105 protein-coding genes and 4 tRNA genes (1 of these 109 running past the window's edge) are annotated in these 112,643 nt (G+C 61.5%); 58 read left to right on the plus strand and 51 right to left on the minus strand.

Annotation, left to right across the window (positions count from 1 at the left end):
* Positions 1-149: 149 nt before the first annotated feature.
* The 9 genes from AC097N_RS00005 to AC097N_RS00045 form a co-directional block, all read right to left on the minus strand.
* Positions 150-917, minus strand: a complete 768-nt coding sequence (locus tag AC097N_RS00005) for a lysine/arginine/ornithine ABC transporter substrate-binding protein (protein WP_479578686.1) — start codon at positions 915-917, stop codon at positions 150-152.
* A 213-nt stretch (positions 918-1,130) separates the two neighbouring features.
* A tRNA-Ser gene (locus AC097N_RS00010) sits at positions 1,131-1,218 on the minus strand.
* Between the two features lie 109 nt (positions 1,219-1,327).
* Positions 1,328-2,632, minus strand: a complete 1,305-nt coding sequence (locus AC097N_RS00015; protein ID WP_479578687.1) for a tryptophan--tRNA ligase — start codon at positions 2,630-2,632, stop codon at positions 1,328-1,330.
* 26 nt (positions 2,633-2,658) lie between these two features.
* Positions 2,659-3,327 (minus strand): site-2 protease family protein, encoded by a 669-nt coding sequence (locus tag AC097N_RS00020; RefSeq protein ID WP_479578688.1) that lies wholly within the window; start codon positions 3,325-3,327, stop codon positions 2,659-2,661.
* A gap of 35 nt (positions 3,328-3,362) precedes the next feature.
* Positions 3,363-3,986 carry an L-threonylcarbamoyladenylate synthase gene (locus tag AC097N_RS00025; RefSeq protein ID WP_479578689.1) on the minus strand — a complete coding sequence of 208 codons (624 nt, stop codon included), beginning with the start codon at positions 3,984-3,986 and terminating at the stop codon, positions 3,363-3,365.
* Between the two features lie 57 nt (positions 3,987-4,043).
* Positions 4,044-4,946 carry a DMT family transporter gene (locus AC097N_RS00030; RefSeq protein ID WP_479578690.1) on the minus strand — a complete coding sequence of 301 codons (903 nt, stop codon included), beginning with the start codon at positions 4,944-4,946 and terminating at the stop codon, positions 4,044-4,046.
* A 7-nt stretch (positions 4,947-4,953) separates the two neighbouring features.
* A complete protein-coding gene (locus tag AC097N_RS00035; RefSeq protein ID WP_479578691.1) occupies positions 4,954-5,850 on the minus strand; it encodes a 3',5'-nucleoside bisphosphate phosphatase in 897 nt (298 codons plus the stop codon).
* Between the two features lie 25 nt (positions 5,851-5,875).
* Positions 5,876-7,600 (minus strand): single-stranded-DNA-specific exonuclease RecJ, encoded by a 1,725-nt coding sequence (recJ, locus tag AC097N_RS00040; protein ID WP_479578692.1) that lies wholly within the window; start codon positions 7,598-7,600, stop codon positions 5,876-5,878.
* On the minus strand, positions 7,597-8,523 hold the full coding sequence (locus AC097N_RS00045) for a phosphoglycerate mutase (RefSeq protein ID WP_479578693.1): 927 nt from the start codon (positions 8,521-8,523) through the stop codon (positions 7,597-7,599). Before AC097N_RS00045 ends, recJ begins: the two co-directional genes overlap by 4 nt.
* A gap of 87 nt (positions 8,524-8,610) precedes the next feature.
* On the opposite strand from AC097N_RS00045, the gene AC097N_RS00050 reads away from it, so the two are divergent.
* Genes AC097N_RS00050 through AC097N_RS00060 form a run of 3 tightly spaced genes read left to right on the plus strand, consistent with a single transcriptional unit; the run spans position 8,611 to position 11,848 of the window.
* The gene (locus AC097N_RS00050; RefSeq protein ID WP_479578694.1) at positions 8,611-9,867 is read left to right on the plus strand and encodes a lipoprotein-releasing ABC transporter permease subunit; all 1,257 of its coding nucleotides are present in this window, start codon (positions 8,611-8,613) and stop codon (positions 9,865-9,867) included.
* 4 nt (positions 9,868-9,871) lie between these two features.
* A complete protein-coding gene (gene lolD, locus AC097N_RS00055; RefSeq protein ID WP_479578695.1) occupies positions 9,872-10,570 on the plus strand; it encodes a lipoprotein-releasing ABC transporter ATP-binding protein LolD in 699 nt (232 codons plus the stop codon).
* A gap of 42 nt (positions 10,571-10,612) precedes the next feature.
* The gene (locus tag AC097N_RS00060; protein WP_479578696.1) at positions 10,613-11,848 is read left to right on the plus strand and encodes a cystathionine gamma-synthase family protein; all 1,236 of its coding nucleotides are present in this window, start codon (positions 10,613-10,615) and stop codon (positions 11,846-11,848) included.
* On the opposite strand, the gene AC097N_RS00065 is transcribed toward AC097N_RS00060, so the two are convergent.
* Genes AC097N_RS00065 through AC097N_RS00080 form a run of 4 tightly spaced genes read right to left on the minus strand, consistent with a single transcriptional unit; the run spans position 11,849 to position 15,822 of the window.
* Positions 11,849-12,727, minus strand: coding sequence for an ABC transporter permease (locus tag AC097N_RS00065; protein WP_479578697.1), 879 nt, complete (start codon positions 12,725-12,727; stop codon positions 11,849-11,851).
* On the minus strand, positions 12,724-13,608 hold the full coding sequence (locus AC097N_RS00070) for an ABC transporter permease (RefSeq protein WP_479578698.1): 885 nt from the start codon (positions 13,606-13,608) through the stop codon (positions 12,724-12,726). The genes AC097N_RS00065 and AC097N_RS00070 overlap by 4 nt, the downstream gene beginning before the upstream one ends.
* Positions 13,598-14,743: an ABC transporter ATP-binding protein gene (locus AC097N_RS00075; protein WP_479578699.1), complete on the minus strand. Its 1,146-nt coding sequence runs from the start codon at positions 14,741-14,743 to the stop codon at positions 13,598-13,600. The genes AC097N_RS00070 and AC097N_RS00075 overlap by 11 nt, the downstream gene beginning before the upstream one ends.
* 11 nt (positions 14,744-14,754) lie before the next feature.
* A complete protein-coding gene (locus AC097N_RS00080) occupies positions 14,755-15,822 on the minus strand; it encodes an extracellular solute-binding protein (protein ID WP_479578700.1) in 1,068 nt (355 codons plus the stop codon).
* A gap of 130 nt (positions 15,823-15,952) precedes the next feature.
* Between AC097N_RS00080 and AC097N_RS00085 the strand changes: the two genes are divergently transcribed.
* Entirely contained in the window at positions 15,953-16,804 is an 852-nt protein-coding gene (locus tag AC097N_RS00085; protein ID WP_479578701.1) for a TatD family hydrolase, read from the plus strand.
* 22 nt (positions 16,805-16,826) lie between these two features.
* On the opposite strand, the gene AC097N_RS00090 is transcribed toward AC097N_RS00085, so the two are convergent.
* Positions 16,827-17,825, minus strand: coding sequence for a LysR substrate-binding domain-containing protein (locus AC097N_RS00090; RefSeq protein WP_479578702.1), 999 nt, complete (start codon positions 17,823-17,825; stop codon positions 16,827-16,829).
* Between the two features lie 71 nt (positions 17,826-17,896).
* On the opposite strand from AC097N_RS00090, the gene AC097N_RS00095 reads away from it, so the two are divergent.
* The 10 genes from AC097N_RS00095 to AC097N_RS00140 all read left to right on the plus strand — a co-directional run bounded on the left by AC097N_RS00095 (position 17,897) and on the right by AC097N_RS00140 (position 28,953).
* Positions 17,897-18,430 (plus strand): DNA-deoxyinosine glycosylase, encoded by a 534-nt coding sequence (locus tag AC097N_RS00095; RefSeq protein ID WP_479579178.1) that lies wholly within the window; start codon positions 17,897-17,899, stop codon positions 18,428-18,430.
* Between the two features lie 13 nt (positions 18,431-18,443).
* Positions 18,444-19,202 carry a class I SAM-dependent methyltransferase gene (locus AC097N_RS00100; protein WP_479579179.1) on the plus strand — a complete coding sequence of 253 codons (759 nt, stop codon included), beginning with the start codon at positions 18,444-18,446 and terminating at the stop codon, positions 19,200-19,202.
* Positions 19,199-20,989, plus strand: coding sequence for a type IV pilus assembly ATPase TfpB (tfpB, locus tag AC097N_RS00105; RefSeq protein ID WP_479578703.1), 1,791 nt, complete (start codon positions 19,199-19,201; stop codon positions 20,987-20,989). The genes AC097N_RS00100 and tfpB overlap by 4 nt, the downstream gene beginning before the upstream one ends.
* 93 nt (positions 20,990-21,082) lie before the next feature.
* A complete protein-coding gene (locus tag AC097N_RS00110; RefSeq protein WP_479578704.1) occupies positions 21,083-21,571 on the plus strand; it encodes a tripartite tricarboxylate transporter TctB family protein in 489 nt (162 codons plus the stop codon).
* 11 nt (positions 21,572-21,582) lie between these two features.
* Positions 21,583-23,094, plus strand: a complete 1,512-nt coding sequence (locus tag AC097N_RS00115; RefSeq protein WP_479578705.1) for a tripartite tricarboxylate transporter permease — start codon at positions 21,583-21,585, stop codon at positions 23,092-23,094.
* Between the two features lie 143 nt (positions 23,095-23,237).
* Positions 23,238-24,530 carry a DUF3422 family protein gene (locus AC097N_RS00120; protein WP_479578706.1) on the plus strand — a complete coding sequence of 431 codons (1,293 nt, stop codon included), beginning with the start codon at positions 23,238-23,240 and terminating at the stop codon, positions 24,528-24,530.
* Position 24,531: 1 nt separating this feature from the next.
* Complete coding sequence (locus tag AC097N_RS00125; protein ID WP_479578707.1) at positions 24,532-26,157, plus strand: gamma-glutamyltransferase family protein; 1,626 nt, start codon at positions 24,532-24,534, stop codon at positions 26,155-26,157.
* A 46-nt stretch (positions 26,158-26,203) separates the two neighbouring features.
* Positions 26,204-27,121 (plus strand): DMT family transporter, encoded by a 918-nt coding sequence (locus tag AC097N_RS00130; RefSeq protein ID WP_479578708.1) that lies wholly within the window; start codon positions 26,204-26,206, stop codon positions 27,119-27,121.
* 19 nt (positions 27,122-27,140) lie between these two features.
* Positions 27,141-27,935, plus strand: a complete 795-nt coding sequence (locus AC097N_RS00135) for an SDR family oxidoreductase (RefSeq protein WP_479578709.1) — start codon at positions 27,141-27,143, stop codon at positions 27,933-27,935.
* A gap of 25 nt (positions 27,936-27,960) precedes the next feature.
* Positions 27,961-28,953 carry a Bug family tripartite tricarboxylate transporter substrate binding protein gene (locus AC097N_RS00140; RefSeq protein WP_479579180.1) on the plus strand — a complete coding sequence of 331 codons (993 nt, stop codon included), beginning with the start codon at positions 27,961-27,963 and terminating at the stop codon, positions 28,951-28,953.
* A 103-nt stretch (positions 28,954-29,056) separates the two neighbouring features.
* Here AC097N_RS00140 and AC097N_RS00145 read toward each other — a convergent pair whose 3' ends face one another.
* The 3 genes from AC097N_RS00145 to AC097N_RS00155 are packed head-to-tail and all read right to left on the minus strand — an operon-like array spanning position 29,057 to position 33,719.
* Positions 29,057-29,959, minus strand: coding sequence for a DMT family transporter (locus tag AC097N_RS00145; protein ID WP_479578710.1), 903 nt, complete (start codon positions 29,957-29,959; stop codon positions 29,057-29,059).
* Positions 29,944-32,607, minus strand: coding sequence for a bifunctional diguanylate cyclase/phosphodiesterase (locus tag AC097N_RS00150; protein WP_479578711.1), 2,664 nt, complete (start codon positions 32,605-32,607; stop codon positions 29,944-29,946). The genes AC097N_RS00145 and AC097N_RS00150 overlap by 16 nt, the downstream gene beginning before the upstream one ends.
* Positions 32,604-33,719, minus strand: a complete 1,116-nt coding sequence (locus tag AC097N_RS00155) for a TRAP transporter substrate-binding protein (RefSeq protein WP_479578712.1) — start codon at positions 33,717-33,719, stop codon at positions 32,604-32,606. Before AC097N_RS00155 ends, AC097N_RS00150 begins: the two co-directional genes overlap by 4 nt.
* A gap of 168 nt (positions 33,720-33,887) precedes the next feature.
* Between AC097N_RS00155 and AC097N_RS00160 the strand changes: the two genes are divergently transcribed.
* The gene (locus AC097N_RS00160; protein WP_479578713.1) at positions 33,888-34,883 is read left to right on the plus strand and encodes a quinone oxidoreductase family protein; all 996 of its coding nucleotides are present in this window, start codon (positions 33,888-33,890) and stop codon (positions 34,881-34,883) included.
* A gap of 34 nt (positions 34,884-34,917) precedes the next feature.
* Here the strand turns inward: AC097N_RS00160 and AC097N_RS00165 are convergent, their stop codons facing one another.
* From AC097N_RS00165 to AC097N_RS00180, 4 genes are read right to left on the minus strand one after another with little or no spacing between them, the layout of a single operon-like run.
* Positions 34,918-36,627, minus strand: a complete 1,710-nt coding sequence (locus AC097N_RS00165) for a Na/Pi cotransporter family protein (RefSeq protein ID WP_479578714.1) — start codon at positions 36,625-36,627, stop codon at positions 34,918-34,920.
* Between the two features lie 24 nt (positions 36,628-36,651).
* A complete protein-coding gene (gene lspA, locus AC097N_RS00170) occupies positions 36,652-37,155 on the minus strand; it encodes a signal peptidase II (RefSeq protein WP_479578715.1) in 504 nt (167 codons plus the stop codon).
* Positions 37,155-40,046 carry an isoleucine--tRNA ligase gene (gene ileS / locus AC097N_RS00175; RefSeq protein ID WP_479578716.1) on the minus strand — a complete coding sequence of 964 codons (2,892 nt, stop codon included), beginning with the start codon at positions 40,044-40,046 and terminating at the stop codon, positions 37,155-37,157. The genes lspA and ileS overlap by 1 nt, the downstream gene beginning before the upstream one ends.
* A complete protein-coding gene (locus AC097N_RS00180) occupies positions 40,033-41,022 on the minus strand; it encodes a bifunctional riboflavin kinase/FAD synthetase (RefSeq protein ID WP_479578717.1) in 990 nt (329 codons plus the stop codon). The genes ileS and AC097N_RS00180 overlap by 14 nt, the downstream gene beginning before the upstream one ends.
* A gap of 176 nt (positions 41,023-41,198) precedes the next feature.
* Between AC097N_RS00180 and AC097N_RS00185 the strand changes: the two genes are divergently transcribed.
* Both AC097N_RS00185 and AC097N_RS00190 read left to right on the plus strand, forming a co-directional pair.
* Positions 41,199-41,756, plus strand: a complete 558-nt coding sequence (locus AC097N_RS00185) for an HNH endonuclease (RefSeq protein WP_479578718.1) — start codon at positions 41,199-41,201, stop codon at positions 41,754-41,756.
* Positions 41,757-41,837: 81 nt separating this feature from the next.
* Positions 41,838-42,734: a DNA ligase gene (locus AC097N_RS00190; RefSeq protein ID WP_479578719.1), complete on the plus strand. Its 897-nt coding sequence runs from the start codon at positions 41,838-41,840 to the stop codon at positions 42,732-42,734.
* 21 nt (positions 42,735-42,755) lie between these two features.
* Here the strand turns inward: AC097N_RS00190 and AC097N_RS00195 are convergent, their stop codons facing one another.
* The 3 genes from AC097N_RS00195 to AC097N_RS00205 all read right to left on the minus strand — a co-directional run bounded on the left by AC097N_RS00195 (position 42,756) and on the right by AC097N_RS00205 (position 45,864).
* Complete coding sequence (locus tag AC097N_RS00195) at positions 42,756-43,871, minus strand: acyl-CoA dehydrogenase family protein (protein WP_479578720.1); 1,116 nt, start codon at positions 43,869-43,871, stop codon at positions 42,756-42,758.
* Positions 43,872-43,939: 68 nt separating this feature from the next.
* The gene (locus AC097N_RS00200) at positions 43,940-45,118 is read right to left on the minus strand and encodes an acyl-CoA dehydrogenase family protein (protein ID WP_479578721.1); all 1,179 of its coding nucleotides are present in this window, start codon (positions 45,116-45,118) and stop codon (positions 43,940-43,942) included.
* A gap of 44 nt (positions 45,119-45,162) precedes the next feature.
* On the minus strand, positions 45,163-45,864 hold the full coding sequence (locus AC097N_RS00205; protein WP_479578722.1) for a YceH family protein: 702 nt from the start codon (positions 45,862-45,864) through the stop codon (positions 45,163-45,165).
* A 15-nt stretch (positions 45,865-45,879) separates the two neighbouring features.
* Between AC097N_RS00205 and purN the strand changes: the two genes are divergently transcribed.
* Positions 45,880-46,470, plus strand: a complete 591-nt coding sequence (gene purN, locus AC097N_RS00210) for a phosphoribosylglycinamide formyltransferase (RefSeq protein ID WP_479578723.1) — start codon at positions 45,880-45,882, stop codon at positions 46,468-46,470.
* A gap of 53 nt (positions 46,471-46,523) precedes the next feature.
* On the opposite strand, the gene AC097N_RS00215 is transcribed toward purN, so the two are convergent.
* From AC097N_RS00215 to xopAW, 5 genes are all read right to left on the minus strand, one after another.
* Positions 46,524-47,726 (minus strand): ABC transporter permease, encoded by a 1,203-nt coding sequence (locus tag AC097N_RS00215; protein WP_479578724.1) that lies wholly within the window; start codon positions 47,724-47,726, stop codon positions 46,524-46,526.
* Positions 47,726-48,478, minus strand: a complete 753-nt coding sequence (locus AC097N_RS00220) for an ABC transporter ATP-binding protein (RefSeq protein ID WP_479578725.1) — start codon at positions 48,476-48,478, stop codon at positions 47,726-47,728. Before AC097N_RS00220 ends, AC097N_RS00215 begins: the two co-directional genes overlap by 1 nt.
* Positions 48,475-49,788: an efflux RND transporter periplasmic adaptor subunit gene (locus AC097N_RS00225; RefSeq protein ID WP_479578726.1), complete on the minus strand. Its 1,314-nt coding sequence runs from the start codon at positions 49,786-49,788 to the stop codon at positions 48,475-48,477. Before AC097N_RS00225 ends, AC097N_RS00220 begins: the two co-directional genes overlap by 4 nt.
* 65 nt (positions 49,789-49,853) lie before the next feature.
* The gene (locus AC097N_RS00230) at positions 49,854-51,218 is read right to left on the minus strand and encodes an efflux transporter outer membrane subunit (protein WP_479579181.1); all 1,365 of its coding nucleotides are present in this window, start codon (positions 51,216-51,218) and stop codon (positions 49,854-49,856) included.
* Positions 51,219-51,470: 252 nt separating this feature from the next.
* On the minus strand, positions 51,471-52,313 hold the full coding sequence (gene xopAW / locus AC097N_RS00235; RefSeq protein ID WP_479578727.1) for a XopAW family type III secretion system calcium-binding effector: 843 nt from the start codon (positions 52,311-52,313) through the stop codon (positions 51,471-51,473).
* A 226-nt stretch (positions 52,314-52,539) separates the two neighbouring features.
* On the opposite strand from xopAW, the gene AC097N_RS00240 reads away from it, so the two are divergent.
* Positions 52,540-53,277: a response regulator gene (locus AC097N_RS00240; RefSeq protein WP_479578728.1), complete on the plus strand. Its 738-nt coding sequence runs from the start codon at positions 52,540-52,542 to the stop codon at positions 53,275-53,277.
* Entirely contained in the window at positions 53,265-54,311 is a 1,047-nt protein-coding gene (locus tag AC097N_RS00245) for an ATP-binding protein (RefSeq protein ID WP_479578729.1), read from the plus strand. The genes AC097N_RS00240 and AC097N_RS00245 overlap by 13 nt, the downstream gene beginning before the upstream one ends.
* Before the next feature lie 6 nt (positions 54,312-54,317).
* On the opposite strand, the gene AC097N_RS00250 is transcribed toward AC097N_RS00245, so the two are convergent.
* Positions 54,318-54,563: a DUF1653 domain-containing protein gene (locus AC097N_RS00250; protein ID WP_479578730.1), complete on the minus strand. Its 246-nt coding sequence runs from the start codon at positions 54,561-54,563 to the stop codon at positions 54,318-54,320.
* Positions 54,564-54,579: 16 nt separating this feature from the next.
* On the opposite strand from AC097N_RS00250, the gene AC097N_RS00255 reads away from it, so the two are divergent.
* Both AC097N_RS00255 and AC097N_RS00260 read left to right on the plus strand, forming a co-directional pair.
* Entirely contained in the window at positions 54,580-55,851 is a 1,272-nt protein-coding gene (locus tag AC097N_RS00255; protein WP_479578731.1) for an RsmB/NOP family class I SAM-dependent RNA methyltransferase, read from the plus strand.
* Between the two features lie 148 nt (positions 55,852-55,999).
* A complete protein-coding gene (locus AC097N_RS00260) occupies positions 56,000-57,223 on the plus strand; it encodes a DesA family fatty acid desaturase (RefSeq protein WP_479578732.1) in 1,224 nt (407 codons plus the stop codon).
* 163 nt (positions 57,224-57,386) lie between these two features.
* Here AC097N_RS00260 and rpmG read toward each other — a convergent pair whose 3' ends face one another.
* The 3 genes from rpmG to trxB form a co-directional block, all read right to left on the minus strand.
* Complete coding sequence (gene rpmG, locus AC097N_RS00265; RefSeq protein ID WP_011465453.1) at positions 57,387-57,557, minus strand: 50S ribosomal protein L33; 171 nt, start codon at positions 57,555-57,557, stop codon at positions 57,387-57,389.
* An 11-nt stretch (positions 57,558-57,568) separates the two neighbouring features.
* Positions 57,569-57,802, minus strand: coding sequence for a 50S ribosomal protein L28 (rpmB, locus tag AC097N_RS00270; RefSeq protein ID WP_296500123.1), 234 nt, complete (start codon positions 57,800-57,802; stop codon positions 57,569-57,571).
* Between the two features lie 162 nt (positions 57,803-57,964).
* A complete protein-coding gene (gene trxB / locus AC097N_RS00275; RefSeq protein ID WP_479578733.1) occupies positions 57,965-58,915 on the minus strand; it encodes a thioredoxin-disulfide reductase in 951 nt (316 codons plus the stop codon).
* A gap of 153 nt (positions 58,916-59,068) precedes the next feature.
* On the opposite strand from trxB, the gene AC097N_RS00280 reads away from it, so the two are divergent.
* From AC097N_RS00280 to AC097N_RS00315, 8 genes are all read left to right on the plus strand, one after another.
* Complete coding sequence (locus tag AC097N_RS00280) at positions 59,069-59,743, plus strand: Crp/Fnr family transcriptional regulator (RefSeq protein WP_479578734.1); 675 nt, start codon at positions 59,069-59,071, stop codon at positions 59,741-59,743.
* Between the two features lie 48 nt (positions 59,744-59,791).
* Positions 59,792-62,137, plus strand: a complete 2,346-nt coding sequence (locus tag AC097N_RS00285) for a DNA translocase FtsK (protein ID WP_479578735.1) — start codon at positions 59,792-59,794, stop codon at positions 62,135-62,137.
* 8 nt (positions 62,138-62,145) lie between these two features.
* Positions 62,146-62,775 (plus strand): outer membrane lipoprotein periplasmic chaperone LolA, encoded by a 630-nt coding sequence (lolA, locus tag AC097N_RS00290; protein ID WP_479578736.1) that lies wholly within the window; start codon positions 62,146-62,148, stop codon positions 62,773-62,775.
* Positions 62,775-64,058 carry a replication-associated recombination protein A gene (locus tag AC097N_RS00295; protein ID WP_479578737.1) on the plus strand — a complete coding sequence of 428 codons (1,284 nt, stop codon included), beginning with the start codon at positions 62,775-62,777 and terminating at the stop codon, positions 64,056-64,058. Before lolA ends, AC097N_RS00295 begins: the two co-directional genes overlap by 1 nt.
* A 229-nt stretch (positions 64,059-64,287) precedes the next feature.
* Complete coding sequence (locus tag AC097N_RS00300; RefSeq protein ID WP_479578738.1) at positions 64,288-65,217, plus strand: branched-chain amino acid ABC transporter permease; 930 nt, start codon at positions 64,288-64,290, stop codon at positions 65,215-65,217.
* Between the two features lie 11 nt (positions 65,218-65,228).
* On the plus strand, positions 65,229-66,314 hold the full coding sequence (locus AC097N_RS00305) for a branched-chain amino acid ABC transporter permease (RefSeq protein WP_479578739.1): 1,086 nt from the start codon (positions 65,229-65,231) through the stop codon (positions 66,312-66,314).
* A 22-nt stretch (positions 66,315-66,336) separates the two neighbouring features.
* Positions 66,337-67,107, plus strand: a complete 771-nt coding sequence (locus AC097N_RS00310) for an ABC transporter ATP-binding protein (RefSeq protein WP_479578740.1) — start codon at positions 66,337-66,339, stop codon at positions 67,105-67,107.
* 63 nt (positions 67,108-67,170) lie between these two features.
* Positions 67,171-67,887 carry an ABC transporter ATP-binding protein gene (locus AC097N_RS00315; protein WP_479578741.1) on the plus strand — a complete coding sequence of 239 codons (717 nt, stop codon included), beginning with the start codon at positions 67,171-67,173 and terminating at the stop codon, positions 67,885-67,887.
* A gap of 51 nt (positions 67,888-67,938) precedes the next feature.
* On the opposite strand, the gene AC097N_RS00320 is transcribed toward AC097N_RS00315, so the two are convergent.
* A complete protein-coding gene (locus tag AC097N_RS00320) occupies positions 67,939-69,381 on the minus strand; it encodes an 8-oxoguanine deaminase (RefSeq protein WP_479578742.1) in 1,443 nt (480 codons plus the stop codon).
* A 35-nt stretch (positions 69,382-69,416) separates the two neighbouring features.
* Here AC097N_RS00320 and AC097N_RS00325 point away from each other — a divergent pair, with 35 nt between their 5' ends.
* The 3 genes from AC097N_RS00325 to AC097N_RS00335 all read left to right on the plus strand — a co-directional run bounded on the left by AC097N_RS00325 (position 69,417) and on the right by AC097N_RS00335 (position 73,591).
* Positions 69,417-70,733: a glycerate kinase type-2 family protein gene (locus AC097N_RS00325; RefSeq protein ID WP_479578743.1), complete on the plus strand. Its 1,317-nt coding sequence runs from the start codon at positions 69,417-69,419 to the stop codon at positions 70,731-70,733.
* 68 nt (positions 70,734-70,801) lie between these two features.
* Positions 70,802-71,425: a Crp/Fnr family transcriptional regulator gene (locus AC097N_RS00330; protein WP_479578744.1), complete on the plus strand. Its 624-nt coding sequence runs from the start codon at positions 70,802-70,804 to the stop codon at positions 71,423-71,425.
* A 60-nt stretch (positions 71,426-71,485) separates the two neighbouring features.
* On the plus strand, positions 71,486-73,591 hold the full coding sequence (locus tag AC097N_RS00335) for a D-(-)-3-hydroxybutyrate oligomer hydrolase (RefSeq protein ID WP_479578745.1): 2,106 nt from the start codon (positions 71,486-71,488) through the stop codon (positions 73,589-73,591).
* A 29-nt stretch (positions 73,592-73,620) separates the two neighbouring features.
* On the opposite strand, the gene xdhB is transcribed toward AC097N_RS00335, so the two are convergent.
* Positions 73,621-75,921 (minus strand): xanthine dehydrogenase molybdopterin binding subunit, encoded by a 2,301-nt coding sequence (gene xdhB, locus AC097N_RS00340; protein ID WP_479578746.1) that lies wholly within the window; start codon positions 75,919-75,921, stop codon positions 73,621-73,623.
* A complete protein-coding gene (xdhA, locus tag AC097N_RS00345) occupies positions 75,918-77,384 on the minus strand; it encodes a xanthine dehydrogenase small subunit (protein WP_479578747.1) in 1,467 nt (488 codons plus the stop codon). Before xdhA ends, xdhB begins: the two co-directional genes overlap by 4 nt.
* Before the next feature lie 97 nt (positions 77,385-77,481).
* On the opposite strand from xdhA, the gene AC097N_RS00350 reads away from it, so the two are divergent.
* From AC097N_RS00350 to AC097N_RS00395, 10 genes are all read left to right on the plus strand, one after another.
* Complete coding sequence (locus AC097N_RS00350; protein WP_479578748.1) at positions 77,482-78,432, plus strand: LysR family transcriptional regulator; 951 nt, start codon at positions 77,482-77,484, stop codon at positions 78,430-78,432.
* Positions 78,429-79,982 carry an ABC transporter ATP-binding protein gene (locus AC097N_RS00355; RefSeq protein WP_479578749.1) on the plus strand — a complete coding sequence of 518 codons (1,554 nt, stop codon included), beginning with the start codon at positions 78,429-78,431 and terminating at the stop codon, positions 79,980-79,982. The genes AC097N_RS00350 and AC097N_RS00355 overlap by 4 nt, the downstream gene beginning before the upstream one ends.
* On the plus strand, positions 79,975-81,030 hold the full coding sequence (locus AC097N_RS00360; RefSeq protein WP_479578750.1) for an ABC transporter permease: 1,056 nt from the start codon (positions 79,975-79,977) through the stop codon (positions 81,028-81,030). The genes AC097N_RS00355 and AC097N_RS00360 overlap by 8 nt, the downstream gene beginning before the upstream one ends.
* Positions 81,030-81,950, plus strand: a complete 921-nt coding sequence (locus AC097N_RS00365; RefSeq protein WP_479578751.1) for an ABC transporter permease — start codon at positions 81,030-81,032, stop codon at positions 81,948-81,950. The genes AC097N_RS00360 and AC097N_RS00365 overlap by 1 nt, the downstream gene beginning before the upstream one ends.
* Before the next feature lie 65 nt (positions 81,951-82,015).
* Positions 82,016-83,173 (plus strand): BMP family ABC transporter substrate-binding protein, encoded by a 1,158-nt coding sequence (locus AC097N_RS00370; protein WP_479578752.1) that lies wholly within the window; start codon positions 82,016-82,018, stop codon positions 83,171-83,173.
* 61 nt (positions 83,174-83,234) lie between these two features.
* The gene (locus AC097N_RS00375) at positions 83,235-84,278 is read left to right on the plus strand and encodes an adenosine deaminase (RefSeq protein ID WP_479578753.1); all 1,044 of its coding nucleotides are present in this window, start codon (positions 83,235-83,237) and stop codon (positions 84,276-84,278) included.
* A 157-nt stretch (positions 84,279-84,435) separates the two neighbouring features.
* On the plus strand, positions 84,436-85,773 hold the full coding sequence (guaD, locus tag AC097N_RS00380) for a guanine deaminase (protein WP_479578754.1): 1,338 nt from the start codon (positions 84,436-84,438) through the stop codon (positions 85,771-85,773).
* Between the two features lie 83 nt (positions 85,774-85,856).
* A complete protein-coding gene (gene dcd, locus AC097N_RS00385; protein ID WP_479578755.1) occupies positions 85,857-86,429 on the plus strand; it encodes a dCTP deaminase in 573 nt (190 codons plus the stop codon).
* A 53-nt stretch (positions 86,430-86,482) separates the two neighbouring features.
* Positions 86,483-87,358: a KPN_02809 family neutral zinc metallopeptidase gene (gene ypfJ / locus AC097N_RS00390; RefSeq protein WP_479578756.1), complete on the plus strand. Its 876-nt coding sequence runs from the start codon at positions 86,483-86,485 to the stop codon at positions 87,356-87,358.
* A gap of 82 nt (positions 87,359-87,440) precedes the next feature.
* The gene (locus AC097N_RS00395) at positions 87,441-88,982 is read left to right on the plus strand and encodes a DEAD/DEAH box helicase (RefSeq protein ID WP_479578757.1); all 1,542 of its coding nucleotides are present in this window, start codon (positions 87,441-87,443) and stop codon (positions 88,980-88,982) included.
* A 36-nt stretch (positions 88,983-89,018) separates the two neighbouring features.
* Here AC097N_RS00395 and AC097N_RS00400 read toward each other — a convergent pair whose 3' ends face one another.
* Complete coding sequence (locus tag AC097N_RS00400) at positions 89,019-89,876, minus strand: symmetrical bis(5'-nucleosyl)-tetraphosphatase (RefSeq protein ID WP_479578758.1); 858 nt, start codon at positions 89,874-89,876, stop codon at positions 89,019-89,021.
* Between the two features lie 24 nt (positions 89,877-89,900).
* Here AC097N_RS00400 and AC097N_RS00405 point away from each other — a divergent pair, with 24 nt between their 5' ends.
* Positions 89,901-91,184, plus strand: coding sequence for a hemolysin family protein (locus tag AC097N_RS00405; RefSeq protein ID WP_479578759.1), 1,284 nt, complete (start codon positions 89,901-89,903; stop codon positions 91,182-91,184).
* Between the two features lie 18 nt (positions 91,185-91,202).
* Here AC097N_RS00405 and AC097N_RS00410 read toward each other — a convergent pair whose 3' ends face one another.
* Positions 91,203-91,895: a YdcF family protein gene (locus AC097N_RS00410; protein WP_479578760.1), complete on the minus strand. Its 693-nt coding sequence runs from the start codon at positions 91,893-91,895 to the stop codon at positions 91,203-91,205.
* A gap of 232 nt (positions 91,896-92,127) precedes the next feature.
* On the opposite strand from AC097N_RS00410, the gene AC097N_RS00415 reads away from it, so the two are divergent.
* From AC097N_RS00415 to AC097N_RS00425, 3 genes are all read left to right on the plus strand, one after another.
* Positions 92,128-92,373, plus strand: a complete 246-nt coding sequence (locus tag AC097N_RS00415) for a GlsB/YeaQ/YmgE family stress response membrane protein (RefSeq protein ID WP_479579182.1) — start codon at positions 92,128-92,130, stop codon at positions 92,371-92,373.
* 23 nt (positions 92,374-92,396) lie between these two features.
* Entirely contained in the window at positions 92,397-92,891 is a 495-nt protein-coding gene (locus AC097N_RS00420; RefSeq protein ID WP_479578761.1) for a hypothetical protein, read from the plus strand.
* A gap of 179 nt (positions 92,892-93,070) precedes the next feature.
* Positions 93,071-93,289 carry a hypothetical protein gene (locus tag AC097N_RS00425; protein ID WP_479578762.1) on the plus strand — a complete coding sequence of 73 codons (219 nt, stop codon included), beginning with the start codon at positions 93,071-93,073 and terminating at the stop codon, positions 93,287-93,289.
* A gap of 86 nt (positions 93,290-93,375) precedes the next feature.
* Here AC097N_RS00425 and AC097N_RS00430 read toward each other — a convergent pair.
* The 8 genes from AC097N_RS00430 to AC097N_RS00465 all read right to left on the minus strand — a co-directional run bounded on the left by AC097N_RS00430 (position 93,376) and on the right by AC097N_RS00465 (position 100,310).
* Positions 93,376-93,452 (minus strand) — tRNA-Asp (locus AC097N_RS00430).
* A 94-nt stretch (positions 93,453-93,546) separates the two neighbouring features.
* Positions 93,547-93,622 (minus strand) — tRNA-Glu (locus AC097N_RS00435).
* A 47-nt stretch (positions 93,623-93,669) separates the two neighbouring features.
* A tRNA-Thr gene (locus AC097N_RS00440) sits at positions 93,670-93,745 on the minus strand.
* A gap of 25 nt (positions 93,746-93,770) precedes the next feature.
* Positions 93,771-94,775 (minus strand): class 1 fructose-bisphosphatase, encoded by a 1,005-nt coding sequence (locus tag AC097N_RS00445; protein WP_479578763.1) that lies wholly within the window; start codon positions 94,773-94,775, stop codon positions 93,771-93,773.
* A 30-nt stretch (positions 94,776-94,805) separates the two neighbouring features.
* The gene (pepN, locus tag AC097N_RS00450; protein ID WP_479578764.1) at positions 94,806-97,541 is read right to left on the minus strand and encodes an aminopeptidase N; all 2,736 of its coding nucleotides are present in this window, start codon (positions 97,539-97,541) and stop codon (positions 94,806-94,808) included.
* Complete coding sequence (locus AC097N_RS00455) at positions 97,525-98,223, minus strand: HAD family hydrolase (protein WP_479578765.1); 699 nt, start codon at positions 98,221-98,223, stop codon at positions 97,525-97,527. The genes pepN and AC097N_RS00455 overlap by 17 nt, the downstream gene beginning before the upstream one ends.
* A protein-coding gene (gene prfB / locus AC097N_RS00460; RefSeq protein WP_479578766.1) for a peptide chain release factor 2 occupies positions 98,223-99,327 on the minus strand; the annotation gives its coding sequence in 2 pieces (ribosomal slippage) (positions 98,223-99,245 and positions 99,247-99,327; 1,104 coding nt in all). The genes AC097N_RS00455 and prfB overlap by 1 nt, the downstream gene beginning before the upstream one ends.
* 80 nt (positions 99,328-99,407) lie before the next feature.
* Entirely contained in the window at positions 99,408-100,310 is a 903-nt protein-coding gene (locus AC097N_RS00465) for an alpha/beta fold hydrolase (protein WP_479579183.1), read from the minus strand.
* A 25-nt stretch (positions 100,311-100,335) separates the two neighbouring features.
* On the opposite strand from AC097N_RS00465, the gene AC097N_RS00470 reads away from it, so the two are divergent.
* From AC097N_RS00470 to AC097N_RS00510, 9 genes are all read left to right on the plus strand, one after another.
* Positions 100,336-102,117, plus strand: coding sequence for an acetate--CoA ligase (locus AC097N_RS00470; RefSeq protein ID WP_479578767.1), 1,782 nt, complete (start codon positions 100,336-100,338; stop codon positions 102,115-102,117).
* Between the two features lie 60 nt (positions 102,118-102,177).
* Complete coding sequence (locus AC097N_RS00475) at positions 102,178-102,522, plus strand: J domain-containing protein (protein WP_479578768.1); 345 nt, start codon at positions 102,178-102,180, stop codon at positions 102,520-102,522.
* A 17-nt stretch (positions 102,523-102,539) separates the two neighbouring features.
* Positions 102,540-103,604: an aldo/keto reductase gene (locus tag AC097N_RS00480; RefSeq protein WP_479578769.1), complete on the plus strand. Its 1,065-nt coding sequence runs from the start codon at positions 102,540-102,542 to the stop codon at positions 103,602-103,604.
* A gap of 9 nt (positions 103,605-103,613) precedes the next feature.
* Positions 103,614-104,105, plus strand: coding sequence for an aminoacyl-tRNA deacylase (locus AC097N_RS00485; RefSeq protein WP_479578770.1), 492 nt, complete (start codon positions 103,614-103,616; stop codon positions 104,103-104,105).
* A gap of 103 nt (positions 104,106-104,208) precedes the next feature.
* A complete protein-coding gene (plsY, locus tag AC097N_RS00490; RefSeq protein ID WP_479578771.1) occupies positions 104,209-104,853 on the plus strand; it encodes a glycerol-3-phosphate 1-O-acyltransferase PlsY in 645 nt (214 codons plus the stop codon).
* Entirely contained in the window at positions 104,850-105,557 is a 708-nt protein-coding gene (locus AC097N_RS00495) for an amidotransferase (RefSeq protein ID WP_479578772.1), read from the plus strand. The genes plsY and AC097N_RS00495 overlap by 4 nt, the downstream gene beginning before the upstream one ends.
* A 320-nt stretch (positions 105,558-105,877) precedes the next feature.
* Complete coding sequence (locus tag AC097N_RS00500) at positions 105,878-106,348, plus strand: Lrp/AsnC family transcriptional regulator (RefSeq protein WP_479578773.1); 471 nt, start codon at positions 105,878-105,880, stop codon at positions 106,346-106,348.
* Positions 106,349-106,554: 206 nt separating this feature from the next.
* The gene (locus AC097N_RS00505; RefSeq protein WP_479578774.1) at positions 106,555-106,878 is read left to right on the plus strand and encodes a hypothetical protein; all 324 of its coding nucleotides are present in this window, start codon (positions 106,555-106,557) and stop codon (positions 106,876-106,878) included.
* Positions 106,800-107,387, plus strand: a complete 588-nt coding sequence (locus tag AC097N_RS00510; RefSeq protein ID WP_479578775.1) for a protein NO VEIN domain-containing protein — start codon at positions 106,800-106,802, stop codon at positions 107,385-107,387. Before AC097N_RS00505 ends, AC097N_RS00510 begins: the two co-directional genes overlap by 79 nt.
* Positions 107,388-107,517: 130 nt before the next feature.
* On the opposite strand, the gene AC097N_RS00515 is transcribed toward AC097N_RS00510, so the two are convergent.
* From AC097N_RS00515 to AC097N_RS00525, 3 genes are read right to left on the minus strand one after another with little or no spacing between them, the layout of a single operon-like run.
* On the minus strand, positions 107,518-108,477 hold the full coding sequence (locus tag AC097N_RS00515) for an HD-GYP domain-containing protein (protein ID WP_479578776.1): 960 nt from the start codon (positions 108,475-108,477) through the stop codon (positions 107,518-107,520).
* Positions 108,478-108,486: 9 nt separating this feature from the next.
* Positions 108,487-109,143 carry a retropepsin-like aspartic protease family protein gene (locus AC097N_RS00520; RefSeq protein ID WP_479578777.1) on the minus strand — a complete coding sequence of 219 codons (657 nt, stop codon included), beginning with the start codon at positions 109,141-109,143 and terminating at the stop codon, positions 108,487-108,489.
* The gene (locus AC097N_RS00525; protein ID WP_479578778.1) at positions 109,143-109,628 is read right to left on the minus strand and encodes a YajQ family cyclic di-GMP-binding protein; all 486 of its coding nucleotides are present in this window, start codon (positions 109,626-109,628) and stop codon (positions 109,143-109,145) included. Before AC097N_RS00525 ends, AC097N_RS00520 begins: the two co-directional genes overlap by 1 nt.
* A 54-nt stretch (positions 109,629-109,682) precedes the next feature.
* On the opposite strand from AC097N_RS00525, the gene murB reads away from it, so the two are divergent.
* Together murB and AC097N_RS00535 are read left to right on the plus strand one after the other, a co-directional pair.
* Positions 109,683-110,714, plus strand: a complete 1,032-nt coding sequence (gene murB, locus AC097N_RS00530; protein WP_479578779.1) for a UDP-N-acetylmuramate dehydrogenase — start codon at positions 109,683-109,685, stop codon at positions 110,712-110,714.
* A gap of 62 nt (positions 110,715-110,776) precedes the next feature.
* Entirely contained in the window at positions 110,777-111,523 is a 747-nt protein-coding gene (locus AC097N_RS00535; RefSeq protein ID WP_479578780.1) for a glycine-rich domain-containing protein, read from the plus strand.
* Positions 111,524-111,578: 55 nt separating this feature from the next.
* Here the strand turns inward: AC097N_RS00535 and ppnP are convergent, their stop codons facing one another.
* Together ppnP and AC097N_RS00545 are read right to left on the minus strand one after the other, a co-directional pair.
* Positions 111,579-111,896, minus strand: a complete 318-nt coding sequence (gene ppnP / locus AC097N_RS00540; protein ID WP_479578781.1) for a pyrimidine/purine nucleoside phosphorylase — start codon at positions 111,894-111,896, stop codon at positions 111,579-111,581.
* 51 nt (positions 111,897-111,947) lie between these two features.
* Positions 111,948-112,643, minus strand: the 3' portion of a protein-coding gene (locus AC097N_RS00545) for a TRAP transporter substrate-binding protein (protein ID WP_479578782.1). 324 nt of this gene lie beyond the right edge of the window; only the last 696 of its 1,020 coding nucleotides appear in the window; its start codon lies beyond the right edge, outside the window — the gene reads right to left on this strand; its stop codon occupies positions 111,948-111,950.

Genomic DNA, 112,643 nt, shown 5'->3' on the forward strand with positions numbered 1-112,643 from the left:
TTTGGCAGCGGCCCCGAGCAGTCCCAGGACGATGGAGACCAGCAGGGCCGACAGGGAGACCCCCACCGTGAGCGCGGAGCCTTGCAGGATCGAGAGGTAGTAGGCGTTCATGAGGCGTTCAGCGGGGGGCGGTCCTGGGTTCTTGCGACTTACTTGCCGTAGACGTCAAACTTGAAGTACTTGTCGTTGATCTTCTTGTAGACGCCGTTGCCGCGGATGGCCTTGATGGCGGCACTGAGTTCGCCCTTGAGTTTGGCGTCGCCCTTGCGCAGGCCAATGCCGACACCGGTGCCGAAGTATTTCTCGGTGTAGAGCTCGGGGCCGACCAGGGCGTAGTCCTTGCCTTCGGGCTTGCTCAGGAAGCCGCCGGTGACTTCGACGAAGTCGGCCACGGTGCCGTCCAGGCGGCCGGACTTGATGTCCAGGTAGACCTGGTCCTGGGCTTCGTAGGGGATGACGTTGACACCCACCGTCTTGAGTTCGCCCATGGCGTACTTCTCCTGGGTGCTGCCTTTGAGGACGCCGATTTTCTTGCCCTTGATGGAGGCCGGTCCGGTGAACTTGACGTCGTTCTTCACCACCACACGGCTGGGGGTGTTGTAGTACTTGTCGGTGAAGTCGATGGCTTTGAGGCGATCGGCGGTGATGGACATCGAGCTGATGATGACGTCGTATTTCTTGGCTTGCAGGCCGGGGATCATGCTGTCCCAGACTTGTTCGACGAAGACGCATTTGCGTTTGATCTGTTCGCACAGGGCGCTGGCGATGTCCACATCAAAGCCGGTGGGTTTGCCGTCCGCGGTCTTGAAGGTGAAGGGCTCGTAGGTCGGGTCGATGGCGACTTTGAGGTCTTTGCCTTGGGCGAAGGCGCCCGCGCTCAGGGTGCCGATTGCGAGGGCCAGCAGGAGTTTCTTCATGGAGGGGGTCCTTGGATATGCCGGGGTGAAATCTCGGCAGGTTGAAAAAGTAGAGAAAATCATTCTACGGTTGGATACACGCAAAAATGATGCCTGACAGTCGATGCGTATTGGGGTTTACACCGTGAGGTCGTAGTGCTTTACACCCGTAACAGGTCTTGTCCCGCTGAAACAAAAAAGCCCCGTAATCGCTTACGGGGCTTTTCGCTATTCTGGAGGAAGAGGTGGGATTCGAACCCACGGTACCTTTCGGTACGCCTGATTTCGAGTCAGGTACATTCGGCCACTCTGCCACTCTTCCATGTGTCTTTACAACACGTCACCGAATTCTAGCAGCACGCGACCAGAGGCCATCTTTGCAGGCTTTTCAGCCTCAACGACCACCCCGCCAGATTGACAGTGCTATCTGCTTACTCGGTGGCGCTCATCTGTTGCAAGGCCGAATGGATGTCTGCTTTTTCGATCCCGGCATCGGATTGGAGTTTGTCCGCGAGGCCACTGAGCGCCGAAGCACCTTGGCTCTGCAGCAGGCCAATGGATTGACCGACTTCTTTGGGTGAGTCGAAACCCAGGCTTTGCAGCAGCACGCGACCTTCGATGTCCACGAGCTTGAAGTAGAACTTGCCGTCGCTTTCGCGGTATTGTTTGAAAACAGGCTTGGCCACTTTGGCGGTCTTGACTGTTTTGCCACCCGCCTGCACGCGCAAGTCGCGCAAACCGACGGCATGGCGCAGGCGGCCCATGAAGGGGGTGGCGATTTGGCGCGCCTTGGAAGCACCTTTGAGCAGGATGGCCTCGATCTTGGCCGGGTCGTTCATGAGGGCCAGGTAGGCCTCACGCATGGGAGCGATCTCGCGGTCGATGCGTTCAAACACGATCTGTTTGGCGTCACCCCAGGCAATGCCCTCGGTGTAGGACTGGCGCAACGCAGTGGTTTCTTCGGGCGTTGCAAAGGCCTGAAAGATTTGAAACAAAGCAGAGCCCTCGGTACTCTTGGGCTCCCCGGGTGCACGTGAGTCGGTCACGATGCCGGCGATCAGCCTCTTGAGTTGCTCACGCGGCGCAAACAACGGGATGGTGTTGTCGTAGCTCTTGCTCATCTTGCGACCGTCCAGGCCGGGCAGGGTGGCCACGTCTTCTTCAATCTCGGCTTCGGGCGGCACAAAATGCTCGCCGTAACGGTGGTTGAAGCTGTGCGCCATGTCGCGCGCCATCTCGATGTGCTGAATCTGGTCACGCCCCACCGGCACCTTGTGGGCGTTGAACATCAGAATGTCTGCCCCCATCAACACGGGGTACATGAACAGGCCCGCGCTCACATCCGAGTCGGGGTCATCCCCCGCGCTGGTGTTTTTGTCGACCGATGCCTTGTAGGCATGGGCCCGGTTCAGAATACCTTTGCCGGTGACACAGGTCAGAAACCAGGTGAGTTCCGGAATTTCAGGGACATCCGACTGACGGTAGAAGATGACGCGTTCCGGGTCCAGGCCCGCTGCGAGCCAGCTGGCCGCAATTTCCAGCGTGGAGCGCTGGATACGCGAGGGCTCATCAATTTTGATCAGGGCATGGTAGTCGGCCAGAAAGTAAAAACTCTCCACGTCAGCGCGCAGGCTGGCCCGCACCGAGGGGCGGATTGATCCCACATAATTGCCCAGATGGGGGGTGCCGGAGGTGGTGATGCCGGTCAGGAAACGCTTGGAACTCGTGTCAGACATGGGGTGCGTGGGTGAACCAGATTGAATTAGCTGAACAAAAACGCCAGGGGCGTGAGCAAGGTATTGAGGAGCCAGAAGGTCATTGCCATCACAGGCTGCATCCACAGGGTGCTGACGATGCCGGCAATCACCAGGGCCATGACAATGAAGAAGCCCCAGGGCTCAATGCGCGACACCAGTTCAGCTTGCCGATAAGGCAACAGCCCGACCAGAATGCGTCCGCCGTCCAGCGGGGGCAACGGGAACAGATTGAAGGCAAACATCACGACGTTGACCAAAATACCGCCCTGGCACATTTGCAGAAAGAAGTACTCGTTCACGCCGCTGCCTTGCAGCAGGATCAGCAAGGCGCCCCAGATCAGGGCCTGAACCAGGTTGGCGCCGGGACCGGCCAGCGCCACCCAGATCATGTCGCGCTTGGGGTTGCGCAGGTTGCCAAATCGCACGGGAACCGGCTTGGCATAACCAAACAGGAAGGCGCCGGAGGTTGCAAAATACAGCAGCAAGGGCATCAGGATGGTGCCGACCGGGTCAATGTGCTTGATCGGGTTGAGGGTGATGCGGCCCAGCGCGTAGGCGGTGTTGTCGCCAAAATGCCGTGCCGCATAGCCGTGTGCCGCCTCGTGCAGGGTGATGGCGAACAGCACCGGTAGCGCATAAATGGCGACGGTTTGAATGAGTTGTGCAATATCCATCGGGCAATTGTCTCAGAGGGGTGGCGTGCAGCGCGTCACAGGCCGAGCGCAGCCACTGAACCGCGTCCCTCTCGAATGATCACGGGCTCAGCGCCGGTCAGGTCGACCACCGTGGTGGGCTCCAGGGCGCAGGCACCGGCGTCGATCACGGCGGCAATCTGGTTTTTGAAGCGCTCAAGAATGTCCTGTGCGTCATTGAGCGCGTCGGTTTCCCCGGGCGGAATCAGCGTGGTGGCCAGCAAGGGGCCGTGGTGCAGCGCCAGCAGCTCTTGCAAGACCTTGTGCTCAGGCACGCGCAAGCCGATGGTCTTGCGCGCCGGATGACTCAGGCGGCGCGGCACTTCCTTGCTGGCTTCCAGAATGAAGGTGTAAGGCCCGGGCGTGGCGGACTTGATCAACCGAAACTGCTGGTTGTCTACCCGTGCGTAGTTGGCCAGTTCGCTCAGGTCACGGCATAACAGGGTCAGGTGGTGCTTGTCGTCCACGCCACGGATACGGCGCAGCTTGTCAGCGGCGGCCTTGTCGTCCACATGGCACACCAAGGCATAGCTGGAGTCGGTGGGCACGGCAATAACGTCGCCTTTTTCAAGCAGGGCAACCGCTTGTTTGAGTAGCCGGGTTTGTGGGTTGTCGGGGTGAACTTCAAATAGTTGGGTCATGGGGTGTATTGTCGATGAAAGGCAGGCAACGCCACGGCCGCGGACCGTGCAGGTCGCTCAACCGGGCGTCACGACGGCGCGGCGTTCCTGCGACAACTCATGAGCCGACAGCAAGGCATTGCCGACGCCACTGAGGCCAATTACGGCCATCCCGACCCAGGCCAGCGTGTCGGGTACGTGGTTGAAGGCCATCCACCCTGCCAGCATGGCGAAGGCAATCTGAATATAAAGATAGGGCGTCAGGACGGGTGCGGGCGCGCGCATGTAGGCGCGAATTAGCATCAAATGGCCGAATGTTCCAAAAAAGCCGACCGCCACAAACAAGGGCCAATGCAGCAGCAACGCTGAACTGTTCCAGTGGAAATACACAATAGGACTCATTGCCACGGCGCCGACCAGGCCGCTGTAAAAGTGGGTGGTATAGACGTTTTCCTGGCCGCTCATGCGGCTGGTCAGCACCTGAAAGCCGGCGTTGGCGATCACCAGAACAACCGGAAACAGCAAAGCCCAGCTGAAGACTTGCCCGCCCGGATGAATCACCAGCAAGACGCCCATGAGGCCGGCAAACATCAACAGCCAGCGGCGTTGGGACACTTGGTCTTTGAGCAGCCACGCCGCCAGAGCCGTGGCCGCTAGCGGTGACAGCATCACCATGGCGGTGAATTCCCCGACTGGCAGATGCTGCAAGCCAAACATGGCACAGGCGCTGGTTGTCAGCAAAAGCCCACCGCGCAGCGCCTGAAACCGCGGGTTGGGGGTGGTGAATAAGCTGAGTTTTTGTTTGCGAAAGCGCAGGGCAAGCGTGAGTACCGCCTGGAATGCATAGCGAAACCACAGCAGCATGACCACGGGCACGAGCGCCGTGGCGTATTTGGTCACCGTGTCGAGGATTGCAAAAGCAAAAGTCGCCAGCACAATCAGCAAAACCCCACCACCTTGTCGCGATCGCCAAAACGACATGGGTGGTTCAGTGGTCGCTGTTGGCCGCTGCCCGGCCGTGGCTGGGAGGGTGTTGAATGCGGCCTGCCAGCAGTTCCCACACCGGTGTCAGCTGCCCGGGTAAATAGGGCAGGGTGCCAAGCTCCGTATGACTCTCGTCGGGGCTGTGAAAGTCGCTGCCCCGGGAGGCGGCCAGTCCAAATTCACGCGCTGTGTCGGCGTAGGTGATGTACTCGGCCGGGGTATGGCTGCCGGTGATGACTTCAACACCCTGGCCGCCGTGGCTTTTGAACTCGGTGAACAGCGCGAACTCTTCGTTGGGCGTGAACTTGTAGCGGGCCGGGTGCGCGATGACGGCGGCGCCGCCCGCCTCACGGATCCAGGTGACTGCGTCTTTCAGCGTGGCCCAGCGGTGTTCGACAAAGCCGGGTTTGCCTTCGGTCAGGTATTTGCGGAACACCTCGTTGGTGTCTTTGCACACGCCGCTTTCCACCAGAAAGCGTGCAAAGTGGGTGCGTGAGATCAGTTCGTGGTTGCCTGCAAATTTCAATGCACCTTCGTAGGCGCCCTGGATGCCAGCTTTGGCCAGACCGGCCGACATGTCCATGGCGCGTTGACCGCGGCCACCGCGGGTCTGGATGAGGCCCCGGTTCAGGGCCTCGTTGTCGGCGTCAAAACCCAAGCCGACGATGTGCACCGTCTTGCCGATGAAAGTCACCGATATTTCGACGCCGGTGAGGTAATGCATGCCCTGCGCCTTGGCCGCCGCTGCCGCCCGTTGCTGGCCGCCGATTTCGTCATGGTCGGTGAGGGCCCACAGCTCGACCCCGTTGCCTTTGGCGCGTTCGGCGAGCGCCTCAGGAGTCAAGGTGCCGTCGGAGACGACGGAATGGCAATGGAGATCGGCGTTGAGTATGGAGGTCACAGGGGCATTTTAGGCGCTGAGGTTGTTACAGCTCGGCTGCCTCCACCAGAAACCTCACTCGCCGCACACCATTCCAGGCGTCGGCATCAAGCCGGAACGCCAGCTTGACGCGGGGGGGCAGCGGCTCGGTGTGACCGAACCAGATGCCGTCCACCGGCTGGCCCTGGTGCTTGAGCTTGAGGGCCAGGTGTTTTTCCCCCACCAGCCGTTGTGAGATCACCTCCACCTCTTCGCTGAAAGTGGGGGGCGCAAAGCCCTGCCCCCACACCTCCTTGTGCAGCACGTCCACCAGTTCGATGCGGCGGTACTCGGGTTTGAGGGGGCCATCGGTATCGAGGCGACGGGTCAGGGTGGCGGCGTCCAGCCATTCCCGGGCGACTTCGTTCAGGCCCTGCTCAAAGGCGTCAAAATTTTCCTCTGCAATGGTGCAGCCTGCCGCCATGGCGTGGCCGCCAAAACGCAGCAACACGCCGGGGTAGCGCTTGGCCACCAGGTCCAGCGCGTCGCGCAGGTGAAAGCCGGGGATGGAGCGGCCCGAGCCTTTGAGTTCGTGCTCCTTGCCTGGTGCCGCGCTGGCGGCAAAGACAAAGGTGGGGCGGTGCAGTTTGTCCTTGATGCGCGAGGCCACGATGCCGACCACGCCTTCATGAAAGTCGGGGTCGAACACGCAAATGGCCGGGGGCGGCTCTTCGTCTTCGTCAAACAGGGACTCGGCAATTTCAAAGGCCTGTTCGCGCATCGTGCCTTCAATCTCGCGGCGCTCGCGGTTAATGCCGTCCAGCATCTTGGCCAGTTCGTCAGCCCGCGCCGGGTCGTCGCTGAGCAGGCACTCAATGCCGAGTGTCATGTCGGACAAACGGCCTGCGGCGTTGATGCGTGGCCCCAGGGCAAAGCCAAAGTCAAAGGTGGTGGCGACCGGTGCCTGGCGGCCTGATGCTATAAAAAGAGAAGCTACTCCCGCAGGCATGGCAAGGGCTCTGACTCGTTTTAACCCTTGGGCGACCAAGCGGCGGTTGTTGGCGTCGAGCTTGACCACGTCGGCCACGGTGCCCAGGGCGACCAGCGGCAGGAGGGTGTCCAGTTTGGGTTGCGTGGTTGTATCGAACACGCCACGCTGGCGCAACTCGGCGCGCAGGGCCAGCAGCACATAAAACATCACGCCGACACCGGCAATGGATTTGCTGGGAAAGGTGCAGCCAGGCTGGTTGGGGTTGACGATGACGTCGGCCTCCGGCAACACGATCTGGCCGTTGACGGAGGCGGGCAGGTGGTGGTCCGTGACCAGTACCTGCAGCCCCAAGGCTTTGGCGGTTGCAACGCCCTCGAAGCTGGCGATGCCGTTGTCCACGGTGATCAGCATGTCGGCGCCGCTGGCTTTGACGCGTTGCGAGATGGGGGCGGTGAGGCCATAGCCGTCCACCACGCGGTCGGGCACCATGTAGTCCACATGTTTGGCGCCCAGCATGCGCAGGCCGCGAAGCCCCACGGCACAGGCGGTGGCGCCGTCGCAGTCGTAATCGGCCACGATGCACAGTTTTTTGTTGGCGGCAATGGCATCTGCCAGTAGGGCGGCCGCGGCCGCCGTGCCCAGCATGTCGCCGGGCGGAATCAGGCGGGCCAGGCCGTCGTCGAGTTCCTGGGCGCTTTGCACACCTCGGGCGGCATACAGCTGGGCCAGCAGGGGGTGGATGCCGGCCTGCTCCAGCGTCCAGGCGGACCGGGGTGGAATATCGCGCGCTATGATTTTCATAGCTGCTCCAGCACGGTAGACGGGGGCTGGGTGCCAAAAAGATTCATCATTCTCTTGAACAGGGTTTGGGGCTTGGCGGTGAAGGTCTGTGCATTGCGTTCGCCGCACAGCGTGAGTTGACAGGGCAGACCCTGGTCCAGTGCTGCGAGCAGGGCCACGCATTCTGTGGCATCCAGTGCCTGCCAAGCCTGGGCCCAGGCGCGCCAGTCGTCATTCAAGGCGGCTGCGCGCAGGAGGGGGGGCACGGTTGGTTGGGGCGCCACGGCGGAAGAGGTGTAGCCCGGGGGCAGCGCCCCGGTGCCACTCAGCCAGAACGAGTTGACGGGCAGCACGCCGCGTGCGGTGCGGGCGTCGTTCACGGGGTGGGTGTAAAGTAACATCTGCATTTCGTTTTGCAGGCGGCGCAGGCCGGCGGCGCTGGCGCTGCGCGGCATCCAGTTCTCCACATTGCGGCCTAGCACCCGGTCGAGGGATGCGGTGGGCAGGTCTCTGAATACCTCGCCCTGGGCGAGCCAGCGGTTGGGTCGGTCGTCGTGCAGCGCGATGCCGTCTTCCTTGAAATAGGGCTGCATCGCGGCCAGCAGCGTTTGTGATTCTTCGGCAGAGAAGTCCGGCAAAGCCTGCCCGCTCATGGCGATGTGGTGGGTGCCGACCTGCCAGTTGCAGGGCGTGATGAAGCCCCAGGCCCCGGCCTCCTGTTTGTGCAGGGCGGCCCACGGAATCAGGCCGTCTACCGTCGCAAGGCCTATGGCGCGCGCCAAAGCCCGTTCGTGGGGCGTGGACAGACTGAACTCGTCGCCCTGGTCCAGCGGGTTTGGCGTCAGCCGGGACAACAGTTTTTCAAGATGAGGAAGCTTCAAGGGGGCGAGGGCTTGCTTGCAGTCGTCGGAGCTGGCAAATGCGAATGGAATCAGGAGGTGCATGGGGCGATTGTCCCGGATATATGGCCGCCAGGCTGCCCGCGGGGTAGGGAATGCCACAATGGCGCCTGTTTTAAAAACGGTCAGTCGATGCAAATTCCTTACGAGCTTATCCTTGGCTGGCGCTACACCCGGGCGGGTCGTGCCACCCGTCGCAACGGCTTTATTTCCTTCATTTCCGGGGTTTCCATGCTGGGCATTGCCTTGGGTGTGGCCGCGCTCATCATTGTGCTGAGTGTGATGAACGGCTTTCAGAAAGAGGTGCGTGACCGCATGCTGGGCGTGGTGTCACACATCGAGATTCTGGCGCCCAATGGCGCGGCCTTGCCCGACGTGACCAAGACCCTGGCCGAAGTGCGTGCCAACCCCCAGGTCATTGGCGCCGCCCCTTTCATCGCCACCCAGGCCTTGCTGGCAAGGGGTGAAGACATGAAGGGCATCATCGTACGCGGCATCGACCCGGCGCGTGAGCCCGAGGTGACCGACCTGGCGGTGGAGATCAAAAAAACATCCCTCTCCAAGCTGATTCCTGACGAATTTGGCGTGGTGCTGGGGGGCGAGCTGGCACGCTCCCTGGGCGTGCGTGAGGGCGACAAGGTGACGCTGGTGGCGCCCAGCGGTCAGGTGACCCCGGCCGGTGTGGTGCCCCGCCTGAAACAGATGACCGTGGTGGGTACGTTCGACTCAGGCCACTTTGAGTACGACTCGGCGCTGGTGCTGCTGCACATGGACGATGCGGCCAAGATTTTTCGCCTGGAAGGCCCCACCGGTGTGCGGGTCAAGTTGCGTGACTTGCACCAGGCCCGCGAGGTGGCGGCGCAGCTGGCCGAAACCTTGAGCGGCGACCTGCTGGTGCGCGACTGGACCCGCCAGAACCGCACCTGGTTTGCCGCGGTGCAGGTCGAGAAACGCATGATGTTCATCATTCTCACGCTCATTGTGGCGGTGGCGGCGTTCAACCTGGTGTCCACCCTGGTGATGACGGTGACCGACAAGCGCGCCGACATTGCCATCTTGCGCACGTTGGGGGCGAGCCCGCGCAGCATCATGGGCATTTTTGTCGTGCAAGGTGCCATGGTCGGTGTCATCGGCACAGTAGCGGGTTTGCTGCTGGGCCTGGGTGTGGCCTACAACATTGATGTGATCGTGCCCGCGCTGGAGCGGCTGTTCCAGGCGAACTTCCTGCCCAAAGACATTTACCTGATCAGCCGGATGCCCAGCGACCCTCAGCAGGCGGACATTTTGCCGATTGCCATTATTTCCCTGGTGATGGCCTTTGTTGCCACCCTGTACCCCAGCTGGCGCGCCAGCCAGGTGAACCCTGCCGAGGCCCTGCGTTATGAATGATGTGATGAGTGCTGCTGTTTCAAGCGACGTGGTGCTGGGCGCCCGGGGCCTGACCAAGCGATTTACCGAAGGTCGCCTGGATGTGACCGTGCTGCAGGGTGTGGACCTGGATGTGCGCCCCGGCGAGACGCTGGCCATCGTCGGCGCGTCGGGTTCCGGCAAGAGCACCTTGCTGCACCTGATGGGGGGCCTGGACGCTCCCACCAGCGGCACCGTCTGGCTCAAGGGCCAGGATTTGGCGCACCAAAGTGCGGCTGCGCAGGGCCGTTTGCGCAACAAGTACCTGGGTTTTGTCTACCAGTTTCACCACCTCTTGCCTGAATTCAGTGCGCTGGACAATGTTGCCATGCCTTTGTGGATTCGTCGTACGGCGCCCGAGGAGTCTGCGCAGGCAGCTACCAAAATGCTAGCGCGTGTGGGCCTGCAAGACCGCCTGCACCACCGGCCCGCCGAGTTGTCGGGCGGCGAGCGCCAGCGCGTGGCCATTGCCCGCGCCCTGGTCACCCAACCGGCCTGTGTGCTGGCCGACGAGCCCACGGGCAACCTGGACCGCAGCACCGCCAACGGCGTGTTTGAGTTGATGCTGGACCTGGCCCGCACCCAGGGCACCTCGTTCATTGTGGTGACGCATGATGAAACGCTGGCAGCCCGCTGCGGGCGGCAGCTGCGCCTGGTGCAGGGCAAGCTGTCGGAATCAGCCTGAAGATAATGACAGACGCAATTTAAAAGACACGACGGAAAATTTATGAAAGACCTCGGATTTACCACTGCCAACGTTCACTCCGACCGGGCGTTCGGCGTCGAGCATGGTGGCCTGCACAAACCCATCCACACCTCGGTGCAATACGGCTTTGAGCGGGTGGAAGACCTGGTGGGCGTGTTTCAGGGCACCACCAAAGGCGGCTTTAACTACGCCCGCCAGGGCACGCCGACCACGGCGGCGCTGGAGGCCAAGATCAACCGCATGGAAGAGGGTGTGGGCACCATCTGTTTTGCCACCGGCATGGGGGCGATCACGGCCGTATTCCTGACGCTGCTGCGCGCGGGGGACCACGTGGTCGTCAGCCGCTTCGTGTTTGGCAACACCAACAGCTTTTTGGGCACGCTGCGGCAATTGGGCATCACCGTGAGCCTGGTGGACGCCACCTCGTGCGACGCCGTGGCCGCCGCCGTGCAGCCCAACACCCGGCTGGTGTTTGTGGAAACCATTGCCAACCCCGGCACGCAGATCCCCGACCTGGCCGCCATTGGCGCGCTGTGCAAGGCGCGCGGTTTGCTCTACGTGGTGGACAACACCATCAGTTCGCCCATGCTGTTTCGCCCGAAGAGCGTGGGCGCCAGCCTGGTCATCAACGCATTGACCAAAACCATTGCCGGTCATGGCAACGCCTTGGGCGGCTCGGTGACTGATACCGGTTGTTTTGACTGGCAGGCTTATCCCCATATTTTTGAGGCCTACCGCCAGGGCGATGCCCGCCAGTGGGGCTTGGTCCAGGTCAAGAAAAAAGGCTTGCGCGACATGGGCGCCTCGCTCTCGTCCGAGCATGCGCACCAGATCAGCGTGGGGGCCGAAACCCTGGCCTTGCGCGTGGCTCAAAGCAGCGCCACGGCGCTGCAGTTGGCGCGGTTTCTGGAAGCGCATCCGGCGATCAACCGGGTTTATTACCCCATGCTGGAATCACATCCGCAGCATGCCTTGGCCAAGCAGCATTTCAGTGCCGGTTCGTGGTTGTTGTCGTTTGAGTTGCGCAATGCGGACGACTGTTTTGCCTTCATCAACCGCCTGCAATTGCCCGTCAAGGCCACGGGTCTGGGCGACACCCGCAGCCTGATCATTCCTGTGGCGCACACCATTTTTTGGGAAGCGGGTGCGCAAGCCCGCGCGGACATGGGCATTGCGGACGGATTGATCCGTTTCTCGGTCGGTCTGGAAGACGTGGCCGATTTGCTGGCGGACTTCACGCAGGCCTTGCAAGGCTGATCAGGAGCCGGAGTTTGCCTCCGGCTTGGCGCCACGCAAGAGTGTGAGCGCCAGCAGGGCAGATGCCGCCATCAAAAACAGGCTCACCGCATTGAGCACCGGCGTGGCGCCTTCACGCATGCGGCCATACATCATGACCGTGAGTGGGGCGTCCGAGCCCACCAGCATCAGGGTAGTGTTGAAGTTCTCGAACGACATCAGGAACGAGATGGCTGCCGCGCCGATCAGCCCGGGCTGCAGGTAAGGCAGGGTGATGGTGGTGAATACCGCCAGGCGCGAGGCGCCCAGGTTGTAGGCGGCGTCTTCCAGCGTCACGTCAAAACGCTTGAGCCGCGCCGTGATGGTCAGCGTGGCAATCGACACGATGTAGGAAAACTGCCCCAGCACCACCAGCGGCAGGCCGGGGCGCAAAAACTCCAGTTCCAGCCCATACAGGTCATCGGCCAGATTCGCAATGCGGCTGGCGAAGGCCAGGATGGAGATACCCAGAATCACACCCGGAATGACCAGCGGTGCGAGCATCAGCAAGGACAGCGCCTGTTTGCCGCGAAACTGTGTGCGCTCAATCAAAAAAGCATTTGCCGTGCCCACCCCCACGGCCAGCACCGTCACCCAGCACGCCACCACGACGCTGGTCCACAGGCTGCCGAGCATCGCTTTGTCGGCAAACAGGCCCTGGCGTCCCGTGCGGGCACCCGATGTGTCACCCAGAAACCAGTCCAGCGTGAAGCCGCGCCAGGGCGGCGCCGGGTAGGGCGCATCGTTGAAGGCAAACACTGCCACGATCGCCAGCGGCAAAAACAGAAACGCGAAAAATACCACCGCATACACCACGGTGCTCGCCCGTAACCAGGCAGGGCGGGGCAGGGACAGGATCATGAACGCTGCATCACTTCCCCCAATTTTTGACCACTGAGTTGCAAGCCCACCCAGACAATGGCGGTACTCAAGCCCAGCAGCAAAAAGCCAAATGCCGCGCCTTGTTCCCAGTTGAAGCGGGTGATGAACTGGGTGTAAATCTGTTCGGTAAACCACTGCGAATTTTTGCCGCCCAGCAACGTGGGTGTGAGGTAGTTGCCCAGGGTCAGCATGAACACCACAATGCAGCCGGCCACGATGCCGGGTGCCGCGTGTGGAATCACAATCTGACGCAGGATCGACCAGCCGTTGCCGCCCAGGTCATAGGCGGCTTCAATCAGTGAGTCGTCCAGACTCTCCAGCGCGCCAATCAGCGGCACCACCATGAACAGCATGGAGGTGTAGACCAGCCCGACCAGGATGGTGGCGTCGTGGTACAGCAAGTCCACCGGCACGGCGGTCAGGCCCAGCCACACCATCAGCTGTGGCAACACGCCCGACTCACGCAGCAGAATCATCCAGCCCAGGGTGCGCACGGTCTCGCTCACCCAGAAAGGAATCAGGCACAGGATGAACAGCATCGACTTGCTGCGGCCGCGCGCCACTTTGGCAATCATCCACGCGATCGGAAACGCCACTAGCAGCGTGAGCGCCGTGGCCAGAATCGACATGACGGCGGTGCGCACAAAGGTGTGCCAATACAGGGGTTCTTCAAGAAAGGTGCGGTACTGCGCCAGACTGGGCTCGTACACGCGCGGCGCTACGCGGGCGCGCAGCGACAAGATGCCCAGCTCCACGTGCGGCAACACGATCAGCCCGACCAGCCACAACAAGGCCGGGGCCAGCAGCAGCGCCAGCATCAGCTGCGCGTGCAGCTGGCGGTTGCGGGGTTCAGCCGGCATGGTCTGCCGCGAAGCACACCGCCCGCTGCGGGTTGAAGCTGAAGTTCACCATCTCGCCCACCATCAGGTCCGACAGGTGCCCTGTTTGGGGCAGCGCAATGCGAAACTCGGTGCGTGATTTTTCCTCGCGCAGCAGCACGGCCGAATTGGCGCCGTCGAACAGCAGGCTGTCAATCCGGGCGCGGTAGGCGGGCAGGCCGGGGTCTGAAAACCCCGTGGCGGTGCGCGACAGGCTGGCCACTTCGGGCCGTACAAAAGCTTCCACGGCATCACCCATCCGGACCGTGCCCATGGCGCGCGCGGACATCACCATGCCTTGCGCACTGGCCAGTGTGACCATGTCACCGTTGACCTGCGTGGCCTTGCCTTGTACACGGTTGTTGGCCCCTACAAAACCCGCCACAAAAGGTGTTTGCGGCTGGTAGTACAAGTCCTGGGGTGTGCCCACCTGCTCGAAGCGCCCGTGGTTCATCACGGCCACGTGGTCGGACAGCACCAGGGCTTCGGACTGGTCGTGGGTGATGTAGACAAAGGTGGTGCCAAAGGCCGCTTGCAATTGTTTGAGCTCAATTTTCATGTGCTCACGCAACTTCAAATCCAGCGCTCCCAGGGGCTCATCGAGCAGCAGCAGCGTAGGTTCCAGCACCAGGCTGCGCGCAATGGCCACGCGCTGTTTTTGCCCGCCGGACAATTGGTCAACCCGCTTGTTTTGCGCGCCGGGCAGGCTCACGCGTTCGAGCATTTCGCCCACGCGGCGTTTGATCTCATCTTTGGCTACACCACGCCGCGCCAGGCCGTAGCCCACGTTCTCGCCGACCGACATCATCGGAAACAGCGCGAGGTGCTGGAACACCATGTTGACCGGGCGCTTGTTGGGCGGCACGCCGTTCATCGGGTTGCCGCCAATGCGGATGTCACCCGTGTCGGGGCTCAGGAAACCCGCAATCATGCGCAGCAGCGTGGTCTTGCCGCAGCCAGAGGGGCCCAGGATGGAGAAAAAGCTGCCACGCGCCACGGTGAACGAGAGGTCGTCCACCGCGATAAAACCGCCGTAGCGCTTGCCCAAGCGCACGGTTTCCAGATCAGGCTGCGCCACCCCAGAGGGTGAGGTGGACGCAGCAGTCGTTGGGCTCAATGCGGCGTGCTTCAGTTGGCCGCTTTGATGCGGTCGAGCACGCGGCCTTCGATGTCTTCCACACCCGCGGGCACAGCGGGGTACCACTTCACGTTTTTCAGCGCGGCTTCAGGGAAGCTGACTGCAAACTGTGACTTGAGCTTGGCGTCCATCAACTGTTCTGCGCCTTTGGAGGCGGTGAAGTTGCCAGCTGAAGAGGCCACTTTGGCCGCGATCTCAGGACGCATGTTGAAGTTGATCCAGGCGTAGGCGGCTGCATCATTCTTGCCTTTGGCGGGGATGGCAAACGTATCAATCCAGCCCAGTGCGCCGGACTTGGGCGCGATGAACTGGATTTCAGCCTTCTCGCCATTGAGCTTCCAGCCGCCCGTGTCCCACATCATGGCGCCGACGATTTCGCCGGTGCGCATGCCATTGAGCAACTGGTCCTTGTTGTCCCAGAAGAATTTCAGGTTGCCCTTGCAGGCGATCATGGTCTTGCCCACGTCATCCATCAGCGCGCTGTAGGCTTTGGGGTCGTTATACAGGGCAAATGGGTCCTTGCCCGCGGCGAAGGCAAACGCCAGCAGGGTCGGGCGCTTCAGGCGCACGGCCGTTTTGCCTTTGACATCAGCGCGGCACAGGTCGGGGTAGTCGGCCATCTGGGTGAGTTTGGTGTTGACCACCAGGCCGTCCGTGCCCCAGATGTGGGGCAGGCCATAGACCTTGCCACCGAGCGTGGTGTTGCGCTTGGTGGCTTCCAGCATGGAGGGGATGAACAACTCGGCCTTGAGTTTGCTCATGTCCATGGGTTTGTAAATGCCGAACTCTTGCTGGGGTCCGGTGATGCGGTCCTGCGAGGGCTGCGCCAGATCGAAACCTGCACCGCCGGTGGCACGCAACTTGGAGATCATCTCTTCGTTGTTGGACAAAGTGAGTTCCACCTTGTAGCCGCTTTCCTTCTCAAACTGTGCCACGATGTCGGCCGGTGCGTAGTCAGCCCAGGTCAGCAGGCGAAACGTTTTTTCCTGCGCCAGGGCAGAGCCTGCAACGCCTAACGCGAGAATGCCTGCGGCAACCAAAGTACGGTGGGTTTTCATGCGGTTTTTTCCTTGAGGGTGTGTGACAGCGTAAAGCCTGGACAATGAGCGTCTCTAACCAGCCGAGGCTATCGTAGGCACATGACGTTTTGATGTCAACTCTGTGACGACAACAAGGTATCCACGTTTTATGAATTTCTGGATCGACACCCATTGCCATCTCGATGCGCCAGAGTTTGAGGCTGCAGCCCAGGCGGTACGTTCGCAGGCAGCTATCAATAACGTAGCGCTGTGCGTGTTGCCAGCCGTGGAGGTAGGCAACTTCGATGCCGTTCGCCAACTCGCGCACCAAGGCTGTGACGGCTATGCGCTGGGCATTCATCCCCTGTACGTGGCACGTGCACAAGAGACGGATCTGGCAACCCTGGATGCAATGCTGCTGCGCTACCGGGACGACCCGCATCTGGTGGCCGTGGGCGAGATCGGGCTGGATTTTTTTGTGCCTGCCTTGTGTGAGAGCCCGCTGCGCGAGCGGCAGGAATACTTTTATGTGGCGCAACTCAAGCTGGCACGCAAACACGATTTGCCAGTGATCCTGCACGTGCGCCGCTCCGCCGACCGGCTGCTCAAGGGCCTGCGGGATGTAGGTGGACGCCACACGGCGTGGCAGGGCATTGCCCATGCCTTCAATGGCAGCGACCAACAAGCCCAGGCATTCATCGCGCTGGGTTTCAAACTCGGGTTTGGCGGTGCACTGACCTATGAGCGGGCCCAGCAGTTACGCCGCCTGGCGACTACCTTGCCCCTGGACGCTTTGGTGATGGAAACCGATGCGCCCGACATGCCGCCGCACTGGTTGTACAAAACGGCCGAGCAGCGCGCGGGCGGCGCAGCGCAGGGCCGCAACGAGCCCGGCGAGTTGCCACGCATTGGTGCAGAACTGGCCGCCTTGCGCGGCATCACCGCGGACGAGTTGGCCGCGGCCACGACCTGCAACGCGATGGCCGCCTTGCCGCGACTGCGTGCTTTAATGACGATTTAAACAATGAGAAAGAGACAGAAATTCAGACGCTTTGGCTTTGTGCAGCCGTGATCAAGGCGCGGTCGGAGGGCGTCGTTGTTTCGAGCGCGCCAGTATGAGCGGCGATGTGTTGAAGCCACTTGGCGGATTGCGCCAGGTCGATGGCGGCGCGCAACGCACGGGAAGGTCGGTCAGACTGAGCAAACAGGAACCCAATGGGTGTGAGTACCTCAGGGGCGTTCAGCGGCACGGTTTCCAGTTCGGCATAACCACGCAGGACCCCCACGAGCGCGCTCGGCAATATGCTGCTGACTTCGCCTACCAGCACGGTCAAACCAAGTGCCAGAATGGAGTTGGTTTCAATAACTGGCTTGATCTTGACGCTGGACTTTTGAAACGCAAGGTCAATGATGGTGCGGTTGTGCATTTCCGTCGTCAGCAGGCACATGGGCAATTGCGACGCGGCTCTCCATGTCATCGGTTTGCCCACCATGTGCAGGCCAGTTTTGGCGGGCTTGGCGGCGCGGCGCAACAGGTAATACCGTTCGGTGTATTGATCAAGGGTTGCAATTTTGGTGCCCCTGGATTTGAGTCGCTCGGTATACCCCAGTGCCATATCCAATGAGAGATTTTCCAGACCGGCCTCAATGTCGGGTGAACTCATCGACCGCAGAACCAGGGACAGGCCCGGGTGCCGCCCTTGCAGCATGCCGGCAAACCGCGCGGCAATCGGCATCACCGAAGGAACTGCACCCAGCGTAAGGCAGCCTACAGGCCGGTCTGCCGTGCTTTTCAGATCTTGCTGCAGCAACTCCTGTTCATGGATGACCCGCTGGGCGGTGATGAATATGCGTTCTCCCTCCGGGGTGAAGCTTTCAAAAGATCGCCCCCGCTTGACAATGGCGGTGCCGAATTCCTCCTCCATGGCACGAATGGCATTGGACAACGCGGGTTGCGTGATGTGGCATGCTGCTGCGGCGCGTCCGAAGTGCTGGTGTTGATGGAGGGCGACAAGGTAACGAAAGGACGTAAGCAGGCTCATGACGGGTGATGATAGCGACCCGTGCAGTCCGATTTTTTGAAAACAAAATGCTGGGTCAACCGGTCCCCCAGATGCTGAAAGACATACCCAACCACCCGAATCAAGCACCCCGCCTCACTGGCCTCGCCCCCATCGTCTGTGCCGATACCCGGCTGCTGGTGTTGGGTAGCTTCCCCGGCGCTGCCTCGCTGGCGCACCAGCAGTACTACGCCCATCCACAAAACCAGTTTTGGCGGATTCTTCAAGCCATTTGGCCCTCTAGCCCAATAGACATGTGGGCAAGTAGCTATGAAAAACGTAGCAATTGGCTGCTGGAGCGGGGGCTGGGTGTGTGGGACGTCTACGCCTCCTGCGAGCGCCAAGGCAGCCTGGATGCCGCCATTCGCAATGCTGATGTCAACGACTTTGCGGGCCTGGCGCGGCGCTGCCGGCAACTCGCCGCCATCGCCCACAACGGCGGCGAGAGCTTCAAACATGCCCGGTACACGGCGGCGCTGGGCTTGCCTGTCTACAAATTGCCCTCCACCAGCCCGGCCAACGCCAGCTGGAGCTTCGAGCGCAAGCTGGCCGCCTGGCGCGAGGTGATGGCCGCGGCCGGGCTTTGAGGATAATGCCCTCATCTTGAAAAAACGCACCAACACCCTCCCTGAAGTCAACTTCTCCGACGAAGGCTCGCTTCGCCACCTGCACCTGGGCACCGAATGGATTCAGGGCTCCATGCTGATGGATGCTCCGACCGAGTTGTTCCACGAATACATTCAGCGCATGATGGCCTGGTTGCTGTTTGTAGAGCCGGACTCGGTGAGCAAGCGCCAGGCCATGCAGCTCGGGCTGGGTGCGGGCTCGCTGACCAAGTTTTGTCACAAAGAACTGCGCATGAAAACCGTGGCCATTGAACTCAATCCGCAGGTGTTGACCGCTTGCCGCGGCTGGTTCAAACTGCCGGCCGACAACACCCGCATGCAGGTGGTGTTGGCTGATGCCGCGCTTGAAATCCAAAACCCCAAGTGGTGGGGCACGGTGGATGCCCTGCAGGTGGACCTGTATGACCACGAGGCCGCTGCGCCTGTGCTCGACAGCTTGCCCTTTTACAACCACTGCAAACGCCTGCTCACGCCCGAGGGCTGCATGACGGTGAACCTGTTTGGCCGGGCCTCCAGTTTCGCGCGCAGCGTTGAAAAGATATCGGCCGCTTTCGGCGCTGACGCGGTATGGGCCTTCAAACCCACACGTGAAGGCAATACCGTGGTGCTGGCCCAATGCACCCCGAGCCGCCCCAAGCGGGAGCTGCTGATGCCGCGTGCCGAAGTCATCCAGGCCCAATGGGGCCTGCCTGCCACCAAGTGGGTGCGCGTCTTCAAACCCATGGTGTCATGACCGGCGCTGCCCACCCCAAGGCGCCTGCCAAAGTGGCGTTTGCCGGCCCGCTGGACTGGCGCGTGCTGGTGCAGTGGCTGCACAGCGACGGCGTGATCAGCGTGGAGGAGGCACAGCGCATCACCGCGCGTTGTGCCCAGGCCGAGAGCGTGCAGCACCCGCTGGTGCGGCTGGCCAGTGTGTCGGTGCGCCGTGCCAGTGATGACAAACCCCTGGACATCGAGTTGCTGACCCAGTGGGTGGCCAAGCGCGCCGGGCTGGACTATTTGCGCATTGACCCGCTCAAGGTCGATGTGGGCAAGGTGGCAGACACCATGAGCGCGGCTTATGCCGAGCGCCACAAGATATTGCCGGTGCAGGTAACGCCTACTGAAGTGGTGGTGGCGACCACCGAGCCTTTCATCATTGACTGGGTGGCTGAGGTGGAGCGCCAGTCGCGCCGCCGGGTGCGCCGGGTGGTGGCGAGTCCGCAGGAAATTCATCGGTTCACGGCCGAGTTTTTTGCGCTGGCCAAATCGGTGCGGGCGGCCAACAAGGCCGGTGGCAACAGCGGTGGCGCCAGCTTTGAGCAACTGGTGGAGTTGGGCAAGACCAACAAGCAGCTCGACGCCAACGACCAGGGTGTTGTGCAGGTGGTGGACTGGCTGTGGCAGTACGCGTTTGACCAGCGCGCCAGCGACATTCACCTGGAGCCGCGGCGCGAGCAGGGCGTGATCCGTTTTCGCATTGACGGCGTGCTGCACCCGGTGTACCAGATGCCCATGGGCGTGCTCAACGCCATGACGGCGCGCATCAAGTTGCTGGGCCGCATGGACGTGGTGGAAAAGCGCCGCCCGCAGGACGGCCGCATCAAGACCCGCAACCCGCGCGGTGACGAGATCGAGATGCGTATCTCCACTTTGCCCACCGCCTTTGGCGAGAAGATGGTGATGCGGATTTTTGATCCCGACAACGCAGTGAAGGATCTGGACGCGCTGGGTTTTGCTGCGCACGACGCGCAGCGCTGGGAGGCCTTGGTCAAGCGCCCCTACGGCATCATTCTGGTGACCGGCCCCACCGGTTCCGGCAAGACCACCACGCTGTATTCCACGCTCAAACGCGTGGCCACCGAAGAGGTGAACGTGAGCACGGTGGAAGACCCGATCGAGATGATCGAGCCGTCCTTCAACCAGACGCAGGTGCAGACCCAGCTTGACTTTGGTTTTCCTGAAGGGTTGCGGGCCCTCATGCGCCAGGATCCTGACATCATCATGGTCGGCGAGATCCGCGACCAGCAAACGGCCGAAATGGCGGTGCAGGCGGCGCTCACGGGCCATTTGGTGTTCTCCACCCTGCACACCAATGATGCGCCCTCGGCGGTCACGAGGCTGATGGAACTCGGTGTGCCGTCCTACCTCATCAACGCCACCTTGCTCGGCGTGCTCGCACAGCGACTGGTACGCACCTTGTGCAAGCTTTGCAAAGTGCCTGATCCTGATGCCACGCGGGAGGTGCTGGCCGAGATCGTCAAGCCATGGCAGATCAATGGTGGTTACAAACCCTTCAAGCCTGTGGGGTGTGTGGACTGTCGCATGACCGGTTTCATGGGTCGCATGGGTTTGTATGAGTTGCTGGTGGTCACGGAAGCCTTTAAGGAAAAGATCAACCGCGAGCCCAACACCGATGCGCTCAAACGCCAGGCCGTGATGGATGGCATGCGCCCCTTGCGGCTCGCCGGGGCCCTGCGGGTGGCTGAAGGGCTGACGGTGGTTGAAGAAGTGCTGGCCTCCACACCGCCGCTGACCTGAGCCCGGGGAATGCTTCATAGGTGAAATCCACATGCCTGTGGGGTGGCTTTACCGTGCAGAATTGGCTGTTCGTATTATTCGAGGAGCCAAAAAATGAATATCAAGAGTCAAAAAGACTTTTTCTCCGGCCTGCTGTTCATGGGCGTCGGCATTGCCTTTGCCTGGGGTGCCACCACCTACAGCGTTGGCACCGGTGCCCGCATGGGTCCGGGTTACTTTCCACTGGTGCTGGGTGTGTTGATGGCCGTGTTGGGGTCTGTGATCACCTTCAAGGCCATGGTTGTGGAAACCGAAGACGGTGAAAAAATTGGAGCGTGGGCCTTGAAGCCCCTGTTCTTCATCATCGCTGCCAACCTGGTGTTCGGTCTGGCCTTGGGCGGACTTCCCGCCTTCAAGATCCCCGCCATGGGCCTGATCGTCGGTATCTATGCCCTGACTTTCATCGCCAGTTTGGCCGGTGAAGAGTTCAAACTCAAGGCCGTCGTCATTTTGGCCACCGTGCTGGCCATCATGAGCTACCTGGCCTTCATCGTGCTGCTCAAGCTGCAATTTCCGGTGTGGCCCACCTTCATCACAGGTTAAGGAACTGAACCATGGATCTATTTACTAACCTGGCGCTTGGTTTTGGCGTGGCCTTCACGCCGATCAACCTCATGTATGCGTTCGTCGGCTGCCTGCTGGGCACGCTGATTGGCGTTCTGCCCGGCATTGGCCCTCTGGCCACCATTGCCATGCTGTTGCCTGCCACCTATGCATTGCCACCGGTGTCGGCGCTCATCATGTTGGCCGGTATTTACTATGGCGCCCAATACGGCGGCTCCACCACCGCCATTCTGGTCAACCTGCCCGGTGAGTCTTCGTCGGTAGTGACGGTGATTGATGGCTACCAGATGGCGCGTCAGGGCAGGGCAGGCCCGGCGCTGGCCGCTGCCGGTTTGGGCTCTTTCTTTGCAGGCTGCGTGGGGACGCTGGTGCTGGCCGCTTTTGCCGTGCCCTTGACCGAGGTGGCCTTCAAGTTTGGCCCGGCAGAGTATTTCTCCCTGATGATTCTGGGCTTGATCGGTGCGGTGGTGCTGGCCTCCGGTTCGCTGCTCAAAGCGGTCGGCATGATCTTGCTGGGCTTGTTGCTGGGGCTGGTGGGAACTGACGTGAATTCGGGTGTGGCCCGCTTCAGTTTTGACATCCCCGAGTTGACCGATGGCATCGGTTTCATCGTGATTGCCATGGGCGTGTTCGGCTACGGCGAGATCATCAGCAACCTGGGCAAGCATGAGAGCGAGCGTGAGGTGTTCACGGCCAATGTGAAGGGTTTGTTGCCCAACAAGCAGGATTTCAAGCGCATGGTGCCCGCAGTGTTGCGCGGTACGGCACTCGGCTCGGTCCTGGGGATCTTGCCTGGCGGCGGTGCCGTGATGGCGGCCTTTGCGGCCTACACCATCGAGAAGAAAACCAAGCTTCAACCTGGCGAAGTGCCATTTGGCAAGGGCAATATACGTGGCGTGGCAGCGCCTGAAGCAGCCAATAACGCTGCGTCGCAAACGTCGTTTATTCCCTTGCTGACCCTGGGCATTCCGCCCAATGCCGTGATGGCCTTGATGGTGGGTGCGATGACCATCCACAACATCCAGCCGGGTCCTCAGGTGATGACCAGCAACCCCGAGTTGTTCTGGGGCCTGATTGCCTCCATGTGGATTGGCAATGCGATGCTGATCATCCTGAACCTGCCGTTGATCGGCATCTGGATCAAGCTGCTGAGCGTGCCTTACCGCTGGTTGTTTCCTGCCATTGTGTTGTTCTGCGCCATTGGCGTGTATTCGACCAACAACAACACCTGGGACATCTGGATGGTGGGCCTGTTTGGTATTGTTGGCTATACGTTTATCAAGCTGGGCATGGAGCCGGCGCCCTTGTTGCTGGGCTTCATCCTGGGGCCCATGATGGAAGAAAACCTGCGCCGGGCCCTGTTGCTCTCGCGTGGTGACTGGAGCGTGTTTGTGACGCGTGGTCTGTCGGCCAGCTTGCTCGCAGTTGCGGCCTTGTTGCTGGTGATTGTGTTGCTGCCGTCGATCAAGAAGAAACGCGAAGAGGCGTTTGTCGAAGACTGACCCTTGTCCGGTCAATGAAAAGGCACCTTCGGGTGCCTTTTTTTTAGCCTTGCTACGAAGGTGCTGCGGCACAGTTATTGCGGTAGTCGGGGAAGAACAATCGTCTGTGCCGGTACGGCACAATGACAGCTCAAGGAACTTTCATGCAACTCACGCCTCATCTGCACCAGCACCCCCAACGCGCCACGCTGCACAATGAAATTCACGCCCGGCCGCCGCAGGCGCTGGTGGCGCCACTGGCCATCTCGCATGTGGTCATGGTGTGTGATGCCGCCCAGCGCGCCGCCAGCCGGGCGCACGTGGAGACCTTGCTGCGGGAGCACCATCTGCCCTTGCCGGACGCGCAGTCCAGCCACTTCCGCATGGACATGGGGCAATTTCATATCCGCTGGGAACTGCACACCGAGTTTGTTACCTGGACCTTCATGTGCCCGCTGCCTGCCGAGCGGATGGGCGACCAGCAGCCCGTTCGCGCCCTTGATGCCGTGCCGCAGGAATGGTTCGCCCGCCTGCCCGGTGAATGCCTCTCCAGCTTGCACGTCTGGGTTCTGTCCATGCAGGAACCCCATACAGCGGTCGTGGTCAAGCAGATGCTGATGGACGACACCCTGGTGGCGTCCAGTGTGGCGGGCAACGCAGGCGAGGTCTACACTGACTTTGCCATTCATGCCGACGGTTTTTCTCGCATGGTCTTGCTGGCGGGTGATCTGTCGCCGCGCCGTCTGGGCCGCTTGGTGCAGCGTTTGCTGGAGATTGAAACCTACCGCATGGCGGCCCTGCTGGGCCTGCCCGCAGCGCGCGATGCAACGTTTGTTTTGTCAAGCGCCGAGCGTGAGTTGGCCGAACTGGCCAGTGCCATTCGCAGCGCCACGCGCGATGACGAGCCCTTGTTACTGGACCGGCTGACCAAGCTGGCAGGACAGGTCGAAAGCCAGCATGCCGCCACCCACTCGCGGCTGTCAGCCAGCGTGGCCTATTTTGAGCTGGTGGACAAACGCATCAGCGAGATCAACGAGTCGGTGCTGCTTGGCATGCAGACCATTGCCGAGTTCATGGACCGTCGCCTGTCCCCGGCGCGCAGCACCTGCGAGTGGGTCACCCGGCGGCAAGATGCCTTGTCACAACGTGTGTCACGCATCAGCAACCTGCTGCGCACCCGTGTCGAAATTGAACAGCAGCAAAGCAGCCAGGCCTTGTTGGCCACCATGAACAGCCGCCAGGACCTGCAGCTCAAGCTGCAGTCCACGGTGGAGGGTCTGTCGGTCGCGGCCATCACCTATTACATCGTCGGCTTGGTGAGCTATATGGCGAAAGGCGCGCATGTGCTGGGGTGGCCGGTGAGCGCCGAGGGAACCGCTGCGGCGGCCATTCCGTTTGTGGCGTTTGGGGTCTGGTGGTCTTTGCGGCGGTTGCACCACCGGCTGTTCAAAGGCTGAGATGGATTTCAACTTCAGCAACCCCTATACCTCGACGCGCCTGCCGCTGTTTGCCCGCAATGTGGTGTCCACCTCGCACCCCCTGGGCGCGCAGGCGGGCCTGCGCATGCTGCACCAAGGTGGGAATGCGGTGGATGCTGCGGTGGCTGCGGCGGCGGCCATGACGGTACTGGAGCCGGTGAGCAACGGCTTGGGCAGTGATGCGTTTTGCCTGGTGTGGGACGGCCAGGCACTGCAGGGTTTGAATGCTTCGGGGCGCGCGCCGCAGGCCTGGACGCCGGCGTATTTTCAAAAAAAATATGGTGACGCTGTCCAGACGCCGCCCAAGCGGGGCATTGATTCGGTCACCGTGCCCGGTGCCGTGAGTGGCTGGGTGGCCTTGAGTGAGCGTTTTGGCAAATTGCCGTTTGCACAACTGATGGCTCCGGCCATTGAATTGGCCGAGCGCGGTTATCTGGTGCCGCCTGTGGTGCAGCAAAAATGGGCCGCGCCCATCGAAGAGCTCCAGGGCCTGCCGGGTTTTGCCACCGCCTTTTTGCCGCATGGACGTGCGCCGCGGGTGGGAGAGTTTTTTCAGTTTCCAGCCGCAGCGCGTGGTCTGCGGGCCATCGCGGCGACCCAAGGTGACGCGTTTTACACGGGCGAGATCGCCCAGGCGCTGGCCGGTTTCTCGACGCAACAGGGGGGCAGCCTGACCCTGCAGGACCTGGCCGCACACCGCCCCGAGTGGGTCACCCCCATTGCCCAAAACTACCGCGGTTACACGCTGCACGAAATTCCGCCCAGCGGGCAAGGCATTGCAGCCCTGATCGCGCTGGGCATTCTGGACCAGTTTGATGTGAAGGGCCTGGCCGTGGACGGCGTGGATTCACAGCACCTGCAAATTGAAGCCATGAAGCTCGCATTTGCCGATGTGTACCGTTTTGTGGCAGACCCATCGAGCATGGAAGTCACCGTGGCGCAGCTGTTGGACCCGGCCTACCTCGCCTCTAGGGCGAAGCTGATCGACATGACCCGGGCGCAAGATTTCAAGGCGGGCAGCCCGCAGGACCCGCACCGCACCGGCGGCACGATTTACCTGACCGCGGCGGACGAGAGCGGCATGATGGTGAGCTTTATCCAGAGCAACTACATGGGCTTTGGCTCGGGCTGTGTGGAGCCCGGCTTTGGCATCAGCCTGCAAAATCGGGGCCATGGCTTCAGCCTGAACCCGGCCAGCCCGAACGTGGTGGCGCCGGGCAAGCGGCCGTTTCACACCATCATTCCGGCCTTCCTCACGAAAGACGGCCAGCCGGTGATGAGCTTTGGCGTGATGGGCGCCAACATGCAGCCCCAAGGCCATGTGCAGACGCTGGTGCGCATGCTGGACCATGGCCAAAGCCCGCAAGCCGCCTGCGATGCGCCACGCTGGCGTTTCAATAACGGGCTGGAGATCAATGTCGAGGCGTCGATGAATGCGGCCACCGTGCAGGGCCTGTCCGGGCGCGGCCACCAGGTGGGCGTGATTCAGGACTCGTATCAGGACTTTGGCGCGGGCCAGTTCATCTGGCGCGCCGGTGACCCCGCCGTGCAGGGCTACGTGGCCGCCAGCGATGCCCGCCGTGATGGGCAGGCGGTCGGGTTTTGACCGTGTCCTGCCTCCATTATTTATATAAAAAGTGCCTCTAGCCCATATGCATCAAGCGCAAGTAGCTACTAAAAATATAGCAAATGGATTGATCTTGGCTGTGTTGGGCTCCATTGCCTTCAGCGGCAAGGCCATCATCGTCAAGCTGGCGTACCGGCACGGGGTGGACGCGGTCACGCTCATCATGTACCGCATGCTGTTTGCGCTGCCGATTTTTGCGGTCATGGCCTGGTGGGCCAGTCGCGGTAAGCCACCGCTCACGCGCAAGGACTGGCTGGGCATTCTGGGTTTGGGCGTGACCGGGTATTACCTGGCCAGCTTTCTGGACTTCGCCGGGTTGGCCTACATCAGCGCCTCACTGGAGCGGCTGATTTTGTACCTCAATCCCACGCTGGTGCTGCTGCTGGGCTTGGTGCTTTACCAACGCAAAATCCAGCGCCAACAAGTACTGGGCATGGCCATCAGCTATGGCGGGGTGTTGCTGGTGTTTGGTCATGAAATCACGCTGGCCGGTGCCGATGTGGCGCTGGGTGCGCTGCTGGTGTTTCTCAGCGCGATCAGTTACGCGCTGTACCTGACCTTCAGCGGCGAGATGGTGCGCCGGCTCGGGTCTTTGCGACTGGTGGGCCTGGCCACCACGGTGGCCTGCCTGTTGTGCATTGCCCAGTTTGTGCTGCTGCGCCCCTTGAGCGCCGCCGCCGTGGCGCCGGAGGTCATTTGGCTCTCGGTACTGAACGCCATTGCCTGCACCGCTGTGCCGGTGCTGGTCGTGATGATGGCGATTGAGCGCATTGGTGCGGGCCTGACGGCCCAGACCGGCATGGTGGGCCCCATGTCCACCATCCTGATGGGCGTGGTGATTCTGGGGGAACCCTTCACGGCCTGGGTGGCGGCGGGCACGGTGCTGGTCATCGCCGGCATATTTGTATTCACCCGCAGTGGGCGTTCCGCCCCGGGTCATTGAAACCAAAGGAGATATTCACATGGATTTGGGCATTGCAGGAAAATGGGCGCTGGTCTGCGGCGCCAGCAAGGGGCTGGGGTTTGGGTGCGCCCAGGCGCTGGTGCAAGAAGGCGTGAATGTTCTGATCGTCGCCCGAGGCGCTGAGGCGCTGCAGGCGGCTGCTACTAAATTAATAGCTGACTCCGCACGTCCTGCGGGCGCTACAGTCCAATTTGTTGCTGCAGACATCACCACGGTTGAGGGCCGTGAGGCGGTTTTTGCGGTGCGCCGCGAGTTTGACATCGTGGTGACCAATGCCGGAGGCCCACCCACCGGCGACTTTCGCGATTGGGACCGTGATGCCTGGATGAAGGCCGTGGACGCCAACATGCTCACGCCGATCGAACTCATCAAGGCAACCGTCGATGGCATGGCGGCGCGCGGGTTTGGCCGCATCATCAACATCACGTCCAGCGCGGTGAAGGCGCCCATTGATATTTTGGGCCTCTCCAACGGCGCGCGCAGCGGACTGACCGGGTTTGTGGCGGGCGTGTCGCGCAGCAAGTTGGCCGCGCAGGGCGTCACCATGAACAACTTGCTGCCCGGGGCGTTTGACACCGACCGGCTCAAGGGCACGATGCAAGGGGCAGCCCAAAAAACAGGTCAACCCATTGAAGCGATTGCCGAGGCGCGGCGCAAGACGATCCCGGCTCAGCGCTTTGGTCATGTGGAAGAGTTTGGCGCGATCTGTGCTTTTCTGTGCAGCGTGCAAGCGGGCTACATCAATGGGCAAAACGTGCTCGCGGATGGGGGGGCGTACCCCGGTACATTCTGACCTGTTCGTCTTGTTCAACCGGAGGATGGTGATGTTCGAATTTGCTGTGAAGCGCGTGGCCCGTGGGCTGCGCCATACCTTGGCCCTCAGCGCCTTGTTGCTGGGCACGGTGGCCCAGGCCGAGAGTGCACCCATTCGTTTGCTGGTCGGTTTTCCGGCAGGCGGGGGAACGGACGCGATTGCCCGCACCCTGGCCGAGAAGTTGAAAGACCAGTTGGGGACCTCGGTGATCGTCGAGAACCGTGCGGGGGCGGGTGGCCAGATTGCGGCCCAGGCCCTGAAGGCCGCGCCAGCGGACGGCAACACCTTTTTTCTGTCGCATGACCACACGATTTCCATCCTGCCGCTGGTGGTGAAAAACCCGGGGTTCGATCCGGCACGCGACTTTGTAGCGGTGGCCGGGTTTGCCACCTTTGTCAATGCACTGGCTGTCTCCGGCGGTACGCCTGCCAGGTCGATGAATGAGTACGTCACCTGGGTGCGCAGCCAGGGCGCAGGCAAGGGCACGGTTGGCGTGCCCGCGCCGGCTTCGGTCCCCGAGTTTTTGGTCAAGGTCATTGGGCAAAAGTATGCGTTGGACCTTCAGGCCGCACCCTACCGGGGCAGCGCGCCGATGATGGCGGACATGCTGGGCAACCAGATCAATGCCGGCGTGGCGTCCGTGCCGGATTTCATTGAGAACCACAAGGCCGGCAAGGTCCGCATCGTGGCGGTGCTGGGCGGTACGCGCCAGGCTGCCCTGCCGGACGTGCCGACCCTCGCCGAGTTGGGTTTGGCGAGTTTTGAAGATGTTCCTTATTACGGCATTTTTGCCCCAACCGGCACACCCAAGGCCGCGATCGAGAAGTTTTCCGAGGCGGTGGCCAAGGTCGTCGCCCTGCCCGAGATGCGCGATCGCTTGATGGGCATGGGCTTGACCGTGGGCTACATGTCCCCCCAGCAACTGACCACCCGTGAGCATGCCTATGCCCAGACGTGGGCCCGCATCATCAAGACCAGCGGATTCCAGGCACAGTGAGGTTTTCAGCGAGGCCGGCCGCAGCGCCGGGCCGCCCCAAGCAAGGCCAGCCCCCTCGGGGGGCAGCGCAGTACACGCAGTGACAAGCGTGGGGGCTTCCCTCTCAGCGGCGCGATGACACCACGATGCCACCCACAATCAGGGCAAAGGCGAGCACGTGGTACAGCCGCGGTGTCTCGCCGAGGAACGCACTGGAAAGAACAGCCGTAAACAGTGGCGTCAGGTTGGAAAAGAACCCTGCCGCAGCCGGCCCCGCGCGCGCCACGCCAGCGCCCCAGGCCCTGAACGCGATCAGCGCCGGGCCGAGCGCAATAAAGACCAGAGCGGCTGCCAGCGGCCAGCTCCAGCTGATGTGGGCCTTGCCCAGCGCCCATTCGCTGCCTGCGAACAAGCCTGACCAAGCCAGACCAAAAGCCATCTGGGCGAGCAAAAAGGCGGACCAATTGGTCCGGATAGCCGGTGGCTCCGTGGTGGGGTGTGCCAGCATCCAGCTGTAATAGGCCCAGGAGGCCGATGCGATCAACACATACACGTCCCCCGGCACCAGATGCACCTGCAACAACAACTCAAGCTGGCCACGACACAACACGAGCATCACGCCGGCCACCGACAGGGCCGCACCCAGCCACTGACGCACCGAGATGCGTACACCAAAAAACAGGCGCCCGCTCACCAGCATCCAGATGGGCGTGCTGGATCCCACCAGGGTGACATTGATCGGAGTCGAGGTGTTCAGGGCCAGGTAGAGCAAGGCGTTGTATGCCCCCACACTGAGCAGCCCCAGCAGCGAAAAGCGTCGCCAGCTGCGCCACAGCGGGCTGGCCGGCCGCAACACGGCGCCAGCCAGGGGCAGGAGCAAGGCGAAGGCCAGCAGCCAGCGCAAAAAGTTCAGTGTCATGGGCGACACCATGGGGCTCACGAGCCGGCCTACCACGGCGTTGCCCGCCCACATCAAGGGCGGCAGGGTGAGCAGGAGGGCTGCAGTGGGTGTCAGTTTGGCGTGCATGGCAGGACTGTAGCAAGCAGCCCTTCAAATCCCGCCAAAGGTGAGGGCTTGCCAAACAGATAGCCCTGGTACAGATTGCAGCCGTGCAGCGCCAGAAATTCCTGTTGCGCCACGGTCTCCACGCCTTCGGCAATCACCTCCAGCCCGAGGTTGCGGGCCATGCCGATGATGGTTTGCACAATCACGCCGTCCGTGCGCCGGATACCGATGTTGCGAACAAAAGACTGGTCAATCTTGAGTTGATCCAGCGGCAGACGCGTCAGGTAGGCCAGTGACGAGTGGCCGGTACCAAAGTCATCGACTGAAAACTGCACGCCCAGGGCTTTGAGCTCACGCATCTTGGTGATGGTGTCTTCCACGCTGACCAGCACCAGGGATTCGGTCAGCTCGAGTTTGAGTAAGTGGGGTTTGACGCCCGTTTCATGCATGATGTTGGCCACCTGGTCCACAAACGCAGTCTGGCGCAGTTGGCGCGCGCTGACGTTGACGGACAGCTGCAGGTCCCCGTAGCGTTCGTCATCCTGCCAGACCGCGAGTTGCTCGCAGGCTGTGCGCAGCACCCACTCACCGATCAGCATGATCAATTCGCTTTCTTCGGCCACGGGAATGAACTCGGCGGGCGACACCATGCCCCGCACCGGGTGTTTCCAGCGGATCAGTACTTCGGCCCCCACCACCTGTCCTGCCAGCTGCAGCTGGGGCTGGTAATAGAGTTCGAACTGATTGAGTGCCAGCGCGGCACGCAAGTCGTCTTCCAGCCGGGCGCGCGCGGAGATGGCGGCTTGCATTTGAGGGTCGAAGAAGCACAAGGCGTTGCGTCCGGTGGCCTTGACCTGGTACATGGCGATGTCGGCCTGGCGCAGCAGATCGGTGGCCGAGATGGCGTCCCCCACAAACAACGCGGCCCCCACACTGGGGGTGCTGTGGTAGTCCTGCGAAGCCAGTTGATACGGTTGGTTGAGCCGTTCAAGAATTTTTTCACCAATGCGTTTGGCCAGCGTGGCTGCTTCCTGCATGTGCGGTGAGAGGTCTTCAAGCATCAACACAAATTCGTCGCCGCCCAGGCGGGAAACGGTGTCTTCCTTACGCACACAGGCCTTGAGCCGCTCGGCGACTTGCTGCAGCAGCAGGTCGCCCACTTCATGGCCCAGGGTGTCATTGAGGTTCTTGAAGTGGTCCAGATCCAGAAACAGCAACGCACCATGGTGTCCTGTCCGGGTGCTGCTGCTCAGCGCATGTTGCAGTCGGTCCATCAATAACCGGCGGTTGGGCAACCCGGTCAAGGGGTCAAAAAAAGCCAGTTGCTCAATTTCGGCGGCTGCAGTACGCAGTTCGGTCATGTCCTGGTAGACGATGACGGTGCCACCCTGAGGGGTACGCCGTTCGGTGATGTGGATGATCTTGCCGTCGGGCAAGCGTTGCTCGTGCGTGCCTTGCGCGGTGACCTGCAGGGCGAGGCGGCGCTGTATCCAGCCCTGCCGATCAGTCTCGTCACCCCGGGGCATCAGATTTTTTGCGGCGATATCAAGCAGCCCCTGAAACGGCATCAGCGGCGCGATGACGCCCTCCATCCAGGGGTAAATCTCATGAAACCTGCGATTCCAGCTGATGACCCTGTCTTCCGGGTCCAGCAGCACAAAGCCACTCACCATCGATTCCAGCGCCTGGTCCAGCGCTGCCTTGGATTGCGTGATGGTCGATCGGGCCTGCCGCAGGCGGGTCAGGTACTGCGAGGTAAACGCACCGGCTGTCAGAATCATCAAGGCGAAAACGAGGGAAACACCCAGAATGAAATTGCGCTGTACGCGCCAGTCAGCCAGCGCAGCGCCCACGGGAATGCCTGCGGTGAGCAACAGGTCACGGTAGAGAATAGGCCTTGCCACCAAAATGGCATCCTGACCACTGAGCCGCGCCGGCATCCGTAGCGCCTGAAAGGAATCAATCTGCTGGACCAAGGCAGGCAGCCGAGTTGACGCCGCCAGTTGCTCGTGGGCGGGAACGCTGGCGAGCAACTGCCCGTCATTGCGTTCCAGTGTCACTTCGAGCCCGCTGATGTCGACCCCTTGAACCATGATGGTCGTCAACAGCGTCACGGGGACTTCGGCCACCGCCAGTATCTTGGTGCTATCGGCGATTTTGAGCCAGCGTGCCAGGTAGAGCACATGCTCCGAGGTGGCAAAGCTCACCACCGGTGCGCTGACAATCAGCGTCGACACAGGTTGGCCCATGGCCTGGTCGACAAAGCCGGCCGGCAGGCTCATGCTCAGTTGCGCCCCGCTGGGGTCTGAGGAGGTGATCACATGCCCCTGTGTGTCGACCAGGGCGACATAGCGCACCATCATGTTCTGGTTGACGGCGCCCCGCATGAGCCGGTTGGACGATGTGGGCTCGATCCAGTCTGACACCAGCGCGGACAGTTGCAGCAAGTCATCCATGCTGGCCAGCAACACATCGACGCCCAAAAAGGTCCGGTTGATCGCGGTTTCAGCGCCGCTCACAAAACGTGTGGCCTGCGCTTCACTGTCCGCCAGCGCACCCTGACGCAGGTTCCAGACCAGGCTTGAGGCGAACAGCCCCAGCACGAGCAGGAACATGCCCAGCAGCCCCAGTACCCAGGTTCTTGCCTTGACGGGATTGGGACTTGTCATTTCGTGAGTTGTGCCTTGATGCCGCTCACGGGGCCAATCGTCTGGTTCCAGATGTCTTCACATCGTCCGTTGCAGCGTTGCAGCCAATGCGGCAGAACCGTGGTCGAGAAAATTTCCTGGCGCCGACGTTCGTCCTGCGGGGACAGCGGCACTTCAATCATCTGCCCTTTGCGGCCCGTGCTGCAGGAAGGGGCCCCTTTGTTGCAGGCCAGACCCTCGGCCGTTTCGCGTTCACTTTCACTCCAAATCATCGCTTCAAGTTTAGGCAACTCCCGGCTGAGCAAAGCCCGCAAATCCGGATGGAGGGCATTCCACGCTGCCTGGTTAGCGCCAAAGACGGCGATTCCCCAGTTCACAGGCAGCGTGTGAATGTATTTCGTCGCCTCATGCAGGCCGAGTGTATTGCCCGTCATGGTGCCGGTGATGGCGCACTCGGTGTTGCCTGAGGCCAGGCTGGGCATGATCTGGGCAAAGCCGGTCAGGACCGGCACGCCGCCCAAAGCGGACACAAAATCCGATTGGGTGGATGAGGAAACACGGATACGCCGCCCGGCCAGATCTGCCAGACCGGCGAGGGCTTGTTTGCAAAACACCACCTGTGCAGGGTAGATGTAAATGGCCAGGGTCTCTATACCCTGGCGTTCGCGAAGCGATTTTTCCAGATAGGGCCGGAACGCAGCGACAGATTTTTTGAGGCTGGCTATATTGGGGTTGAGTCCGGCAAGATCCGGTGCAATGTATTCGGGGTATTGGTTCGACATCGAACTGAGTAGCGCGGTGCCGAACGACACGACGCCAAGTTGCATCAGCCGCACCATGTCGCTGCCCGGAACGCCCGCGCGGTCAAAGGGGACGATGTCGGCCTCGAATTTGCCACCGCTGAGGCGCGACAGTTCTTTGGTCCAAAAAGGTTCTTCGTTGCGCGTGTACTGATTGAGGCCGGCCAGCCCGCCCACAATGCGCAATTTTTGCAAGGGAGCGGTTTGGGCTGGTGTCTGAGCCAGTGACAAACCGGCGCAAAAAAGCAGCGCAACGCCAGCTGCTGTCGCGAGGCGACGCAACAGGCGTTGCGGCGTTTTTGCCTGAGGTACGGATTTATCCACCATAGTCATCCCACGGATATCGACTGATTCTTCAGAAAGTTAAGGTTTTTGAATCGCACGTGAGCAGGGTATTCCCGATTTCCATCCTCGCGGTTGATGTCCAGAAACCCTGTGCAGCTAGTCCTTGGGGCTTCCATGGCACCATCGTAGACCTTTCAAAAAAACAGGAGATCCGGTATGTCCTCATTCCCTTCGCGAGCCATTCAAATCGATCAAAACGGCGGCCCCGAGCAACTCAGGCTGGTCAATGTCATGGTGGGGGACCCCGGTCCGGGTGAAATTCGCATTCGTCACCATGCGGTGGGCCTGAACTTCATCGACGTGTACCAGCGCAGCGGGCTGTACGCCCTGCCCATGCCGCTGCAATTGGGCATGGAGGCAGCCGGTGTGGTGGAGGCGGTCGGAGAGGGCGTCACCCACCTCCAGGTGGGCGACCGCGCGGCCTACGCCAGCCAACCGCCGGGCAGCTACTGCGAGTTGCGGGTCATGCCCGCCAAGTGCGTGTGCAAGCTGCCCGATGCCATTTCATTCGAGACCGGCGCGGCCATGATGCTCAAAGGCCTGACCGCGCAATACCTGTTGAAGCGCACCCAGCCGCAGGGTGGTTTGCAAGCTGGCGATTTTGTGCTGTTCCATGCGGCGGCGGGTGGCGTGGGCCTGATTGCCTGCCAGTGGGCCCGTGCGATGGGGTTGCAGCTGATTGGCACGGCCGGGTCGGACGCCAAATGTGCACTGGCCAAAGAGCACGGTGCGGCCTTTGTGATCAATTATTCGACCGACGACTTTTTGGTTCGCGTGAAAGAGATCACGGGAGGCAAGGGCGTGAAGGTGGTGTACGACTCGGTGGGCAAAGACACCTGGGACAAGTCGCTGGACTGCCTTGCGCCTTTCGGCCTGATGACCAGTTTTGGTAACGCGTCAGGCCCGGTGGCGCCCTTCGCGCCCGGTCTGCTGGGGCCCAAAGGCTCTTTGTACCTGACACGCCAGACCCTGTTTACCCACATTGCCACGCGCGAAAGCACGCAGGCCATGGCCGATGACCTGTTTGAGGCCGTGACCAGTGGCAAGGTAAAAATTCGCATCGACCAGCGCTACCCGCTGGCCGAGGTGCAGCAAGCGCACCGTGACCTGGAAGCCCGCAAGACCACGGGCTGCTCGATTCTGACCTTGTGAACGTCCGCCGCGTCCCGGTCAGCGTCTCGTGACCCTATGGCCGGGGGGGCGCTGTGTCGGGTGACCGGCCGGTGCTGGCGGCGACCAGTTGCTGGGAGTCCAGCACGGAATGGCGCAGCCGGTTGGGTGCCAGCGCACCGGCAGAGTCCAGAATGGGGTAGGCCACCGAGCAGATCAGGGAGTTGATGCGCTTGAGATCGCTGATCAGGTCCAGGTGCAGCGAGCTGGTCTCGATGCTCTGCAGCGTGTTGACAGCGAGGCGGGCCAGGTGGGTGGCCGCGTATTCGCGTTCCAGGTCACTGAACAGGGTTTTTTCTTCCAGCAATCGTTGTGCATCGCGCACGTTGCCGTTCAGGAACACACTCATGCCCAGGCGCAGGTTGTCGATCAGGCGGGTGTGCAGGCCGGTGATTTCGATCAGGCCCGCTTCGGAAAACTCGCGTCCGGTGTTGATCTTTTTCTCTTCGACATCCAGCAGCACCCGCTCGACGATGTCGCCGATTTGCTCCATGTTGATGGTGAAGCTGATGATGTCAGTCCAGCGCCGACCCTCTTTTTCACTCAGGGCTTCGCGTGAAATCTTGGTCAGGTAGTACTTGATGTCCGAGTACAGCTCGTCCACCGTGTCGTCCATTTTTTGCAGGTCCTGGGCGAGCTTGCGGTCGTTGTTCTTGATGACGCCCAGCACGCCGATCAGCATGGTTTCCACCACGTCCGCCTGGTGCATGGCCTCGCGCACCGCGCAGGAGATGGCCACCGACGGTGTGGCCAGTGCGGTGACGTCCAGGTGTCGCTGCCTGCCTGCGACGGTACTTTTTTCGGGCTTGGGCAACCAGCGGGCCACCCAGCGTGCCACGACTTGGGTCAGGCCGATAAAGATGCCACCCACCAACACATTGAACGTCAGGTGGAACAGCACCACCAGGGTGGCTGGCTCCGTGACCCAATGGCGCACGGTGCCCAGCCACAAAGCGACGAAGGGCGCTGCCACGGCGATGCCAATGATTTTAAAAATCAGGTTGCCCAGGGGCACCTGACGGGTCTCGATGTTCGCGTTGAGCGTGGTCAGCACCGCCAGCATGCCGCTGCCCAGGTTGGCGCCCAGCACCAGGCCCAGGGCCACGTCAATCGGTACCACGTGGGTGGTAGCGAGTGTGGCCGTGAGCAGCACAATGGCCAGACTGGAATACGACAGCACGGCCAGCAGGGCGCCCACCAAGATTTCCAGCAGCAGGTCGCTGCTGAGTGAGCCCAACAAGGCCTTGACGGCGGGCGCCTGGGTCAGTACGTTGGCCGACTGGGTGACCAGGCGCAGGGCCAGCAGCATCAGGCCCAGGCCTATCAGAACGCGACCAATCCGACCCACCGTGGTGGATTGCCGTGAAATGAACAGCACCACGCCGACAAAAATGAACAGAGGTGACAGCCAGGACAGATCGAGCGAGAAAACGACTGCCATGACGCTGGTTCCGATGTCGGCTCCCAGCATGACCGCCAGCGCCGACGGCAGCGACATCAGCCCCTGGCCGACAAATGAGGCGACGATCAGCGCCGTGGCGGTGCTGGACTGCACCAGCGCCGTGACCCCCATGCCCGACAGGGCTGCCGTCAGGCGATTGCGGACACTCTTGGCCAGGATGTTGCGCAGGTTGGCACCAAATACCCGAAGAATACCGGTACGCACCAGCTGTGTGCCCCAAACGAGCAGGGCAATGGCCGCCAGAAGGTTCAGCAGGTGGGTCAATGTCTTCCTTTTGGGGTACCGAGCTTAGTGCGTGCGCCGCACGCGCAGCAGTTCGTCCAGAATCAGGCAGGCCGCGCCCACCGTGATGGCGCTGTCGGCGATGTTGAAGGCCGGGAAGTGCCAGCCGTGCCAGTGGAAGTCCAGGAAATCCACCACATAGCCGTACAGCACGCGGTCAATCACATTGCCAATGGCGCCACCCAGAATGCAGGCTAACGCAAAGGCAAACAGTTTTTGCCCTGCATGTGATTTCAGCAGCCACAAAATCACAGCCGCCGCGACGATGCCGACGACTGTGAAAAACCACCGCTGCCAACCGCCCGCATCATGCAGAAATGAAAACGCGGCGCCCGTGTTGTGCACGCGAACCACGTTAAAGAAACTGGTCACCGGGGTGCTGTCACCGAGCTTGTAGTAACCCACGATCAGCACCTTGGTGAACTGGTCGGCGATCAGAAAGATCAAGGCCAGCCCCAGCCATTTCAGCACGCCTGCGGAGTTGGACTTGAAGGTCGACTTGCGGGCCATCAGACAAAGCTCCGTGTTTCGCCTGCACCAAACAGGTTGCTGACGCAACGGCCACACAGGGTGGGGTGGGCGGCATCCACACCAATGTCGTCGCAATAATGCCAGCAGCGTTCGCATTTAGTGCCATTTGAGGCGCTGGCGCTGATGGACAGTGCGGAACCAGCTATCAAATTAATAGCAGATGTGATGAAGGCAAACTTCAGGTCATCCCCCAGGCTGGTCAGCAAGGCATGGTCTTCAGCCGCCACCGTGAGGGCTACGCTGGCTTGCAGGGACGAGCCCACCTTGCCGTCGGCGCGCAGAACTTCAATCTCCTTGTTCACCGCATCACGGATGTCGCGAATGCGTGCCCACTTGGCCAGCAAGGCCGCATCGGGGGCATCCATGGTCACGAAGCTGTCCAGGAAGATGGATTCACGCGTGTCTGCAGGCGTTTTTCCCTCAGTGCCCAGCACCGACCAGGCTTCCTCGGCCGTGAAGCTCAGGAACGGCGCCATCAGGCGCAGCATGGCCTGGGTGATCTGCCACAGCGCCGTCTGGGCACTGCGCCGTGCGGGTGAGTTGGGCGCGGTCGTGTAGAGGCGGTCCTTGAGGATGTCCAGGTAGAAAGAACCCAGGTCTTCCGAGCAGTAAATCTGCAGCTTGGCCACCACCGGGTGAAATTCGTACACCTCGAAGTGCGCCAGGATGTCCGCCTGCAGCTGGGCCGCACGGCTCAGGGCGTAGCGGTCAATCTCCAGCATTTGGTCCAGTGGCACGGCGTCGGTCGCGGGGTCGAAGTCGCTCACGTTGGCGAGCAAAAACTTCAGTGTGTTGCGGATGCGGCGGTAGGTGTCCACCACGCGTGCCAGGATCTTGTCGTCTCCGGCGATGTCGCCCGAGTAGTCGCTGGCCGCCACCCACAGGCGGATGATCTCGGCGCCGAGCTTCTTGGAGGTCTCCTGGGGGTCCACGCCGTTGCCCTGGCTCTTGCTCATCTTATGGCCCTTGCTGTCCACGGTAAAGCCGTGGGTCAGGATGGCCTTGTAGGGCGCGCGCCCGTACATGGCGCAGGCAGTCAACAAGCTGGAATGGAACCAGCCACGGTGCTGGTCGTGGCCTTCCAGGTACAGGTCGGCTTCGGGGCCTGTGGCATGGGCGCTGCCGGCGTGTGAGCCCTTGAGCACGGTGGTGTGGGTGGTGCCGGAGTCAAACCAGACTTCCAGAATGTCACTGCTCTTGGTATAGCTGTCGGCATCCGCCGCGCCGAGGATGGACGCGGTGGTGGCCTTGCTCCAGGCCTCGATACCGCCCTGCTGGATCATGTCGGCAGCGATGTCCAGAATCTCCATCGTACGGGGATGCAGCTCGCCGCTGTCCTTGTGCAAAAAGAAGGGCAGGGGCACGCCCCAGCTGCGCTGGCGGCTGATGCACCAGTCAGGCCGGCCGGCAATCATGTCGCGCAGGCGGGCTTTGCCGTTCTCGGGATAGAACGCGGTTTCTTCAATGGCGTCGAGCGCCAGCTGGCGCAGCGACTTGGGCGCCTTGTCCTTGGTGAACACCCCAACGCCGTCATCCATGCGGATGAACCACTGGGCGGCGGCGCGGTAAATTACCGGCGTCTTGTGGCGCCAGCAATGCGGGTAGCTGTGCACGATGTCGGTCGTGGCAAACAGGCGGCCGGCTTCGCGCAGCGTGTCGATGATGACGGGGCAGGCCTTCCAGATGTGTTGCCCGCCAAACAGCGGCAACTCGGGTTCGTACGCACCATTGCCTTGCACCGGGTTCAGGATGTCGTCATAGGCCATGCCGTGGGCGACGCAGGAGTTGAAATCCTCGACGCCATAAGCGGGTGCCGAGTGGACGATGCCGGTGCCGTCGTCAGCTGTGGCGTAGTCGGCCAGGTAGATCGGGCTCAGGCGGTCAAAACCCGGGTCCACATGAGCCAGGGGGTGCTTGAAGTTGATGCCGCCCAGGGTCTTGCCCACGGTGGTCGCCACCACGGTACCGGTGAGCTGGTAGCGCTCCATGCATTTTTCGACCAGGCTCTCGGCCAGCACCAGCAGGCCACGCTCGGTGTCGACCAGTGCGTAAGTGATCTCGGGGTTCAGGTTGAGTGCCTGATTGGCGGGAATGGTCCACGCAGTGGTGGTCCAGATAACAGCGAAAGCCTCTTTGCTCAGCGTCTCCAGGCCAAAGGCGGTGGCCAGTTTGGCAGGCTCGGCACACAAAAAGCCGACGTCCAGCGTTTGCGATTTTTTGTCGGCGTATTCAATTTCAAATTCGGCCAGGGATGAGCCGCAGTCAAAACACCAGTACACGGGTTTCAGGCCGCGGTAGACAAAACCACGCTCCACCACGCGTTTGAAGGCGCGGATTTCGTCGGCTTCGTTGCTGAAGTCCATGGTGCGGTAGGGGTGGTCCCAGTCGCCCAGCACCCCCAGGCGCTTGAAGTCGGCGCGCTGCAGGTCAATCTGCTCGGTGGCGTAGGCGCGGCTCTTGGTCTGCATCTCGTCGCGCGGCAGCTTGCGGCCGAATTTCTTCTCGATGGCGTTTTCGATTGGCAGGCCGTGGCAGTCCCAGCCGGGAATGTAGGCGGCGTCCATGCCCTTGAGCTGACGCGCCTTGACGATCATGTCTTTCAGGATCTTGTTGACGGCGTGACCCATGTGGATCTGGCCATTGGCGTAGGGCGGGCCGTCATGCAACACAAACTTGGGCGCATTGACGCGTGCATCGCGCAGTTTTTTGTAAATACCTGCGTCTTCCCATTGCTTGACCCAGCCCGGCTCGCGCTTGGGCAGATCCCCGCGCATCGGGAACGGCGTGTCCGGCAGGTTGAGCGTGCTGCGGTACTCGGTTTTGGCGGTGGACTCGGAAGCGGAATTCGGTGTGGTGTTATCGGTGGTCATGATGGCGCTGGGTGGCTAAGTACGCACGCGCATCCCGGCAATCCTGGGTGATGCCGGCGGTGAGGGCGTCCAGCCCGTCGTACTTCAGTTCGTCGTGCAGTTTGTGGAGGAGTTCTACGCGGATGATTTTACCGTAGGCCCCCTCGGGGCCCAGGGTGTCGGGCCAATCGAGGCAATGGGTTTCCAGCAAGACCCGTCCGCCGTTCACGTCGGAGGGGTCCAGGGAGGGGCGCACGCCCAGGTTGGCCACGCCCGCCAGGGGTTGCTCGGCCAGGCCGTGGACGAGCACCACAAAAATACCGCTGGCCGCGGGTTTCCAGTGGGCAAACCGCAGGTTCAGGGTTTTGAAGCCGAGTTCGCGCCCCAGTTTGCGCCCGTGTACCACGTGTCCTGAGATGCGGTAGGGCCGCCCCAGCAGCCGCGCGGCATCGTCCATGCGGCCGTCGGCCAGGGCATCGCGCACCGCCGAGCTGGATACCCGAAGGCCGTGCACCTCGTAGCTGTTCATGCGGGCGACATCAAAGCCTTGCGCCACACCTGCGGCGTCCAGCATGGCGTAGTCACCGGTGCGTTTGGCGCCAAAACGGAAGTCGTCACCCACCAGAACGTATTTGGCGCCCAGGCCGCCCACCAGCACCTCGTCGATGAACGCCTGTGGCGTTTGCGAGGCCAGTCGGGCGTCAAACGGCAGCACCACGGTCTGGTCCACACCGCACAGGGCCAGATCGGCCAGTTTGTCGCGCAGCGTGCCAATGCGGGCCGGTGCCAGGTTGGGTTGGTGGGTGGCGGCGGCGAAATAATCGCGTGGATGGGGCTCGAAGGTCATGACGCAGCTGGGCACGCCGCGTTGCTGGGCCTCGCTCCGCAGCAAGGCAAGCATGGCCTGGTGGCCGCGGTGCACGCCGTCGAAATTGCCAATGGTCAGCGCGCAGGTTGGGGCGATGCCAGGGTGCTTGAAACCGCGAAAAACCTTCATTGGATTGTTATCTTTTTGATAGCAGACTGCGCTCTTCACACAAGCGCCTGACGCCGGGTTGTCACAAAAACAGGGTATATTGTGTCTTAGCAGTGGGGCTTGTCAGTTGGGCCCCGCCGCCAGAGACAAATTGCATTTCGTGTCAGTGGTTCATTTGTTGTTCCAGGAGGCGTGTTTTGAAGGTCTTGAAGCTGTCAGCCCAGGGGTTGCCCCAATCGTGGATTTCGCTTGAACAGGCGGTCATCCACTATGCCGCAGAAGAAGTGCGCTGGGAAATGGGCGCGCAAGTGGCCGTGTTTCATGGCGGGCACAACGCGGTTACGGGCGAGCAGTCCATCATTACCGTCAACAGCATCATCGGCACCAAGGGCGTGCCCAACATCAATCCGTTCGATTTGAAGCCGGGCCTGACCAACAGCAAGCTGTTTGCCCGTGACCGCAATGTCTGCGCTTACTGCGGCGACCATTTTCATGAAGAGTTGCTAACCCGCGAGCACATCATTCCGTTTGCCCAACACGGCATTGACACCTGGATGAACGTGGTCACCTCGTGCCGCCCCTGCAACCACCGCAAGAGCCACCGCACCCCCGAGCAGGCGAACATGCCCCTGCTCTACACGCCCTATGTGCCCAGCCTGTGGGAAGATTTCATCCTGCGCAATCGCCGCATCCTGGTGGACCAGATGGAATTTTTGATGGCACATGTGCCGAAATCCTCAAGACTCATTGTTTAAGTGTTGACCGGGGCTGAAACCGGATCTTCGGTCCACCCGGCCGCTAAACTGCCCCTGAAACAAAAATCAGGGAGACATGAGATGGCATATCGATTACTGGGCATGCAGGCAACCGGACTTGTCCTGCTGTGGGGCGCCGCCGTGTCGCCCCTGGTCGTCTTCGGGGCCGAGTCCACTGCCGTTAACGCACAGGCGCCTTCAGGCCGGGCCCCCGGCCTGATGTTGGCCAAAAATTGGCAAGCCCGGTTTGATCCCCTGGGATATCTGGTGAGCGAAAAGCTGGATGGCGTCCGTGCGTTCTGGGACGGCAAGGTGCTGCGGTTTCGCAGCGGTCGGCGTATTGCAGCGCCCAGGTGGTTCACCGATGCCTTGCCAGGCACGGCACTGGATGGTGAACTTTGGATCGCCCGTCAACGCTTTGACCGTGTCTCGGCCACCGTGCGCCGCAGCGTGCCGGTGGATGCGGAATGGCGCGAACTGCGCTACATGATTTTTGATTTGCCGCGTGAGCGCGGCCGTTTTGATGAGCGTGCTGCACGGGTCGTGTCCGTTGTTGAAAACAGCAAGACACCCTGGCTGCAGGCGGTCGATCAATTTCATATTTCTGACCCTGATGCGTTGCAACGCCAGTTGAGGGAGTTGGTCAGCGACGGGGGTGAGGGGTATGTCCTGCACCGGGCTGATGCGGAATGGAAGGCCGGGCGCAGCGATGCCCTCTTCAAGCTCAAACCCGAACCGGATGAGGATGCGCGGGTGGTTGGCTATCTGCCGGGCAAGGGTCGATTGGCCGGCCACATGGGGGCGCTGTTGCTCGAAATGCCCAGTGGCCAGCGATTTGGGCTGGGGACCGGTTTCTCCGATGCCCAGCGGAAGGTGCCACCGCCGTTGGGCGCCATGGTCACCTACCGTTACCGGGACCGCACACCCACCGGGTTGCCACGGTTTGCGAGTTTTCTGCGGGTGCGCGAGGCGGAGTAACACGCCGCCTGGGCGGCTTTGTCAGGCGAAGACGCCCGCTGTGTCCTGCATGCGGGCGGACACCTCACCCAGGTGGTGCAGGCTGTCACCAAAGGTCATCTCCAGCTGGGTGAGTTTCTTGAAGTAATGGCTCACGATGTATTCGTCAGTCACGCCGATGCCACCATGCAGCTGCACGGCCTGCTGGCCGACAAACCGCATGGCGTTGCCCAGTTGGTACTTGGCCCGGGCCATGGCGGCCCGACGTTCGGGCGCCGGGGCGTTGAGCTTGAGCGAGGCGTAGTAGCTCATGGAGCGGGCCAGTTCGAGCTGCATCTTCATGTCGGCCGCCCGGTGGCGCAGAGCCTGGAAGCTGCTGATGACCACGCCAAACTGCTTGCGCGTGTTGAGGTACTCCGCCGTAATAGTCAGGGTTTTGTCCATCACGCCCACGGCTTCGGCGCAGGTGGCGGCGATGCCGATGTCCACGGCGTGCTCCAGGGCGGTCAGTCCGTCGAGCGTGATCAGGGTGGCGGGCGCGTTATTCAATGTCAGTTCAGCGGCGCGGCTGCCGTCCTGCAGGCCGTAGCCGCGGGCGGTGACGCCGCTGTCGGCGCGTTCCACCAGGAACAAAACCATGTTGCCGTCCAGCATCGCCGGCACTAAAAAGGCGTCGGCGAGATCACCCGCGGGTACTATGCTTTTTGTAGCTGTTACCGTATATCCGGCGGGGGTTACAGCTGCTTTTGCTTCACAAATTTCAAGTCGGTAGCGCGCTGCGCGTTCCTGGTAGGCCAGCACCACCAGGGCCTCGCCACTGGCCACCTTGGGTAGCCAGGCGGCTTTGACAGCCTCCGGTGCATAAGCACTCAGCACGCCGCCTGCCATCAGGCTTTGTGCCAGGGGTTCGAGCACCATGCCGCGTCCCAGTTCTTCCATCACCACCATGCCTTCGACCGGGCTCATGCCCATGCCGTCATGGGTGTCGGGCACGTACAGGCCGCACAGCCCGAGGTCGGCCATTTCCTGGAAGGCGGCGCGTGAAAAACCACCGGCGGCCGTCGCAGCGCGGCGGCGCTCAAAGTTGTAGCCTTTGTCAACCCATTTGCGAACCGCGTCGCGCAGTTGTTCCTGATCGTCAGAGAAATCGAAATCCATGATGAATATCCTTTTACATTCAGTTGAGGACAGAGCTTGTCGCTTTGCGCCTGCGGTCTGTCCCGCAATTAACCAAGTACGACTTGAGCCACGATGTTGCGTTGCACTTCATTGCTGCCGCCGTAAATGGTGGTCTTGCGCATGTTGAAGTAGGTGGAGGCCAGCGGGGCGCAGTAGACTGCGCCCACGGCGTCGCCTTGCCAGCCGGCTTCCATGGCTTCATGGATCAGGGGCAGGGCGTAGGGCCCGGCGGCCAGCATCATCAGCTCGCTGTAACGCTGCTGGATTTCGCTGCCGCGGATCTTCAACAGCCCCGCGATGTCCAGCGACTGTTTGCCCGACTTTTCAGCGGCCAGCACGCGCAGCACCATCATTTCCAGCGCCACCACATCCACTTCGAGCTTGGCAATTTCGTCGCGGAACCGGGTGTCGTCGTCAACGCCCTCGGCTTTGGCAATGCGCTTGAGGCGCTCCAGTTCGCGTTTGGCGCGGTTCACGTCGGCGATGTTGGTGCGTTCGTGGCTGAGCAGGTGTTTGGCGTAGGTCCAGCCTTTGTTTTCTTCGCCAATCAGGTTCTCGGCCGGCACTTCGACGTTGTCAAAGAAGACTTCATTCACCTCGGCTTCACCGTCGAGCAGCACGATGGGGCGCACGGTGACGCCCGGGGACTTCATGTCGATCAGCAGGAAGCTGATGCCGGTCTGCGGCTTGCCTTCGGTGCTGGTGCGCACCAGGCAGAAAATCCATTCGCCGTACTGGCCCAGGGTGGTCCAGGTCTTTTGGCCGTTGACGATGAATTTGTCGCCCTGGCGCTCGGCGCGGGTTTTGACGGACGCCAGATCGGAGCCGGAACCGGGTTCACTGTAGCCCTGGCTCCACCACACCTCGCCGCTGGCAATGCCGGGCAGAAAGCGTTGCTGCTGCTCGGGCGTGCCAAAGGCCATGATCACGGGCGCCACCATCACCGGGCCAAAGGGCACCACGCGCGGGGCACCCGCCAGGGCGCATTCTTCTTCGAACAAGTGCTTCTGGATCGAATTCCAGCCGGGGCCGCCGAACTCTTTGGGCCAGCCGTGGCCCAGCCAGCCTTTTTTACCCAGGATTTTGGCCCAGCGCTGCAGGTCGTCGCGGCTCAAGCGCAGGGCGTTGTGCACCTTGTGTGAGAGGTCGGCGGGCAGGTTTTCGCTGACCCAGGCGCGAATGTCTTCGCGAAACTTCTGCTCTTCAGGGGTGAATGCTAAATCCATAAGCGGGTCTCCAAATATCCCGCATTTTTAGCACGCTCGTTCGCTTATGTCTGTCCAGGTGGTGACACGCCCAGTTCGGCGCACAGTTTTTGCACCGTGTCCCGCAATTGCGCGACCTCGGCCTCCAGGCGCTCGATGCGCTCCGCCGTTTGGCCAGAGACAGAACCATCGCCCGAGCGGCTGACACCGGTTTGGCTGGTGTCGACCGGGCCGCACAGCAGGTGGGCCCAGCGCTGTTCCCGGGCGCCGGGCGCCCGGGCGAGCTTGACCACCAGCGGGCCGCCTTTTTCAGGCGCGCGATCCTGCAGTTCTTCGAGAAAACCCTCCACCGAGGAGATGTCGGCAAACTTGTACCAGCGCTCGGTGTTCAGCCGGAGTTCTGCGGCGGTTTGCGGGCCGCGCAGCATGAGCAGCCCCAGCAGCACGGCCGCCTGTTCAAACACACCCGCGCCGCGCTGGAAGTTGTGCTCAAAGCGGGTGGTGCGTCCGCCGGGGGTTTCGCGCACGAGGTTGATTTCTTTCAGGCGGCTCAAGGCATCGGCCACCTGGGCCTCGGTCAGCTCCATCAGGGGTTCGCGGCTGCTTTTCTGGTTGCAGCCCAGCACCAGCGAATTGAGGGTGAGCGGGTAGCTGTCGGGCACGGTGCGGGCCTTCTCCATCAAGGTGGCGACCACGCGCGCCTCGATCGGGGTCAGCAGGGGGGCGACAGGGGCTGTGAGCGGGAGGGGGGCAGAAGTCAACGTCATAAAATTAAGCCAGGTATGAAAAACATCGTTATTTTGATCTCAGGCGGCGGCTCCAACATGGCCGCCATCGTTAAAACCGCACAGCGCGAGGATTGGCAGCACAAATATGGCGCCCGCGTGGCCGCGGTCATCAGCAACAAGGCCCACGCGGGCGGTCTGGTGTTTGCCCGGGAGCACGGTCTGGCGACCGAGGCGCTGGACCACAAGGCCTTTGCCACCCGTGAGGCGTTTGACGAGGCGATGGCCGTGCTGATTGATCGTTTTGACGAACCGGGACAGCCCGTGCTGGTGGTGCTGGCGGGTTTCATGCGCATTTTGACACCGGGTTTTGTGAGTCGGTATGAGGGCCGACTGCTCAACATCCACCCCTCGCTGTTGCCCGCTTTTTCGGGGTTGCACACCCACCAGCGGGCGCTGGATGCCGGTTGCAAATTTGCCGGTGCGACGGTGCACCAGGTGACCGCTGAACTGGACCACGGCCCCATCCTGGCGCAGGCCGTGGTGCCGGTGCTGCCGGGAGACAGCGCCGATGACCTGGCCGCTCGTGTGCTCACGCAGGAGCACCTGATCTATCCACGGGCGATTGCTGGGTTGCTACGAAAATAATAGCTACTCCCGAATGTCCTTCCTGGGCTACAGCCTTATTTCTTATAAATAGACTATTCGTGGCGCAAGGCCTCGATGGGGTCCAGCCGCGCTGCCCGGCGCGCCGGAAAGAAGCCAAACAGCACGCCAATGCCGGCCGAGAACAGGAACGAGAGCAGGTTCACCCCCGGGTTGAACAGGTAGGGCACATCCATCACCGTGGCGATCAGCACCGAGGCACCGGTGGCCAGCACAATGCCGATCAGCCCGCCCAGTGAGGCCAGCACCACGGCCTCAATCAGGAACTGCAGCAGCACCTCGCGCTCCAGCGCCCCAATGGCCAGGCGAAGCCCGATCTCTCGGGTGCGCTCCGTCACGCTCACCAGCATGATGTTCATGATGCCGATGCCGCCTACCAGCAGGCTCACCGCCGCCACGGCGCCCAGCAGCGTGGTCATGACCTTGGTGGTGCCCGAGAGCGTTTCACCCAGTTGCTTGGTGTCGAGCACATTGAAGTTGTCTTCATCACCCGTGGCCAGCTTGCGCCGCTCGCGCAGGAGCTGGGTCAGGCTGGCCTTGACGCGCGCCGGGTCGCTGCCGTCCTTCATGGACACCAGCAGGGTGTTGACGCGCGTGTTGCCCGTGATGCGGCGCTGCAAAGTTTTGATCGGCACCAGCACCATGTCGTCCTGGTCGTTGCCGAAGGCGCCCTGGCCCTTGGCGGCCAGAATGCCCACGATCTCGCAGGAGATCTGTTTCACCCGCAATTGCTCGCCCACGGCCGCGCGGGTGCCGTAAAGCTCGCGGCGCACGGTTTCGCCAATCATGCACACGGCGGCGCCAGCGCGCAGTTCGTCGTCAGAGAACTCGCGCCCGTCCTGGAGCTTCCAGTTGCCGGTGATTAGCCAGTTGTTGGTGCTGCCGATGACGCTGCTGGCCCAGTTGCGGCCATTGGCGACCACGGTGGCGCTGGTGCGGGCCTCGGGCGCCACCGCCTCAATGCCGCCGATCTGGGAGGCAATGGTGTCGGCATCAGCCTCCTTGAATGACGGCCCGCCACCCGAGCCCGGCCCCATGCGTTGGCCTGGACGGACTTGCAGCAGGTTGGTCCCCAGGCCGGAGATCTGGTTCTGGATGGCCAGCGTGGCGCCGTTGCCTACTGTCACCATGGTGATGACCGCGCTCACGCCGATCACGATGCCCAGAATCGTCAAAAACGAACGCATCAGATTGCGCCGGATGGAGCGCAGGGCCAGGAGCAGGGTGTTGAGCCACATCAGTGCACCTCCGTGGGAGTTTGCGCAGGGGACGTCGCTTCGTGCAGGCCCGCAGGGTGCGGGTTGCGAACGTCGCTGGCCACCACGCCGTCCACAAACTTCACGATGCGTTTGGCGTAGGCGGCCATGTCTGCCTCGTGGGTGACCATCAGCACGGTGATGCCGTGGTTCACGTTCAGGCCCCACAGCAGCTCCATGATCTCGACGCTGCGGTGGGTGTCCAGGTTGCCAGTGGGCTCATCGGCAAGCAGCACGGCGGGTTCGGTCACGATGGCGCGGGCAATTGCCACGCGCTGTTGCTGGCCGCCCGACAGTTCGGCCGGGGTGTGGTGCTCCCAGCCTGCCAGGCCGACCGAGGCCAGCGCCTTGGCGGCCATGGCGTGGCGGTTCTTGGCGGACTCGCCCCGGTACAGCAGGGGCAGCTCCACATTCTCTTGCGCCGAGGTACGGGCCAGCAGGTTGAAGCCCTGAAAGACAAAACCCAGAAACTGGCGGCGCAGGCGCGCGCGCTGGTCCCGCGAGAGTTGCTCGACGTGGACGCCATTGAACAAATACTCGCCCGTGGTGGGGCTGTCCAGGCAGCCCAGGGTGTTCATGGCGGTGGACTTGCCCGAACCGCTGGGGCCCATGATGGCCACAAAGTCGCCGGCTTCGATGGTCAGGTCCACGCCTTTGAGGGCTTGCAGGGCGGTCGCGCCCTCGCCATAGGTCTTGGTCACCCCTTTGAGCTGGATGAGTGGCGTGTCGCTCATGGTGCGGTCGCCGCAGAACGCTGGTCGGTGATGACAAGCATGCCCGCCTGCAAGTCGCCGGCGGTGATTTCGGTCATGCGGCCGTCACTGATGCCGGGGGTCACGGGGATGGCAGCGGCGGCGCCGTCACGCAATATCCACACCTGTTTGGCGCTGCCGTTGCCGCCCGCCGTTTTGCGTGCGCCGCCACCTGGCATGCGCGGCATGAGGCTGGACATGATGCTGCTGCTGGATTTGGCGGTGCCGGTGGTCGCGGTGACGGTAGGTGTGAAGCGCAGGGCGGTGTTGGGCACGAGCAGCACGTCGCGCCGCTCGGTGGCGGTGATGGTAGCGGAGGCTGTCATGCCGGGGCGCAAGGAGAGGTCGGTGTTGTCCACATCCAGGTAGGTGACATAGGTCACCACGTTTTCGGTGATGGTGGAGCCAAATGCGACACGGGTGAGTGTGGCCGGGTATTTGCGGGATGGGTAGGCGCTGACGGTGAAACTGGCTTTTTGCCCGACTTTGACGGAGCCCACATCGGCTTCGTCCACATTGACCTGCAGCCGGAGTTGGCTCAGGTCCTCGGCCACGGTGAACAGGGTCACGGCCTGCAAGGAGGCCGCCACGGCGTTGCCGGGGTCCACGGTGCGGGTCAGCACCACGCCGTCAATGGGCGAGCGGATGGAGGCTTTGGAGAGATTGGTGGCATCGGTGGCCACGGTGGCGTTGGCGGATGTCACGTCAGCACGGGCACTGGTCTCGTCGGCTTGGGCGCGCTCCAGCGTGGCGCGGCCGGTGTCCAGTTCGGCCTTGGAGGGCACCTTGCCGCCCGACAGGCGTGCTACTTCTTCCAGCCGTCCCAGGTTGCCCTGGGCTTCCTTGACGGTGGTGACGGCCTGCGCCACCCGGGCGATGGCGGAGCTCAGGGCTGCGCGGGAGCGGGCGACCTGGTCGGTCAGCTTCGCGGTGTCGAGTTCCACCAGCACCTGGCCTTTTTTGACCCGGTCGTTCACATCCACCAGCACGCGTTTGACGGTGCCGGACAGTTCGCTGCCAATGCTGACCGAGCGGGTGGGTTGCAAGGTGCCGTTGGCGGCAACGCTCAAGGTGAGGTTGCCCCGGTTGACGGCTTCCGTGACATAGACGGGGGCTGCTTTTGTCTGTGCCCTCAGTTGCCAGTAATAGAGCCCTGCGCCGCCCAACAGCACCAGGGCGGCAACCGACCACCAGAGGGGGCGGCGCCACCACGCCGTAGCCGGACCTTCATCGAGTGTTGCTTGCAGTTCTTGGGTGGAAAGAGGAGGGCTGGCGGCAGCTGGGGTGGTCATGGTGGGGCTCTGAAAAATTCGGGATGATTGGGCAAATGGCTGTGGGCAGGGTCGGCAGTGAACGCTCAGTTCCAGCCACCGCCCAAGGCCTTGTACAGGCGCACATGGTCGGCACTGATGTCGGCCCGCGTGCTGGCCACACTGTCCTGGGTGGTCAGCAAAGTCCGTTGTGTCTGCAGCACGGTCTGAAAGTCAATCAGGCCGCTGCTGTAGCGGTTTTGGGCCAGTAATGCGGCGTTGCTGGCGGATGCAGCCGCGTTTTCGAGGCGAATCAGGCGGGCGCGGTCACCTGCCAGCGTCACCAGCGCATCTTCCACATCTTTCAGGGCGGTCAAGACCACCGACTGGTAGCTGACGCGGGCCTGCTCCAGGGCTGCTTCTTGCGCCTGCACCTGGGCACGGGCTGCGCCGCCGTCGAACAGGGGCACGGACACGCTGCCGAGCAAGGCGCTGACCAGGGAACTGCCGTTGGTGAGCGCGCCCAGGGTCAGGGCGTTCAGGCCCAGTGAGCCGCTGATGGAAAAACCGGGGTAGCGGGCCGCATCGGCCACGGCCACGCGGGCCAGCGCCGCGTTGATGCGGTGCTCCGCCGCGCGCACGTCGGGCCGCTGGCGCATGGTTTGTGCCGGAATGTCCAGCGCGAGGGTGTCAGACGCTTGTGGCACGGGTTGGGGTGCCGTCAGAAGCGCCTGCAAGGCGGCGGGGGCCTGGCCCGTCAAGACGGCCAGCGCATGCGCGGTATTGGCGGCGCTGGCCTCCAGGACGGGAATCTGGGCGCCGGTTTGCTCGGTGGAGGTGCGGGCCTGTTCCACTTCCAGCGAGGTGATCAGCCCGGCTTGGGCGCGCCAGTCGGTGATCTGCAGGGTTTCGGCCTGGCTGGCCAGGTTGGTTCGGGCAATCAGCAACTGAGACTGTAAGCCCCGCAGCTGGATATAGGCCAGGGCTACCTCGGCGGCGATGGACACCTGCACATCGGCCAGCGAGGCTGCTGAGGCCTGCGCGTCTGCCTCGGTGGCACTGAGTCCGCTGCGTTGCCCCCCAAATACATCGGGTTCCCAGCTGGCGTCCAGGCCCACCCGGAAGGTGTTGCCTGCATCGCTGTTGCCACTCTTGCTCCGTTGCGCCGACCCCGAGCCCGACACGCTGGGCAGCAGGCCTGCCGATTTGACGTCACGCAGGGCGCGCGATTGCTGCAGGGCCGCTTTGGCCGTCAGGATGCTGGTGTTGGCCTGCAAGGCCTGGGTGACCAGGGTGCTCAGCAGCGGGTCGTTGAATTTTTGCCACCATTGGTCAAGCGACTGGGAGGCCGACAAGCCCGCTGCGATGGCGGGTGCTGCGGTCGACCAGTTTGCGGGCAGGGTGGTGCGCAGGTCGGTGTCAGACGCGGCAGTTGTGCGGGGCGACCATGATGAGCACCCTGCCAAAAGCATAGCCAGCAGCGTTGTGGCCGCCACGCTGCGCGCAGTCGTGCGAGGGGGGCTTTGGCGCCCTGGCGTCAGGTCGTTTTTTTTTGAAATCATCGGTTCTTGCAGCGTGTGTCGGGAGGTGTCTGACCATTGTGCAGGAATCAGGTGATTTAACGGTTTCCCTTGTGTGAAGTCATGTAAATCCCGTGTTTGTCCTACACCGGGCATGCATCATGGGGTAGCCGGGGGACTCCCGCACTTGGCGGGCTTAGAAGGTCACGCCATAGCGCTGACCGTGTTTCCCGTGGACGGCTGTGTCAATCCTTGGGCGATTTTTTCATAGACCTGTGTTTCCAGCTCGGCGAGTTTGTCAGCAGCCAAGCTGTCGGTGCTGGCTTTGTCGCCGGTTGTGGCTGATGCCGCCAAGTCCTTGATCGCGCCTGCCAGTCGCTCCATTTCTGAGACGGTGCCATCCTGATTCGTGTCGAGCTTGTCGTAGGTGGCGGAGCTTGAGTCGCTCTTGCCGGCACCCCCCGCACCACCAGGCCCGCCGGCGGGTGGTGGTCCGCCCTGAGGGCCTTCTGCGCCCGGTGTTCCGTTGGTGGGACGTCCCGCCTCAAACTCGGATGGGGTCAGCTTGCCGTCGCTGTCGGTGTCAAGTTTGGCAAACAGGTCGCCGGCATCCTGTCCGGTGTCTGCCTTGATCTTGTCGGTCATTGTCTTCAACTCGGTCTGGTCGATGGCGCCGTCGCTGTTGGCGTCAATTTTGGCGAACAAGTTGTCCTGGTCGCCTTCGCCATAGGCACTTCGGGATTGGGCAAACTCCATCGTAGAGGGCGGTGGCAAAACGTCTTTCATGCCCTTTCCCAGTTCGTCCGAGGAGAGGCTGCCATCGCTGTTGGCGTCCATCTTGGAGAACAGTTCTTCAGTGTTGGTGCTGTTGGTGGTGCCGGTCGCTTTGCCAATTTCGTCGAGCATGCTTTGCAGTTCGGTTTGGTCAACGCCTGCGCTGCTGTCGGTGTCGACCTTGGCAAACATTTTGGCTTGCATCTGGCTTCGTTGGGCTTTCATGTTGGCCCAGGCATCGCCCGAGCTGCTGATTCCGCTGATGGTGCTCATGGTCATTCCTTTCGGTTTCGTGGTTGAGGGAGCATCACAAGCGCCCATGACGAGGTCTTGTGACCGGTCCATTTTTGGGGTCTGCCGTAAACCCTGTTTGTCGGCTTTGTATCAAGCCTGATACGAAGCACGGTTCAATGCCCTGAACTGGCCGCCATTGACCCTGCTGTTCGCGTTTTTCGGCATGAACCCCTCACTACAATTTGAAGCTTCCCACGAGCCCACCATGCAGCCCCGACCACGAATCCTGATTGTTGATGACGACGAGGGCATCACCGCCTTGTTGAGTGACTACCTAGCACGTTTCGGTTTTGAGTGCCACGTGGCGGGTGACGGCGCGGCCATGCGCACCGTGTTGGCGGCGCATCACATGGACCTGGTGGTGCTTGACCTGATGTTGCCGGGCGAGGACGGGCTGACGCTGGCGCGCCAGGTGCACCAGCGCTCACCCATCCCGATCATCATGTTGACAGCGCGCTCGAATCCCTACGACCGGGTGCTGGGGCTGGAGTCCGGGGCGGACGACTACATGAGCAAACCTTTTGAGCCCCGGGAGTTGGTGGCACGCATCCACACTGTGTTGCGTCGTGCCAGCGGCGCACAGCGTGGCGTGGCGGGCGCGCGCCATGATGTCATCCGGTTTGACGGCTGGGCGTTGCACCGCGAGGACCGCTGTCTGACCTCGCCTGCCGGAATCGTAGTGGCCTTGTCCAACGCTGAATTTCGTCTGTTGTCGACGTTTTTGCAAATGCCCCGGCGTCTGTTCAGTCGTGACCAGTTGATGGAGCAGGCGCGTGGGCGGTCAATGGATTCGTTTGAGCGTAGTATTGATTTGCTGGTGTCGCGGCTGCGCCAAAAGCTCGCTGGCGATCCCCTGGAGCCCGGCATGATCAAGACGGTTCGGGGCGCGGGTTACATGCTCAATGTCCAGTCGGTGGAGGGTGTGGCCGCGTGGCACAACTGATTCGGCACCTGGTGCATCGGTGTCTGCCTGGCACCCTGTTCGGACGGCTGGCCCTGCTGCTGTTTGTGGCTGTGTTGGCGAGCCACGCGTTGGCACTGACGTTGATGTTCGAGTTTCTCCCGCCACCTCCAGGTCCTCCCGGGCGGGCACCCCCCGGCCCGCCGCCACCCATGTGGCATCCCGGGCTGCTGCTGGACATCGGCGTTCGCCTGTCGGCACTGATGCTGGCCGCCTGGATTGGCGCTCGGTGGTTATCCCAGCCCATCAAACGTCTGGCCCGTGCGGCGCGTGAAATCGGACTGGACATTCGCCGTCCACCCATGGCAGAAGAGGGGCCTGAGGAATGCCGCGACGCCACGGGGGTCTTCAACCAGATGCAGGCCCAGATTTGTCGGCAGCTGGACGAACGTGACCGATTTGTAGCTGCGGTATCGCATGATTTACGCACGCCGTTGACCCGTCTGGCCTTGCGTGCCGAGGGTTTGACGGATGCGGTCCAGCGTCGCCAGTTCGGGCAGGACATTGTCGAAATGAATGAAATGATCACGTCCACGCTGGACTATTTGCGGGGCCACGCTGACCCGGAGCGCTTTGTGTTGCTGGATTTGCGTTCACTGTTGCTCAGCCTGGCTGATGACCAGCAAGCCTGTGGGCACGACGTTGAGGTGACTGGCGCGGCTGGACCCCTCAAGGCGCAAGCGTCGTCCTTGCGGCGGTGCATGGACAATTTGGTGGGAAACGCCATCCGCTACGGCGGTGTGGCACGCATCACCCTCAAAGATGAGGGTGATCAGGTGCGCATTGAGGTGTCGGATGATGGTCCTGGCCTGGCGGAAGATGAACTGGATCGGGTACTGGCTCCGTTTTACCGGGTGGAGGCTTCACGTAACCGCAACAGCGGCGGTGTGGGGCTGGGGCTTTCCATTGCCCACGATATTGCTCGCCGGCACCAGGGACAGCTGCACTTGCGCAATGGCGACTGCGGTGGCCTGGTGGCCACCTTGACGCTGCCACGCCAGGCGATCGCCCCTTGAGATCCGTCAAGCTAAGTCACTGAGCCAGGTAAAACGGGGTTGCCGCACGCCGTCAATCACCACGTCTTCGTTAAACATGGCTGCCGGGCGGACCCACAGCCCGTTTTCACCGTACAGGGCGCGGTACAAGGTCATGGGCTCCAAGGTCTCGCTGTGCCGTGCGGTGCCGATAACTTCGTAGCGCAGGCCTTTGTAATGGCGGTATTGGCCCTTGCGGGTCTCGATCAAAATGGGGAGTATTTCGTCAGTCATGGGACAATCGTAGGCTATGCATCCAAAAGCCCTGCTCGACGCTTGTTCTGAACTCGTCCGCCTATCTCTCAAATTTGACCATCCCACCGACGCCATTGTTTCGAAATTTTTTCGTGACAACCGGGGTCTGGGCCCGCGCGAACGCGCCACTCTGTCGGGCACCGTGTACACAGTGCTCCGCAAAAAACTCCTGTTTGACCATTACGCCCCCTCGGGCAGTGGCCCCAAGGAACGTCGCATGGCGATTCTCGGGTTTTACGGCCCTGGCGACTTCTTGCGCAGCGCGCTGACCGACCAGGAAACAAACTGGCTCGATCAATGCGAAAAGATCAATGTCGCGGATTTGATGGAGCGCCATCGTCACAACCTGCCCGAATGGCTGGTGGAGCCGCTCAAAGAGCAGTTGGGTGCTGAATTCTGGCCTCTGGCGGAAAGCCTGAATCAAGGAGCGGGGCTCGATTTGCGGGTCAATGCGCTCAATGCCAAGCGCTCCGATGTCCAGAAAGAGCTGGCCCAGGCCGGTATCAAGGCCGTGCCCACCCCGTTTTCTCCCTGGGGTTTGCGCATCGCAGGCAAGCCGACCTTGAACAAGTTTGACGCGTTTGTCCGTGGTGCATTTGAGGTGCAGGACGAAGGTTCGCAATTGTTGGCTATGTTGCTCGACGCCAAACGCGGCGAGATGGTGGTGGATTTTTGTGCGGGTGCGGGCGGCAAGACGCTGGCGATTGGTGCCGGCATGCGCAGCACTGGCCGTTTGTATGCCTTTGATACCTCGGCGCACCGTCTGGATGCCCTCAAACCCCGCTTGGCACGTAGCGGTTTGTCCAATGTGCACCCGGCTGCCATCGCCCACGAGCGCGATGATCGCGTCAAGCGCCTGTCTGGCAAGATTGACCGGGTACTGGTGGATGCCCCTTGCTCGGGTCTCGGCACGCTGCGCCGCAATCCCGACCTGAAATGGCGTCAAACCCTGCAATTGGTGAAGGACATGGCGGTCACCCAGACCGCCATTTTGCAGAGTGCGGCACGGCTGCTGAAGCCCGGTGGCCGTCTGGTGTACGCCACCTGCAGCATGATGGTGGAAGAAGATGAGGCCATCGCGCAGGCATTTACAGAAGCCAACAAGGAATTTACCCCCCTGGATGCAGGCGCCATCCTGTCCGACCTGAAAGTCGAACGCTCGGAATCACTGTGCAGCGGCGGGGAAAATGGTCAGCGCTACCTGCGCCTGTGGCCCCATCGCCATCAGACGGATGGCTTTTTTGCGGCCGTTTGGCAGAAAAATTGATCTGAGCGCTGGCAAAGCCCGATTTCGGGCGCATCTCAGATAAATGCACCACGAAATGGCGTGGGCGCTTTAAAATCCAAGGGTTCAGTCGGCCGGATATTTGCCGATCATGATAATTATCAATTCGTTGTTGAGAGACTTCACAAATATGTTGTTCCCCGATTCAGCTGTATTCAATGCAGTGGTTGACTGGCTCGCGCATGGCGTTTTGGACTTTGCATGGTGGCAAATTGTCTTGTTCACCCTGGCCGTGACCCACATCACCATGATCAGCGTGACGGTGTACCTGCATCGTCACCAGGCACACCGTTCACTCGACTTGCATCCGATTGCCTCTCATTTTTTCCGGTTCTGGTTATGGATGACCACGGGCCAGGTCACCAAGGAGTGGACTGCCATTCACCGCAAGCATCACGCCAAATGTGAGCAGGCCGAAGATCCTCATAGCCCTCATGTGCACGGTATCAAGACGGTGCTGTTGCAAGGTGCCGAGTTGTACCGTGCCGAGTCCAAAAACATGGAAACCATGGCGCGTTTTGGTCATGGCACACCCAATGACTGGATGGAGCGCCATATCTATACGGGTCGTTCCTGGCAGGGCGTTGGTCTGATGCTGGTCATTAACCTCGCGTTGTTTGGCGCTGCAGGCCTGACAGTCTGGGCCGTTCAAATGGCCTGGACACCCATCATGGCTGCCGGCATCATCAACGGCGCGGCCCATTACTGGGGATATCGCAATTTCGAGGCGACAGACGCCAGCACCAACATTTCACCTTGGGGCATCATCATTGCCGGTGAAGAATTGCATAACAACCACCACACTTATCCCACGTCGGCCAAACTGTCCGTGAAACCTTACGAATTTGACATTGGCTGGATGTATATCACCATGATGCGCAGCGTTGGCTTGGCTACCGTCAAAAAGACGCCACCCAAACTGGCGTTCGGCCATGTGCGTCCCGTGGCGGACGAGAAGACGCTGGAGGCATTGATTGCCAACCGGTATGAAATCATGGCGGGATACGCCAATGACATGCGTCAGGCTTTCAAGGACGAAATGCACGCCATGAAGGCGCGCAGTGCTGACGCCGCCGTGATCAAGGCCGCCCAGCGCTGGATGCACCGCGATGCTGACAAAGTTCCTGCGGCTGCCGTGCCACAACTGGTGCTGGCCCGTGCGGCCTCACCTGTGCTGGACAAGATGGTGACCATGCGCGAAGAACTTCGCCAGATGTGGTTGAGTCGTTCCCATACCCGTGAGCAGTTGGCCGCTGATCTTCAGATTTGGTGTCACCGCGCAGAGGCGAGCGGCATTGCCGCCTTAAAGGATTTTTCGATGAGATTGCGTGCGGCTCAAGCGGCTGGCGTCTGATTCTCCCTGGGTTGAGGCCGTAGAAACCCGCTGCTGCAGCGGGTTTTTTACGTCTGTTGAGGCTGCTCTTGTGTCAATCCCCGTGTTCGGTCAATGGTTGAATGCCGAAATCAGGACGTAAAAAAGCCCGCAGAAGCGGGCTTTTTTACAGGAAAAAACTGAATTACTTCAGCTTCATTTCCTTGTAGTCCACGTGCTTGCGAGCTTTGGGATCAAATTTCTTGATCAACATTTTCTCGGGCATGGTTTTCTTGTTTTTGCTGGTGGTGTAGAAGTGACCAGTACCCGCTGTAGATTCCAGCTTGATTTTTTCGCGTCCGCCTTTGGTTGCCATGGTGCTGCTCCTTATGCCTGTCCACGTGCGCGCAAGTCTGCGAGCACAACATCAATACCTTTTTTGTCGATCAAACGCAAACCTGCGTTGGAGATTCGCAAGCGAATCCAACGGTTTTCGGTCTCGACCCAGAAACGGCGATATTGCAGGTTCGGCAGGAACCGGCGCTTGGTTTTGTTGTTGGCGTGGGAAACTTTGTTCCCGACCATGGGGCCTTTGCCCGTAACTTCACATACGCGTGCCATGTGGACACTCCAGAAGACGTGAGCGCTTTCGTGCTCACTCGTTAACAGCTTTCGCCGCACCTCGCCACTTGAAGAAGTGGCGGTAAAGAGATTCTCAAGACCACCCGGTTCTTTTTGCAAAGAGTCGGGTGAATTCCGGAAAAGCCTTCGATTATAGCTATTTCAATCCTGCTCAAGGAATCGTTGTGCGTCAAGAGCCGCCATGCAGCCGGTTCCGGCGCTGGTGATGGCCTGGCGGTACACGTGATCCTGTACGTCGCCGGCAGCGAACACGCCTGGCACACTGGTCATGGTGGCAAAGCCCTTCAGGCCGCCCTGGGTCACGATATAGCCACCGGCCATCTCCAGTTGGCCCTGGAAAATATCGGTGTTGGGCGAATGGCCAATGGCAATAAAACAGCCTTTTAGCGTCAGGTCTTCCGTGGCGCCTGTATTGACGTTTTTCAGGCGGATGCCTGTCACACCGCTCTGATCACCCAGGACTTCATCGAGCGTGCTGAATGTTTTCAGTTCAATCTTGCCCGCAGCCACTTTGTCCATCAGCTTGTCGATCAGGATGGCTTCGGCCTTGAATTTGTCACGACGGTGTACCAGGTAGACCTTGCTGGCGATATTGGACAGGTACAGTGCTTCTTCGACCGCAGTGTTGCCGCCGCCGACCACACAGCAGATTTCATCGCGGTAGAAAAAACCGTCACAGGTCGCGCAGCCGGAGACGCCACGGCCCATGAAGGCCGTTTCGGATGGCAGGCCCAGGTACTTGGCTGAAGCGCCGGTGGCAATGATGAGCGAGTCGCAGGTGAACTCGCCGTTGTCACCCTTGAGGGTGAACGGACGCTTGCTGAAGTCGACTGCGTTGATGTGGTCAAACAGAATCTCGGTTTTGAAACGCTCTGCATGCTCCAAAAACCGCTGCATGAGTTCGGGGCCCTGGACGCCGTGGACGTCCGCCGGCCAGTTGTCCACTTCGGTGGTGGTCATTAACTGCCCGCCTTGGGCGATGCCTGTGACGAGCAAGGGGTTGAGGTTAGCACGGGCCGCATAAATGGCCGCTGTGTAGCCGGCGGGGCCGGAGCCAAGAATCAAAACCTTGGCGTGTCGAGTGTTTGACATCGTGTAAACCTTTGTGAAAAATCAAATGTGCCGTGTACATTTCAGGGTTAAGCGTGAAATGTCAACCATATTCACGCATCGGATCGCTTGCCTCGGCAGTAACTGAGCGCGATTGTAAGAACTCATGTTGCCCAAAATTATCAGGATTATCCGATGTCAATGTTGACCAACCTGGATTTGATACGCCGTGTGCCGCTTTTCGCACAGATCACGCCGGAGCAGGCTGTGGTGGTCGCTGACGCCGTTGTCAAACGTCGCTTTAAACGGGGTGAGCGCATTGTTGAGCAAGGCGCAAAGTCAAATGCTCTGTACATTATTTTGTCGGGCAGAGCCCGTGTCGTGATGGCAGACCGTAAATCCAAGGAGGTCATTCTGGCCAGCTTGAAACCAGGCGATTACATCGGCGAAATGAGCTTGATTGACAACGAACCTCACTCCGCCAGCGTGGACGCCGAGATTCAGACCGACGTGCTGGAATTGGGCAGTGCCCAATTCAATCAATGCCTGACCAATAGCGTGTCGACAGCGCGGGCGGTGATGACGGGATTGGTGCAATTGCTGCGTAAGTCCACTGACAAAATTGGATCGTTGGCCTTGATGGGGGTGTATGGCCGAGTTGCCGATGTGCTGATGGGCAGTGCCGTGGTCGACGCTGACGGTCAAAAGGTGATTCGCGACAAGATATCCCGCCAGGACATTGCCAAAATGGTGGGCGCGTCCCGCGAAATGGTCAGCCGCGTGATGCGTGATTTTGAAGAGCAGGGTTTTATCGAAACACGAAAAGGCGGCTCCATGGTGGTCCACGAAAGACGTGCCGTTCCGAGGTAAAGGACAATGTGCAGCCGCCCGGGTTAAGCTTCGGGAAACACGTCCGACATGACCTATTCGCTCAACACCCTCAATTCCTCCCGCTCCACCGCCACTGAAACCCGTTCGGGGTGGAGGCGCTTTGCTGATGAGTTGGGCTTGATCGCTGGCTTGGGCTTGCTGGTGTTCTGGTTGACGGCGCTTTTAAGCTACTCCACGCAGGACATGGCTTGGTCTACATCCGGTAGCGGAGGCGCGGTGCTCAATCGGGCCGGACAGCTGGGAGCCTGGCTGGCCGACAGCAGCTATTTTTTACTTGGTTTTTCTGTCTGGTGGTGTGTGGCTGCGAGTGTTCGGGCCTGGCTCTCGGGTTTGGCCCGATGGCTTCGGGGTCGTGAATTGATGACGGCTGGAAACGATCATGTTGAAAAGACCTGGTCGTCAAGATTCACGTCCGGCCGGGTCGCCTTCTGGGTCGGACTGGCCTTGCTGTTAAGTGCGAGTGCCACGCTGGAGTGGTCCCGTTTTTACAGTTTGGAACCGCGCCTCCCTGGTCAGAGCGGCGGTGTTCTGGGTTATCTCGTGGGGCCTTTGAGTGTCAAAGTTTTAGGGTTTTCAGGTGCTGCTTTGGTGGCGATTGCCTTGGGCGTGATGGGTGCGGCCCTGGTGTTTCGTTTTTCGTGGGGGCAAGTGGCCGAGCGGTTGGGGGGCTGGCTGTATTTTCAGGTCGAATCCCGGCGTGAGAAGCGCGAAGTAGCGCAGGACATTGCCATGGGCCAGCAAGCGGCGCGTGAGCGTGAAGAGGTGGTGATTGAAGAGCGCCACGAGATTGCCGAGCACCATCCGATGCCGGTCATGATCGAACCTGTCCTGGTCGACCCGCCTAAAAGCGAGCGCGTGGCCAAAGAGCGGCAAAAACCGCTGTTCAAGGAGATGCCTGACAGCAAACTGCCTCAGGTTGATTTGCTGGACGGCGCGCAACTCCGACAAGAGACGGTGGCCCCCGAGACGCTGGAGATGACCAGCCGCATGATCGAGAAAAAACTCAAGGATTTCGGTGTGGACGTGCGGGTGGTGCTGGCGCAGCCTGGCCCGGTGATCACGCGTTATGAAATTGAACCGGCTACGGGCGTCAAGGGCTCCCAGATTGTGGGTCTGGCCAAGGATTTGGCGCGCTCCTTGAGTCTGGTGTCGATTCGGGTGGTGGAGACGATTCCCGGCAAAAACTACATGGCACTGGAGTTGCCCAACGCCAAGCGCCAGTCCATCAAGCTGTCTGAAATTTTGGGTTCGCAGGTCTACAACGAGGCCAAGTCCATGCTGACCATGGGGTTGGGCAAAGACATTATTGGCAACCCGGTGGTGGTGGATCTGGCCAAGATGCCCCACGTGCTGGTGGCGGGTACGACCGGTTCGGGCAAATCGGTGGGTATCAACGCCATGATTTTGAGTCTGCTGTACAAGGCCGAGGCGCGCGATGTTCGCATCCTGATGATCGACCCCAAAATGCTGGAAATGTCGGTGTACGAGGGCATTCCGCATTTGCTGGCGCCGGTGGTGACCGACATGCGCCAGGCCGCACACGGTCTGACCTGGTGTGTAGCCGAGATGGAGCGCCGCTACAAGCTGTTGAGCAAAATGGGGGTGCGCAACCTGGCGGGCTACAACACCAAGATTGACGAAGCCAAGGCGCGTGGCGAGTTCATTGCCAACCCCTTCAGCCTGACACCCGAGGCGCCTGAACCGCTGGAGAACCTGCCCCACATCGTGGTGGTGATCGACGAATTGGCTGACCTGATGATGGTGATCGGCAAGAAAATCGAAGAGCTGATCGCCCGTCTGGCACAGAAGGCGCGTGCCGCCGGCATTCACCTGATTCTGGCGACCCAGCGACCCAGCGTGGACGTGATCACCGGCCTGATCAAGGCCAACATTCCCACCCGCATCTCATTCAAGGTGAGCAGCAAGATCGACAGCCGCACCATCCTTGACCAGATGGGCGCCGAGGCCCTCCTGGGGCTGGGCGACATGCTCTACATGCCCGGCAGCGGCATGCCGACCCGGGTGCATGGTGCTTTTGTGAGTGACGAGGAAGTACACCGTGTCGTGAGTTACCTGAAATCACAGGGCGAGCCCAATTACATCGAAGGCGTGCTCGAAGGCGGCACGGACGACAGTGTGAGCGAGATGATGGGCGAAGGCGGTGGTGGCGGTGAAAAAGACCCGCTTTACGACCAGGCCGTCGAGGTAGTGCTGAAAAACCGCAAGGCCAGCATCTCACTGGTACAGCGTCATTTGAAGATTGGTTACAACCGCGCCGCGCGCCTGGTCGAGGACATGGAGAACGCAGGCCTGGTGAGTTCCATGAGCAGCAGCGGTCAGCGCGAGATTTTGGTGCCGGCACGGGCCGAATGAAAGAAACAATGAAACGAATTGCTATTGTTTTTATAGCTGCTTGCGCAGCTTCTACCTGGGCTGGAGGGCTGGAAAGCCTTGAGAGCTTTGTGAAGACCGTCAAAACCGGCCGCGCCGACTTCACGCAAGTGGTGACGTCGCCCGCCAAGGAAGGGCAGGCGCCGAGGGCCAAAACGTCCAGCGGGACCTTTGAGTTTTCCCGGCCCAACCGCTTCAAGTTCATCTACAAGAAGCCGTTTGAGCAAAGCATCGTGGCCGACGGGCAAACGCTGTGGCTGTACGACGTGGACTTGAACCAGGTGACTGCGCGCAAACAGGCTCAGGTGCTGGGTTCTACCCCCGCCGCCCTGATTGCGTCCGCGCCTGATTTGCGCGCGCTGCAGGCCGATTTCACTCTGACGGCGGCACCCGACAAGGATGGTCTGGAGTGGGTGCTGGCCAGCCCGAAGGCGAAGGACGGCCAGTTGCAGGCGGTGCGCATCGGGTTTCGCGCGGGCGAACTGGCTTCTCTGGACATCATGGACAGCTTCGGGCAGAAGTCCACCATCAGTTTTGCGGCCATGCAAGCCAACGCGCCGCTGGACGCAACCAGCTTCCAGTTCAAGCCGCCAGCGGGCGCGGATGTGATTCGGCAGTAGTGGTTCTTGCATCTGCCCCGCTGGCCGAGCGTCTGCGTCCCAAGACGCTGGCCGAAGTCATTGGCCAGCAACATTTGCTCGGCGAGGGCATGGCGCTGCGCCTGGCCTTTGAGTCGGGTCAGCCACACAGCTGCATTCTCTGGGGTCCCCCGGGCACCGGCAAAACCACGATTGCCCGGCTCATGGCCGATGCGTTTGACGCGCAGTTCATCACCATCAGCGCGGTGCTGGGTGGCGTCAAGGACATTCGTGAGGCGGTGGAGCAGGCCCAGGTGGCACGTGGCCAGGGCGCCCGGCGCACGCTGGTGTTTGTGGATGAAGTGCACCGCTTTAATAAAAGCCAGCAGGATGCCTTTTTGCCGCACGTGGAGAGTGGCTTGTTCACCTTCATTGGCGCGACCACCGAGAACCCCTCGTTTGAAGTCAATTCCGCTTTGCTGTCTCGGGCAGCGGTCTATGTGCTGCAACCCCTGTCGCAGGAAGACCTTGAACAAATAGTAGCCAGAGCCCTTGATGTTGGTGCGGTTCCAGCTATTGAAAAGATAGCAATTGACCGGCTCATTGCCTATGCCGATGGCGATGCCCGGCGACTGCTCAACACCCTGGAGACGCTGTCCGTCGCCGCCACGCAAGAGCGCTTGACCGAGATCACCGATGTCTGGCTGCTCAAGGTGCTGGGCGAGCGCATGCGCCGTTATGACAAAGGCGGCGAGCAGTTTTACGACACCATCAGTGCGCTGCACAAGTCGGTGCGCGGCTCAGACCCCGATGCGGCCCTGTACTGGTTTGTGCGCATGCTCGATGGCGGCGCCGATCCGCGCTACATGGCACGCCGCCTGATCCGCATGGCCAGTGAAGACATTGGTCTGGCCGACCCGCGTGCCCTGCGTCTGGCGCTGGATGCTGCGGATGTGTATGAACGTCTGGGCACCCCCGAGGGTGAACTGGCGCTGGCCGAATGTGTGGTCTACCTGGCCGTGGCCGCCAAGTCCAATGCCGTTTACAAGGCATTCAATGAGGCCAAGGCCTTCGTGAAAAAAGATGGCACCCGTCCGGTGCCCATGCACCTGCGCAATGCACCGACCAAGCTGATGAAGGAACTGGACTACGGCAAAGGCTATCGCTACGCCCACGACGAAGAAGGCGGCTTCGCGGCAGGGGAGCGTTATTTGCCGGAAGGCATGGCCTCGCCCGGGTTTTATCGCCCGGTGGAGCGGGGCCTCGAAATCAAGATTGCCGATAAGTTGCGGCAGCTGAAAAGTCTGAACAATCAAAAAAACTGATGCCAGTTAACACTTGCTGATAAAGGCTTCGGCAAGGGTAAACCCCCTCTGGCGAGGGCGTTCCAGCGCAGACCCCCTCGCTACAATCGCGTCCACCCATCTGCCCGCAGCGCCCTGAGGGGCGCAACGTTGGCAGGCTTATTGCTATAGAACTGGTAGTGCTCACAAGGCCGCACCGCTTGACAGCAAACGCTGATTTTCAAGCACCGGCCAAAAATCGGAGAAGAATATGGATACCTTCATACAGCAGATCATCAACGGTCTGGTGTTGGGCAGCATGTATGCCCTCGTAGCGCTTGGCTACACCATGGTGTACGGCATCATCGGCCTGATCAACTTTGCCCACGGCGAAGTATTGATGGTCGGCGCCCTGACCAGCTGGACCATCATTGGTCTGATGCAGGAAGGGATGCCGGGCACCCCCGGCTATGTAATTCTCTTTATCGCCCTGATCATTGCCTGTGTGGTGGCTGCGGCCCTCAATTTCGTGATTGAGAAAGTGGCTTACCGGCCGCTGCGCAACAGTCCCAAACTGGCCCCCCTGATCACGGCGATTGGCATGTCCATCCTGTTGCAGACGCTGGCCATGATCATCTGGAAGCCCAACTACAAGCCGTATCCCACGCTGTTGCCCCGTGCACCGATCGAGATCGGTGGCGCAGTGATCACCCCGACGCAAGTGCTGATTCTGGCCATGACCGCCGTGTCACTGGCGATCCTGATGTACGTGGTGAACTACACCAAGCTGGGCCGTGCGATGCGGGCCACGGCTGAAAATCCACGCGTTGCCGCGCTGATGGGGGTGAAGCCTGACGTCGTCATTTCCGCCACCTTCCTGATTGGTGCCGTGCTGGCGGCTGTGGCCGGCGTCATGTGGGCGGCCAACTACGGAACCGTTCAACACACCATGGGTTTTCTGCCCGGTCTGAAAGCCTTCACGGCAGCCGTATTTGGCGGCATCGGCAATTTGGGTGGCGCGGTCGTCGGTGGCATTTTGCTGGGATTGATTGAGTCGCTCGGGGCGGGCTATATCGGTCAACTTACCGGCGGGGTGCTGGGCAGTCATTACTCCGATATTTTCGCGTTCATTGTTTTGATCATCGTGCTGACGCTGCGCCCCTCAGGCCTGCTGGGTGAGCGTGTGGCGGATCGCGCTTAAGGAGCCACATCATGAAACAACAGAAAAATATATTCCTCTTTTTGCTGGCCGCTGCGGGCTTGCTGATCTTGCCGCTGATTTTGCAGGGTTTCGGCAGCGCCTGGGTCCGCATTGCGGACATGGCCTTGCTCTATGTGCTGCTGGCCCTGGGCCTGAATATTGTGGTGGGTTATGCCGGTTTGCTGGACCTGGGTTACGTGGCCTTCTTTGCCATTGGCGCCTACATGTATGGCTTGTTGAACTCGCCGCATTTGACCGAGACGTTTCCCGCCATTGCAGCCATGTTTCCGGCCGGTATGCACGCGCCAATTTGGGTGGTGATTCCCGTTGCAGCGGCGGTTGCAGGCGTGTTTGGTGTGCTGCTGGGCGCGCCCACCCTGCGTTTGCGCGGTGACTATCTGGCCATCGTGACCTTGGGTTTTGGTGAAATCATCCGCGTGTTTTTGAACAACCTGGATCACCCGGTCAACATCACCAATGGTCCCAAAGGCCTGAACCAGATTGATTCGGTCAGCTTCTTCGGAATCGACTTGGGCAAGAAGATATCCATTGGCGGCTTTGAGCTGTCGTCGGTTTCGCTGTACTACTACCTGTTTTTGACGCTGGTGGTCATCAGCGTGGTGATCTCCCACCGTCTGCAACTGTCCCGTGTGGGCCGTGCGTGGATGGCCATTCGCGAAGACGAAATTGCGGCCAAGGCCATGGGCATCAACACCCGCAACCTCAAGCTGCTGGCCTTTGGCATGGGTGCCACGTTTGGCGGTGTGTCGGGCGCCATGTTTGCCTCTTTCCAGGGCTTCATTTCACCCGAGTCCTTCAGCTTGATGGAGTCGGTGATGATCGTCGCCATGGTGGTGCTGGGCGGCATTGGGCACTTGCCCGGCGTGATTTTGGGCGCGGTGCTGTTGTCCGCGTTGCCCGAGGTGTTGCGTTATGTCGCGGGACCGCTGCAGGCCATGACGGACGGACGGCTGGACTCCGCCATCCTGCGTCAGTTGTTGATTGCGCTGGCCATGATTGCCATCATGTTGTCGCGCCCCCGTGGCTTGTGGCCTTCGCCGGACCACGGCAAGTCGCTGCAGAACACCAAATCCTGAAACTCGCTGGAACGGAACGAACATGACAGACACTGTACTTAACGTCGCCGGCGTTTCCAAACGATTCGGCGGCCTGCAGGCCCTGAGCGACGTCGGCATCAACATCAAGCGTGGCCAGGTCTATGGCCTGATCGGCCCCAATGGCGCCGGCAAAACCACCTTCTTCAATGTGCTGACCGGCCTCTACACGCCCGACAGCGGCAGCTTCGAGCTGGCTGGTAAAACCTACCAGCCCACGGCGGTGCACGAAGTGGCCAAAGCAGGCATTGCGCGCACCTTCCAGAACATTCGCCTGTTTGCCGAAATGACGGCACTGGAAAACGTGATGGTGGGCCGCCACATCCGTACCCACTCGGGTTTGCTGGGGGCGATTTTCCGCACGCCGGGTTTCAAATCCGAAGAGGCGGCCATTGCCAAGCGGGCGCAGGAATTGCTGGACTACGTGGGCATTGGCAAGTTTGCCGACTACAAGTCCCGCACGCTGAGCTACGGCGACCAGCGGCGTCTGGAAATCGCCCGCGCGCTGGCGACCGACCCGCAACTGATTGCCTTGGACGAACCCGCTGCCGGAATGAACGCGACCGAGAAGGTCATGCTGCGCGAGCTGATCTCCAAAATCCGCAATGACAACCGCACCATTTTGCTCATCGAGCACGATGTAAAGCTGGTCATGGGCCTGTGCGACCGCCTGACCGTGCTGGACTACGGCAAGCAAATTGCCGAAGGCACACCGGCCGAAGTGCAAAAAAATCCAAAAGTAATCGAAGCCTATCTTGGCACCAGCACTCATTAAATAATTGAGGACAGAGCTTGCCCACTTTGTGTGGCTACGGTCTGTCCCGCAAGGTATCAAACGATGACAAACATTCTTCTCAAAGTAAAAGGTCTCAAAGTGGCGTACGGCGGCATTCAGGCCGTCAAGGGCGTTGACTTTGAAGTGCGCGAAGGCGAACTGGTGTCGCTGATTGGCTCCAACGGTGCGGGCAAAACCACTACCATGAAGGCCATTACCGGCACGCTGCCCATGAACGATGGCGACATCGAGTACCTGGGCAAAAGTATTCGCGGCCAGGGGCCCTGGGACCTGGTGAAGCAGGGCCTGGCCATGGTGCCGGAAGGCCGTGGCGTGTTCACCCGCATGACCATCACCGAGAACCTGCAGATGGGCGCCTACATCCGCGACGACAAGGCCGACATCCTGGCCGACATCGACAAGGTGTTCACCATCTTCCCGCGTCTCAAGGAGCGTCGTGACCAGTTGGCTGGCACCATGTCGGGCGGCGAGCAGCAGATGCTGGCCATGGGCCGGGCCTTGATGAGCCGTCCCAAAGTGCTGTTGCTGGACGAGCCCTCCATGGGTCTGTCCCCCATCATGGTGGACAAGATTTTTGAGGTGGTGCGTGACGTGTATGCCCAAGGCGTTACCGTGCTGCTGGTGGAGCAAAATGCGAGCCGCGCCCTGGCCATTGCCAACCGCGGTTACGTGATGGAGTCCGGCATCGTGACGATGACGGGTGATGCCAAAGCGATGCTCAACGACCCGAAAGTTCGCGCTGCCTATTTGGGTGAATAAGACGAAAAAGGCCTGTAGCCCCCGTAGAACGTGCGCAAGCAGCTATTGAATTTATAGCGTTTTTCGGACCAGCTGGACGGCTAGGGTGTTGTGCCGCTCAATCAACGGCCCCAGTTCCACGGTGGCCAATTGCCCCTCCCGCACCACCACCCGGCCGTTGACCACGGTGTAGGCGGCCTGCGGGCTGGCGCACAGCAGCAAGGCGCCGATGGGGTCATGCACGGCACCGCCGGCAAAGGCGAGCGTGTTCAGATCGAACAAGGCCAGGTCGGCGCACATGCCGGGGGCGAGGTGACCGATGTCCGACCGCCCCAGCACCTGCGCACCGCCGCGGGTGGCCAGCGCCAGCGCGTCGCGGGCCGTCATCTCGGCGGGGCCCAGGTCGCAGCCCAAAAAAGTTTTTCGTTCACCTTGCGTCCCGGTGCGTGTTTCAGGCGGCTGCAAGGCACGGCCGACGCGGGCCAATAGCAGCGCCTGACGCGCCTCATTCACCATGTGAGCGGCGTCGTTGCTGGCACTGCCGTCCACGCCCAGGCCAACGGGAATGCCTGCGTTCAGCATTTTGCGAATCGGGGCAATGCCCGAGGCCAGCCGCATGTTGCTGCAAGGGCAGTGCGCCACACCGGTGCGTGTGGCGGCAAACAGGCTGATGCCTTCGTCGTCCAGCTTCACGCAGTGGGCATGCCACACGTCCGGCCCCAGCCAGCCCAGGTCTTGCGCGTACTGCGCGGGCGTGCAATTGAACTTCTCAAAGGAGTAGGCAATGTCGTGGTCGTTCTCTGCGAGGTGGGTGTGCAGGCGCGCGCCCAGGCTGCGGGCCAGCACGGCGGACTCGCGCATCAGGTCGCGGCTCACGCTGAACGGCGAGCAGGGCGCCACAGCCACGTTCACCATGGCGCCATGGCGGGTGTCGTGCCAGGTCTCGATCAGGCGCTGTGTATCTTTCAGGATGAAGTCTTCCTTTTCGACCACCTGGTCTGGCGGCAAGCCGCCCTGGGACTGGCCTACGCTCATGCTGCCGCGCGTGGCCACAAAACGCATGCCGATCCCGGTGGCGGCTTCAATGCTGTCGTCCAGGCGCACACCATTGGGGTAGATGTAGAGGTGATCGCTGCTGGTGGTGCAGCCGCTCATCAGCAGCTCGGCCATCGCCACCTGGGTGCTGACCTGCACCATCTCGGGCGTGAGGCAGGCCCAGATCGGGTATAGCCCTTGCAGCCAGCCAAACAACTCGGCGTTTTGCACTTCGGGAATCGCCCGGGTCAGGCTTTGGTACATGTGGTGGTGGGTATTGACCAGACCGGGGGTGACCAGATGGTGGCGTGCGTCAATCACCTCGTCGGCCGTTTGCGGCAAGTCGGCCGCCGGGCCGATGGCCTCGATGCGGTGGTCCCGGATGAACACCGAGGCACCGCGCAACTCACGTGCCCTGGTGGGATCGGCCTGGTCCAGAGTGGCAATGCAACGGGCGTTTTTGATCAGCAGGGTGGTCATGGTCAATGGGCACAATAGGGGATGGAGTCCACTCAATGATCGCACCAAATCCCGCCACCGAACCCCGCCAGTTTCTGGAATACCTCTATGACGTGGCCGTGAAACGGGCGCTGCCACTGCACAACACCGCCGCTTTCCTGCCGTCCCCGCCCAAAGGCCGCACGCTGGTGCTGGGCGCTGGCAAGGCGGGTGGTGCCATGGCGCAAGCCGTGGAGGCCTTCTGGCCTGAGGACGCCCCGCTCTCGGGCCTGGTCGTGACGCGCTACCACCACATACCGCCGCGTCCGGCGGGTTTGAAGCAACGCATTGAAGTCGTTGAGGCCTCGCACCCGGTGCCCGATGCGGCGGGTCTTGCCGCAGCCCGGCGCATCTTGGCGTTGACCGAGGGCTTGACCCAAGACGACCTCGTGTTGTGCCTGATCTCCGGGGGCGGCTCGGCGCTGTTGACCTTGCCCGCCGAAGGCCTGACGCTGGAAGACAAACAGCGCATCAACAAGGCCTTGCTGGCCAGCGGCGCCAACATTGCTGAGATGAACTGCGTGCGCAAGCACCTCTCCGCCATCAAGGGCGGGCGCCTGGCGTTGGCTTGTGCCCCGGCCCGGGTGGTCACGCTTACCATCAGCGACGTACCGGGGGACGACCCCTCCATCATTGCCAGCGGCCCTACGGTAGCCGATGCCTCCAGCTGTGCAGAGGCGCTATCAATTTTGGAGCGCTATGCCATTGATTTGCCTGGGCCTGTGGCCGATTTGCTTCGAAGTGGCGCGCTGGAAACCCCCAAACCCGGCGACCCGGCGCTGGCGGATGCGCAAGTGCACCTGATCGCCACGCCCCAACAGTCGCTGGAGGCTGCTGCCGATGCCGCCCGTGCCGCCGGTCTGGCCTCCTACATCCTCAGTGATGAGATGGAAGGCGAGTCGCGCGAGGTGGGCAAAGTGCACGCTGCACTGGCCCGCGCCGTGGCCCGGCAGGGGCAGCCCTTTCAGCGCCCTTGCGTCATCTTGAGCGGGGGCGAGACCACGGTCACCATCCGCCCATCAGCCGCCGGTGTGCCACGCGGACGCGGCGGCCGGGCCGGGGAGTTTTGCCTGGGGCTGGCTCAAGCCCTGCAAGGGCAGGCCGGTGTCTACGCACTGGCCGCCGATACCGATGGCATCGACGGCGTGGAAGACAACGCTGGCGCCTGGGTGGAACCCGCCACGCTCAGCCGGGCGGCGTTCCAAGGCATGAAGGTGGACACCTTTTTGGATCGCAACGACGCGTATGGCTACTTTGCCGCCCTGGGCGATCTGGTGATTACCGGCCCCACCTTCACCAACGTGAACGATTTCCGGGCGGTGCTGGTTTTGTGAGGGTTTTCCTCGGTGTTGTTTGATTTCGCTCAAGGTCGGGCGGCCTGCGGCGCGGCAAAGTCGGGGCCATGTTCTCTTACAAAGCCATTTCCCCTTCTGTTGAAAGACAAATCGCGGCGCGAGGTGAATCCTTGCTTCAGCGCGCGGTGGCCTCACCCTGGGTGAGCTACGTGGAGTCGGGGCGCGTGGCGCTGGGCGTGATGGAGGGCGGGGCCATGGAACACCAACTGGGCGTGGTGGAGGGGCCTTGCTGGCTGGAGGCCACGTCGGCGGTGCTGAACCTGCCCAATGCCGTGGACGCCGTGGCTGAGACTGAAGTCTGTTTTCGCCGGGTCCCGGTGGCCGAGTTCCGCCGAACCCTGGCCGAGATGCCCGCATCCGCCCAGGATGTGTTGCACGACGTGGCCATGGCCCACCGCCAGCAAACCGAACTGACCGTGAGCCGCCTTGCCAAAGACGCCGAGGCCCGCTGCGCCGAATGGCTGCTGCGCAATGCGCAGACCGGTGACAAAGGCACCATGGCCGTGCAGTTGCAGCAGCGCAAGCGAAGCATCGCCGCGCAACTGGGCATTGCGCCGGAGACGCTGTCACGCGTGTTGCGTCACTTGCGTGAGCGCAGCATGATCAGCGGCTCGGGGCGAATATTGAATCTGGACGACCCCACGGGTTTGAGATCGCTGGCCGGGGTTTGAGCAGGCCAGGCGCCTGCGCTTGCAAGGTGTCAGGGTTTTAAATCAACACAAGGGGATGAGATGACACACGCAAGTAAAAACGGTTTGAAACTCACGGCGCTGGCTACGGCCATGCTGACACTCGGTGCCTGTGGCGGCGGTGCTGAAATTGTCAACGTCAAGCCGTCCTACCTGGGCGCGGTGGCGACGGCCAGCTACGATGGCAGCAGCGATGACTTGCTGACCGCAGGTCTTGGCAAAACCGGGCTGGGTGGGGCGGCTCCGGCGGTCGCCGTCCCGTTGGCGCCGACCGCGGCGGAATTGCGCAAGCTGGCCATCTTCAACAACTACCGCGCCATCCTAGACATCACGGCGGCGGGCGGCTACGGCACGCTGTACGGCCCCAACGTCGATGCCCAAGGCGTCGTGACCACCAATGAAGGCAAGATTGCCGGTACCGAATACATCGCCTACTCGGATGACGGCACAGGTCGCCAGAACATCACGATGCTGGTGCAGGTGCCGTCCACCTTCAACCCGGCCAGCCCGTGCATCGTCACCGGCACCTCCAGTGGGTCGCGTGGCGTCTATGGCGCCATCGGCTCAGCCGGTGAGTGGGGCTTGAAAAACGGCTGCGCCGTGGCCTACACCGACAAAGGCACCGGCAACGGGATTCATGACCTGCAGAACAACACCGTCAGTGTCCAGAACGGCATTCGAACCGACGTCACGGTGGCCGGCAAAGACTCGATATTTACCGCCAACATGACCAGCGCCGAACTGGCCGCTTTCAATACGGCAACGCCCAATCGTTTTGCCACCAAGCATGCGCATTCGCAGCAAAATTCGGAAAAAGACTGGGGCAAGTGGACGCTGCAATCGGTCGAGTTTGCCTACTTCGTCCTGAATGAAAAATACGGCGATCTGGCCTCTGATGGGGTGAGTCATCTGAAAAAGCTGACGCCGTCCAACACCATCGTGATTGCGTCCAGCGTCTCCAACGGTGCAGGCGCGGCACTGGCCGCAGCCGAGCAGGACACGCGCGGCCTGATCAGCGGCGTGGCGGTGGCGGAGCCTGAAGTGCAACTGGCGCCCGACAGCCGGCTGAGCGTCACCCGTGGTGCGACGACACTTGTCGGCACCGGCAAGCCGCTGTATGACTACTTCACACTGGCCAACCTCATGCAGCCCTGCGCTGCGCTGGTGTCAACAGCCACGAATGTGTTCAACACCGTCAACGCAACGATTGCGACCAACCGCTGCAGCGCCCTCAAGGCCGAAGGACTGATCACCGGGACCACGACGGCCGATCAGGCCGCCAGCGCCATGGCCGCTTTGGTGGCGGCGGGCTGGCAGCCTGAGAGCAACGCTTTTCAAGCATCCCACTATTCATTCGCGACACTCCCGGTGGGGTTGACCTACGCCAATGCGTACGGTCGATTCAGCGTGAAAGACAACTTGTGCGGCTTCAGTTTTGCCGCAACCGGAGCGGGGACATCGATCACCCCGAACTCACCCGTGGCGGCGTCTGCTGTGACCTTGGCCACTTCTTTTGGCGCAGGCAATGGCGTGCCGCCGACGGTAGGCATCAACATCGTCAACAACAACAGTGTGGGCGGTCCCCTGCTGGACGCTGCTTCCCTGTCAGCGGGCGGGGTGCAGGACTACAACATGGCAGGCGCACTGTGCCTGCGGGAACTGGCCACGGGCACCAGTGCCAACGCCGTGCGCGTCCAGCAGGGCATGGGTGAAGTCGTGCGCAGCGCGAATTTGCGGGGCAAGCCGGCACTCATTGTGCAAGGCCGCGCCGACACGCTGCTGCCAGTGGCTTTCACGGGGCGGCCCTACTTCGGCATGAACAAAATAGTGGAGGGGTCCAACAGCAAACTGGCCTACATCGAAGTCACCAACGCCCAGCATTTCGACGCGTTCCTGGCTTTCCCCGGCTATCCCGATCGCATGGTGCCGCTGCACCGGTACTTCATCCAGGCGATGGACATGATGTATGCGAACCTGAAAACCGGTGCCGCGCTGCCCGCCAGCCAGGTGGTGCGCACCGTGCCGCGTGGCCTGACGGGTGCGGTTGCCAACCCCATCACGTTAGCCAATGTGCCGGCCATCAAAACCGTGGCCGACACGGCGGACCGGATCACTTTTGCGAACAATGTGGTGACGGTAGCCGACTGACCGCAGAGCAGCTTGACGGGCAAGACGGGTCAGGCCAACGCCGCCAGCACATGCTCCGCCGTGGCGGGAGCTGTCAAGCGCACGGGCTGTCCATCCCCGCGCGCTTGCGCCACGGCGTCGCGCAGGGCCTCATACACGCTGATGGCCAGCATGAAGGGTGGCTCGCCCACGGCCTTGCTGCCGAACACGTTGTCCTCCCGGTTGGGCTCGGGCCACAGGTCCACCTTGAAGTGCTCGGGCACGTCGCCCGCCGTGGGGATTTTGTAGGTGCTGGGGGCGTGGGTGCTCAAATGCCCCTTGTCGTTCCAGACCAGCTGCTCGGTGGTGAGCCAGCCCATGCCCTGCACAAAGCCGCCTTCGATTTGCCCGAGGTCGATGGCCGGGTTGATGGAGCGGCCCACGTCGTGCAGGATGTCCACCTTGAGCACGCGGCTCTCGCCGGTGAGGGTGTCGATGGCGACCTCGGTGCATGCGGCACCGTAGGCAAAGTAGTAGAACGGCCGCCCCGTGAGCGTAGCTTTGTCGTAGTGAATTTTGGGCGTGCGGTAGAAGCCGTCGCTCCAGAGCTGGATGCGGTTGGCGTAGGCCGCTTTCACCACCTGGTCAAACGAACGGGTGCTGGTGGGCGAAAACACCTGCCCACCTTTAAAGCGGATGGCGCCAGCGCCGCAACCGTCCAGCCCGGCCACAAAAGCGCTCAGGTTGTCACGCACATGGCGGGCGGCAAACTGGGCGGCGCGACCGTTCAGGTCGGTGCCGGCCGAGGCGGCGGTGGCCGAGGCATTGGGGATTTTGCTGGTGTCACTGGCAGTGGCCAGCACACGGTGCAGTGGCACGCCCAGCTCGTCCGCCACGATTTGTGCCACCTTGGTGTTCAGGCCCTGGCCCATCTCGGTGCCGCCGTGGTTGACCTGAATGCTGCCGTCCAGGTACACATGCACCAGCGCCCCGGCCTGGTTGAAGAGCGTGGCGGTGAAGGAGATGCCAAACTTGACCGGCGTGATGGCGATCCCCCGCTTGATGACCGGGCTGCCCTTGTTCCATAAAGAAATGGCCTGTAGCCGACGTCGGTAGTGCGAAGTTAGCTCTAATTTTGATAGCAATGGCTGGAGGATGTTGTCCTCGACCTTCATTTGGTAGTGTGTGGTGTCGCGCCGTTGCGGGGGCTGTGCGGGGCCGGTCAGTAGCTCGTCCGAATACAGGTTGCGCAGCCGCACGTCAAGCGGGTCCAGGCCCAGGTGGCGGGCGATGTCGCCCAGGATGGCCTCGATCACGATCATGCCCTGTGGCCCGCCAAAACCGCGAAACGCGGTGTGGCTCTGGGTGTTGAGCTTGCAGCGGTACGAGGCAATGGCCACGTCTTCCAGGTAGTAGGCGTTGTCGGCGTGGAAGATGGCGCGGTCCGCCACCGGGCCGGAGAGGTCGGCGCTGAAGCCGCAGTTGGCCGCCATCATCAGCTGCAGGCCCTGCAGGCGCCCGGTGTCGTCAAACCCGGCGGTGTACGTGTAGGCAAACGGGTGGCGCTTGCCGGTGATCATGAAATCCTCGTCACGGTCCAGCCGCAGCTTGACGGGGCGCTGCAACTTGTTAGCCGCCACCGCGGCCCATACCGCCAGGTGCCCGGCCTGCGTCTCCTTGCCGCCAAAGCCACCGCCCATGCGCCGGCACTCCACGCGCACGGCGTGGTTGTCCAGCCCGAGGGCGTGCGCCACCCAGTGCTGCACCTCGCCGGGGTGCTGCGTGCTGGCGTACACCACCCACTGGTGCTGTTCCTGCGGCAGCACGTAAGCCACCTGGCCTTCGAGGTAAAAGTGTTCCTGGCCACCGACATCCAGCGTGCCGCTCAGGGTGTGAGGGGCTTGGGACAAGGCCATGGCTGCATCACCGCGTTTCACAAACACGGGTGGCAGCACGTAGCTCTGCTGCGCCAGCGCATCCTGGACCGTGAGGATGGCGGGCAGGGCATCGATGTCCAGTTTGATGCGGCGCGCCGCGTGCCGCGCCTGCATCACCGTGTCGGCCACCACCACACCGACCACCTGGCCGATGTGCTGCACCGTGTCGATTGCGAATACGGGTTCGTCGCCCGCAAAGGCCGCCAGCATGGGGTCACCGGGAATGTCCTGCGCCAGCACCACGCCGTGCACGCCGGGCATAGCCAAAGCAGCACGGGCATCGACGCCGCGCAGCTTGCCGTGGGCCACGGTCGAGAGAATCGGGGTGGCGTACAGCGTGCCGCGCACTTCGGGTATGTCGTCCACGTAGGTGGCGGCACCGGCAACCTGCGCGGCGGCACTCTCATGCACGTGGGATTGACCGGCGGCGCTCATGCGGTTTCTCCTTCCAGCGTGAAGGATTCCAGGTTGATCTGTTGCAGGCCCTGGCTCTCCAGCCAGAAGCGTTGCAGCAGGTTGCCCAGCACCTGCACGCGGTAAGCGGCCGAGGCCCGCATGTCCGAGATGGGCGCAAATTCGCCGCGCAGGGTGGTCATGGCGATTTGCACCGTGGCCAGCGTCCAGGCCTGGCCGGTCAGGGCCGCCTCGGTCTTCGTCGCCCGCACCGGAGTGGCCGCCACGCCACCGACCCCGATGGAGGCGCTGACGACCCGGCCGTCTTTCAGATGCAGGTTCAGGGCCAGGCAGATGGCCGAGATGTCGTCCTCAAAGCGTTTGGAAATCTTGTAAACGGTGGCGCGTTCAGCGGGCACGGCCTTGGGCACCTTGATCCACGCCAGCACTTCGTCAGGCGCCATCACGTTCTGGCGGTAGCCGGTGTAGAGCTGCTCCAGGGGCAGCTCGCGGTGACCCCGGATGCTCATCAGCACCACGTGGGCGCCCAGCGCGATCAGCAACGGCATCGAGTCGCCAATGGGTGAGCCGTTGGCCACATTGCCGCCCAGCGTGCCGGCGTTGCGCACCGGCAGCCCGGCAAAGCGGGTGGCAAAGGTGTGCAACTGCGGGCGGTCGGCCACCAGTGCGGCAAAGGCGTCGGTCAAGGTCACCGCTGCGCCGATGGCGAGGTGGTGTGGGTAGTCTTCAATACGTTGAAGCTCCTGCACGCGGCTCACGTCCAACACCTGCTCAAACTGCATGTACATCTTGTTGACCCACAGGCCGACATCGGTGCAGCCCGCCACGATCTGGGCCTGGGGGTGGGCCGCGCGGGCCGCCAGCAGGGCGGCGAGGCTGCGCGGTGAAATATATGAAGAATCGGGCTGTAGCCCTCGTGTATCCTGCGCAAGCAGCTCCATTTTTTGTAGCAGAGAGGTTTCGTCCACACGCACGGGCGGCAGTTGCGCCATGGCTTGTGCGGCGTCCAGAATCGGCCGGTAACCGGTGCAGCGGCACAAGTTGCCCGAGAGTTCCTGTTGGGCCATTTCCCGTGTGATGGGCTCGCCCTGGCACACATGGTTTTGGTACATGCCAAACAGGCTCATGACAAAACCGGGGGTGCAAAAGCCGCACTGGCTGCCGTGGCATTGCACCAGGGCTTGCTGCGCGGGGTGCAGCGTGCCGTCCTGGGCGGCCAGGTCTTCGGCGGTCCATAGCGCCAGGCCATCCACCGAATGCGCCATGCGGATGCAACTGTTCACCGCGCTGTAGTGGATGTGTTCGCCCCGGGCCTCGCCCAGCACCACGGTGCAGGCGCCGCAGTCGCCCTCGTTGCAGCCTTCCTTGGTGCCGGTGCAATGCAGGTCTTCACGCAGCACCTGCAGCAGGGTACGGGTCGGAGGGACGTCGTGCAGCGAGATAATCTCGCCGCGCCGCACGAATCGGAGGGCTTGGGTGTTCATGGGCGTTTCAGTGGGCTCGGAGTTACAGCGCTAGGGTAAAACACGACAGAGGCCGCGTTTATATGGGCTAGCATATGACATCAATGCAAACACAGGTATGAGAGACCACGCCCTTTTCGACAAGATAGACCTTCACTTGATCAGGGTCCTGCACACCGTGTTAACTGAACGTAGCGTTTCCAAAGCCGCCATCCGACTGGGCATGCACCAGCCGGCGGTGAGCGCGTCGCTCAAACGTTTGCGTGAGTTTGCGGGCGACCCCCTTTTGGTGCGCTCGGGCGCAGGCATGGTGCCCACCGATGCGGCCCTGCGGATGATCGAGCCCGCGGCCAGTATTCTGCGGGCCGCCGAGATGCTGTTCTCCGATGCCCGGGGTTTTGAGCCCGCGTCGGCATTCAACACCTTTCGCGTGGCCGCCAGCGATTACCTGGACCCGCTGTTTTTGCCGCAACTGGTGGCGCAGATCAAGTCACAAGCCCCCCTGTGCTGCATTGAAATTTACCCCCTGTCGGCCGCGTCGGACTACCGCGCCCAGCTCGCGCAGGGTGAGGTGGACGTGGTCATCGGCAACTGGGCCACGCCGCCGGACGACTTGCATCTGGGGCGACTCTTTGGCGACGAGGTGGTGTGTCTGGTGGCCGCCAATCACCCGGCGGTGCGCCGCGGCTGGGACACGCCGGCCTGGCTCGCTGCCGACCACATCGCGCCCAGTGCCACGCACCCCGGCGCCAAAGGCGTGATTGACGACTACCTCGACTCGCAGGGCCTGCAGCGCAACATCACGGCCCGCTGCCCGCACTTCGGGCTGATTCCGGCCATGGTGGCATCAACATTGCTAGTTTTGACCACAGGCCGCCAGTACTGCGAGCGTTATGTGGACCGCCTGCCTGTCAAAATTCTGCCGTGTCCGATTGAGTTCCCGAGAATGATGTATTACCAGCTTTGGCACAAACGCACGCACACCTCGGCTTCGAGCCGGTGGTTGCGCGAGCAGGTCAAGGCCGTCGCCGCCACTTTGAAAAAGAACGAGAAAGCCCCCGCCGCATGACCACTCCCCGACTTCAGCTTGCGGGCATCACCAAAAGCTATCCTGGCGTGGTGGCCAACAGCAACGTGTCGCTGACCGTCCTGCCCGGCGAAACCCATGCGGTGCTGGGTGAAAACGGCGCTGGCAAATCCACGCTGATGAAGGTCATCTACGGCTCGGTCAAGCCCGACGCGGGCACGGTGCTGTTCAACGGCAAGCCGGTGCACATCCGCAACCCGCAGGAAGCTCGCGCCCTGGGCATCAGCATGGTGTTCCAGCACTTCAGCCTGTTTGACACCATCACCGTGGCCGAGAACGTCTGGCTGGGCCTGAACAAAAGCCTGAGTCTGCTGGAGGTGACCCGCAGCATCACCGCCAAGGCGGCTGAATATGGGCTCGACATCGACCCCAGCCGACCGGTGCACACCTTGAGCGTGGGCGAAATGCAGCGCGTGGAAATCATCCGCGCCTTGCTGACCCACCCGCAGTTGCTGATTCTGGATGAACCCACTTCAGTGCTCACGCCGCAGGCGGTGGACAAGCTCTTTGTGGTGCTGAAGAAACTGGCCTCCGAGGGTTGCAGCATTTTGTACATCAGCCACAAGTTGCATGAAATTCGGGAGCTGTGCAATGCCTGCACCGTGCTGCGCGGGGGCAAGGTCACCGGCGTGTGCAATCCGGCGCAAGAGAGCAATGCTTCGCTCTCCAAAATGATGATTGGTGCCGAGCCACCCCAGTTGACCCGCCATGCGCCCCAGGTGGGCGCTCCCGTGCTGCGTGTGCGCCAGCTGAAGTTGGCCCGCGAAGACCAGTTTGGCGTCGATCTGGACGGCATCTCTTTGGCAGTCCGCGCGGGTGAGGTGGTGGGCATTGCCGGCGTGTCGGGCAACGGTCAGAAGGAGTTGCTCTACGCGTTGTCGGGTGAAGATGTGCGCGCTGCGCTGGGGTCCATCCACATCGGTGAGGTCGATGCGTCGCACCTTCATCCGGGGGGGCGGCGCAAGCTGGGCCTGCATTTTGTGCCTGAAGAGCGTTTGGGCCGCGGTGCCGTGCCCACGCTGGGGTTGGCGCACAACCTGCTGCTCACGCGCAATGAATCGATTTCCTGGCCGCGTTTTGCCGGTGGCTGGATTCGCCTGGGGCAGCTCGAAGCCCATGCGGCTGAAATCATCCGCCGCTTCAATGTGAAGGCGGGTGGCCCGCGCTCGGTGGCGCGGTCACTGTCAGGCGGCAATTTGCAAAAATTCATTGTGGGTCGCGAGATTGACGCCAAGCCCAAACTCTTCATCGTGTCGCAACCCACTTGGGGGGTTGATGTCGGCGCCGCGGCGCAGATTCGTGGCGAAATTCTGGCGCTGCGCGACGCCGGTTGCGCCGTGCTGGTGGTCAGCGAAGAACTCGATGAGTTGTTTGAACTCAGCGACCGCCTGCATGTGATTGCGCGCGGCCGTCTGTCGCCGTCGGTGCCCATCGCAGAGGCCACCGTCGAGAAAATTGGGGAGTGGATGAGCGGCTTGTGGCATGAGAGCGTGCAGCCCCATCTGGCGCATCTGGAGGCGGCTCATGCTTAAGCTCGAAGCCCGGCCCCAACCCTCTGCGTTGTGGAGTTATGCCTCACCGCTGCTGGCCTTGTTGCTCACGGTGCTGATTGGCATCGGCTTGTTTGTGGCCTTGGGCAAAGACCCGGTCAGTGGCTTGATCGTGTTTTTCTGGGAGCCCGTCAAGAACGCCTATGCGCTAGGAGAACTGACCGTCAAGGCCACGCCCTTGCTGCTGATTGCGCTGGGGCTGGCCGTGTGTTTTCGCTCCAACGTGTGGAACATTGGCGCCGAGGGGCAGTACGTGCTGGGTGCCATTGCCGCCAGCGGTGTGGCGCTGCTGGCCGACAAAACGACCGGCGGCTGGATTGTGATGCCCATCATCCTGGCGGGCATTCTGGGCGGCATGTTCTGGGCCGGTATCACCGCGTGGCTGCGTGACCGCTTCAACGCGAGCGAAATCCTGGTCAGCCTGATGCTGGTCTACGTGGCCGTGCAAGTGCTGAGTTACCTGGTGGCAGGCCCGTGGAAAGACCCGCAGGGTTACAACTTTCCCCAGACCCGTAACTTTGACCTTGTCACTCGCATTCCGCGTCTGTTTACTGGCTCGCGGGTGAGCATCGGCGTTTTTCTGGCGCTGATCGGTGTGGCCGGGGTCTGGATATTTTTGTTCCGTACCCGTGCAGGTTTTGCACAGCAGGTGGGCGGGCTGGCGCCTGCGGCAGCCCGCTACGCCGGGTTTTCTTCGCGCCGTGCCTTGTGGGTGGCCTTGCTGGTGTCGGGCGGCATGGCCGGGCTGGCCGGTGCGCTGGAGGTGGCAGGGCCCATCGGGCAGTTGACGCCCTATGTGCCGGCGGGTTATGGCTTTGCCGCCATCATCGTGGCCTATGTGGGGCGGCTGCACCCGGTGGGCATGGTGTTCTCCGCCATTTTGATGAGCATGTTTTACATCGGTGGCGAGTTGGCGCAGTCACGCCTGGGGCTGCCCAAATCGCTCACGGGGGTGTTTCAGGGCTTGCTGCTTTTCACCTTGTTGGGCTGTGACACGCTGGTGAACTACCGCTTGAAGTGGAAGAAATAATGGAATCCTACGCACTGCTCATTGCCGCCACGCTCAATGCGGGTACCGTTCTGGCCCTGGCGTCGCTGGGGATGTTGATCAATGAAAAGGCCGGCATCGTCAACCTCGGTGCCGAGGGCATGATGCTGTGCGCCGCCATTGCCGGGTTCGCGGCGGTGGTCCATACCGGCAGTGACCTGGCCGGTTTTGCCGCCGGCATGGGCGCAGGCGCCTTGCTGGCGCTCATCTTTGGTGGGCTGGTGATCTGGCTCAACACCAACCAGTACGCCACCGGTCTGGCGGTGAGTCTGTTTGGCGCGGGGTTTTCTGCCTTTGCCGGCATCAGCTACGTGCAGCAGCAAATGCCGGCGCGGCCCAGTTTTGACATCCCCTACCTGTCGGACATTCCGCTCCTGGGTTCTGCTTTTTTCAAGCACCATCCGCTCGTGTACCTGACGGTTGTGTTCGCGCTGGGCCTGATCTGGTTCCTGTACCGCACCCGGGCTGGCCTGGTGTTGCGCAGCGTCGGAGAAAGCCCCGAGTCGGCCCATGCGCTGGGCTATCCGGTGCGCCGCATCCGGCTGATGGCCGTGGTGGCGGGCGGGGCGCTGTGTGGTTTGGCAGGGGCTTACATTTCGATCATCTACACGCCCTTGTGGGTCGAAGGCATGGTGGCGGGCAAGGGCTGGATCGCGCTGGCGCTGACCACCTTTGCCACCTGGCGTCCGGCCCGTGTGCTGTTGGGCGCGTACCTGTTTGGTGGCGTGACCATGTTGCAGTTTCATTTGCAGGGGGTGGGTGTCGAGGTGCCCAGCCAGTTTTTGACCATGCTGCCCTACGTTTCCACCATCGTGGTGCTGGCGCTGATTTCGCGCAATCCGCAGTGGATTCGCATCAACATGCCGACCTCGATTGGCAAGCCTTTTTACCCTGGTTCCTGATGTTTCCCGGTTCATAATTGAACTTTTCTTTAACTGTCGCAACCCCCTCCCAAGAAGGATTTGACATGACCGACCTGCAAAAACGTTCGTTGCTGAAGATCGCAGCACTCACCGCCGTGGCATCCGCCGCGCTGGTTGGGTGTGGCAAGAAGGAAGAGCCCGCACCGGCCCCTGCGCCAGTCGCGGCAGCGCCTGCGCCGGCTCCCAAGGCTGAGCCCCTGAAAATTGCCTTTGCCTATATTGGCCCGGTTGGCGATGGTGGCTGGACGTTCGCCCATGACAATGGTCGCAAGGCCCTTGAAAAAGAATTCGGCGACAAGATCAAGACCTCATTTGTCGAGAACGTGCCTGAATCGGCCGACGCCGAGCGTGTCATTCGCGACATGGCTGGCCAGGGCAACAAGCTGATTTTCGGCACCACCTTCGGTTATATGGAGCCCATGCTCAAGGTCGCGGCTGACACCAAGGACGTGAAGTTCGAGCACGCCACCGGCTACAAGCAGGCCGAGAACATGCGCACCTACGACAGCCGCACCTACGAAGGGGCCTACATGGCAGGGGTGATCGCTGGCAAGATGACCAAGACCAACACGCTGGGCGTGGTGGCTTCGGTGCCAATTCCTGAAGTGGTGCGCAACATCAACGCCTTCACGCTGGGCGCCCAAAGCAGCAACCCCAAGGTCAAGACCAAGGTGGTGTGGGTGAATGGCTGGTTTGACCCACCGAAGGAAACCGAAGCGGCCACCTCGCTGATCAATGGCGGCGCTGACGTGCTGTTCCAGAACACCGATTCGCCCGCCGTGCTGAAGACGGCCGAGGCCAAAGGCAAGCGCGCGTTCGGCTGGGATTCCGACATGACGGCCTACGGCCCCAAAGCCCATCTGGCGTCCAGCATCATCAACTGGGGCCCCTACTACATCAAGGCTACACAAGAAGCCCTGGATGGCAAGTGGACCGGTGGTACCGCAGCCTGGTGGGGCGTGAAGGAAGGCGCGATTGACATCGTGTCGATTGCCGAAGACGTGCCGGCCGAGACCAAGGCCAAAGTAGACGAAGTCAAGAAAGGTCTGGCTGACGGCAGCTTCGTGATCTGGAAGGGCCCGATTCTTGATAACACCGGCAAGGTGCAGATCGCCAAGGATGCGGTGGCGGATGACAAGTTCCTGGGCGGCCTGAACTTCTACGTCAAGGGCGTGGAAGGCAAAGTGCCTGGTGGCAAATAAGCTTTAGCAGATGGATGGGAAGGCCGCCTGCGGGCGGCTTTCCTTTTTACGGAGAGAACCCATGCTTGAAAAAATCAGACCGGTCGCGGTCGACCGCCTGCCCGAGCTGTTGCGGCGCATGCCCAAGGCGGAGCTGCACATGCACATTGAAGGTTCGCTGGAGCCGGAGTTGATGTTCGCCCTCGCTCAGCGCAATGGGGTTGCCATGGCCTACCCGGATGTGGAGGCGTTGCGTAGCGCCTACGTGTTCGACAACCTGCAGGACTTTCTGGACATCTATCACGCGGGTACGATGGTCTTGAAGACCGAGCAGGACTTTTATGACATGACGCACGCGTACCTGGCGCGCGCTGCGGCCGACAACGTGTTGCATACCGAGCTGTTTTTTGACACGCAGACCCATACCGGCCATGGCCTGAGTGCCGAGACGGTGATCAATGGCCTGCACCGGGCTTGTGCCGAGGCGCCACAGCGCCACGGCATGACGGCGTCGTTGATTCTGTGTTTCCTGCGCCATTTGAGCGAGGAGGAGGCCTTCGAGTGCCTGGAGCAAGCGTTGCCGTTGCGTGACAAGTTGGTGGGCATCGGCCTGGCATCGAGTGAGATGGGGCACCCCCCCGAGAAGTTTGCGCGCGTGTTTGCCCGGGCCCGCGAACTGGGTTTCCGTTTGGTCGCCCATGCGGGCGAGGAGGGGCCTCCGGCCTACATCTGGAGCGCACTTGATGTGCTGAAGGTCGAGCGCATTGACCACGGCGTGCAGGCCATGAAAGATCCCTTGCTGATGGCGCGCCTGGTCAGGGACCGGATTGCGCTGACGGTGTGTCCGCTCTCCAACCTGAAACTACGGGTGTTTCCTGACCTGGCGCAGTCCAACCTGGGGCACCTGCTGGACGCCGGCATTGTGGCCACGGTCAACTCGGATGATCCGGCCTACTTTGGCGGCTACATCAATGAGAACTTCACCCAGGCTTTTGCAGCGCTGGGGCTCACTGCACCGCATGCTTACCAGTTGGCCCGAAACAGCTTTGCTGCCAGCTTCATTGAAGAAGGCGAACGCAGCCGCCATATTGAGTGTCTGGACGGTTTTTTTGAGTCATTTCGCTGAGGGCCGGATGCCGGGCGCGTGATTCGCGACCTGGCGGCCCCGGACATGACCCTGTTCAACCAGAACGTGGACGTGATCGCTTTTCACACCGGCTCGCATAGTCCTTATTCGGCGCTGCATATGAGCGGTACCGGGGCGAGCGGGTAAGCTCCCGTCCATGAAAGCTTATCGCGCCGCCATCCTCCGTTTTGCCCCCGACTGCGAGCCCCACCACTCGGCCGTCTTTGAAGAAGACGGCCTGCTGGTGGTGGGCCCGGACGCCGCGGGGATGCAGCTCGTTCAGGCCGTGGGGCCGTACCGTGATCTGAAAGACCAGTGGCCGGGCGTGGCGGTGGAGCACCTGCCGGGGCGCATCATCGCGCCCGGTTTTGTGGACCTGCACGTCCACTACCCGCAAACCAATGTCATTGGCTCACCCGCCGAGGGCTTGTTGCCGTGGCTGGAGAACTACACCTTTCCTGAAGAAAAACGCTTTACAGCGCCCGACTACAGTGCGCAGGCAGCTACGTTTTTCATAGCGGAGCTGTTGCGCAACGGTGTCACCACGGCGCTCAGCTTTGCCACTTCGCACACCGAATCGGTCAACGCGCTGTTCAGCGAAGCGCAGGCCCGCCAGATGCGACTGATCACCGGTCTGTGCCTGATGGACCGCAACGCGCCTGCCGACGTGCTCAACCGTGCCGGGCCCGGTGGCTCGCCGGACGCCACCGAGCAAAGCCTGATCGACACGGAGGCGTTGATCCAGCGCTGGCATGGCCAGGGCCGCCTGGGCTACGCCATCACGCCACGCTTTGCGCCCACCTGCAGCGACGCCCAGTTGCGCGGCATGGGGGTGTTGGCGGCCCAATACCCGGATGTCTGGATTCAGTCCCACGTGGCTGAAAACAAGGACGAAATCGCCTGGGCGCGCGAGTTGTTTCCGGCCTCCAGCAGCTACCTCGCCACCTACGCCGACTTCGGGCTGATGCGCGAGCGCGCCATCTATGCCCATTGCATCCACTTTGACGACAACGACCGCGCCCTGATGCGTGACACCGGGGCCGCGGCGGCAGTCAGCCCCACCAGCAACCTGTTTCTGGGCAGCGGTTTCTTTGACTATGCGGGGGCGGACCGCGTCGGTTTTCAGTACGGTCTGGCCAGTGATGTGGGTGGGGGCACCAGCTTCAGCCCGTTTCACACCATGCTGGCGGCGTATTACGTGGGACGGGAAGGGCAGACCAAGCCCGGGTTGTCGCTGTCGCCGCAGCACTTGTGGTGGCAGCACACGGCGGGCGCCGCCGCCGCCTTGGGGCTGGATGGTTCGCGTGGTCGGGCGGCGGTCGGCAACCTGCAACCGGGTTGCGACGCTGACTTTGTGGTGCTCGATCCGCAGGCCACGCCCTTGCTGGCGCGCCGCACGGCACAGGCCAACAGCCTGGATGAGATGCTGTTTGCCATGATCGTGCTGGGGGATGACCGTTTGATCGAAAAAACCGTTATTTCTCAAGCCATTTAGGCCTCTAGCCCTTGTCGGTAGTGCGGGAGTAGCTATTAAATTAGTAGCGTTTACAATCAGGCCAACGCAGGAGTTTCCTTCCCATGAGTATCAAAAGTGACAAATGGATTCGCCGCATGGCCGAGTCCACCGGCATGATCGAACCCTTCGAGCCGGGCCAGATTCGCGAACGCGACGGCAACAAAATCATCAGCTACGGCACCAGCAGCTATGGCTACGACATCCGCTGCGCACCCGAGTTCAAGGTCTTCACCAACATCCACAGCACGGTGGTGGACCCGAAGAACTTTGACGAGAAAAGCTTTGTTGATTTTTACGGCGACAGCTGCATCATTCCGCCCAACAGCTTCGCGCTGGCCCGCACCATGGAGTACTTCCGCATTCCGCGCAACGTGCTCACCATCTGCCTGGGCAAAAGCACTTACGCCCGCTGCGGCATCATCGTCAACGTGACGCCGTTTGAGCCCGAGTGGGAAGGCTATGTGACGCTGGAGTTCTCCAACACCACGCCCTTGCCCGCCAAGATATATGCCGGTGAAGGCTGCGCGCAAGTGCTGTTCTTCGAGAGCGACAAGGACGATGTTTGCGAGGTCTCGTACAAAGACCGCGGCGGCAAGTACCAGGGGCAGGTGGGCGTGACGCTGCCCAAAGCCTGAGCCCGTTGCCGATACGCACTTGAGCGCCCTAACAGTTCACCAGGAGTTACGCCATGAAATGGGAAGGTAACCGCGAATCTGACAATGTGGAAGACCGCCGTGACGGAGGAGGCTCCTCGGGCGGCGGCGGCTTTGGCGGACGGGGCATCGGCATCGGCTCCATCGCCATTGCCCTGGTGGCATCCTATTTTCTGGGCGTCAGTCCCATGACGGTGCTCAGCCTGCTCAGTGGTGGCAGCCCGGCGCCGCAAACGCAGCAGGCCCCGGCTCACAGGCCGCCGGCCGATGACCACATGGCCAAGTTTGTGTCGACGGTGCTGGCCGACACCGAAGACGTTTGGAAAGACGTGTTCACCAAAGGCGGCGCCACCTACGTCGAACCCAAGCTCGTGTTGTTCCGCGGCGTCATCCCGACCGCCTGCGGGCAGGGCGATACCGCCACCGGGCCGTTTTATTGCCCGGGAGACCAGAAGGTCTACATCGACCTGGACTTTTACACCACGCTCAAAGACCGGCTCGGTGCGCCGGGTGACTTTGCGCAGGCCTACGTGATTGCCCATGAGGTCGGCCACCACGTGCAAAATTTGCTGGGCATCAGCGCCAAGATGGACAAGATGCGCAGCCGCGTCAGCCAGACCGAATACAACGCCTTGAGCGTGCGCCTGGAGTTGCAGGCCGACTGCTTTGCCGGTGTCTGGGCCAACCATGCGCAGGCCGCCCGCCAGTTGCTTGAACAGGGTGATGTCGAAGAGGCCATGAACGCCGCCGCCAAGATTGGTGACGATGCCTTGCAACGTTCCGGCGGCCGCGCCGTGGTGCCTGACAGTTTCACCCACGGCACGAGCGCGCAGCGTCAGCGCTGGTTCGACAATGGCCTGAAAAACGGCAGCGTCAAGGCCTGCGACACGTTCTCTGCAAGACAAATTTGAGGTTTGGAGGATAATAGGGGTTTGCCCTCAGGCCTTGAGGGCACTCAGCTATCGGATTGATAGCATCTGAACTTGGCTATGAATGACCGATTTGACTTCTGCTCTCCCCGCTGATCTGACCCCCGAGACCTTGCCCATGGCCTTTGCCCAGCTGCAATTGGCCGCACCGCTGTCGCGTGCCGTCGCTGAAATGGGCTACGAGTCCATGACCCCTATCCAGGCCCAGGCCATTCCTGTGGTGCTGCAAGGGCATGACGTGATGGGCGCCGCCCAGACGGGTACCGGCAAGACGGCCGCCTTTGCCCTGCCATTGCTGCAGCGCTTGCTCCGGCACGAAAGCAGTTCCACGTCTCCGGCCCGCCATCCGGTGCGTGCCCTGGTGCTGTTGCCCACGCGTGAGCTGGCCGACCAGGTGGCCCAGGCCATCAAGTCGTACGCCAAATACACCCAGTTGCGCAGTGCCGTGGTGTTTGGCGGCATGGACATGAAGCCCCAGACCATCGAGCTGAAAAAAGGTGTCGAAATTCTGGTGGCCACACCAGGCCGTCTGCTGGACCACATCGAGGCGAAAAACGCCGTGCTCAACCAGGTCGAGTACGTGGTGCTGGACGAGGCCGACCGCATGCTGGACATCGGCTTCCTGCCCGACCTGCAGCGCATCCTGAACTACCTGCCCAAGCAGCGCACCACGCTGTTGTTCTCGGCGACCTTCTCGCCGGAAATCAAGCGGCTGGCGGGCAGCTACCTGCAAAACCCCATCACGATTGAAGTCGCGCGTTCCAACGCCACCGCCTCCACGGTGGAGCAGCACTTCTACAGCGTGGGCGATGACGACAAACGCCGAGCCCTGCACCAGATCCTGAAACAGCGTGGCATGAAGCAGGCGTTTGTGTTTGTGAACAGCAAACTGGGCTGTGCCCGCCTGGCCCGTTCGCTGGAACACGAAGGCCTGAAAACAACCGCATTGCATGGTGACAAGAGCCAGGATGAACGCTTGAAGGCCCTCGACGCATTCAAAAAAGGCGAGGTTGATTTACTGGTGTGCACCGACGTGGCAGCACGCGGACTGGACATCAAGGATGTGCCCGCCGTGTTCAACTTCGACGTGCCCTTCAATGCCGAAGACTACGTGCACCGCATCGGTCGCACGGGCCGCGCTGGGGCCTCGGGGCTGGCGGTCACGTTTGTGTCCAAGAGTGATGCACGTCTGGTCGGCGATATCGAGAAGCTCATCAAAACCAAGATTGAGCTCGAAGCCGTCGAGTTTGATGAAGACGTGCCTGACATCCGCAAGCAAGGCCGTATCAACGATGGCCGACGCATGTACGCTGAAGGCGCGCAGGATGATTCTCGTCAAAGCCGTCACCGTTCAGGCGGTATGCACGATGTGGCGCATGAAGGGCAATTCGCTCGCCAGGACCGTGCACCGCGTCGTGATTTCACCCGTCCCGCTCCGGTCTCGCGTGATCCCTTCTTTGACAAGCCTTACGAGCCTGCACCGGTGGCCGAGGGTGCGCCGTCTTGGGAGGCTGCCGCTGCCCGTCACGGGCCTCGCAGTATCTCGGCCAACATCAAACCCAAGCGCCGGGTCGCGGCGCTGTTCAAGGCGGAAGTGACGTCTTGACCTCATGAATCACTCGGCTGTCAGGCCGGGTTTTTTTTAGCCCGGCTTTTGGGCCTGTTCGCATTTCACCTGAATCAGTTGCTGCGGCAGCATGGCCGCGTTCCTCGGGCCTCCGCCCACGCGCAAGGCACTCAGGCAGCCGCCCCAGACGCAACCGGTGTCCAGCGACAGGACATCCGGTCTTCCGATCCACCCCAGGGTGGACCAATGGCCAAAAGCGACCGTGACCTTGGCCGTCTGGCGCCCTGGCACGTCAAACCAGGGCATGTAACCTGCAGGCGAGCCACCGGCCCCTTCCTTGGACACGAATTCCATGTGTCCGTCGGCATCGCAAAACCGCAATCGCGTGAGGGCGTTCACAATCACCCGCAGACGGGCCGTGCCCATCAGCGTGTCTGACCAGGCATTGGGTTCGTCGCCATACATTTGGTGCAGAAACTCGCCAAGGTCGGCGCTGCGCAACACGGCCTCGACTTCTGCGGCCAATGCTATGGTTTTTGTAGCTGACCACGCAGGCAGCACGCCCGCATGGACCATTAATAGCTCATAACCATCCACATTTTCGAGAAGAGCCATGCGTTGCCCTCGTAGCCAGTCCAGCATGGCCAGCCGATCCGGTGCATCCAGAATACTGCCCAAGGTGTCTTTGCGGTGCGGTTGGCGCAAGCCGTGCGCGATGGCGAGCAGGTTCAGGTCGTGGTTGCCCAGGACTGAACGCACGGCAGCGCCATAGCCCATCAGGCGACGCAGGACGCCAGCCGAATCGGGTCCCCGATTCACCAAATCGCCCAAAAAATAGAGGGTGTCGCGGCTCGCAGAAAAAGAAATTTCGTCCAGAAGCCGCTGCAGTGCGCCGTCGCAACCTTGGACGTCGCCAATCAAGTAAAGTGCCATGGTGTTTATTCTCGCTCCCGATTCATGGAATTTTTGCTGATAGTTTTTTTGACCCTCCTCAATGGTGTGTTTGCAATGTCCGAGCTGGCCCTTGCCGGTAGCCGCAAAGCGCGCCTGAACGCCATGTCGGAGGCCGGGGACAAAGGGGCGCATGCTGCGTTGGCCTTGCTTGGCAATCCCAATCAGTTTTTGTCCACGGTGCAGGTGGGCATCACCTCCATTGGCGTGCTCAACGGGATTGTGGGTGAGGCTGCGTTCAGCGACGGGGTTGCTGCCTGGCTGCACGGTTTTGGCGTGGCCGAGAAGGCTGCGGCGATTTCTGCCACGGCGATCGTGGTGACCTTGATTACTTTCACCACCATTATTTTTGGAGAATTGGTACCCAAGCGCATCGGGCAGCTGTACCCCGAGTTGGTGTCGCGCTGGGTGGCGCGCCCCATGCTGTGGCTGGCCAAAGGGGCTGGCCCGTTTGTGAAGCTGCTCTCCGGCACCACGGCGCTGGTCCTCAAGTTGATGCGTATTGACACCAATGCAGCCCGCGCGGTCACCGAAGAAGAAATTACCGCCAGCCTGGAAGAGGGCGTTGATGCAGGCGTCATCGAGCAGCATGAGCACCAGATGGTACAGAACGTGTTCCAGCTCGACGACCGCCCACTGACCTCGCTGATGGTGCCCCGCACCGACGTGCAGTGGCTGGATGCGGCCGACACCGTGGCCCAAAGCCTCAAAACGGCAGGTAGCCATGGTGCTCATTCCTGGTACCCGGTCTGCCGGGGCTCGCTGGATGACGTGGTGGGGGTGATCAGCATTGCGCGTTTGCTGGAGTTGGGCATGGAGGCCACGGGCTCGATCGAGAACTACGTCATGCCAGCGTCCTTTGTGCCCGAGACACTCAGCGGCATGGAGTTGCTCGAGCAGTTTCGGGCCAAGGCGGGTCGTTTTGTGTTTGTGGTGGACGAGTATGGCGTGGTACAGGGCTTGCTCACGCCGCGCGATTTGCTTGAAGCCATCACGGGTGAATTGCAGCCCGGCGCCCAGATTGATGCCTGGGCGACGCAGCGTGAAGATGGTTCGTGGCTGCTGGATGGCCTGATGCCCGTCGGCGAGCTCAAGGTGCGTTTGGGGCTTGACGACCTGCCGGAAGAAGACCGTGGCCGCTACAACACGGTGGCGGGCCTCCTGATGTCCGTCTCGGGCCATTTGCCGGCTACTGGCGAGCGCATCGAGTGCGCGGACTGGCTGTTCGAAGTGCTGGACCTGGACGGCAAGCGTATCGACAAGGTGCTGGCTTCCAGACTGGCTGGCTGACCGTCAGGCTGGCCGGTCTCAGGCCCGCCCGACCAGTTGGTAGGCCAGCAGGCCTACCAGTTCATGCAAGGCCAGGTGCCATTTGCGTGCCCCGCGTTCCAGCGAGTATTGGGTCCACGGCGTTTGCACCCCCGCGCGAAAGTCGACCGGATACGGCGTCACATTCCAGCCCGCTTTGCGAAAAAGCGCCATCGAGCGCGGCATGTGAAAAGCAGAAGTGAGCAAGAGCCAGGGCTGGGCCTGGTTCACGCCGGGCATTCGGGCACTGAAGATGGCGTTCTCATAGGTCGTGTGCGAGGCGGATTCGTAAACAACCCGTGCGGCCGGCATCCCCATGCTGTCAAAGAAAATCCTGGCGCGGTCCGCTTCGGTCAACCCTTTGACGAACAAGTCGCCTTCGCCACCTGTGAAGAGGAGGCGCAAGTTCGGGTTTTGTTGCAATAAGGCAATCGGCACCGTCATGCGCTCTGCGGCGTCAGTCAGCGCCACCTGGCTCTGTCCGTGCCCTTGCCACGCGTAGGCTGGATCGAGCGCACCACCGAGCACCACGACGCCCGCGTAAGCTTGAAGGGGTGCACCTTGCGTCGGCCCTGCATATTGCGATTCAAGGTGGCGCAGCAAGGCATCGGGCAAGGGCTCCCACCCCTGTAGCAGCAGCACGCACAAGGCCGCGCAGTTGAGCCGTACACCCCATGCACGGCGAAAGGGCATGCACAGCAACCCTGTCAATAACAAGAGGGCAACCCAGGCTAGTGGCTGGGTGGCGAACGACAGTAGTTTTGAAGCGAAGAACATGCGGGGGAACTATAGCGTCTGGACGCGAGTCGTCGAGGGCTAATAAAGTGCCTGAATTGTGCATTACGTCCTTGAACGCGGAGCTGGCCGACTTGCCGTCGACACAAACCATCCCTACAATTTTGTGAACTTCTGGAGTAACTCAGTGATGCACTTAATCTGGACAATTTTGATCGGCTTTTTTGCCGGAATGATCGCCAAGGCCGTGACGCCTGGTGATGGCCCCAGCGGATTTTTCTTGACCGCTGTGCTGGGCATTGCTGGCTCCATCGCCGCCACGTATCTCGGTGAGATGTTGGGTCTGTACCACGCCGGCGATGTGGCGGGCTTTTTTGCCTCCATCGTGGGTGCCGTGATTTTGCTCATGGCCTACAAGTTTATTGCCCGCAAGTAATTAATTTTTTCAGGACAAACATCATGAGTATTTTTGACATTCTTTCCCAGGTCGTCGGTGGCGCATCTGCCGAGCAGCACTTCGACAACGTCGCCGCGCAAGCGCCCAGCGATGTGCTTGGCAAGGGACTGGCAGAAGCCTTTCGCTCAGACCAGACGCCCGACATTGGCAGCATGGTGGGCCAGTTGTTTGGCAACTCCAGCGGCAGCCAGCAAGCCGGCATGCTGAATCAGGTTCTGGCGACGCTCGGCCCGGCCGTGTTGTCAGGCCTGGCGGGTGGCGTCATGGGCCGCATGATGGCGCCTGACACCAACCAGATTACGGCTGATCAAGCCTCGCAATTGTCGCCGCAGCAAGTGCAGGACATCGTGCAGGAAGCCAACCAGCAAAACCCACGCCTGGCCGACCAGTTGGGCAGCTTCTACGCAGAACACTCCGGCCTCATCAAAACGTTGGGGGGCGCCGCGTTGGCCATTGCCATGGTCAAGATGAAAGACCACATGGGCGAGCGCGGCTAAACCACGAATGTACATGCCGCGCAACGCGGCTGCACCAACAAAAAGACCCGCGGCGTGCGGGTTTTTTTCGTTTGGAAATTCAGGGAGGGGATCAGCCGTGGCTGCATGTCGTGCCTGCGTTTAGCCCTATCCCCCGTTTGTGGGATAGACGAAAAAGGATCTGGCGGTTACCTTCAGTCATGTCAAAACGAAACCTGAACGGCGCAAGCGATCGCGCCGAAATCAACGTAACGCAGGCGCACATGATCAAGGACTATGCTGACTACGATACCACGATGCCGTCGCATTTGTTCCCTGAAGGTGACGAAGAACCGGTCAAGTCATCCTCGAAATTCCGCATCATCCTGATCGTTCTCGTGTGTGTGTTTGCAGGGGCGATAACACTGTTGCTGGTCTGAGGCGCCAACAACTCTCGAATGGACTGCTTACATGAGCCGAAAAAAAGGGTTTGCTGCTATTTTCATAGCGGCAAACCCTTATGTTCTGGCGGAGCGGACGGGACTCGAACCCGCGACCCCCGGCGTGACAGGCCGGTATTCTAACCAACTGAACTACCACTCCTGGTAGTGGCAACATTTGCTCTTTCGAGCCAAGTCGCATCACCTTTCGGCTTTGCTGTTACCAACTTGTGCTTTGATCATCTCATGATGAATCTTGGCGACCCCACGGGGATTCGAACCCCGGTACCTACCGTGAAAGGGTAGTGTCCTAGGCCTCTAGACGATGGGGTCAGAAACCTTTAAACCTTTAATGCAAGGCCAGCAATTTGTCTATCCACTGGTGCCGGAGAGATGAATCGAACACCCGACCTTCTCATTACGAATGAGCTGCTCTACCGACTGAGCTACACCGGCTTGGTCTTCGATTATAGCCAGCTCTTTAGGCTTCCTTATGGTAACGGGTCACACGTTCCACTTCATTCTTCGATCCCAGGATCACGCTGACGCGTTCGTGCAGTTTGCCGGGTTCGATATCCAGAATGCGCTGCTTGCCGTTGGTGGCTGCGCCACCGGCTTGCTCGATGAGCCAGCTCATGGGGTTGGCTTCGTACATCAGGCGCAGTTTGCCGGGTTTGCCGGGTTCGCGCTTGTCCCAGGGGTACAAAAACACGCCGCCGCGGGTCAGGATGCGGTGCACGTCGGCCACCATGCTGGCGATCCAGCGCATGTTGAAGTCCTTGCCGCGCGGGCCTTCGGCGCCTTGCAGGCATTCTTCGATGTAGCGTGTCACGGGGGCATCCCAGTGGCGCATGTTGCTCATGTTGATGGCGAATTCCTTGGTGTCTTCGGGCACCTTCACGTTTTCTTCGGTCAGGATGAAAGAACCCTGCTCCCGGTCGAGTGTGAACATGGCTACGCCGTCGCCCACGGTCAGCACCAGGGTGGTTTGCGGTCCATAGACGCAGTAACCGGCGGCCACTTGCTTGGTGCCGGCTTGCAAGAAGTCCTGCTCCGAGACGCCAGCGCCTTCGGGCTTGAGCAGCACGCTGAAGATGGTGCCGATGCTGACGTTCACATCGATGTTGCTGGAGCCGTCCAGGGGATCAAACAGCAACAGGTATTCGCCCTGCGGGTAACGGTTGGGCACCACGTAAATGCCTTCCATTTCCTCGCTGGCCATGGCCGCCAGGTGACCGCCCCATTCGTTGGCTTCGATCAGCACTTCGTTGGCGATGATGTCGAGCTTTTTCTGCATCTCGCCCTGAACGTTTTCGCTTTCGGCGCTGCCCATGACGTCGCCCAAGGCGCCTTTGTTGACGGCCTGGCTGATGCTTTTGCAGGCACGGGCCACGACTTCGAGCAGCAGACGCAGTTGCGACGGAATATGACCGTCCATGCGTTGCTGTTCAACGAGGTAGCGGGTGAGGGATATTTTGGATGCCATGGTGGTTTCTTCCTTCCTTATTGATTCAAATCAGTCGGCCAGCGCGCGGCTGACGACTTCGCGCACATCGTTGCTCAAATCGGTTTTGGCGGCGACGCGGGCAATGGCTTCGCGCGCCGCGCTGCGGTAGGGTTCGGCCAGTTTTTTCCAGCGGTCCAGGGCGCGTGCCAGACGGGCGGCGACCTGGGGGTTGATGGCGTCAAGCTCGATCACGCGGTCGCTCCAGAACACATAGCCTGCGGCGTCCGCACGGTGAAACGCAGCGGGGTTGGCACTGCAAAAGCTGAAGATCACGCTGCGCGCGCGGTTGGGGTTGCGCAGATGGAAGTCCGGGTGGGCCATGAGCTGGCGCACGGCAGGCAGCACCTGGCCGCCGCGGTCGCAGGTGCCGGCTTGCAGGGCGAACCACTTGTCGAGCACGAGGTCTTCGTTTTTGAACAAGGCATGAAAGCGCGCCAGTGCAGGTGCGGCCAAGGCGTGACCGGTGTTGACCAAGGCATGAAGCGCGTTGGAGCGGTCGGTCATGTTGTCGGCGTCTTTGAAGCGTTGGTAGGCCTTGCCTGGCCAGACGGTGTCGCCGCTGTCGCGGGCGGCCAGGCACAGGTGCATCAGGGCCATGCCGGCCAGGGCGCGGCGGCCGGAGGACACGGGGTCGGGCCGGTAGCCGCCATTGGCGCTGTGGGCTTCATACGCCCACGCCCAATCGGCATGGAGCGCGGTGGCCAGTTGCGAACGCATGGCTTCGCGCACGGCGTGAATGCGCTGCGGGTCCACCACGTCGAGCTGCTCGGCCATGTAGGTCTCGGACGGCAGGGTGAGGACGAGCTCTTTGAAGGCCGCATCCAGCGTGGGATGACGCAGCACGCTGCGCATGGCATCGATATAAGCATCATTTAGGGCTGTAGCCCCTGTACTACCTTCGGGAGCAGCTATTGATTTAATAGCGCTTCGCAGGGCCAGGCGTTGACCGGCTTCCCAGCGGTTGAACGGGTCGGGGTCGTTGGCCAGCAGGGTGAGCAGCTGGGCGTCGGTGTAGTCAAAGTCCAGCACCACCGGCGCGGTGAAGCCACGCAGGATGGATGGCACGGGTTCTTCGGCCACATTGACGAAGGTGACGGATTCGCTCTGCTGCGTCATGACAAACAGGTGGCTGCTGCCCAGCGCGTCTGCATGGCCTTGCAACTGCAAGGGCAGGACGGCACCGCTGGTGCCCACCAGGCCGAGGCTGACCGGAATCACAAACGGCTCTTTGGCCGCCTGGCCGGGCGTTTCCGCGCAACTCTGGCTGAAGTTCAGCGTGTAGGTTTGGGCCGCAGCATCGTACTGGCCGTTGGCGGTCAAGCGCGGGGTGCCGGCCTGGCTGTACCAGCGCTTGAACTGGGGCAGCAGGCGCGCCAGTTCGGCGTCGGGGTTGGCGTCGGCAATGGCCTGCGCGAAATCGTCGCAGGTCACGGCCTGGCCGTCGTGGCGGGCAAAGTACAGCGTCATGCCTTTGGCAAAACCGTCCCGACCCAGGGGGTCGTTCGCGCTGGCAACCAGGGTCTGCATCATGCGCACCACCTCGGCGCCTTTTTCGTAAATGGTGACGGTGTAGAAGTTGTTGATCTCGATGTAGCTGTCAGGCCGCACCGGGTGTGCCATCGGGCCTGCGTCTTCGGGGAACTGGGCGGTGCGCAGCACGCGCACGTCTTCGATGCGCTTGACAGCGCGGGCTGACGCGTCCGCGCACAGGTCCATGCTGAACTCCTGGTCGCGAAAGACGGTCAGGCCTTCCTTCAGGGAGAGCTGGAACCAGTCGCGGCAGGTGATGCGGTTGCCGGTCCAGTTGTGGAAGTATTCATGGCCCACCACGCTCTCGATGTTGCCAAAGTCGGCATCGGTGGCGGTGGCCTGGTTCGCCAACACGTACTTGGTGTTGAAGATGTTCAGGCCCTTGTTTTCCATGGCGCCCATGTTGAAGTCGCTGGTGGCCACAATCATGAAGCGCTCCAGATCGAGCGGCAGTCCAAAGCGGGCTTCGTCCCACACCACGGATGAAATCAGCGAGTTCATGGCGTGTTCGGTCTTGTCCATGTCGCCGGGGCGCACATAGACCTGCAGCAAATGGTCTTTGCCGCCGCGCGAGGTGATGCGCTGCTCGCGGCTCACCAGTTGGCCGGCGACCAGGGCGAACAGATAGGACGGTTTCTTGTGCGGGTCAACCCAGGTTGCAAAGTGGCGGCCTTCGTTGCCGCTGCCTTCCAGGGCACCGGAGTCCACCAGGTTGCCGTTGGACAGCAGCACCGGGTATTTGTCCTTGTCGGCGCGCAGGGTCACGGTGTAGCTGGCCATCACATCGGGACGGTCCAGGAAATAGGTGATGCGGCGAAACCCTTCAGCCTCACACTGGGTGAAGAACGAGTCGTTGCTGACGTACAGGCCCATCAGCTTGGTGTTTTTGACAGGCGCGCAGGTGGTGAAGATTTCCAGCTCAAAGCTGCCCTCGGTGGGCAGGTTGTCCAGCACCAGGCGGCTGCCGTCCATCTTGAACGAGGCACCCTGGCCGTTGACCAGCACGCGGGCCAGGTTGAGTTCTTCGCCGTCCAGCTTCAAGGCTTGCGCCTCGACATCCGGGTTGCGGCGCAGCGTCATTTTGTTGAGCACGCGGGTCTTGGCCGGGTCCAGGTCAAACGTCAGGTTGACGGTGTCAATCCAGTAGGCGGGGGCGGTGTAGTCGGCACGGCGAATCACCGTGGCTGGGCCGTCGGCCTCACGAAGTTGCAACATGCAGGTTCTCCAAAAATTTCGAATCCATCAACTCAAGGTAGTTGCGCACGCTGGCAAGCACATGGGGGCCGGCCAGTTCGGCCGGGCTGTGCGTGGTGCACACGGCCACGGCGCGCATGCCGGCGCGGCGTGCGGCTTCAATGCCAAAAGGCGCATCTTCAAAGACAATACAGGCGCCAGACCCCGTATTCATTCGGCGTGCTGCTTCCAGAAAGATAGCGGGCTCGGGCTTGCCGGGCAGGCCTTCGTCGCCGCCCACCACGGCGTGCGGGGCGGTTTGCAGAGAAAGGCGCGAGAAGGCAAACGCAATGTTGTGTTTGTCGCCCGCGGTGCCCACGCCCATCTTCAACCCGGCTTCAAGCGCCCGCTGCGAGAACTGTTTGAACCCGGCCACTTCTGAAAAAATGGGATCGAACATATCGCGGTACAGCTGTTCTTTTTCCTGAATCAGTGCCCAGGTTTCCGCCTCATTCATGTCGCGCTGAAACAGCTCGCGCATGCACTCATGCCCGGTGCGCCCTGTGGTGCGGCGCATCATGTCATCGACATCGATCGTCAGGCCATGGCGCTGGGTGAAGGCCACCCAACTCTTGGCGTGCGAGGGCATGGAGTCGATCATGGTGCCGTCCATGTCGTAGATCAGCGCCTCGACCGGGTGCACAAAGCTGTTCAGGCTGTCCATTACACGCCTTGCTTCAAGGAGGCTTCGATGAACTGGTCCAGGTCGCCGTCCAGCACCTTCTGGGTGGCCGAGGTTTCGTAGTTGGTGCGCAGGTCCTTGATGCGGCTGTTGTCCAGCACGTAAGAGCGAATCTGGTGGCCCCAGCCCACGTCGGTCTTGGTGTCTTCGAGCTTCTGCTGGGCTTCCTGCTGCTTGCGCAACTCAAAGTCGTACAGGCGCGAGCGCAGGCGCTTCCACGCCACGTCGCGGTTGCTGTGCTGGCTTCGGCCGTCCTGGCACTGCACCACGATGCCGGTGGGCAAGTGGGTCAGGCGCACGGCCGAGTCGGTCTTGTTGATGTGCTGACCACCCGCGCCGCTGGCACGGAAGGTGTCGGTGCGCACGTCGCTGGGGTTGATTTCGATCTCGATCGAATCATCGACCTCGGGGTACACAAACACCGAGGCAAACGAGGTGTGGCGTCCGCCCGACGAGTCAAACGGCGACTTGCGCACCAGGCGGTGCACACCGGTTTCGGTGCGCAGCAGGCCAAAGGCGTATTCACCTTCGACCTTGATGGTGGCGCCCTTGATGCCGGCGGTGTCACCGGCGGTTTCGTCTTCCACGGTGACGGCAAAGCCTTTGCGTTCGGCGTAGCGCACGTACTGGCGCAGCAACATGCTGGCCCAGTCGCAGGCTTCGGTACCCCCGGCACCGGCCTGAATGTCCACAAAGGCATTCAACGGGTCGGCCGGGTTGTTGAACATGCGGCGGAACTCAAGCCCTTCGACAATGGCGGCCAGCTTGGCGACCTCGGCTTCGATGGTCAAGAGGCCGGCTTCGTCGCCGTCCTCTTTGCTCATCTCGAACAGTTCGGTGTTGTCGGACAGTTCGTTGGTCAGGTTGTCCAGCGTGACGACGACGCCGTCGAGCGCCTTTTTTTCCTTGCCCAGTTCCTGGGCGCGTTTGGGGTCATTCCAGACCGTGGGATCTTCGAGCGAGGCGTTGACTGTCCTCAGGCGTTCTGACTTGGCAGGGTAGTCAAAGATACCCCCGTAACTCGAGGGTGCGGGCGCTCAAATCGGAGAGTTGAGTGCCGATTGTGTTGATGCGTTCTGCTTCCATGATGCGGGTCCTGACTGTTGGTGATTCAAATAACCCGCTATTTTCGCATGGCAGCCCTGTGGGCCCCGGGCCTGAGCCCCTCAGGCCAGGAAGCGCTCGATCAGCGCGGCCAGAAGGTCGGGCTGGTCGTGGTGCACCATGTGGCCGGCGTCGTCGATCCGCGCGATGTCCACCTGAGGCACGGCCTTCAGGCGCTCGTGGTAGTCGGCCAGGGTGTACTTGCCCTTGAACCACTGGTTCAGGCTGTCGCTGGAGGCCTCCACGGCCAGCACCGGCATGCTGATGCACTTGTAAATCTCTCGCACTTCGTCGGCCCGGTAGAGCTGCGCGTTGGCAATTTTGTGGGCGGGCTCGCCCAGAATGGTCCACTGGCCGGGCGTGTTTTCACGCGCCCAGTGCTGCGCCAGCCAACTGGCCTTGTCCTGGCCCAGGCGCGGGTTGGTCTTCATCAGGCGGCGGGCCACGCCGTCCAGCGAGTCATAGGCCTTCAGGTCCATCTCGCCGGTGCGCAGCTTTTTGAGCTCATCCATCCACTTGACATAGCGGCCCGGCGCCTCGTCGGGTGTGGTGGCGGGCATGCCGAACCCCTCCAGGTTGACCAGACGGCGAATGCGCTCGGGGCGCACCCCGGCATACAGCATCACCACATTGCCCCCCATGCTGTGGCCCACCAGGTTGACTTGCCCACCCGGCGCGTAGTGGTCGAGCAAAAAATCCAGGTCGGCCAGGTAATCGGGAAACCAGAAGTGATCGACCCCGCCCGAGGGCGTGAGGCCAAAGCCGCGCCAGTCGGGGGCGATCACGTAATGGTCGTGGCTGAGCGCGTCCACCACAAACTGGTAGCTCGCGCCCACGTCCATCCAGCCGTGGACCATCACCAGAGGTGTTTTGCCAGGGGCGGGTTCGCCCCACACCCGCACGTGGTAGGGCAGGTTGCGGACATTGACGGTTTCGCTGCGGGAAATTCTTTTGGCTTGGTACATTCGGGTGATCATACGGAGGCCCAACGTGACCGTCAGTCAACACAGAGACAAACCTGCAGATCTGCCCCTGCAGGCGCCCGACCATTACGCCTCGCTGCATGGCAACTTCCAGTGGCGGGTGCCCGCCCAATTCAACATCGCCCAGGTCTGCTGCGCGCGCTGGGCCCAGATGCCTGACGCTACAAAAAAAATAGCTGTTCGCGTATGGGATACGGGGGCTGGGAGCACTTTCCATACCTACGCTGAGCTGCAGCAGCAGGCCAATCGCCTCTCCATCGTTTTGGCGGTGCTGGGTGTGGAGCGGGGCGACCGCGTGGCCATCGTGATGCCGCAGCGGTTTGAGACCGCCGTGGCCTACATGGCGGTGCTGCAAATGGGCGCGGTGGCCATGCCCCTGTCCATGTTGTTCGGCCCCGAGGCGCTGGAATACCGCCTGCATGACAGCGAAGCCGTGCTCGCCATTTGCGACGAAAGCTCCATTGCCAGCTTGCTGGCCGTGCGCGACAACTGCCCGCTGCTGCAAAGCGTGCTGGGGGTGGGCGGTGCTGCCGCGCAGGCCGATGTGGACTACGCCGATGCGCTGGCCCGGGTGGCGCCCGACTTTGCGCCGGTGGCCACCGATGCCGATGAGGCCGCCATCCTGATCTACACCAGCGGCACCACCGGTAACCCCAAGGGCGCCGTCATCCCGCACCGCGCGCTGATCGGCAACCTGACCGGCTTTGTCTGCAGCCAGAACTGGTTCGGCTTTGACGGCCAGGACAACACCGCCACCGACGCCGTCTTTTGGTCCCCCGCCGACTGGGCCTGGACCGGCGGCCTGATGGACGCGCTCTTGCCCACGCTCTACTTTGGCCGCCCGATCGTGGCCTTCAACGGGCGCTTCAGCCCGCAGGCGGCGTTGGACCTCATGGGTCAGTGCGGCGTGACCCACACCTTTTTGTTCCCCACCGCGCTGAAAGCCATGATGAAGGCTTTTCCGGGCACCCCCTCGCAATCGGTGCGCCAGCAGTTCAAGCTCCAGCTGCAAGCCATCATGAGCGCAGGCGAGGCGGTGGGCGACGCGGTGTTTGACTACGGCCAGTCGCAACTCGGCGTCACCGTCAACGAGATGTTTGGCCAGACCGAGGTGAACTACATCGTGGGCAATTGCGCCCGGCATTGGCCCGCCCGGCCCGGCAGCATGGGCAAGGGCTACCCCGGCCACCGCGTGGCGGTGATTGACGAGGCGGGCAACGAATGCCCGGTGGGGGTGGCGGGAGACGTGGCGCTGAACCGCTTTGACCAGTACGGCCACCCCGACCCGATCTTCTTTTTGGGCTACTGGAAGAACGACGCCGCCACCCGCGACAAGTTCACCGGCGACTGGTGTCGCACGGGCGACCTGGCCACGCGCGATGCCGACGGCTACCTCTGGTACCAGGGCCGGGCCGACGATGTGTTCAAGGCCGCGGGCTACCGCATTGGCCCCGGCGAGATCGAGAACTGCCTGGTCAAGCACCCGGCCGTGGCCAACGCCGCGGTGGTGCCCAAGCCGGATGCAGCGCGCGGCGCACTGGTCAAGGCCTATGTTGTTCTTGCTCCTGATTTTATAGCTGCTCGCGCACGTGATACGGGGGCTTCAGCCCAGTTTGATCTAAATCTGGTGGCCCAGCTGCAAGCCCACGTCAAAGACAAGCTCGCGCCCTATGAATACCCCAAGGAGATCGAGTTTGTGGACGCCCTGCCCATGACCACCACCGGCAAGGTGCAGCGCCGCGTGCTGCGCCTGCAGGAAGAAGAACGTGCCAGATGGCGCGCGCCGTGATGCCCCAATGCCACTGGCGGGGGGCTGCTTTTGGGGTGACGGTGGTAGACTCATTTGGCCATGAACGCCCCGCCCACAGAGCCCACTTTGTACGATGACCTGGAGGTCAGCCCGAGGGCCAGCGCCCCGGTCATCAAGGCTGCGTACCGCTGCCTGGCGCAGCTCAATCACCCTGACAAAAACCCCGGTAACGCCACTGCGGCCCAGCGGCTCATGACCATCAACCACGCGTATGCCGTGCTGTCGGACCCGGTGCAGCGCGAGCTTTACGACGACCTCACCCGCGGGGCTGCGAAACGGGTCACCGAGCGGCGTGGCCAGGGGCACGCCCCGCGTCACCCCTGGGACCCCAGCCCGGCCAAGCAAACCGGCACCCGCCTGTTTGCGTTTCGTTCCCTGAATTAATTCCTTTCGGAGCCTCCATGAAGACTATCCCACTCGGGCAGAGCGATCTGCACGTCACCCCCATTTGCCTGGGCACCATGACCTTTGGCGAGCAGGTGGATGAGCCCACCGCCCATGCCATTCTGGACCGTGCGCTGGCGCGGGGCATCAATTTTCTGGACACGGCCGAGATGTATTCCGTGCCCGCCAAAGCCGAGACCTTTGGCGCCACAGAAACCATCATCGGCAACTGGTTGGCCCAGCACCCCGGCGTGCGTGACAAGCTGGTGCTGGCCACCAAAGTCGCCGGCCCGGCGCGCGGCATGCCCTGGATTCGCAACGGCAGCCCCGACCTGACGGTGGCCGACATCGTGGCCGCGTGTGAGGACAGCCTCAAGCGCCTGCAAACCGAGGTGATTGACCTCTACCAGATTCACTGGCCCGTGCGCCATGTGCCCGCCTTTGGCGCGGTGTACTTTGACCCCGCCAAAGACAAGCCGGTGACCTCCATCCAGGTTCAGCTGGAAGCCATGGCGCAGCTGGTCAAGGCCGGCAAGGTGCGCACCATTGGCTTGTCCAACGAGTCGCCTTATGGCGTGCACGAGTTCATCCGGCTGGCCGACCAACACGGCCTGCCGCGGGTGGCCGCCGTTCAGAACCCGTACTGCCTGATCAACCGCACGTTTGAGAACGGGCTGGACGAAACCTGCCACCGCCTGGGGGTGTCCTTGCTGGCCTATTCGCCCTTGGGGTTTGGCCTGCTCACCGGCAAGTACGACGTTTCGGGTATTGTGGGCCCGGACGCGCCGAAGGAGGCGCGCATTGCCAAGTACGAGTCCATGCGCAAGCAGCGCTGGGGCCGCCCCGAGGCGCTGGTGGCGGCACGGCGCTACAGCGCCCTGGCGCGTGAACACGGCCTGACGCCGACGCAGTTGGCGCTGGCGTTTTGCTACACCAAATGGCAAGTGGCCAGCACCATCCTTGGCGTCACCTCAGTGGCGCAGCTCGATGAGTGTCTGGACGCCTGGGGCACCACGCTGTCGCCCGAGCTGCTGCAGCAGATCGACGCCATTCGCTGGGACATGCGCGACCCTGCGCTCTAACACGTCGAGATGGCTAAAAAAGACCACGTCTCCGAGACCCCCGCCACCCAGTTGCTGAAGGCCCGCAAGGTGGTGTTCACCGAGCACCCCTACGAGTACCTGGCGCATGGCGGCGCCCAGCACAGCGCCGAGGTGCTGGGGTGGGACCCGTTCAGCGTGGTCAAGACGCTCATCATGCAGGACCAGGACGCCAAGCCCCTGGTGGTGCTGATGCATGGCAACCGCAAGGTGTCCACCAAAAACCTGGCGCGCCAGATTGGCGCCAAGTCGGTGGAGCCGTGCCAGCCCGAGGTGGCCAACCGGCACAGCGGCTATTTGGTGGGCGGCACCTCGCCGTTTGGCACGCGCAAGGCCATGCCGATCTACATGGAATCCAGCATTCTGGAGTTGCCCACAATACTGATCAACGGCGGCCGGCGCGGTTATCTGGTGGGCATCGACCCGCAGGTCTGCGTCAGCTTGCTGGGTGCCCAACCCGTGCAGTGCGCCTTGGCCGACTGATGGTTTGATCGGCGCGGCCCGCGTCCTGCGGGCAGGCTGGCAAAATAGACGCTTCAGGCCCCGACACCACGGGGGCCGCAGCAGGAGTGTTTTTTTGGAATCAATGCAATCTTTTCTTCCCTTGTTGGCCACCCTGGCGGGTTACCTCATCGGGTCCCTGTCTTTTGCGGTCATCGTCAGCCGGGTCATGGGGCTGGACGATCCGCGCACCTTTGGCAGCAAAAACCCCGGCGCCACCAACGTGCTGCGCTCGGGCAGCAAAGGTGCGGCCATCGCCACGCTGCTGCTGGATGCTGCCAAGGGCTGGTTGCCGGTGATGCTGGTCAAGTGGTTCGGCCAGCCCTATGGGCTGGAGGAAGGCACCATGGCCATGGTGGGCCTGGCCGCGTTTGTGGGCCACCTGTACCCCGTGTTCTTCAAGTTTGTGGGCGGCAAGGGCGTGGCCACGGCGCTGGGTGTGTTGCTGGGCTTTAGCTGGATTCTGGGGCTGGCCACGGTCGCCACCTGGCTCATCATGGCCTACTTCTTTCGGTACTCGTCGCTGGCCTCGCTCACGGCGGCGCTGTTTGCACCCGTGTACTACGTGTTTGGCGATGGGGCTGCCTGGTACATGAACAAGAGCGTGCTGTTGGCCATCGCCATCATGTCCTTGCTGCTGTTTTACCGCCACGCCGAGAACATCAGTCGCCTGGTCAAGGGCACCGAGTCCCGGTTGGGGAAAAAAGCCAGCGCTGCCAAAAAACCATGAAAGTCTGCATTCTTGACAACGACACACTCGACGTCGCGGTGGCCCCCACTTACACCAGCTACGGCGCCATGTTTGTGCGCCTGCTGCGCGAGGCCGGTGCCCAGGACTGGTCGTTTGAGCTTTTCAACACCCAGCAAGGCGACTACCCCGCGTCATTTGATGACTATGACGCCGTGCTGCTCACCGGCAGCCGCGCCGACTCGTTCTCGTCAGAACCCTGGGTGGTGGCGTTGCGCAAGCAGGTGGAGCAACTGCTTCGCGACAAAAAGAAACTGGTCGGCGTGTGCTTTGGCCACCAGCTGATTGCGCTGTGCATGGGCGCCAAAGTCGGCCGTGCGCCGCAAGGCTGGGGCGCCGGGCGCATGCGCTACGACTGGCACGCACCCGCCATGCCACACGCCGAAGGTCGCACCGACATCGCCCTGTTGGCCAGCCACCAGGACCAGGTGTTTGAATTGCCACAGGGTGCCACCTTGCTGGCCAGCAGCGACTTTTGTCCGGTAGCGGCCTTTGCCGTGGGGGAGCAGGTGTTTTGCGTGCAGCCCCACCCTGAGTTTGTAGAAGACTACAGCGCCTACCTGCTCCATCGGCGCCGCGAGCACCTGGGGGAAGACCAGTTCACCGCCAGCACCAACAGCCTGGCCCTGGGCCATGACGGCCCGCAAGTGGCCCGCATGATGGTGGCGTTTGTAGAAGGCGTTTGAGACGCTGCAGGTTGTGGGTCAGGCGGGGTAGTGGGACATAAACCAGCATTTTTCATGAAGGGGTTCCACGTGCCCCGGGCGAAGATTCCGCCGGGGACTGGTTTTGCATCGTCAGCCCTCGTGAGGCCGGTCTGCGCAACGCAGGCCGCGGGCCTGTGGGTTGCAAGTGCCTGTGGGTAACAGGTGAAACAAGTGTAGGTGCAAGTGCCCCGCAGCAGATTGCGTAGTTGCTCTTGATCTCGTCTTTTAAAACCAAATATGCCATTTTTGTTTTATAAATTGGCATACTCTGCTTTCAATGCCAAATTTGGAGCCAAAGCATGAAACTCGATCGCTACGATCAGCACATTCTCGACATACTGCAACAAGACGGCCGCATCAACAACCAGGACCTGGCCGACCGCATTGGCCTATCGCCGTCGCCCTGCCTGCGTCGCGTGCGCGCGCTGGAAGAGTCGGGCCTGATCGTCGGTTACCGGGCGCTGCTGGACGCCAAAATGCTGGGCCTCACCCTCATGGCGCTGATCCACATCTCGATGGACAAACACACACCCGAGCGCTTTGCCAATTTTGAGGCCGCCGTCAGCGTGTTGCCCGAGGTGCTGGAGTGTCTGCTGATCACCGGACAGGACGCCGACTACCAGCTCAAGGTCGCCGTGCGCGACATGGACCACTACCAGACCCTGCTGCTCAACCAGATCACCCGCATCGAAGGCGTGACCGGCGTGCACTCCAGCTTCGTGCTGCGCCGGGTGGTGAGCAAGACGGCGCTGGCGGTGCCGGTGGGGTGAATGCGTTTAAGTGCCAAATCGGGCTGTAGCCCTTTACCTATGTGCGGGTGTGGCTATCGAAATAGGAGTTTCTGTTTGAGTTTCTGCTACGGGAGAAACTGCGAATCGTGACGTGAATCTGGAAGAGTCTGTAGGGGGGGGGGGGCTGCGAGCGCGACAAATCCCTAAGATCGGGACCATGTAAAAAATTAACTTTGGGATATTGAATGGATTGGTCACGTGAAGAAGTAGAAGCCATCGTTGCTGATTATTTGCAAATGCTGATGCTGGAACTTGCTGGCCAGAACTTCAGCAAATCAGAGCATCGGCGCAGGCTGAAGGCCCAACTGAATGGGCGATCCGATGGATCGATTGAATTCAAGCATGGGAATATCAGCGCGGCGATGATTGATCTGGGGTTTCCCTACTCCGTGGCTACAAACCTCGTGCCAACTACCAGGCTCTCCTTGGCTTGGTTGCCGAAGAACAAGTCAGCCGGAAAGCGGCGCTGGATCAAGTGGCTCTCGCTGCTGTGCTGCAACCCGCAGTGACGCCAATCCAAACTGATTTTTCCAAAGTGAAGTCAGATGCACCGATCAAGCAGCATCGTGCAAGGGAGTATGAATATGTCCCGCTTTTCAAAGCTGTAAAACGTGATTACCTAGAACGTGAAGCTCGCAACCAGTCCTTGGGCTTGGCGGGTGAGGAGTTTGTTGCCCAGTTCGAGCATTGGCGTCTTCTCGAACTGGGGCAACCACGGCTGGCAGACAAAGTCGAGCACGTTGCCAAAACCAAGGGTGATGGTCTTGGTTACGACGTTCTATCTTACGACTCTGATGGCAAAGAGCGGTTAATTGAAGTCAAGACGACAACTTTTGGCCGGGATACCCCATTTTTTGTCTCGCGTAGCGAACTGGCACTTTCCCATGGGGCTAAGGATCAGTTTCATCTTTATCGTCTGTTCGAATTCAGGAGTGCGCCGCGATTGTTTGATCTTCCTGGCTCACTGGATCAACATTGTGTTTTGGACCCGGTGACTTACCGAGCCAGCTTTGGATGACTACGACGCCGGTTTCAGCGCGGGTGTTTGAACGTCCCAGGGTTTTGCCTGTGTCCGCCATCAAAATTTATAAGAAATCAGCCTCTAGCCCACGCAGACCGTGCGCAAGCAGCTATAAAAACTATAGCAACTAAGGATTCTGCGCCGCGTACGCACCCAGCTGCAATATCAGGTGGTGATTCAGGCGTTCGCGCACGGCGGACGGCGCCAGCGCGGACTTGATGCCGGGGCTGCCGTTGATGGTGCGGTGCAGGCGGGGCGGGTTCAGCATGGTGCCCGCGTCGTCAACCACGATGGCCACGTGTGGCAGGTTGGGCTTGCTGCTTCGGCGCATGACCACGGCGATCTCGGCGTTGTCCAGGCGCACATAGGTGCCCGGTGGACACAGGCCCACGGCGCGCACCAGGGCGTGGCCGACTTCGTCATTTTTCTCGGGCGAGTTGATGATGATGGAGCGCACCGATTCGGTCGCACTGCGGCCTTCGCGTGACCGGCGCGGGCTGATCATGGCCGCGTAGCGGTCCACCACTTGCAGGATGCGGGCGAGCCGTCGCACAGGTGTTTGGGCGTTCAGCTCGCCTTTGTTCACGCTGTCGTCATGGTGCAGGCTGACGGTATCGAGCCACAGCTCATCGGGCACGCCCATGTTGGCCAGCATCAGCGAGGCCCGCACGGCGTGGGTGCGAATGGCGTCCTGTTGCTCGGTGTTGGGCCGTTCGGTCTGCGTGGCCAGCTGGTCTTGCAGTGCGGTCATGGCAATGTTCATTGTCAGCGCGGCGTGCACCAGGCTGTTGCGCTCGTTGACCGGCATCTTGAGGTCCACCGCAATCAGGTGGCACAGCACGGCGCACACCAGCGCGTGAGAGGCGCTGTAGCCGACGGGAGAGTTGGCGGCCAGTTGGAACAACAGGTACAGGCCGACATCGGTGTCGCGTTCGAGCAGGGTTTTCATCCAGCGGTCGTATTGCCACACGCGTTGCTCGAATTCCATGATGCTGGCCGGACTGCCCAAAATGACGCCCAGGCCCGACTCCAGGTCGGACCACAGGCCGAGCAAGTCTTCGTATTCGTTTTCGTTCTGTACCGTCACACTAAAGTCTCAATATCTTTTATCCAGGACCATTTGGTCGTTTGTTCTTGTCATCTGGAAGCGCGTGAGAAAGCTGTTGCCCAGCAACACATAAGGCATGGCGCCCGCCGACACGATGGCGTCCACGTCATACACCGTCACATCGCCAACCCGCACCGTGGCCAGTTTAAGCCGCCAGCCGGGCACCACGCCATTGGCCGTGCTGGACTGCACGGGCTGCCCCGTTTTGTAGTTCAGGCCCACACGTTCGGCATCCGCCACGCTGAGCGCCACCAGGGTGGCACCGGTGTCCACCACCAACTGCACGGCCCGGCCGTTGATTTGTCCCTGGGTCACAAAGTGCCCGCCGCTGCCCGCGGTCAAGACCACGCGCTTGCCACTGGCCTCACCGCTGGCGCCGCCTGAGGCGCTGCCCACACTGGCCGGGGCTTCGCCCACGCGCAGGGTGTGCCGCTTGCCCGCAATCTCCATCACCGCCAGGTCGCCCTGGGTGGAGACAATTTTGACGCCCCGGTACGACTCACCCACGGCCACGCTTTTGGGCGCGTTGCCGTCCACAATCACCAGCGCCTTGCCGCCCAGCATGCCTGACAGGGCCACGGTCTGCGCCCAGGCGCCAGACACCATGACCGAGAGAACTGCAACGAACAGGGCGGCGAGCTTCATCAGTCGCGGAAGTTGTCAAATGTCAAAGGCACTTCAGTCATTTCTTTTTTGATCAGGGCCATGGCGGCCTGCAGGTCGTCGCGCTTGGCACCGGTGACGCGGACTTTTTCTTCCTGAATGGCGGCCTGGACCTTGAGTTTGCTGTCCTTGATCAGGCGCTGGATTTTCTTGGCCATTTCGCTCTCGATGCCGTTGCGCACCTTGATCAGGCGCTTGACCTTGTCGCCGCCTATTTTTTGCACGTCGCCCATGTCGAGAAAGCGCACGTCCACATTGCGCTTGGTGAGCTTGTTGCGCAGGATGTCCTCAATCTGGGTGAGCTGGAACTCGGCGTCCCCAATGACGGTGATTTCCTTGTCCTTGAGCTCGATGGACGCGGGCGTGCCTTTGAAGTCAAAGCGGGTGACGATTTCTTTGGTGGTGTTTTCCACGGCGTGTTTGACGTCCACCATGTTTGCGTCGCAAACGGTATCAAAAGAAGGCATGGCTAAATTCCGGAAAGAATAAAAAAGGGAAAGGCTGGTGCGAGAATTGGCGCAATGTTAGTCGAGAATAATGTCCCCCTCCAGTCGTGCAATACCTTCCACATCGTGGCCAAGGCGCATTCCCTTGTCCGCATTGCCAGCGAGGCCGATGCGCAAGCTGTCGTGGCCAGCCCTGAGTGGGGCCCGCAGCCCAAATTCATTCTGGGTGGGGGCAGCAACATTGTGCTCACGGGCGATGTCAAACCGGTTGTTTTAAAGGTCGAGATCAAGGGTAAACACTTGGTCGAGGAGACTGCCAAAGCCTGTGTGGTGGAGGTCGGTGCCGGTGAGAACTGGCATGACTTCGTGACCTGGACCATTCAGCAGGGTTACCCCGGCCTCGAAAATATGGCGCTCATCCCGGGTACGGTCGGCGCGGCCCCGGTTCAAAACGTGGGCGCCTATGGTGTGGAGATGCAGGATCGTTTTCACTCGCTCGATGCCGTTGACCTGCAAACCGGCAAGGTGTTCACGCTGAACGCCGCGCAGTGCGCGTTTGGTTATCGTGACTCGGTGTTCAAGCACGCGTCCACCACGCTGGGGCTGGCGGGTCGGGCGTTGATCACCCGGGTGCGCTTTTCGCTGCCCAAGCCCTGGAAGCCTGTGCTCGGCTATGCCGACATTGAAAAAAAGATGGCTGCGGCCCACGTCACCCAGCCCACGCCCTTGCAAATCTACCTGTGGGTGTGCGAAATACGCCGGGCCAAGCTGCCCGATCCGGACGTGATTGGCAATGCCGGGAGCTTCTTCAAGAACCCCACGGTGAGTGCCGAGCAGTGCGCCGACATCATTTTGCGGGACCCCAAAATCGTGCATTACCAACTGGCCGACGGCTCGGTCAAGCTGGCTGCAGGCTGGTTGATTGACTCCTGTGGCTGGAAAGGCAAGGCCGTGGGCAACGCCGGTGTTTACGAGAAGCAGGCCCTGGTGCTGGTCAACCGCGGCGGCGCCACGGGCGGTGAGGTGATGACGCTGGCCAAGGCGATTCAGACCAGCGTTTACGAACGTTTTGGCATCATGCTGGAACCCGAACCCGTGGTGGTTTGAGGTTTTTGCCCATGGTTCGGGTCAAGCCATTTGTCGTTCGCCATGTCGGCTTAGTCCCCGTTATGGTTGCCACCTTTTGGGTGCTCGTCGTATTTGGCTCGATGCAGGGCTGGTTTAGATGGCCTTTGCAGTGGGGCGGTCTGGTCGTTTTCTCGGTGCTGGTCATCATGCTGGCGAAGGTCTGGTCACGGTGGCAGCGTGAAAAGGCGGTGCGTGAGGCGGCTTTGCCCCAGTTTCTCAAGCGCAAGCTGCGTGACACCTACCCGCACCTGAGCGGCAAAGACCTGGATTTGGTGGAGCGTGGCTTGCGCCAGTTTTTTCTGGCCTGCCTGCGCAGCGACAAGCAATTTGTGGCCATGCCGTCCCGCGTGGTGGATGCCATGTGGCACGAGTTCATTTTGCACACGCGGGCCTATCAGGACTGGTGCCAGTTGGCTTTGGGCTGGTTCCTGCACCACAGCCCTGCAGTGGTCCTGGGTACGCAAGCCAAAAATAACGATGGCCTGCGCCGCGCCTGGTACTGGGCCTGCAAAGACGAGGCGATTGACCCCAGCGCACCTACCCGGCTACCGCTGCTGTTTGCGCTGGACGCTAAGCTCCACATTGAAAACGGATTCAGCTACACGCCGGATTGCCATGACATCCAGCGCAAAAGCGACGCCGGCGGAGATAGCGCGGCGGGCACCTATTGCGGCACCAGCTTTTCAGATGGCTCCCACAGCGGCGACTCTGATGGTTTTGGCGGCGTTGACTCGTCTGACGGGGGCGGTTCAGACGGCGATGGCGGCGGGGGATGCGGGGGCGATTGAAAAAGCCACCTGAGGGTGGCTTTTTTTAGGGGTCTGAGATCCGCCGGGCGGTTGATCAGCCGAAATGGCAGATGTAGTGGTAGGGCTCGGTCACGCGAATCTCGAACGATGAGTTGCCGGGCACGCTGAATTGTTCTCCGGCGGTGGACTTGAGCCACGCATCGGAGCCTGCCAGTTTGTATTCGCAACTGCCCGCCGTACATTCCATGATTTCCGGCGCACCGGTGTTGAAGGTGAGCGTGGCGGGCAGCACCACGCCCACCGACTTCTTGGTGCCGTCGGCGAAGGTGATGCCGTGGCTCACGCATTTGCCGTCAAAGTAAACGCTGGCTTGCGTGGCGACGGTGACGTTGGCGATGCTGGTAGTGGTCATGGGGGCTCTGAATGTTAAAAAAGAGCCGCCATGTTAGCGGCTTTTAAGACCTTATTTCTTGACGCGCAGGCGGGCCAGCTCGGCCTGGGTTTCATTCCACAGGTCCATGCCCACATTGGCCGCAATGCCGGCGTTGATGCGGGTCAGCTTGTCGCGCATGCGGGCGGACTCTGCGGGGGGCAGCACGTTGACCTGCATGCCTTTGGCCTTGAGCTCGTCCAGCGCCTTGGCCGCTTCGGCCCGGGTGTCTTTGCGTTCAAAGTCGCGGCTTTTTTTGGCGGCGGTCATCAACACGTTCTTTTCGTCTTTGCTCAGACCATCCCACCACTTCTTGCTGACCAGCACGATCCAGGGGCTGTAGACGTGGTTGGTCACCGTCAGGTACTTCTGAATTTCATAGAAGCGGCTCGACAGGATGGTGTTGTACGGGTTTTCCTGTCCGTCAACGGCTTTGGTTTCCAGGGCGCTGAACAACTCGGAGAAGGGCAGGGGCACGGCGTTGGCGCCCAGGCTCTTGAAGCTGTCCAGGTACACGTTGTTTTGCATCACGCGCAATTTGATGCCGTCCATGTCTTCGAGCTTGTTGACGGCGCGCTTGCTGTTGGTGAGGTTGCGAAAGCCGTTTTCCCAGTACACGAGACCGACCAGGCCTTTTTCTTCCAGCTTGTTGCGCACCTTGTCGCCCACCGGGCCGTCCAGCATGGCATCGGCTTCTGCTGCGCTGTTGATGAGGAACGGGGTGTCCCA

The sequence above is a fragment of the Rhodoferax sp. LS1R11 genome (genome assembly GCF_056521395.1).

Bases quoted from the DNA above. Each gene is read 5' to 3' on its own strand.
- AC097N_RS00155 (WP_479578712.1), bottom strand. From the start codon at position 33,719: ATGACTATGGTGGATAAATCCGTACCTCAGGCAAAAACGCCGCAACGC.
- lspA (WP_479578715.1), bottom strand. From the start codon at position 37,155: ATGGCCCGCAAGTCGACCTTCAAGTCCAACTCCGCAGGCGTGCTGAAA.
- AC097N_RS00205 (WP_479578722.1), bottom strand. From the start codon at position 45,864: ATGACGTTGACTTCTGCCCCCCTCCCGCTCACAGCCCCTGTCGCCCCC.
- AC097N_RS00375 (WP_479578753.1), top strand. From the start codon at position 83,235: ATGCTTGAAAAAATCAGACCGGTCGCGGTCGACCGCCTGCCCGAGCTG.
- AC097N_RS00355 (WP_479578749.1), top strand. From the start codon at position 78,429: ATGACCACTCCCCGACTTCAGCTTGCGGGCATCACCAAAAGCTATCCT.
- AC097N_RS00315 (WP_479578741.1), top strand. From the start codon at position 67,171: ATGACAAACATTCTTCTCAAAGTAAAAGGTCTCAAAGTGGCGTACGGC.
- AC097N_RS00125 (WP_479578707.1), top strand. From the start codon at position 24,532: ATGGATTTCAACTTCAGCAACCCCTATACCTCGACGCGCCTGCCGCTG.
- ypfJ (WP_479578756.1), top strand. From the start codon at position 86,483: ATGAAATGGGAAGGTAACCGCGAATCTGACAATGTGGAAGACCGCCGT.
- AC097N_RS00110 (WP_479578704.1), top strand. From the start codon at position 21,083: ATGAATATCAAGAGTCAAAAAGACTTTTTCTCCGGCCTGCTGTTCATG.
- AC097N_RS00160 (WP_479578713.1), top strand. From the start codon at position 33,888: ATGTCCTCATTCCCTTCGCGAGCCATTCAAATCGATCAAAACGGCGGC.
- AC097N_RS00050 (WP_479578694.1), top strand. From the start codon at position 8,611: ATGCAAATTCCTTACGAGCTTATCCTTGGCTGGCGCTACACCCGGGCG.
- pepN (WP_479578764.1), bottom strand. From the start codon at position 97,541: ATGTTGCAACTTCGTGAGGCCGACGGCCCAGCCACGGTGATTCGCCGT.
- AC097N_RS00335 (WP_479578745.1), top strand. From the start codon at position 71,486: ATGACACACGCAAGTAAAAACGGTTTGAAACTCACGGCGCTGGCTACG.
- AC097N_RS00360 (WP_479578750.1), top strand. From the start codon at position 79,975: ATGCTTAAGCTCGAAGCCCGGCCCCAACCCTCTGCGTTGTGGAGTTAT.
- AC097N_RS00240 (WP_479578728.1), top strand. From the start codon at position 52,540: ATGCAGCCCCGACCACGAATCCTGATTGTTGATGACGACGAGGGCATC.
- AC097N_RS00180 (WP_479578717.1), bottom strand. From the start codon at position 41,022: ATGAAGGTTTTTCGCGGTTTCAAGCACCCTGGCATCGCCCCAACCTGC.
- AC097N_RS00045 (WP_479578693.1), bottom strand. From the start codon at position 8,523: ATGCACCTCCTGATTCCATTCGCATTTGCCAGCTCCGACGACTGCAAG.
- AC097N_RS00395 (WP_479578757.1), top strand. From the start codon at position 87,441: ATGACCGATTTGACTTCTGCTCTCCCCGCTGATCTGACCCCCGAGACC.
- AC097N_RS00420 (WP_479578761.1), top strand. From the start codon at position 92,397: ATGAGTATTTTTGACATTCTTTCCCAGGTCGTCGGTGGCGCATCTGCC.
- AC097N_RS00505 (WP_479578774.1), top strand. From the start codon at position 106,555: ATGGATTGGTCACGTGAAGAAGTAGAAGCCATCGTTGCTGATTATTTG.
- AC097N_RS00415 (WP_479579182.1), top strand. From the start codon at position 92,128: ATGCACTTAATCTGGACAATTTTGATCGGCTTTTTTGCCGGAATGATC.
- xopAW (WP_479578727.1), bottom strand. From the start codon at position 52,313: ATGAGCACCATCAGCGGAATCAGCAGCTCGGGCGATGCCTGGGCCAAC.
- AC097N_RS00080 (WP_479578700.1), bottom strand. From the start codon at position 15,822: ATGAAAACCCACCGTACTTTGGTTGCCGCAGGCATTCTCGCGTTAGGC.
- dcd (WP_479578755.1), top strand. From the start codon at position 85,857: ATGAGTATCAAAAGTGACAAATGGATTCGCCGCATGGCCGAGTCCACC.
- xdhA (WP_479578747.1), bottom strand. From the start codon at position 77,384: ATGAACACCCAAGCCCTCCGATTCGTGCGGCGCGGCGAGATTATCTCG.
- AC097N_RS00305 (WP_479578739.1), top strand. From the start codon at position 65,229: ATGAAACAACAGAAAAATATATTCCTCTTTTTGCTGGCCGCTGCGGGC.
- AC097N_RS00065 (WP_479578697.1), bottom strand. From the start codon at position 12,727: ATGATCCTGTCCCTGCCCCGCCCTGCCTGGTTACGGGCGAGCACCGTG.
- AC097N_RS00060 (WP_479578696.1), top strand. From the start codon at position 10,613: ATGAAAGACCTCGGATTTACCACTGCCAACGTTCACTCCGACCGGGCG.
- AC097N_RS00320 (WP_479578742.1), bottom strand. From the start codon at position 69,381: ATGACCACCCTGCTGATCAAAAACGCCCGTTGCATTGCCACTCTGGAC.
- AC097N_RS00495 (WP_479578772.1), top strand. From the start codon at position 104,850: ATGAAAGTCTGCATTCTTGACAACGACACACTCGACGTCGCGGTGGCC.
- AC097N_RS00195 (WP_479578720.1), bottom strand. From the start codon at position 43,871: ATGGATTTCGATTTCTCTGACGATCAGGAACAACTGCGCGACGCGGTT.
- tfpB (WP_479578703.1), top strand. From the start codon at position 19,199: ATGACCGGCGCTGCCCACCCCAAGGCGCCTGCCAAAGTGGCGTTTGCC.
- AC097N_RS00070 (WP_479578698.1), bottom strand. From the start codon at position 13,608: ATGCCGGCTGAACCCCGCAACCGCCAGCTGCACGCGCAGCTGATGCTG.
- trxB (WP_479578733.1), bottom strand. From the start codon at position 58,915: ATGTCAAACACTCGACACGCCAAGGTTTTGATTCTTGGCTCCGGCCCC.
- lolD (WP_479578695.1), top strand. From the start codon at position 9,872: ATGAGTGCTGCTGTTTCAAGCGACGTGGTGCTGGGCGCCCGGGGCCTG.
- AC097N_RS00225 (WP_479578726.1), bottom strand. From the start codon at position 49,788: ATGACCACCCCAGCTGCCGCCAGCCCTCCTCTTTCCACCCAAGAACTG.
- AC097N_RS00095 (WP_479579178.1), top strand. From the start codon at position 17,897: ATGCTGAAAGACATACCCAACCACCCGAATCAAGCACCCCGCCTCACT.
- AC097N_RS00370 (WP_479578752.1), top strand. From the start codon at position 82,016: ATGACCGACCTGCAAAAACGTTCGTTGCTGAAGATCGCAGCACTCACC.
- AC097N_RS00425 (WP_479578762.1), top strand. From the start codon at position 93,071: ATGTCAAAACGAAACCTGAACGGCGCAAGCGATCGCGCCGAAATCAAC.
- AC097N_RS00250 (WP_479578730.1), bottom strand. From the start codon at position 54,563: ATGACTGACGAAATACTCCCCATTTTGATCGAGACCCGCAAGGGCCAA.
- guaD (WP_479578754.1), top strand. From the start codon at position 84,436: ATGAAAGCTTATCGCGCCGCCATCCTCCGTTTTGCCCCCGACTGCGAG.
- AC097N_RS00480 (WP_479578769.1), top strand. From the start codon at position 102,540: ATGAAGACTATCCCACTCGGGCAGAGCGATCTGCACGTCACCCCCATT.
- AC097N_RS00485 (WP_479578770.1), top strand. From the start codon at position 103,614: ATGGCTAAAAAAGACCACGTCTCCGAGACCCCCGCCACCCAGTTGCTG.
- AC097N_RS00030 (WP_479578690.1), bottom strand. From the start codon at position 4,946: ATGTCGTTTTGGCGATCGCGACAAGGTGGTGGGGTTTTGCTGATTGTG.
- AC097N_RS00350 (WP_479578748.1), top strand. From the start codon at position 77,482: ATGAGAGACCACGCCCTTTTCGACAAGATAGACCTTCACTTGATCAGG.
- AC097N_RS00475 (WP_479578768.1), top strand. From the start codon at position 102,178: ATGAACGCCCCGCCCACAGAGCCCACTTTGTACGATGACCTGGAGGTC.
- AC097N_RS00025 (WP_479578689.1), bottom strand. From the start codon at position 3,986: ATGACCCAACTATTTGAAGTTCACCCCGACAACCCACAAACCCGGCTA.
- AC097N_RS00190 (WP_479578719.1), top strand. From the start codon at position 41,838: ATGGCATATCGATTACTGGGCATGCAGGCAACCGGACTTGTCCTGCTG.
- AC097N_RS00260 (WP_479578732.1), top strand. From the start codon at position 56,000: ATGTTGTTCCCCGATTCAGCTGTATTCAATGCAGTGGTTGACTGGCTC.
- AC097N_RS00405 (WP_479578759.1), top strand. From the start codon at position 89,901: ATGGAATTTTTGCTGATAGTTTTTTTGACCCTCCTCAATGGTGTGTTT.
- AC097N_RS00410 (WP_479578760.1), bottom strand. From the start codon at position 91,895: ATGCCCTTTCGCCGTGCATGGGGTGTACGGCTCAACTGCGCGGCCTTG.
- AC097N_RS00020 (WP_479578688.1), bottom strand. From the start codon at position 3,327: ATGGATATTGCACAACTCATTCAAACCGTCGCCATTTATGCGCTACCG.
- AC097N_RS00500 (WP_479578773.1), top strand. From the start codon at position 105,878: ATGAAACTCGATCGCTACGATCAGCACATTCTCGACATACTGCAACAA.
- AC097N_RS00255 (WP_479578731.1), top strand. From the start codon at position 54,580: ATGCATCCAAAAGCCCTGCTCGACGCTTGTTCTGAACTCGTCCGCCTA.
- AC097N_RS00445 (WP_479578763.1), bottom strand. From the start codon at position 94,775: ATGGCATCCAAAATATCCCTCACCCGCTACCTCGTTGAACAGCAACGC.
- AC097N_RS00230 (WP_479579181.1), bottom strand. From the start codon at position 51,218: ATGCTTTTGGCAGGGTGCTCATCATGGTCGCCCCGCACAACTGCCGCG.
- AC097N_RS00200 (WP_479578721.1), bottom strand. From the start codon at position 45,118: ATGGATTTAGCATTCACCCCTGAAGAGCAGAAGTTTCGCGAAGACATT.
- recJ (WP_479578692.1), bottom strand. From the start codon at position 7,600: ATGAAAATCATAGCGCGCGATATTCCACCCCGGTCCGCCTGGACGCTG.
- AC097N_RS00085 (WP_479578701.1), top strand. From the start codon at position 15,953: ATGAATTTCTGGATCGACACCCATTGCCATCTCGATGCGCCAGAGTTT.
- AC097N_RS00455 (WP_479578765.1), bottom strand. From the start codon at position 98,223: ATGGACAGCCTGAACAGCTTTGTGCACCCGGTCGAGGCGCTGATCTAC.
- rpmB (WP_296500123.1), bottom strand. From the start codon at position 57,802: ATGGCACGCGTATGTGAAGTTACGGGCAAAGGCCCCATGGTCGGGAAC.
- purN (WP_479578723.1), top strand. From the start codon at position 45,880: ATGAAAAACATCGTTATTTTGATCTCAGGCGGCGGCTCCAACATGGCC.
- lolA (WP_479578736.1), top strand. From the start codon at position 62,146: ATGAAACGAATTGCTATTGTTTTTATAGCTGCTTGCGCAGCTTCTACC.
- xdhB (WP_479578746.1), bottom strand. From the start codon at position 75,921: ATGAGCGCCGCCGGTCAATCCCACGTGCATGAGAGTGCCGCCGCGCAG.
- AC097N_RS00365 (WP_479578751.1), top strand. From the start codon at position 81,030: ATGGAATCCTACGCACTGCTCATTGCCGCCACGCTCAATGCGGGTACC.
- AC097N_RS00535 (WP_479578780.1), top strand. From the start codon at position 110,777: ATGGTTGCCACCTTTTGGGTGCTCGTCGTATTTGGCTCGATGCAGGGC.
- AC097N_RS00130 (WP_479578708.1), top strand. From the start codon at position 26,204: ATGCATCAAGCGCAAGTAGCTACTAAAAATATAGCAAATGGATTGATC.
- AC097N_RS00215 (WP_479578724.1), bottom strand. From the start codon at position 47,726: ATGTGGCTCAACACCCTGCTCCTGGCCCTGCGCTCCATCCGGCGCAAT.
- AC097N_RS00150 (WP_479578711.1), bottom strand. From the start codon at position 32,607: ATGACAAGTCCCAATCCCGTCAAGGCAAGAACCTGGGTACTGGGGCTG.
- AC097N_RS00115 (WP_479578705.1), top strand. From the start codon at position 21,583: ATGGATCTATTTACTAACCTGGCGCTTGGTTTTGGCGTGGCCTTCACG.
- rpmG (WP_011465453.1), bottom strand. From the start codon at position 57,557: ATGGCAACCAAAGGCGGACGCGAAAAAATCAAGCTGGAATCTACAGCG.
- AC097N_RS00465 (WP_479579183.1), bottom strand. From the start codon at position 100,310: ATGTACCAAGCCAAAAGAATTTCCCGCAGCGAAACCGTCAATGTCCGC.
- AC097N_RS00310 (WP_479578740.1), top strand. From the start codon at position 66,337: ATGACAGACACTGTACTTAACGTCGCCGGCGTTTCCAAACGATTCGGC.
- AC097N_RS00300 (WP_479578738.1), top strand. From the start codon at position 64,288: ATGGATACCTTCATACAGCAGATCATCAACGGTCTGGTGTTGGGCAGC.
- AC097N_RS00280 (WP_479578734.1), top strand. From the start codon at position 59,069: ATGTCAATGTTGACCAACCTGGATTTGATACGCCGTGTGCCGCTTTTC.
- murB (WP_479578779.1), top strand. From the start codon at position 109,683: ATGTTAGTCGAGAATAATGTCCCCCTCCAGTCGTGCAATACCTTCCAC.
- AC097N_RS00330 (WP_479578744.1), top strand. From the start codon at position 70,802: ATGTTCTCTTACAAAGCCATTTCCCCTTCTGTTGAAAGACAAATCGCG.
- AC097N_RS00220 (WP_479578725.1), bottom strand. From the start codon at position 48,478: ATGAGCGACACGCCACTCATCCAGCTCAAAGGGGTGACCAAGACCTAT.
- AC097N_RS00285 (WP_479578735.1), top strand. From the start codon at position 59,792: ATGACCTATTCGCTCAACACCCTCAATTCCTCCCGCTCCACCGCCACT.
- AC097N_RS00520 (WP_479578777.1), bottom strand. From the start codon at position 109,143: ATGAAGCTCGCCGCCCTGTTCGTTGCAGTTCTCTCGGTCATGGTGTCT.
- ppnP (WP_479578781.1), bottom strand. From the start codon at position 111,896: ATGACCACTACCAGCATCGCCAACGTCACCGTCGCCACGCAAGCCAGC.
- AC097N_RS00090 (WP_479578702.1), bottom strand. From the start codon at position 17,825: ATGAGCCTGCTTACGTCCTTTCGTTACCTTGTCGCCCTCCATCAACAC.
- AC097N_RS00135 (WP_479578709.1), top strand. From the start codon at position 27,141: ATGGATTTGGGCATTGCAGGAAAATGGGCGCTGGTCTGCGGCGCCAGC.
- AC097N_RS00140 (WP_479579180.1), top strand. From the start codon at position 27,961: ATGGTGATGTTCGAATTTGCTGTGAAGCGCGTGGCCCGTGGGCTGCGC.
- AC097N_RS00525 (WP_479578778.1), bottom strand. From the start codon at position 109,628: ATGCCTTCTTTTGATACCGTTTGCGACGCAAACATGGTGGACGTCAAA.
- AC097N_RS00325 (WP_479578743.1), top strand. From the start codon at position 69,417: ATGATCGCACCAAATCCCGCCACCGAACCCCGCCAGTTTCTGGAATAC.
- AC097N_RS00145 (WP_479578710.1), bottom strand. From the start codon at position 29,959: ATGCACGCCAAACTGACACCCACTGCAGCCCTCCTGCTCACCCTGCCG.
- ileS (WP_479578716.1), bottom strand. From the start codon at position 40,046: ATGACCACCGATAACACCACACCGAATTCCGCTTCCGAGTCCACCGCC.
- AC097N_RS00120 (WP_479578706.1), top strand. From the start codon at position 23,238: ATGCAACTCACGCCTCATCTGCACCAGCACCCCCAACGCGCCACGCTG.
- AC097N_RS00005 (WP_479578686.1), bottom strand. From the start codon at position 917: ATGAAGAAACTCCTGCTGGCCCTCGCAATCGGCACCCTGAGCGCGGGC.
- AC097N_RS00400 (WP_479578758.1), bottom strand. From the start codon at position 89,876: ATGGCACTTTACTTGATTGGCGACGTCCAAGGTTGCGACGGCGCACTG.
- plsY (WP_479578771.1), top strand. From the start codon at position 104,209: ATGCAATCTTTTCTTCCCTTGTTGGCCACCCTGGCGGGTTACCTCATC.
- AC097N_RS00015 (WP_479578687.1), bottom strand. From the start codon at position 2,632: ATGTCTGACACGAGTTCCAAGCGTTTCCTGACCGGCATCACCACCTCC.